The following is a 111,063-nucleotide window of genomic DNA, read 5'->3' as shown; positions in this document are numbered from 1 at the left end:
TCCTTGTGGGTCACCGCGATCGCATACGCGCCGTGCAGCTGCTGCACGGCTTCGCGCACGGCCTCGAACAGGTCGCCGCGATACAGGCTGTGCACGAGGTGCGCGATCACTTCGGTGTCGGTCTGCGACACGAATTCGTAGCCCTTCGCGCGCAGCGCGTCGCGCAGCGTCTCGAAGTTCTCGATGATGCCGTTGTGCACCAGCGCGAGCGCGTTCGACGAGAAGATCGGGTGTGCGTTGTGCGTGACGGGCGCACCGTGCGTCGCCCAGCGCGTGTGCGCGACGCCGGTCGTGCCTGCGAGGTGCGATTCCTGCACCTGCGCGTCGAGATCGGCGACGCGCGCGACGCTGCGCGCGCGCTTCGGTGCGTCCGGCTCGAGCACGGCGACGCCGCACGAGTCGTAGCCACGGTATTCGAGGCGCCGCAATCCTTCGATCAGCACCGGAACGATATTACGCTGCGCAACTGCGCCGACAATGCCGCACATGAATGGTCAATCCTGTAAGTCGACGCGGGCGCCGTTCGGGCGCCCGCAAAAGGTTCAGCTCTTCTTCTTGACCGGTCGGACGTAGCCGCTTTTCGCGGTCTGCGTCTTCTCGTTCAATGCGAGGACGCCCTCGGCGACGTCCTTCCAGATCGTCGTGCCGGCCGCGATCGTCACGCCGCGGCCGACGCGCACCGGCGCGACGAGCTGCGTGTCCGAGCCGACGAATACGTCGTCCTCGATCACGGTGCGGAACTTGTTCGCGCCGTCGTAGTTGCAGGTGATCGTGCCGGCGCCGATGTTCACGCGCGCGCCGATGTCGGCGTCGCCGATGTAGGTCAGGTGGTTCGCCTTCGAACCGTGGCCGATCACCGCGTTCTTCACCTCGACGAAGTTGCCGACGTGCGCTTCGTCCGCGAGCTGCGCGCCCGGGCGCAGCCGCGCGTACGGGCCGATCACGGTGTGCGCGCCGAGTTCGGCGCCGTCGATGTGCGTGAACGCGTCGATGCGCGTGCCCGCGCCGATCGACGCGTTGCGGATCACGCAGTTCGCGCCGATCGTCACGTTGTCGGCGAGCGTCACGTTGCCTTCGAACACGCAGTTCACGTCGATCGACACGTCGCGGCCGCACCGGAGCGTGCCGCGCACGTCGAGGCGCGCCGGATCGGCGAGCGTGACGCCGTCGGCGAGCAGCGCATCGGCGACGTTGCGCTGATGGATGCGCTCGAGTTCCGCGAGCTGCGCCTTGCTGTTCACGCCGAGCGTTTCCCAGTCCTCGTCGGGCTGCGCCGTGACGATCTCGAAGCCGGCCTCGATCGCGAGTTCGACGACGTCGGTCAGGTAGTACTCGCCCTGCGCGTTCTCGTTCTTCAGCGCGCCGAGCCACATCGACAGCTGGGCCGTCGGCGTGACGATGATGCCGGTGTTGATCTCGGCGATCTTCAGTTGCTCGGGCGACGCATCCTTCTGCTCGACGATGCGCGTGACGAAGCCGGACGCGTCGCGCACGATGCGGCCGTAGCCGGTCGGATCGTCGAGCGTGACCGTCAGAATCCCGTAGCGGCCCTCGCGCGCGGCGTCGACCAGACGCCGCAGCGTCGACGCGTGGGTGAGCGGCACGTCGCCGTACAGCACCAGCGTCGGTTGCGCGGGATCGAGCAGCGGCAGCGCCTGGCGCACCGCGTGGCCGGTGCCGAGCTGCTCGGCCTGTACCGCGAACTGCACGTCGGGCGCGGCGACGGCGGCCTGGACCTGCTCGGCGCCATGACCGACGACGACGACGAGCCGCGACGGCTGCAGCGTGCGCGCGGTGGCGATGACGTGGGAGAGGAGCGGCCTGCCGGCCAGGGGATGGAGCACTTTCGGCAGCGCGGAACGCATGCGCTTGCCGGTGCCTGCCGCCAAAATCACGATATTCATGGCGCCAGCTTGTCAGAGGAGTTCGTAGCCGTCCATTTTAGCATGCGGCCCCTGGCATTCCGGGCCTGTCGCGACCGGGCGACAGTGCCGGAACAGGGCACGCTGCGCCCCGTTCCGGCGATGTTCGGACCCTGCTTACAGGTCGTCGAACTGGACAATCGAGATCGGTTTCGCGGCACCCGGCACGGCGGTGTCTTCGCCGGACGCGCACGGCTCCTCGTCGAACGCAATGTCGCCCTGCGGATCGGCTTCTCCGGTCGCGCGCAGCGACGCGAACGGGAACTGGGTCGTATCCATCAGGTGCGACGGCACGACGTTCGCGAGCGCGCTGAACATGTTGTCGACGCGGCCCGGAAAGCGCTTGTCCCATTCGCGGATCAGCGCCTTCATTTCCGCGCGCTTCAGGTTCGGCTGGCTGCCGCACAGGTTGCACGGGATGATCGGGAATTCGCGCAGCTCCGCGTATTTCTCGAGATCGGTTTCCTTCACGTACGCGAGCGGGCGGATCACGACGTTCCGGCCGTCGTCCGACTGCAGCTTCGGCGGCATCCCCTTCAGCTTGCCGCCGTAGAACATGTTGAGCAGCAAGGTTTGCAGGATGTCGTCGCGGTGGTGGCCGAGCGCGATCTTGGTCGCGCCGAGCTCGCCCGCCACGCGGTACAGGATCCCGCGGCGCAGCCGCGAGCACAGCGAGCAGGTCGTCTTGCCTTCGGGGACGAGCCGCTTGACGATGCTGTAGGTGTCCTGGTTCTCGATGTGGAACGGCACACCGACCTGCGTCAGGTACTCGGGCAGCACGTGCTCGGGGAAGCCCGGCTGCTTCTGGTCGAGGTTGACCGCGACGATGTCGAAGTCGATCGGCGCGCGTTCGCGCAGGCGCAGCAGCACGTCGAGCATCGCGTAGCTGTCCTTGCCGCCCGACAGGCACACCATCACCTTGTCGCCCTGCTCGATCATGTTGTAGTCGCCGATCGCCTGGCCGACCTGGCGCACGATCCGCTTGAACAGCTTGTTGTTCTCGTACGCTTCCTTCTGCTCGCGGCGCGTCAGCGCGCGGCGACCGGTGTCGGCGACGGTGGCTTCGATGGCGGCGCCATCGGCCGCCGTGTCATTCATGTGGGGGGCGTTCATGCGCGCTCCTCGTCCTTGATGCGAAAGACTTCGACGCCGACGGCGTCGCAGTCCGGATAGGCGTCCGGTTTCTCGGTACAGACGCGTACCGCGCGCACGCTGTCGTGCGCCAGCAGGTTCGCGGCGATCGCGTCGCACAGCGTTTCCTGCAGGTGGATGTGGCCGCGCGCCAGGCACTGCGCGACGCTCTGCTTCATCAGGTCGTAGTCGACGACTTCATGCAGCCGGTCGTCGACGGGGGTGGACAGCGCGAGCGGCACGAACAGGTCGATGTTGATGACGACGCGCTGCTCGCCGCGCTTCTCGTGTTCGAAGGCCCCGATGTTGATGTGCACCTCGTAGTCGCGCAGGTAGAGCCTGCGGCAGTCCGCGAGGCGGGGGTGCAGGAGAGCGGAAAACATGGTCGTCCCAGTCAAATTGGCGTGCGTGCACGCAAAGCGGCGCGGGCGGCGGCGGTCGGGCCGCGCGCTCCGCGCAGTTCAGTCATTCGGGCCGGCGGCGGGCGGCACCAGGTGCTCGCCGCCGTCGACGGTCAGCGTCGCGCCCGTGACGCCGGGCGCGCTCGCGAGATAGCAGGCCGCCGCCGCGATGTCGTTCGCGTGCGGCGCGTGGCCGCGCACGAGCGCCGCGACGCGCACCTTCGGCGCCAGCGCCAGCGCGAGCGCCGAGGTCGCGCGGTTCAGCGCGGCCTGCATCAGCGCGTGCGACAGCTGCGCCGGCGCCGGGTGAAACAGGGCCTGGTCCAGCACGTGGATCGCGCAGGCGCGCAGCGATTCGTCGTCGCGCGCGGCATCGGGCGTCGCGTCGGCGAGCGCGCGGGCCAGCGCGAGCGGCGCCGTCACGTTGCGCGCGAGCGCGCCGGCGAGCGACGCGCCATCCACGGTATGCGCGTCGTCGGTGCCGGCGCAAGCGCTCACGAACACCGCACAGGCGGGCCGGCCGAGTGCCGCGCCGCACGCGGCAACGAGCGCGGCCGCATCGGCTTCCAGGGCCAGATCGGCGTCGAGCACGGCCGCGCGGCGGCCCAGTGCGGCGACTTCGGCGACCAGCGCGTCGCCAGCCGCGCGCGGCGCGCCGGGGCTGCGCTGCAGCGCGACGTCCCAGCCGCGCTGCGCGAATCCGGTCGCGAGCGCACGGCCGAGCGACGCGGCGTCGGCCGCGCTGCCCAGCGCGCCCGCGACGAGCGCGATGCGCGGGGGCGACGTATCGGCTGAAACGGTCATTTACAATGCCGGGATGAACCCGAAAGCTCACGAACCCGCTAGTTTACCTGCTCCCGGCCCTGACGCGCTCGCGCAGTCCGAAACCCTCGCCGCGCAACTGCGCGACGAGATCGCGGCGGCCGGCGGCTGGCTGCCGTTCGACCGCTTCATGGAACGCGCGCTGTACGCGCCCGGCCTCGGCTATTACAGCGGCGGCGCGCGCAAGTTCGGGCGCCGCGCCGACGACGGCAGCGACTTCGTGACGGCCCCCGAGCTGTCGCCGCTGTTCGCGCAGACGCTCGCGAATCCCGTCGCCGACGCGCTCGCGGCGAGCGGCACGCGCCGCGTGATGGAATTCGGCGCGGGCACCGGCAAGCTCGCGGCCGGGCTGCTCGCGGCGCTCGATGCGCTCGGCGTCGAGCTCGACGAATACCTGATCGTCGACCTGTCCGGCGAACTGCGCGAACGGCAGCGCGACACGATCGCGGCGGCTGCGCCGGCGCTTGCGGGAAAAGTACGCTGGCTCGACGCGCTGCCCGAGCGCTTCGACGGCGTCGTGGTCGGCAACGAGGTGCTCGACGCGATGCCGGTGCGCCTCTTTGCGAAGGCGGGCGGCGCGTGGCGCGAGCGCGGCGTCGCGCTCGACGCGCGGCACGCGTTCGTGTTCGACGACCGGCCCGTGGGCGCGGCCGGCCTGCCGCCGGTGCTCGCGACGCTCGACGTCGACGACGGCTACGTGACCGAAACACATGAAGCCGCGCTGGCGTTCACGCGCACCGTGTGCACGATGCTCGGGCGCGGCGCGGTGCTGCTGGTCGACTACGGCTTCCCCGCGCACGAGTACTACCACCCGCAGCGCGACCGCGGCACGCTGATGTGCCACTACCGCCACCACGCGCACGACGACGCATTCCTTTACCCGGGCCTGCAGGACATCACCGCGCACGTCGAATTCACCGGCATCTACGACGCGGGCGTCGCGACCGGCGCGGACCTGCTCGGCTACACGTCGCAGGCGCGTTTCCTGTTGAACGCGGGCATCACCGACGCGCTCGCCGCGATCGATCCGTCCGACATCCACCAGTTCCTGCCGGCCGCGAACGCGGTGCAGAAGCTGATCTCGGAAGCCGAGATGGGCGAGCTGTTCAAGGTGATCGCGTTCTCGCGCGGCATCGACGGCACGCTCGACGCGTTCGCGCGCGGCGACCGCTCGCACGCGCTCTGACGGCGGAGACCGGGATGCTGCGCTGGTTCATGGCGTCGTTCGTTGCGGTGATGATCCTGACGCGCTGCTGGCCGTGGCTCGGCAAGTTCGGCATCGGGCGGATGCCGGGCGACGTCACGCTGACGCTCGGCGGGCGGCGTTATCCGTTCCCGTTCATGTCGACGCTGGTGCTGACGATGCTGGTGTCGCTGGTGGCGCGGCTGCTCTGAGCCGTGCCGAAGACGGCGCGTCGCGGTCCGGCCGCGGCGCGCACGTGACGGGTTCGGCGCGGGGTAGTTCGTGCATGACGGCTCGTGCATTGAAGCTCGCGCATCACAGCTCGATTTCGCCGAGGATCCGGTGCGCGAGCGCCTTCGCCTCGTCGAACGCCTCTTCCTCGCTCGGACTCGTCGTGTGGACGTCGTAGCGCACGTTCTCCGTCTCGTCGCCGTCGTCCCGGGCGAGGATCACGTAGCCCTGGAACTGTCCGTTGGCGGCGTGCTGCGTATGCGCCTTGGCCGTGTAGATGCCCTTCGTGAACGTGTTCGTGTCCATCGTGCCTCTCCCGCAATAGGACACTTCATCGTAGCACTGCGGCGCAGCATGTACAGCGCCGCATATCGGCGACCGATCAGCGCGCCGTCATCATCCCGTCACCCTTCGAGCAGCGCGACGACCTCGTCGAGCGTCGGCGCGTGCGCGCCCGTGTGCCGGCATGCGGCGGCGCCCGCCGCGAGCGCGAACGCGAGATGCTCGCGCCACGACCGCTGCGGCGCGGCCATCAGGCTGAACAGCATGCCGCCGATCGACGCGTCGCCGGCGCCGACGGTGTCGACCACCTCGACGCGCGGCGGGCTGGCCTCGAGCACGTCGCCGTCCGCGTACAGCGTCGCCGCCTGCGCGCCGCGTGTGACGAGCACGGCCGCGCGCGGATTCAGCGCGCGCACCGCCGCGACCGCGTCGGGGCCGTCGCCGCCGAACAGGTGGCGCAGGTCCTCGTCGGAGACCTTGATCAGGTCGGCGAGCGCGGCCATCGTCTCCAGCGTCGGCCGGTACGCGGCCGTCATCAGGTTCCGGTAGTTCGGATCGAAGCTGATCTTCACGCCGCGCGCGTGCAGGTCGGCCGCGAGCGCGACGAGCGTGCCCGCGAGCGGCTCGCGCACCAGGCTGATGCAGCCGAAGTGCGCCCATTTCACGTGAGCGGCCCAGCCGGCCGGCAGCCGCGCCGGGTCGAACGCGAGGTCCGCGCTCGCTTCGCCGATGAAGAAGTACGCGGGCGGCCGCGTCTCGTGGACGATCGCGAGCAGCGGCGCACGCGGGACCCGCTGCAGGAAGCGCAGGTCGAGCCCGGCGGCCTCGCTGGTGCGCCACAGCACGTCGGAGAAGCAGTCCTCGCCGATCGCGCCCGCGAGCGCGCTCGACAGGCCGAGCCGCGCGACCGCGCGCGCGACGTTCCAGCCGGCGCCGCCCGGCACCGAGGTCCACTGCGCGTCGCCTGCGCGCACCATGTCGGTCAGGATGTCGCCCGCCGACACGAAGGCCGGAAAGGTGCCGCCGCTCATTGCGTCGGCTCGCTGCGCGCCGCCCGCGCGAGGGTCGCGAGCACGTCGTAGCACGCGCCCATCGTGTGATAGTCGGTCTTGCCGGCCGGGCTTTTCTCGTCGCTGTACTTGCGGTTGTCGCAGGTGAGGATCCGATACCACGCGCCGTAGCGGTGATCGACGAAATGCGCCCAGCTGTAGCGCCAGATCTCGTCGTACCAATCCCAGAAACGCTCGCTGCCGGTGCGCGCGCCGAGCATCGCGGCCGCTGCGAAGGTCTCCGCCTGCACCCAGAAATACTTGTTGTGGTCGCAGATCGTGAAGTCGGGGCCGAAGCCGTAGCAGAGGCCGCCGTGATCGGCGTCCCATGCGTGCGTGAGCGCCGCGTCGAACAGCTCGGCCGCGCGCGGCACGAGCCAGTCGAGCGGGCGGTGCCGCTCCAGGATCAGGAGCAGCTTCGCCCATTCGGTCTGGTGCCCGGGCTGGAAGCCCCACGGACGGAAGATGTTCGAGCTGTCTTCCTTGTTGTAGTCCCAGTCGACCGACCAGTCCGCGTGGTAGTGCTCCCACACGAGGCCGCCCGACAGCGCGGCCTGGCGCTGCGTGATGTGGGTCGCGAGCTTTTCCGCGCGATCGAGGTAGGTGAGGTGGCCGGTCGCCTCGTATGCCGCGAGCAGCGCTTCCGTCATGTGCATGTTCGCGTTCTGGCCGCGGTACGACGACACGATCCAGTTCGGCGTCGCGTCGTCCGCGTAGAGGCCGGCGGCCGCATCCCAGAAGCGGTGTTCGGCGAGCTCGTAGGTCGACGCGATCAGCGCGCGCGCTTCGTCGATGCCGGCCATCGTCGCGTGCGCGGCGGCCAGCAGCACGAACGCGAGCCCGTAGCAATGGCGCGTGCCGTCGAGCGTCGCGTGCTTCGTGCCGTCGCGCCAGTCGAGCTCCCAGTCGTAGCCTTGCAGCGCCTCGTCCCAGTGCGCGTCGCGCAGGAAGCGCAGCCCGTGGCGCGCGTAGTCGAGATGGCGCGGATCGCCGAAATGCCGGTACGCCATCGCGTAGTTGAAGACGAACCGGCAACTGCTGACCAGATGCCGCGACGTGCGGTTGTAGACGCTGCCGTCGTCGCGGAAATAGTGGCGGAAGCCGCCCGTCGGGTCGAACGCGTTCGTCGCGTAGAACCGCAGCGTGTCCTCGACGTGCGACAGCAGGAACGACGGATCGCGGAAGCTCGCGACGAACGGTGCCGCTTGCGCGTGGTTGGCCGGCGTGGCCGTGCGGGATTGGGCCGGGGGCATGTTCATGATTCGGTGACCGTGGCGGTATCGAGCGCCGGTGAGCCGGCGGGCTGGCTGCTGGCCCGTACGATCAGCTCGACGGGCAGGGAGATCTCGGTGCGCTCGGGGGCTTCGGCGAGCAGCAGTTCGACGCCGCGGCGGCCGAGCGCTTCCTTGTCGACGGCGAGCGTCGTGAGCGGCGGGTTCGCGTGCGCGGCGGCCGGGATGTCGTCGAAGCCGACGATCGCGATGTCTTCCGGAATCCGCACGCCGCGCGCGAGGCACACGCGCTGCGCGGCCAGCGCGGCGGCGTCGTTGTACGCGAACACGGCGTCCGGGCGCGGGCCCGGCGCGTCGAGCAGCTGCTGCATCGCCCGCGCGGCGCCGGTGTCGGGGTCGAGCCCGGCGTCGATCGTCACTTCGTACGCGGGATCGAACAGCCGCCCGGCCTCGAAGAACGCGCGCCGGTAGCCGATCGCGCGCTGCGCGATGCTGTAGTGCGCGGCCGAGCCGCCGATGAACGCGATCCGCGAGCGGCCCATCGCGAGCAGGTGACGCATCGCGAGCGCCGCGCCCGTCGCGTTGTCGATGTTCACCGAGCGCAGGCCGGGCGCCCACAGGTCGATCAGCACGAGCGGCCGGCCGGTCGCGGCGAGCGCCTCGATCGTCTCGGGCTCGATGAAGCCGGCCACCGCGATCGCGTCGGGCGCGTGCGGGCGCATCTGGCGCAGCACGTCGTCGTTCGGGCCGACCGTGAGCAGCGTCGGCACGATGCCGCGCTCGCGGCACGCGTCCTCGACGCCGTGCAGCACGTGCGAGAAGAACGGGCTGGCGGGAAAGCGGTTGTGCTGGCGGTGCAGCAGGAAGGTGAGCCGGCGGATGCGCGGCCGCAACTGGGCCGGGTCGTAGCCGAGCCGCTGCGCGATCTCGACGATGCGCGCTCGCGTGGCTTCGGACAGGCCCGGCTGGTTTTTCAGCGCGCGGGAGACGGTGCCGATCGAGACCTCTGCCGCCCGCGCTACGTCGCGAATGGTGGTGCCCATCGTTCGGGATCCGGTTTGTTTAGGGTGACGGCGATTGTATAGTAAACGCGGCGCCTAATTCGGGCCGGATAACCGGGGAATACCCGGAAATAGCGGGTTTTTGCGAGCTAATCTGCGAAAACGCCGTTACTAAAAATACTAAACAAAACGCGGAAAAGGCAAGGTGATCACGCGGAATGTGGCGGTGCCGGCAGGTGGAGCGTCCGGCACGTTCCGCTGCCCGGCGTGAACGGAGCCGGCGGGGCGATCGGCCGGCGGTTGCCGGGGCGCGGCCCGGCCGGGTCGGCGCGGCACCGGCAACGTCGCTCGGGCGGGTTGGCGACCTGCCTGCGACCGGCAACCGCCCGTCACTCAGCCTGCCGCCGCGAGTGGCGGCTCGCCGCGATCGCGCAGCGCCGCGCGGCCCGCGTCCAGATCGACGACCGCGAGCCCGCCCGGCTGCTGTTTCGCGCGTCGCTTCGCGAGCGCCGCGACCGATGCGATCTCGTCGCTGCCGTAGCGTATCGCGCCGTTCGCGCCGGCCGGCACGCCGACCACACCGATCGCCATCGTCACGAAGCCGAAGAACGCGGGGTTGCCGTAGCGGTCCTCGCCGCGCAGCCCGCCCGCCAGCCGGTCGGCCTGCGTGTAGAAGCGCTGCGCGCCGTCGTTGAAGCGCGCGATCGCGTCGGCCGCGCGCGCGTGCCAGTCGTCGCGCTGGAACAGCACGAGGAAATCGTCGCCGCCGACGTGTCCGAGAAAGTCGCGTTGCGGATCGCACACGCCGGCCAGCACCGTCGCCGCGAACTTCAGCACTTCGTCGCCTTGCCAGTAGCCGTACTGGTCGTTGAACGGCTTGAACTGGTTCAGGTCGACGTAGCACGCGTGGAAGCCGGCGTCGCGCGCCAGCAGGCGCTCGATATGCGCGCTGATCGGGATGTTGCCGGGCAGGAACGTCAGCGGATTCGCGTAGCGCGCGGCCTCGATGCGCATTTCGGTCACCGCGCGCACGAGGCTTTCGCCGGTGCCGAGCCCGACGTAGCGGCCGTGTTCGGTGATCACGAAGCCGTCCGCGAGGTAGCGCTGGTCGTGGCTCGCGAGCAGCATCGCGAGCTGCTCGACCGTCGTCGCGTTGTCGATCATCAGCGGCGCGTCGTTCGCGAACTGCAGGCACGGCTTCTTCCCGAACACCTCGCGGTGGTACGGCAGCGCGAAGCGGTCGATGAAGCCGCGCCGGTTCACGAGCGCGACCGGCTGGTCGCGTTCGACGAGCGCGACCGCGTGCAGCGCGGGCATCCGGTTGAACAGGTCGAGCACGTCGTTGTTGGTCGCGTCGCGCGGCAGCGCCGGCGCGGCGACGAGCATCTTCGCCGCGATCGTGCCGGCCGGCCGCACGGCGCGGGTCGCACCGGGAAACACCGCGATGTGCGGGGCGCGGATCGCGTCGCGCGCGGCCGGCGCGACGACCGGCGAGGGTTGCGCGTCCGGCCGCCCGAGCAGGAAGCCCTGCACGCAGCCGATGCCCATGTCGCGCACGACGAGCAGGTCGCACTCGTTCTCGATCCCTTCCGCGATCAGTTGCGCGCCGCTTGCCTGCGCGAAGTGCTGCATCGCCCTGACCGCCTCGAACTTGAGCGGATCGCGCGCGATGTCGTGGATGAAGAAGCGGTCGATCTTCACGACATCCGGGTGCAGGCGCAGCCACAGGTTCATGCTCGCGTTCGCGGTGCCGTAGTCGTCGAGCGCGAACTGGATGCCGGCGTCGCGCAGCGAGGCGACCGCCGGCCCGATGCGTGCGACGTCCGGCAGCGCGGTCTGCTCGGTCAGCTCGATCACGATGCGCTCGGCGCCGATCCGCGCGCGCACGAGCAGTTGCCGCGCGCGCTCGCGTTCGCGCGCGAGTTGCAGGATCGTGCCCGCGCTGAAGTTGAGGAACAGCTTGCCGTCGCAGCCGAGCGCCGCGAATGCGTCGAGGCAGGTGCGCGCGGCCGCCTGTTCGAGCGCGACGGTCGTGCCGTCGCGGGCGGCCTGCGCGAACAGTGCGGCCGGCGGCTCGAGGTCGGTGCCGCGCGGGCCGCGGATCAGGCCTTCGTAACCGACGACCGTGCCCGATCCGAGATCGACGATCGGCTGGAACACGGCCGCGAGCGCGCGTTCCGCGATCAGGTGGGTGGTGGGGGCAGCGGGCGAGTCGGGATGGGGCGCGGGCATGGAGGGGGGCGGCCGAGACGACGGGACGCCCGACTTTAACGGCAGTGCGTGCGGAGAATTGAATGAAGATTTCGTGACGCGATGCGCGTCGATGGTGCATGCGTCGCGGCGGGCTGCGCGGCGGGGAGGCGGGAGGCGGGAGGCGGGAGGCGGAAAGCGCGAAGCGAGAAGCGAGAAGCGAGAAGCGAGAAGCGAGAAGCGAGAGGCGAGAGGCGAGAGGCGAACACCCCAGCGCGGCCAGTCATGCCGGCCGCGCAGCCTCCCGCGTCAGCGCTTGCCCGCGCTCAGCGCACCGCGCCCGCGTGCGGCACCGGCCGCACCCGCGTCGCCGTCGCGCTCGCCGCTCGTGTCGCGCGCGCCCCAGCGTTGCGCGAGCGCCGCGCAGGCCATCAGCTGGATCTGGTGGAACAGCATCAGCGGCAGCACGATCGCGCCGACCGCCTGCGCGGAGAAGATCACCTTCGCCATCGGCACGCCGGCCGCGAGGCTCTTCTTCGACCCGCAGAAAATGATCGTGATCTGGTCGGCGCGGTTGAAGCCGAGCCGCTTGCTGACGAACGCGGTCAGCCCCAGCGCGATCACGAGCAGCACGACGTTGACGATCAGCAGGCCGCCGAGCGCGCGCGCCGGAATCTGGTGCCACAGCCCCTGGTTCACGGCCTCGCTGAACGCGACGTAGACGACGAGCAGGATCGAGCCCTGGTCGACGAAGCGCAGCACGCCGCGGTTGCGTTCGATCCAGCCGCCGATCACGGGCCGCAGCAGCTGGCCGGCGATGAACGGCACGAGCAGCTGCATCACGATGCTGCCGATGGTGCTCCACGGCGACGCGGCCGCGGCCGACTGCGACGTGATCATCAGCCCGACGAGCGCCGGCGTCACGAAGATCCCGAGCAGGCTCGACGCCGATGCCGCGCACACGGCGGCCGGCACGTTGCCCTTCGCGATCGACGTGAACGCGATCGACGACTGGACGGTCGACGGCAGCGTGCACAGGAACAGCACGCCGGCATACAGCGTCGGCGTGACGAGCGGCTGCAGCACGGGCTTCAGCGCGAGGCCGAGCAGCGGGAACAGCGCGAACGTGCTGAGCAGCACGACCGCATGCAGCCGCCAGTGGGTCGCGCCCGCGACGACGGCTTCTCGCGACAGCTTCGCGCCGTGCAGGAAGAACAGCAGGCCGACCGCGATGTTGGTCGCCCAATTGAACGCATGGGCGGCCGGGCCGCGGCACGGCAGCAGGCTCGCGAGCACGACGGTGCCGACGAGCGCGAGCGTGAAGTTGTCGGGAAGAAAACGGGGACGGGCCATCGGGGAACTCGATTCGGAAACGGCGGGCGCACATGTCGCGCGCGCGAAGCCGGTATTGTCCCGGTTGGTCATTCAATAAACAAATTCATTGTACGAATCCATTGATGAATCGATTGCATGATGCGGCTGCGCAACACGGCACGCCCGCGGCGGCCCGGCGACGTGCGAAGCGGCAGAAGAATGTTCTGTCGCGATCCCACCCTGAAGTGAAAAAACCTAGCAGTAACATGGTGTTACACCGATGCCCGCGACATAACACTTTTTGGCTCGACACCGTTTGGGACCGCTCATAAATTACTGCTGAAAGGCTTGCGTCGGCCGGAAACAGCCGGCGGCGAGCGGCAACAGGCACTGAATGATGACGGAACGGGTGAAACTGAAGGTCGGACGATGGGTGGCAGGCGTGCTCGGCGCGCTGCTGATGCCGCTCGCGCTCGCGCAACCGCCGCATGGTGGTCAGGCGTTCGGCGGCGGTCATGGCTTCGGTCACGGTTTCGGTGGCGGCGACATGCGCATGTACGGCCAGCCGGCCGGCAACGCGCAGGTATGGCGCCGGGCGCTGCCGCCGGGCGGCGCGCGTGCCGGCGGCGTGAACGGCTATGGTTCCCGCTGGGGCCTGCGTCCGACGCCGTCTTACGGGCATTACGCCGCGCAGAGCCCGTATCGTCCGATCAGCGCCGAGTCCCGCCAGATGCCGCGTCCGCCGGGCGGCGGCAACGTTCCGTTGCGGGCCGGCTCGATCCGCGCCGACGTCGCGCGCTACAACGAAGAGCGTGGCGGCCGTCCGATGCCGCCGCCCCGCGCGCAGGAAGAGCCTTCCCACTCGCCGTTTTTCTCCCCGTTCTACCGAAACTGAGCGCCCCGCGCGTTCGTTCCCCCGCCGGCTGTGATGCGAATTCGCCACAGTCGCGCATAGATTTCCGCTGATTTTCCCGTCGCATTGCGCTATCTTTCGCGCCCGGCACGCGCGCCCCTCGCGGCCGTCCCGTCGCGTGCCCGCACCGCGCGGGGCCGCTGCGGCGCGCCTGGCCATGTGCCGATTCCGCGAAGTTAATGCTGCCGCTATACCCGCAATAAGTGTGCGCAATTTTGACGGGACGCAGGTTCCGTAAAGATGGCTGCGCCCCATACGACGCAAGCAATCGGCTCCAAACAACAACGCTCGCGCCACTTATCGACATTCGACAAAACCCTGGAGATCCCATGAAAGCATTCGCTCGCCGTGCGTCGCGCACGTCCGTCAAGCTGATCGCCGCGGCCGCCTGCGTGGCCGCAACCGCACCCGTTCACGCGCAGTCGAGCGTCTCGCTCTACGGTCAGGTCGACGAATGGGTCGGCGCCACCAAGTTCCCGGGCGGCGATCGCGCATGGAACGTGTCGGGCGGCGGGATGTCGACGTCCTACTGGGGCCTGCACGGCGCCGAGGATCTCGGTGACGGCTACAAGGCGATCTTCACGCTGGAGAGCTTCTTCCGTGCGCAGAACGGCCAGTTCGGCCGCTTCCAGGGCGACACGTTCTTCGCGCGCAACGCATATGTCGGCGTCAGCTCGCCGTACGGCACGGTGACGGCGGGCCGCCTGACCACGCACCTGTTCCTGTCGACGATCCTGTTCAACCCGTTCTACGATTCGTACACCTTCTCGCCGATGGTGTACCACGTGTTCCTCGGCCTCGGCACGTTCCCGACCTATCCGAGCGACCAGGGCGCGGTCGGCGATTCGGGCTGGAACAACGCACTGTCCTACACGTCACCTTCGTTCGGGGGCCTGAATTTCGCGGCGATGTACGCGCTCGGCAACACGGCCGGCGACAACCGCTCGAAGAAGTGGAGCGCGCAGTTCAACTACGCGAACGGCCCGTTCGCGGCGACCGCTGTCTACCAGTACGTGAACTTCAACAACGGCCCGCAGGACCTGAGCTCGCTCGTGACCGGCATGAAGAGCCAGGGCATCGGGCTGGTCGGCGCGACCTACGACCTGAAATACGTGAAGCTGTTCGGCCAGTACATGTATACGAAGAACGACCAGGTCGCCGGCAGCTGGCACGTGAACACCGCGCAGGGCGGCGTGTCGGTGCCGCTCGGCGTCGGCAACGCAATGGCGTCGTACGCGTACTCGCGCGACGGCGGCGGCCTCGACCAGACGCGCCAGACCTGGGCCGTCGGCTACGACTATCCGTTGTCCAAGCGCACCGACGTCTACGCTGCGTACATGAACGACCACATCAGCGGCCTGTCGAGCGGCAATACGTTCGGCGCAGGCATCCGCGCGAAGTTCTGACGATTCGTCGGTTCGGACGCGCACACAACGCGCGTCGCATGTGCCGGCATTGCGCCCCGAAAAAACGGCGCCGCTATTCGCGGCGCCGTTTTGCCTTTGTTGACCTTTTTGTTTCCTCGCCTTTGTTACCCTATCTCGTAATTGCATAATTCCCAGGAATTGCGAGCTAGTTCGATGGATACCCTCGTCAGCATGAATGTGTTTCGCTACGTCGTCGAAGTGGGCAGCTTCGTCGGCGCGGCCGAGCGCATGCAGATGTCGGCCGCGATGGCGAGCAAGCACGTGATGCATCTCGAGCAGCAGCTCGGCGCGCGGCTGCTGCATCGCACGACACGACGTGTCGCGCCGACCGAGGCGGGACGCGAATACTATGAGCGCCTCGTGCAGGCGCTGTCGGAACTCGACGAAGCCGGACAGGCGGTCGGCGCCGCGAGCGTGGTGCCGCAGGGCCGCCTGCGCGTGACGTCGCTGTCCGCGTTCGGATTGCGGCACGTGATGCAGGCCGTCACCGATTATGCGGGTCGGTTCCCGGACGTGACCGTCGACGTGACGCTGTCCGATCGCGTGGTCGACCTGATCGAGGAAGGCTACGACGTCGCGGTGCGCGCGGCGCCGAACGGGCTGAAATCGTCGTCGCTGGTCGCGCGGCAGATCGCGACCGCGCACATCCTGCTGGTCGCGTCGCCCGAGTATCTCGACAAGCACGGCACGCCACAGACGATCGCCGATCTCGCGCATCACAACTACCTGCGTCGCGATTCGAATTCGACGATGCTCGATTCGCTGGTGATCGACGCGGCCGCCGCGTCGCGCGTGAACCTGAACGGCAACCTGATCGTGAACCATCTCGAGGGGCTGCGCGCAGCCGTGCTCGCGGGCGCGGGCATCGCGCTGCTCGGCACCGAGGTGGTCGGCGACGACATCGAATCCGGCCGGCTCGTGCCGGTGCTGCTCGACGCCGTGCCGCCGCACGAGGCGCCGATCTATGCGGTGTACGCGAGCCGTCGCCACGTGTCCGCGAAGGTGCGCTCGTTCGTCGACTTCCTCGCGGCACGGTTCGAAGGGCAGTCGCTGTGCCCGTCGATCGAGTCGCGCCTGCGCGTGCTGCCGATCACGCGGATCAAGCGCGCGGGCTGACCGGCGCCGGCCGCCCGCGTGGCGGACATGAAAAAAGCGCGAGCCGTTGCGGTTCGCGCTTTTTTGTTTGGTCCGACGTCGTGCGCGCCGGTGGCGCAACCCGCCGCCCGCGTCAGCGCGCGATGCCGAGTCGTGCCTTCGCGTCGTCGTACTCGCGCTTCAGGCGCTCGACGAGTGCGCCGACGCTCGGCAGGTCGTCCATCAGGCCGACGCCCTGGCCGGCACCCCAGATGTCCTTCCACGCCTTCGCCTTGTCGCCGCCGAAATTCATCTTCGACTTGTCCGATTCCGGCAGTGCGTCCGGATCGAGGCCGGCCTTCTCGATGCTCTCGCGGATGTAGTTGCCGTGCACGCCGGTGAAGAGGTTCGTGTAGACGATGTCGGACGATTTCGCGTTGAGGATCGCGTGCTTGTAGTCCTCGACCGCGTGCGCTTCCTGCGTCGCGATGAAGCGCGTGCCCATGTACGCGAAGTCGGCGCCCATCGCCTGCGCGGCGAGGATCGAGCCGCCGTTGGCGATCGCGCCGGACAGCACGATCGGGCCGTCGAACATCTTGCGCACTTCGCCCACGAGCGCAAACGGCGACGTCGTGCCCGCATGGCCGCCGGCGCCGGCCGCGACGAGGATCAGTCCGTCGACTCCCGCTTCGAGCGCCTTCTGCGCGTGGCGCAGGTTGATCACGTCGTGCAGCACGATGCCGCCGTAGCTGTGCACCGCGTCGACGATCTCGCGCGCCGGCGCGCGCAGGCTCGTGATGAAGATCGGCACCTTGTGCTCGACGCACACGCGCACGTCGTGCTCGAGCCGGACGTTCGACTGATGGACGATCTGGTTGACCGCGATCGGGCCGATCACCGCGTCCGGGTGCTTCGCCTTGTGGTCGGCTAGTTCGGACTGGATCTGCGTGAGCCATTCGTCGAGCAGTTCGGCCGGACGGGCGTTGAGCGCGGGGAAGGATCCGACGATACCCGCCTTGCATTGCGCGAGCACGAGTTCGGGGTAGCTGACGATGAACATGGGCGACGCGATGACGGGCAGCGTCAGGTTCTGCAGGACGGCGGGCAATGCCATGTGATGTCTCCAGTCTCGAGGGGCGGCCGGGCCCGGCGCGGGTCGCGCCGACGCCGGCATGCATGCTTGGCGGTCGAACGGTGCTTCGAGTGTAGCGGTACAGCCGCGCGTTCATATTAATACGAACGGTCGTGCGATTCTACGCGAGCTTAACAAACCGCGCGGCGTGGCGACAATCGAGTGAGTGTTCTCTTTCTACGCGTTCGGGCATCTGGCGCGCGCAGCAGCCGGCCGGGCGCTCCTACAATATCCGCCATAACAAACCAACGAGAAACAAACCATGTCGTTTGAGGCGTTTGCTCCGTTTCGCGTGACGGTGCAGGACACCGACATCTTCGGTGTCAAAGGAGGCGCGGGGCCGCCGCTTCTGCTGCTGCACGGCCACCCGCAGACCCACATGATCTGGCATCGCGTCGCCGCGACGCTGGCGAATCACTTCACGGTGATCGCGACCGACCTGCGCGGCTATGGCGCGTCGGGCAAGCCGCCGAGCGACGCGCGGCACGCGCCGTATTCGAAACGCGCGATGGCGGCCGACCAGGTCGCCGTGATGCGCCATTTCGGTTTCGAGCAATTCCATGTGTGCGCGCACGATCGCGGCGCGCGCGTCGCGCACCGCCTCGCGCTCGATCATCCGGCGGCCGTCGAGCGGATGATGCTGCTCGACATCGCGCCGACGCTCGCGATGTACGAGCAGACCGACCGTGCGTTCGCGACCGCGTATTTCCACTGGTTCTTCCTGATCCAGCCGGCTCCGCTGCCCGAAACGCTGATCGAAGGGCGCACCGATGCGTACATCGAGCGCGTGATGGGCAACCGCTCGGCCGGGCTCGCGCCGTTCGCGCCGGAGGCGCTCGCCGCGTATCGCGCCGCGCTCGCGCAGCCGGGCGCCGTACACGCGATGTGCGAGGACTACCGCGCGTCGGCGACGATCGATCTCGAACACGACCGCGCGGATCTCGAGCGCGGCAACAAGGTCGCGTGCCCGCTGCGCGTGCTGTGGGGCGAGCACGGGATCGTCGGCCGCTGCTTCGATCCGCTCGACGAATGGCGGCGCGTCGCGCGCGACGTCAGCGGCCGCTCGCTCGATTGCGGGCACTACATTCCGGAAGAGGCGCCCGTCGCGCTGATCGACGAGCTGCTCGCGTTCTTCGAAGCGCGCGACGCGGCCGCGTGAGCGGGGCCGGCCGCGGCCGGTCGCGCGGCGCTTGCTGCGCGTCGACGGTCAGCGTTCGAGGATCAGCGGCGCGCGACGTCGTCTTCGACCAGCGGCGGCAGGCGGCGCGGCACGGGCGTCGATTTCACGATCGCCGTGCTCGTTTCCGCGCGCTCCGTCACCTTCGACAGGATGTCGTCGAGGTGCTCGATCGTGCGCAGGTAGAGCCGGCAGATGAAGCAGTCCTCGCCGGTCACCTTGTCGCATTCGACGAATTCCGGAATCCGCCGCAACACCTCCTCGACCAGATGCAGCTGTCCCGGCAGCGGCTTCACGCGGACGATCGCCTGCAGCGTGTAGCCGAGCGCGCGCGGATCGAGCTCGACGGTGAAGCCCGCGATCACGCCCTGCGCCTCGAGCCGCCGCACGCGATCGGCGGTCGCGGGCGCCGACAGCCCGATCTGTCGCGCCAGCTCGCTGGTGGCGATGCGCGCATCCTCGGCGAGCGCCGCGAGGATCGCGCGGTCGGTCGCGTCCAGCGACGCGACGGCGGGCGGGGAAAGGCGTTTCGACATGATCGCTTTGCTTTCGAAGGTGAATCGGTCGTTTCGCTTCAGTTTAGCCGTGGATGCACGGAAAGCAAGTTTCTAGAATCGAAGTCATCTTCTCTCGCCAAACGGAGTCCATGATGGCCTCGAACGAAATCCGCCGCGGTGCCGCCGAGATGATCGTCGCGATGCTGATGTCCGGCACGATCGGCTGGCTCGTGATGTCGTCGCAGCAACCGCTCACCAACGTCGTGTTCTTCCGCTGCCTGTTCGGCGCCGCGACGCTCGCGATCGTCTGCGCGGCGCTCGGCTTGCTGCGCCGCGCGCTGTTCTCGCCGCGCATGCTCGCGCTCGCGACGCTCGGCAGCGTCGCGATCGTCGCGAACTGGCTGCTGCTGTTCGCCGCGTATTCGCGTGCGTCGATCTCGATGGCGACCGCCGTCTACAACACGCAGCCGTTCATGCTCGTCGCACTCGGCGCGCTCGTGTTCCGCGAACGGATCAGCGCGTCGACGATCGCGTGGCTCGCGCTCGCGTTCATCGGGCTCGTCTGCGTGGTGCGGGTCGAGCCGGCCGTGCTCGCGGTGCCCGGCGAATATCTCGAAGGCGTCGCGCTGTCGCTCGGCGCGGCGTTCCTGTACGCGGTGTCGTCGATCGTCACGAAGCACCTGAAGGGCACGCCGCCGCACCTGCTGGCACTGCTGCAGGCCGGCCTCGGCATCGTGCTGCTCGCGCCGTTCGCGCACTTCGACACGCTGCCGGCGACGGCCGCGCAGTGGCTCGATCTCGTCGTGCTCGGCGTCGTCAACACCGGCCTGATGTACGTGCTGCTGTACGGCGCGATCCAGAAGCTGCCGGTCGCGATGACGGGCGCGCTGTCGTTCGTCTATCCGGTCGTCGCGATCATCGTCGATCGCATCGCGTTCGGGCAGACGCTCGCGTGGACGCAGGTGCTCGGCGCGCTGCTGATCCTGCTCGCGGCGGCCGGCGTGAACCTCGGCTGGCGCATCGTGCCCGCGCGTCGCGCGGCGGTCGGCAACTGAAACGGTCGTGCGATTCGACTTGCCGCTACGGCCTGCCGCCAGGCCCGTCGGCGTCGCCTCCGGGCACGCGGATTGCGCGCCAGACAGGCCGTAAGGAGTTGTAGGGAAACACCCGATGCGACGCTGCAGCGTCGCTCGTATGATGCGGCTGTGACGTTGATCACGTTCACAGGATTCCGATCTCATGCCGTTCGCCAAGCAGGCCGAACGGCATTTTTTTATGCGCCGCTCCGTGCGAGCAGGCGCCGCCGCGCGTCGAGCCGCGCGAGCAACTCGCGTCTCGCGTCGTCGTCCGACGCGCGCCATCCCTTGATCTCGTCACGCGTGCGCAGGCAGCCCGCGCACCAGTCGGTGCGCGGATCGATCCTGCAGACGTCGGTGCACGGCGAGGCGACCGTGCCGACCGGTACCGGCGCGTCGCTCATGCGTCGTTACGCAATGCGACGTCGGCGACCGGCGCACCCGTCAGCGCGACGAGTTCCTGCGGCGACAGGTTGAACACCGCGTGCGGATGGCCGGCGGCGGCCCACAGGCTGTCGAGCTCGAGCAGGTCGGCGTCGATCAGCGTGACCGGTTCGACGAGATGGCCGATCGGGCACACGCCGCCGATCGCGTAGCCGGTATGGTCGCGCACGAACTTCGCATCGGCGCGGCCGACCGCGCCGACCTGGGCGGCGACCTTCTTCTCGTCGACGCGATTCACGCCGCTCGCGACGACGAGCACCGGCAGGCCGTCGGATTCGCGGCGAAACAGGATCGACTTCGCGATCTGCGCGACCGAGCAGCCGAGCCCGGCCGCGGCTTCGGCGGAGGTCTTGCCGGTTTCGGCGAGCATCACGATCCCTTTCGCATGCCCGCGTTCGCGCAGCAGCAGCGCGACGCGTCGCGCGGAATCGGGGAGAGAGTCGAATGAAGCGGGTGTCGTCATGGGGAGTCCGGTGAGTGTCGGGGTCACGCGCAGCTCGGCGCGTCGGCCGCGCTCTGCGCCTTGGCGAGCAGCGCGCGACCGGCGCGCGACACGTTCGCGCGGCCGATCGCGTTCGAGATGAAGTCGCCGGCGGCGACCACCTGCGCGAGATCGATGCCGGTGTCGATGCCGAGGCCCTGCATCAGGTACAGCACGTCCTCGGTCGCGACGTTGCCGGTCGCGCCCTTCGCGTACGGGCAGCCGCCGAGGCCGGCGACCGACGCGTGGAAGATCTCGATCCCCTCGAGCAGCGCCGCGTAGATGTTCGCGAGCGCCTGGCCGTAGGTGTCGTGGAAGTGGCCCGACAGCCGTTCGCGCGGGAACACGCGCGTGACGGCCGACAGCACTTCGCGCGTGCGCTTCGGCGTGCCGACGCCGATGGTGTCGGCGATGTCGATCTCGTCGCAGCCGAGCGCGGCGAAGCGTTCGACGACGTCGACGACCGACGCGACCGGCACCTCGCCCTGGTACGGGCAGCCGAGCGTGCACGACACGCTGCCGCGCAGCCGCAGGCCGGCATCCTTCGCGGCCTTCGCGACCGGCTCGAAGCGCGCGATGCTCTCCGCGATGCTGCAGTTGATGTTGCGCTGCGAGAATGCCTCGCTCGCCGCGCCGAAGATCACCACTTCGTCGGCGCGTGCGGCGAGCGCGTTCTCGAAGCCTTTCAGGTTCGGCGTGAGCACCGAATACACGGTGCCCGGGCGGCGCTCGATGCCGGCCATCACGTCGGCGCCGTCGGCCATCTGCGGCACCCATTTCGGCGACACGAACGATGCGGCCTCGATATTGCGGAAGCCGGCGCGCGACAGCCGGTCGACGAGCGCGATCTTCACGTCGGTCGGTACGAAGGTCTTTTCGTTCTGCAGCCCGTCGCGCGGGCCGACTTCGACGATCTTGACGGCGGTGGGGAACGTCATGGTTGTCTCCGGTCTCGTATAGGTGGAATTCAGTAGCCGCGCGCGTAGTCGACGATGCCGCCGACGCGCTCGCCGCGCTCGAGCGCGCGGATCTTGCCGGCGATCTGCTCGACGGCTTCGTCGCGCAGCGTCTCGGCCGAGCTGTGCGGCGTGATCGTGATGCGCGGCGCGTGCCAGAACGGGTGGTCGACCGGCAGCGGCTCGTGCTGGAACACGTCGAGCGTCGCGGCGGCGACCTGGCCGCTCGCGAGCGCGTCGAGCAGGTCGGCTTCGACGAGATGCGCGCCGCGTGCGACGTTCACCAGGTATGCGCCCGGCGCCAGCTTCGCGAAGGTCCGCGCCGACAGGATCCCGTCGGTATCGTGCGTGCTCGGCAGCAGGTTGACGAGCACCTTCGCGCCGTCGACGCACGCGTCGAACGCGTCGTCGCCCGCGAAGGTCGCGACGCCGTCGAGCCGTTTCGGGCTACGGCTGTAGCCGCGCACCGGCAGGCCGAGCGCGGCGAGCGCCTGCGCGACCTGCGCGCCGAGCACGCCGAGGCCGAGCACCGCGACGGTGAAGCTCGCGCGCGGATGCGGCTCCAGCACCTGCCAGCGGCGCTCGCGCTGCAACGCGTCGTATTCGTCGAAGCGGCGCAGGTAGCGCAGCACCGCGTGCGTCACGTATTCGATCATCTGCCGCGCCATGCCCGAATCCTCGAGGCGCACCAGCGGCACGTCGCGCGGCAGCGTGCCGGGATGCGCGCGATCGAGCGCGAGCAGCGCATCGACGCCCGCGCCGAGGTTGAAGATCGCGCGCAGGCCGTCGCGCGGCGCGAACAGCTCGCGCGGCGCGCGCCACACGAGCGCGTAGTCGGCGGCAGCCGTGTCGCCCGGCTGCCACGCGCGCAGCTCGGCCTCGGGCAGCGCCTGCGCGATCGCGTCGTGCCAGGCGCCGGCTTCCTGGTGCGGCGAGTAGAACAGGATCTTCATGCGCTTACTTCGCGAACAGCTGGCCGATGTCGGCGAACGCCTTGAACTCGAGCGCGTTGCCGCACGGATCGAGGAAGAACATCGTCGCCTGCTCGCCGACCTCGCCCTTGAAGCGGATATGCGGCTCGATCACGAAGCGCGTATGCGCGGCCTTCAGTTTGTCGGCGAGCGCATGCCATTCGTCCATCGACAGCACGACGCCGAAATGGCGCACGGGCACGTCGTCGCCGTCGACCGGGTTCACCGCGCTTTTGCCGGTTTCGTCCGGCGCGAGGTGCGCGACGAGCTGATGGCCGAAGAAGTCGAAGTCGACCCAGTGTTCCGAGCTGCGGCCCTCGGGGCAGCCGAGCAGGCCGCCGTAGAACGCGCGCGCGCCGGCGAGGCTCGACACGGGGAAGGCGAGATGGAACGGGCGCAGCGCGCCGGCGGGCGTAGCGGACATCGGGCGTCTCCTGTCGATCGGAACCGGCGCGGGGAGCCCGGTTCGATCCGATGCAAGGCAAGCGGGAAGCCCACATTCTACGGTTTCGCGGCGCATTGCGCCGCCGCGAGGCCGCCGGCCCGCACCGCGAGGCCCGCGCCGGCGGTCGCCCGGCTACCGTCCCGCGCAAAAGCAAAGCACAAAATATTGGTTCGGCCGCCGCGCACGCCACGCCACAATCGAACCTCGTCTCCAAGCAAAGCAAGCGAGGGCAATCATGCGCGCATGCAGCAAATCGGCGTGGCCGCCGCGGCTCGTGACCGTTCCGGGCCTGCACGGCAGCGAAGGCGCCCACTGGCAGACCTGGCTGGAGCGGCAGTTCCCGCGTGCGCTGCGGGTCGAGCAGGCCGACTGGGACGCCCCCGATCTCGCGCGCTGGGCGCAGTCCGTGCGCGTGCTGCTCGAACGCGAGCGCGGCCCGTTCGTGCTGGCCGCGCACAGCTTCGGCTGCCTCGCGGCCGCGCATGCGCTCGCGCAATGGCCGCAGGAGGCCGACGTCGCGGGCGTGCTGCTCGTCGCGCCCGCCAGTCCGAAGAAATTCACGTTCGCGGGGCCGTTCGACGCGCGCCGGCTCGCGGTGCCGTCGATCGTGATCGGCAGCGAAACCGACCCGTGGATGCCGCTCGCCGATGCGCGCACGCTCGCGCAGCGGCTCGGCAGCGCATTCGTGAACCTCGGCGACGCGGGGCACATCAACACCGCGGCCGGCTTCGGGCCGTGGCCGCGCGCGAAGTACTTCATCGACACGCTGGTGCACTGCGCGGCGCCGCTGCGCTTTCGCGACGCGGACGACGGCTTCGACGTCGCGCCCGTCGAGCGCGCGCTCGCGCACGCGATCTGAGATTCGACGGCACGCGCCGCGCGGCCGACGCCGCGCGCCGTCGTGCCGCCGCGCTTACGGCGCGGAGACCGGGCGCACCGCGGCCGGATCCGAGTAGCTCGACCGGCCGTTCTCGACGTGGCCCGCGAAGCGGCGCGAGAACGTGCCGTTCACGCCGTCGCTCACCGTCACGTCATACCAGTGGTGGCTCGACGCGAGCGCCCATTGCTCGACGCGTTCGTCGCCGCCGTGCAGGGTCACCTGGCGCGCGGGCGTGCCGTACGCGTTGTCGGTCAGCGTCAGCGTCACGTGACCGCTGCCGTGGTTGCGCAGCTTCAGGTACAGGTTGCCGTTCGCGATGTCGTAGCCGGCTTTCACCTCCGGCTGCGCCTGGTTGCGCCGGCGCGCCGTCGCGGCCGACACGTTGCCCGCGAACATCCGCACGAAGCCGTTCGGCCCGTACACCGAGAACGCATACGCGCCGTTCGTCTCCGTCACGTCGAAGTCCGCGTGCAGCACGCGGCGCGCGCCGACCGTGTAGCGCCACGGGCCGTCGGTGCGGTTGGTCGCGTACACCTGGAAGTGCGCGCCCTGGTTGCCGCGGTTCGCGAACTCGATGCGCAGCGTGTTGCCGCCGTAGAGGCTCGCGTTCACGTGCAGTTCGTACGGCAGCGCGCGCGCCGGGCGCACGCCGGGTTCCTGCGGGTCGATCGGCGACGGCGTCGCGGGCACGCTCGGCGCGGGTTGCGACGTGCATTGCTGGTCGGCGATCGAGCGGTACTGGCTCGTATCGGGCAGCGTCGGGAACGTCGCGTCGGACGAGCGGAAGTCGAACGCGGCGGTCAGATCGCCGCAGACGGTCCGGCGCCACGGCGTGATGTTCGGCTCGTCGACGCCGAAGCGCTCGCCGATGAAGCGGATCACCGACGTGTGGTCGAATACCTGTGAGCACACGAAGCCGCCCTTCGACCACGGCGACACGACCGTCATCGGCACGCGCGGCCCGAGGCCGTACGGCAGCCCGTCGGCCGTGTAGCTGCCGCCGCGGCCGGGATTCACGACCGTATGCAGCTCGCCGTCGGTGGTCACGGTCGATGCGCCCTGCGCGGCCGAGGTCGGCGGCTGCGGCGGCACGACGTGATCGAAGAAGCCGTCGTTTTCGTCGTACATGATGAACAGCACCGTCTTCGCCCACACGTCCGGGTTCGACGTCAGCGCGTCGAGGATCTGCGACGTGTAGTTCGCGCCGTACGCCGGCGTGTATTTCGGATGCTCGGAGAACACGGCGGGCGGCAGCAGCCACGACACCTGCGGCAGCCGGTCGTTGATCACGTCGTCCTTCAGGTTGTCGAGCGTGCGCACCGTCTGCGCGCGCTGGTACAGCGACGAGCCCGGCTTCGCGTTGATGAAGTTCGTGAAGTTCTGCAGGATGTTCGTGCCGTAGTTGCCGTTGTACGGATCGGCCCACGTGAGCCCCTGCTGGTAGATCTGCCACGACACGCCGCGCGCCTCGAGCCGTTCGGGGAAGGTCGTCCACGACAGCAGCTGGTACGCGGGCGGCAGGTCGCCGTCGACGTAGTCGGCGTTGTCGAGCAACGGGCCGCCGAACTTGCCGGTCGGGTCGACCGTGCCCGTCATCAGGTACGAACGGTTCGGATGCGTCGGCCCCGGCAGCGAGCAGAAGTAGTTGTCGCACACGGTGAACGCATCGGCGAGCGCGTAATGGAACGGGATGTCCTCGCGCACGTGATAGCCCATCGTCATGTCGGTCTTGTTCGCGGGCCACTGGTCGTAGCGGCCGCCGTCGATCGCCGCGTGGGTCTTCGCCCACGAGTGGTCGAGCGCGCCCAGGCACTGCGCGCTGGTCGTCTTCGTGTCGAGCCGGAACGGCAGCACGGGCTTCGCCGGGTCTTCCTTCGACGGCTGGTACCACACCGGCTTGCCGTTCGGCAGCGGAATCGGGAAGCGGTCGTTGTAGCCGCGCACGCCGCGCAGGTGTCCGAAGTAATGGTCGAACGAGCGGTTCTCCTGCATGAACACGACGATGTGCTGGACATCGCGGATCGTGCCGGTGCCGCGCGCGGCCGGAATCGCGAGCGCGCGGCGGATCGATTCGGGGAACGCGTTGAGCGCGACGGCCGCGCCCGCCGACTGTGCGACGGTATGCAGGAAACGGCGGCGGCTGGATGACGTCATGTTATTTCACCTCGGTTCTGCGATCGGGGACTGGGGACACCAACAGGAACGGCGGGATCAGTGCGGCGACGACGCGGCGATGGCGGACGCGCCCGCGTTCGTCGCGGGCTTCGCGTCGTCGTCATCGTCGGGCGGGTAGTGGACGACGGGCGGCGCGAGCGGCGCGGCATCGGACGCGGCGGCTTTCGCGCCCGAGCCGCTGTTGAACGCGCTCGCGGCGCCGGACGATGCGCCGGCCTGTTGCGAGGCGTCGGTCGCGTGCGCGTCGTGCGGCGCGTCGTCGCTGCAGGCGGCGGCGAATGCGGCGGCACATAGAACGACGACGAGGGCAACACGACGCATCACTTCTCTCCTGGCAGGCGGATCGGGAAACGTTTTCGAGTATGCCCGTGCGATGCGACGATTCGGTGAATCGTTTGCGACCGGCGCGTGATCGCGAACGGCTTTCGTGATGCTGACCGTATGCTTTCACGGCGGCGGAGCCGGGTCGACCCGCCGAATTTTCATGGCGGATGTAGTGGCCGCGCGCATTTACACGCGCGTGCAACGCGACGAACCATGCACGCGATGCGACGTGTCGTGCACGGCGTTGCGGACGCCTTTGGCCAGCGTCGGTCGATGTGTCGCCCGCGCCACTGCCGAATGCGTGTTTTTTACCGCATCGACAGCCGACGGTCAGCCACGCGCCAGCGTAGCGGCACGCACGTGACAGGAGCGGTAACCGATACCTGCGTGCGGTCCGTTCGCAACGCATGAACGCAATCTGCCCGGCGCAGGCGAAGACCCGTGTCGGCTTGCGGCACCGGAATTGCTCGCAGCGCCGATGCACGCGCTGTCCCGCGCGGCCAACCGGGCACGGGCGGCGTATCCGCATCCATCAACCAGGGAGCGAGCAGAAGCCATGTCAAGCGATCGACCCATCCCCCCGTCCACCGAGCCCGCGAGCGATGCTGCCCCGTCGCCGCTCGCGGCCGGCCATGCGGCGTCGCCGCCGTTACCGCACGATACGCCCTCCAGCGCCGCACGGCGCCGCTTTCTGCAATCGGCGGCGGCCGCGACCGTCGGCGCCGCATCGCACGTTCATCCGCAGCAGCCGCACACGACATTCACGCCTGCGGCGACACATCGCGATATGGTCCCGGCGCAGCCCGTGCGGCTCGACATCAACGGGCGCGAATACACGCTGCAGCTCGAACCGCGCGTCACGCTGCTCGACGCGCTGCGCGAATACGCGGGCCTCACCGGCACGAAGAAGGGCTGCGACCGCGGGCAATGCGGCGCGTGCACGGTGCTCGTCGACGGGCGGCGCATCAACGCGTGCCTGACGCTCGCGGTGATGCACGAAGGCGAGCGGATCACGACCGTCGAGGGGCTCGCGCGCGGCGGCGTGCTGAGCCCGATGCAGCGTGCGTTCGTCGATCACGATGCATTCCAGTGCGGCTACTGCACGCCCGGCCAGCTGTGTTCTGCGACCGCGCTGCTCGACGAGTTTTCGGCGGGCGCGGCGAGCGCCGTCACCGACGACGTGCGACGCCGGCCCGCACAACTGTCGGACGACGAGATCCGCGAGCGCATGAGCGGCAATCTGTGCCGCTGCGGTGCGTACCCGAACATCGTCGCCGCCGTGCGCGCCGCGCACGCGGCGAACGGCTAGCGCGGGAGGACCCGGCCATGGAAGCGATCTCCTACGAACGGGCAACCGACGTCGCGGGCGCCGTGCGGGCGGCGCAGCGGCCGGGCGCGGCCTTCATCGGCGGCGGCACGAACCTGCTGGACCTGATGAAGGGCGGCGTCGCGCGGCCCGTCACGCTCATCGACATCACGCGTATCGCGGGCCTCGATACGGTCGACGCGTTGCCGGATGGCGGACTGCGAATCGGTGCGCTCATGCGCAACAGCGATGCGGCCGCTCATCCGCGTATCCGCGCGGACTATCCGCTGCTGTCGCAGGCGCTGCTCGCCGGCGCGTCCGCGCAATTGCGCAACATGGCGACCGTCGGCGGCAACCTGATGCAGCGCACGCGCTGCCCGTATTTCTACGATCCCGCGTTCGCGCAATGCAACAAGCGCGAGCCGGGCAGCGGCTGCGCGGCGATCGGCGGGCACAACCGGATGCACGCGATTCTCGGCGCCAGCCAGCAGTGCGTCGCGGTGAACCCGTCGGACATGAGCGTCGCGCTCGCGGCGCTCGACGCGGTCGTACAGGTGAGCGGCCCACGCGGCGCGCGGCAGATTCCGTTCGCGTCGTTTCACCGGTTGCCCGGCGATCGGCCCGACCTCGACACGACGCTCGAACCGGGCGAACTGATTACGTCGGTGGATCTGCCGCCGCCGCGCTTTGCGGACCATGCGCACTACCTGAAGGTGCGCGACCGCGCGAGTTACGCGTTCGCGCTGGTCGCGGTGGCCGCCGCGTTGCGGCTGGACGGTGCGCAGGTGACGGAGGCGCGCATCGCGCTCGGCGGCGTGGCGCACAAGCCGCTGCGTGCGACGGCCGCGGAACGGCATCTCGTCGGCCGCGCGCCAACCGATGCGGCGCTGCGCGAGGCGGCTGCGCTCGCGTTGCGCGACGCGCGGCCGCTCGACGGCAATCGATTCAAGGTCGCGCTCGCGCAGCGCGCGATCGTCCGTGCGGTGCATGCGGCCGCTGGCACGACGGGAGATGCGGCATGAACACGGTGACCGGACAGCCGCTCGACCGTGTCGACGGCGTACTCAAAGTGACGGGCGGCGCGCGCTATGCGGCCGAATTCGCCGATACGTGCCTCGCGCACGCGGTGCTCGTGACGAGCACGATCGCATCGGGGCGCATCGAATCGATTGACGCGGCACGCGCACGCGCGATGCCCGGCGTGCTGTTCGTGATGACGCACGAGAACGCGATGCGGTTGCCCAACGGCGGCCGCACGCCGCTGTCGCCGCCGGCCGGGCGCCGGCTCACGCTGTTGCAGGACGACACGGTGCGCTACAGCAACGAACCTGTCGCGGTCGTCGTCGCCGAAACGCTCGAGCAGGCGACCGACGCCGCGAATGCGGTGCAGGTGCGCTATCGCGCGAGCGATGCCACGCTCGATTTCGCGCGCGCGAAGCGCGGCGCGCGCGTGCCGCCGAAGCAGCAGGGGCGCGCGATGGACACGCAGCGCGGCGACGTCGATGCAGGCCTGCGCGAGGGCGCGGTGCGCATCGACGCCACCTACACGACGCCGATGCAGCATCACAACCCGCTCGAGCCGCACGCGACGATGGCGCACTGGGACGGCCCGACGCTTACGCTGCACGACGCGACGCAGGGCGTGTCGGGCGCCAGCACGGCGGTGGCCGCGGTGTTCGGCATCGCGCCGGAGCAGGTGCGCGTGATCTCGCCGTTCCTCGGCGGCGGCTTCGGCTGCAAGGGATCGTCGTGGTCGCACGTGTCGTTGTGCGCGATGGCCGCGCGACAGGTGGGCCGCCCGGTGCGCCTTGCGCTGACGCGGCCGCAGATGTTCGGCCCGGTCGGCGGCCGCCCGTTCACCGAGCAGCGCGTCGTGCTGGCCGCGCGCGCCGACGGCACGCTGACCGCGCTGCGCCACGACTCGATCGTCACCACGTCGACGTTCGAGGACTGGACGGAGATGTGCGGGATGCCGTCGCGGATCATGTATGCGGTGCCGAACCAGGCGACCACGCACCGGATCGTGTCGCTGAACGTCGGCACGCCGACGTTCATGCGCGCGCCCGGCGAGGCGTCCGGTTCGTTCGCGCTGGAATCGGCGATGGACGAGCTCGCGTGGCGGCTCGGCATGGATCCGGTCGCGCTGCGGCTCGCGAATTACGCGGAAGTCGATCCGGAGGACGGGAAGCCGTGGTCGAGCAACAAGCTGCGCGAGTGCTACCAGGCCGGCGCGCAACGCTTCGGCTGGTCGCGGCGCACCGGCGGGCCGCGCACGATGCGCGACGGCGACACGCTGGTCGGTCTCGGGATGGCCGCCGCGACGTACCCGGCGAATCGCAGCGAGGCGTCTGCGCGTGCGCGCATCCTGCCGGACGGCACGGCCGAAGTCGCGTCGGGCACGCAGGACATCGGCACCGGCACCTACACGGTCATGACGCAGGTCGCCGCCGATGCGCTCGGCTTCGCGCTGCAGAACGTGCGCTTCGTGCTCGGCGATTCGAGCCTGCCGCGCGCGCCGGTGTCGGGCGGCTCGCAATCGGCGGCGAGCGTCGCGCCGGCCGTGCGCGACGCCGCGCTGCGGGCGCGCGCGATGCTGATCGCGCTGGCGGTCGCCGATCGGGGCTCGCCGCTGCACGGCGTCGCGGCGGACGACGTGACGGTCGACGACGGCTGGCTCGTGCATCGCGGCGAAACGTCGCGGCGCGATCCGGCCGCCGCGGTGATCGCGCGGGCGGGCGGACGGCCGCTCGAAGCGCAGGCGACCGCGAAGCCGGGTGACGAGAAGTCGCGCTATGCATCTCATTCGTTCGGCGCGGTGTTCGCCGAAGTACACGTCGATGCCGAACTCGGCACGATCCGGGTGCCGCGCATCGTCGGCGTGTACAGCGTCGGCAGCCTGCTGAATGCGAAGACCGCACGCAGCCAGCTGATCGGCGGGATGGTGTGGGGGCTCGGCACCGCGCTCGAGGAAGGCTCGTTCCTCGACGTGCGGCATGGCCGCTTCACGAATGCGAACCTCGCCGAATATCACGTACCCGTGAATGCGGATATCGGCGATCTCGACGTGAGCTTCGTCGACGAGCACGACACGCATTTCAACCCGCTCGGCATCCGCGGCATCGGCGAAATAGGGATCACGGGCGTGCCGGCGGCGATCGCGAATGCGATCTATCACGCAACGGGCGTGCGCGTGCGCGATCTGCCGATCACGCTCGACAAGGTGGCGATGCCGACGCGCGCGTGAGCGTCAGCCGCAGCGTCAGCGGCGCGGCGTTCTGCGCCGCGCTTCGCTGCGCAGCCAGTCGAGCCACGTGCGGATCGCCGCTTCCTGCGGATGGCCGGGGCGCCATACGACGTAGTGCGCATACACGTCGGTCACGCGCACCGTCGATACGCGCACGAGCGTGCCGTCCGCGAGCTCGGGCTCGATCAGCGAGCGGCGCGCGAGTGCGACGCCGCGCCCTTTCAGCGTCGCGTCGATCAGCGCATTCGCATCGGTGAAACGCGGCGCGCGAGCGGATTCGGTGAGGTCGAGCCGCGCAGCCTGGAGCCACGGTTCCCATGGCTGCGCGGGATGGCGCAGCAACGTCGCGCGCACGAGATCGGCCGGCACGCGCGGCGCGATGCCGTCGCGATTGCGGTACGCGGGGCTCGCGACCGGGAAGATCGTCTCGTTCATCAGCTTTTCGGCGACGACGCCCGGCCAGCTGCCGGGCCCGTAGCGCAGCGCGACGTCGATGCGGTCGCGCTTGCGCAGCGGCGCGAGCGCCACGTCCGGGTGCAGCGCGATCGCGATGTGCGGATGCGCGGCCGTGAAGCGCGGCAGGCGTGGTGCGAGCCAGCGCTCGGCGACACTTGGCAGCACGCTGACGTTCAGCGTCACGTCGCAGGTACGCGGGCGGCTGCGTACGGCGAGCGCCGGCTCGAACGCGCGTTCGAGCACGCTCAGGCCCTGGCGCACCTGTAGCGCGAGCGCATGCGCGGCATGCGTTGGCGTTGCGCCGTTGCGTTCGCGCGTGAAGAGCGGGTAGCCGAGCTGCGCCTCGAGCGCGCGGATGTGCTGGCTGACGGCGCCTTGCGTGAGCGCAAGCGCATCGGCCGCGCGCGTGAAGCTCTGCAGCCGCACGGCGGCTTCGAACGCACGCAGCGTCTGGAGCGGGGGGAGGTGGATGCGTCGCATGCGGGTATTAGTAACACTAATGCTCAAGCACGACAATTCTTCGTTTGCCGAGCATCGGGATGCGTTCCTACACTCGGTTCCGTCTTCCACAGCGCCGTCGGGCCACACACCATGAACGCATATCGTCTCTATCTTTCGCCGGGCGCCTGCTCGCTCGCCGCTCATATCGCGCTGGAGGAAACCGGCGCGCCGTTCGACGTCGAGATCGTCTCGGTGCAGAAGCAGCAGAACCTCGAGGCGCCCTATCTGGCGATCAACGCGAAGGCGCGCGTGCCCGTGCTCGCGATTCCGGGCGAGCCGAGCGTGCTGACCGAAACGCCTGCGATCCTCACGTATCTCGCGCACCGCTATCCGGACGCGCAATTGCTGCCGCTCGGCGAACCGCTGCGCGAGGCGCGGTGTCATGAATGGCTCGCCTGGCTGGTCGGCTGGGTGCACGGCGTCGGCTACGGCGCGTTGTGGCGGCCGGGCCGCTTCATCGGCGATCCGGCGCTGCACGGCGCGGTCAGCGCACACGGGCGCGGCACGATCGAAGCCGCGAACGCTTCGATCGAGGCCACGCTCGCCGATGGCCGAACGTGGGCTGAACCGGGTGCGCATTCGATCGTCGATCCGTTCCTGTTGGTGCTGTATCGCTGGGGTGTCGCGATCGGACTCGACATGACGCAGCATGCGGCGTGGACAGCCCACGCGCAGCGCGAGGCCGAGCGGCCGGCCGCGCGGCGCGCGCTGGCGCGCGAGGCGGCCTGACGAATGCGCGGGCGCCGTGGGGCGTGCTGCGCCGCCCGCGTGTGACGAACGGCTGCCATTTCATGGTGCCGCGCATCGGTGGCGTGTACAGCGTCGGCGGCCTCCTGAACGCGAAGACCGCACGCAGCCAGCTGTCGCACGCTTCGTGCGAATGATCGAGACGCCACACTGTGTCATGCTGGCCTGCGCCATGCCCGCGTCGTTCGACGATTAATTCGGATCCCGAAGTTCGTACGTGTCCAATTGCCACGTCGACTCCATTCCTATTGAATGAGAACCATTCTCGTTAATGGGGTGGAGTGAACATGAGTCGTTGCATTCTGTCGAGCGCGACGCCGCCGCGTCGCGCGACCGCGTCCGTTGCGTTCGCGATGGTGACCTGTGCCGCCGCGCCTGCGTGCGCGGAAGAGGACGAGCCGCGCCACGCGCCGCACCTGAGCCCGATCTTCGTCCACGGCAATCGCGACGCCGGTACGCGCGTCGACCGGTCGGGTTCCGCCAAATACGCGACGCCGCTGCTCGACGTGCCGCAGACGATCACCGTCGTGCCACGCGCGGTGCTCGACGAACAGCAGGCGCTGAGCCTGCGCGACGCGCTGTCGAACGTCGCGGGCATCACGTTCAACGCGGGAGAAGGCGGCGGCGGGTCGGGCGACATGTTCAATATCCGCGGCTTCGGCGCGAACGCGAACCTGCAGCTCGACGGGTTGCGCGACAGTGCGCAGAACAATCGCAGCGACCTGTTCAACATCGAGGCGGTCGAGGTGATCAAGGGGCCGAACTCGGTATTCGGCGGCGCGGGCACGACGGGCGGCTCGGTGAACCTGATCAGCAAGACGCCGAAAGCCGGCGCGCTCACGGAGGCCGGCACGATGCTCGGTACGTCCGGCTACCGCCGCGTGACGCTCGATGCGAACCGGCCGGTGCCCGGCACCGAAGGCCGGGCCGCGTTCCGCCTGAACGCGATGGCGCATGTGAACGACGTGCCGGGCCGCAACGACATCCGCAAGCGCCGCTGGGGCGTCGCGCCGTCGCTCGCGTTTGGCCTCGGCACGCCGACGCGCGTCACGCTCGGCTATTTTCACCAGTACGACAACAACCTGCCCGACTACGGGCTGCCTGCGCACAACGGCCAGGTGCTGGCGGGCATGTCGCGCGACCGCTATTTCGGCTGGCGCAATCTGGATCGCGAACGGATCGCTGCGGATGCCGTCACCGTGAAGGCCGAGCACGACGTGTCGTCCGGCCTGAAGGTGCAGAACCTGAGCCGCTACGCGCACCTGAATCGCGATACGGTGATTTCGGGAGCGCGCGTGAGCCTGGAAGGGCTGCCGCCCGGGCGTTACAAGCCGGCCGGGCCGCAAGGCTACGGCCGCGACGCGTCGACCGCGATGTGGGCGAACCAGACGAACGTGACGAGCACGTTCACGACGTTCGGCGTCGGGCATACGCTCGTCACGGGCTTCGAGATCTCGCGCGAAACGTACGGCCGCACGACCTATTCGTACGGGCTCAACCGGTTCTACCCGGCCGACGGCTTTGCGCTCGCGGCGCCGCCCGGCGTGTGGCGCGGCCCGGCGCAGCGCGAGGACAGTGCCCGCCAGGACACCGCGCTGGTCGTGAAGGCGCTGTACGCGTTCGACACGATCTCGGTCGGCCGCTACTGGGACATCGACGTCGGGCTGCGGCACGACTGGATCGACGACTGGGCGGAAGGGGCCGCGGCCGGCAAGCCCGCCGAGCGCGCGGACAGTTCCGACCGTCACCTGAGCACGCGCGCGGGGCTCGTGTTCAAGCCGACCGACAACGGTCGCGCGTATTTCGCGTACGGCACGTCGTTCAACCCGTCCGCCGAATTTCTCGCGACCTCCGGCTCCGGCGTGAGCGCGGCGACCGCAGCGCTCGCGCCCGAGACGAACGAGAGTTTGGAGCTCGGCGCGAAATGGGAGGGGCTCGCGGGCGTCGCGCTGAACGGCGCGCTGTTCCAGACCGAAAAGAACAACGCACGCGAACGCATGGCCGACGGCAGCTACGCGCTCGTGGGCCGGCAGCGCGTTCGCGGCATCGAGCTCGGGGCCGCCGGCAAGGTGACGCCGCAGTGGGACGTGTTCGCCAACTACACGTATCTCGCGAGCGTCACGCTCAGTTCACCGGCCACGCCGCGCCGCGACGGACAGGCGCTCGGCAACACGCCGCGGCACGCGTTCAACCTGTGGACGACCTATCGGTTGCCGGCCGGCTGGACGGTCGGCTACGGTTCGCACTTCGTCGGCCGGCGCAACGTGACGTCGCAAGGCGACGGCAAGCTCGGCGCGTACTGGGTGCACAACCTGATGGCGTCGTACGACGTGAGCCGCAGGCTGCGCTTCCAGCTGAACGTCGACAACCTGTTCGATCGCGCCTATGTCGAACGTGTGCGGCAGGTGGCGGGAAACGCATCGCAATCGTCGGCCGTCGAGTTCGGCGACGGCCGCTCGGCGATGCTGTCGGCCGTGTACAAGTTCTGAATGCCGCGCCATGCGGTCGGCAGGACGGGCGTCGCCGCTGGCGCCCGCTTGCTGGCTAGCGGGCAAACAACGGGTACGTTGCCGCCGCGATCAGCGCGGTCGCGAGCCACACCACGCTCCACGAGCTGACGGCGAGCAGCGGCGGAATCGCGAGCGGCGTCGCGAACAGCCCGAGATAGACGACCGTGTTCGCCATCCCGAGGGCGGTGCCTGCGTGGTTCGCGCCCGCGAGCGTCGCGAGTTCGGTGTACGCGACACCGTGCCAGGCCGACACGCAGATGCCGGCGAACACGAGGATCGCGACGATCGCGGCGAGCGGCACGTGCGGGCTGCCGGCGGTCGCGGCCGCGAGCAGCGCGAACGATCCGGACGCGACGCAGACCGACCCGCGCAGGTACGCACGCCGGTTGCCGTGCCGGTCGGTATGGCGGCCGCTCCACACGCGCATCACCATCGCGCCCAACTGCAGCGCGACCATCGCCGCGCTGATGCCGGCGAGGCCGAGCCGGCCGAAATCGTGCAGGAACACGGTCGCGAACGTGAGTACCGCGAACTGCGGTGCACACAGCGCGCCGATGCCGAGCACGATGCGCCAGACGCGGCCGCTCGCGAGCGGACTGCGCGCGGGCGCGGCCGGCGATTGGTGCCCGACGGCGCGGTTCGCGTCGGCGGGCGCGGTGGCCGCCGCGTCGGGCGGTTCGTGCAGCCAGCGCCACGTGAGCGCGGCCGATCCGGCACACAGCAGCATCAGCGCGCCGTACACCGCGGCGAAGCCCGCACGCGACGCGAGCGACGGCAGCAGCGCCGCGCCGACGCCGCCGCCGAGCGGCACGGCCGTCTGGCGGATGCTCATCGCGAGCCCGCGTTCGCGCTCGCCGAACCAGCGCATCACCGCGCGTCCGCTCGAGCCGTTCACGCTGCCGCCGAGCAGGCCGACGCAGCACATCGCAGCGACGACGCGCATGAGCGGCGGCACCGCGTGCGTGGCCGGGACGATCGTGGCCACCATCAGCGCCAGCATCGCGGCGGTCGCGACGAGGCCGGTGAGCAGTACGCGACGATCGCCGAAGCGGTCGGCGGCGATCCCCCACGGCAGTTCGGACAGTGCGACGCCGAAGCCGAGCGCGCCGAGCACGAGGCCCAGCGCGCCGTTGTCGAGGTGATAGGCCGAGCGCATCCACACGGCGGTGGTCGGAATGCCCGCCGCGGCGGCGGAAAAGCTCATGTTCGCGGCGACGCCGGCCGCGAGCACGCGCCAGCGATGGGCCGGGCCGCGCGCGTCGCGCGCTGGCAAGGACGAGGACGGGGATGCTAGGCAGGAGGTATCCATGGCGACAGGGCCCGTGTGGAAATTGACATCGCCAGTGTGGCGGCCTACATTCATCCTGAAAATCGGAAAGTTTTTGATGAATCGTTCGATAAAACGGGATGATTGAGATGTCCGGACAAGACCCTGCCCACGGCGAGGTGTCGCTCGTGGCACCCGACGCCACGCTGGCCCGGCCGAACTTCGACGTCGCGGCGCTGCGCAGCCTGGTCGCGGGTGTGGATCTCGGCAGCTTCGCGAAGGCCGCCGATCGCGTCGCGCGTTCGTCGTCGGCGGTGAGCGCGCAGATCCGCAAGCTCGAGGAACAGGCCGGCACGCCGCTGTTCGTGAAGGCCGGCCGCGGGCTCGCGCTGACCGACGCCGGCGACGCGATGCTGCGCTATGCGCGGCGGATGATCGAACTGAACGACGAAGCGGCCGCGGCCGTGCGCGGCGTGAATCTCGACGGCTGGGTGCGGGTCGGCCTTCAGGAGGACTTCGGCGAAGCGATCCTGCCCGACGTGCTCGGGCGTTTCGCGCGTGCGCACCCGAAGGTGAGGATCGAGGCGCGCGTCGCACGCAATGCCGAGTTGCTCGAGCGGCTCGACGCGAACCAGCTCGATCTCGCGCTCGTGTGGGGCGACCCGGCGTCGGCGGCGCTGGTGTCGCGCGCGGGCATCGACAGCGACGCGATCGCGCAGGTGCCGATGCAGTGGATCGCGGGTGGCGCGAGCGGTTTCGGCGTGCCGGACGCCGACGGACCGGCGGATGCGGTCGACGACGGCGCCGCGCGTCTGCGTGCGATGCACGCATCGGGCGAGCCGTTGCCGCTCGTCGTGTTCGACCGGCCGTGCCGCTTCTTCGGCGCGGCGACCGATGCGCTCGACCGTGCGGGCGTGCCGTGGCGCGTCGCGTTCACGACGCCGAGCCTGGCCGGGCTGTGGGCGGCGGCGGCGGCCGGCCTCGGGCTGACCGTGCGCTCGCACTACGGGCTGCCCGCGTCGGTGCGTGTGCTCGACGCGGCGTCGTCCGGGCTGCCGGCACTGCCGGGCCTGCCGCTGATGCTGCTGCGGCGGACGTCGTCGGCGACGCCGACCGTCGAGCGGCTCGCGCGGATCGTCACGCAGGCGGTGCGGGACGCGACGCGAGGGGACGCGGGGGCGCTGGCGGCGTGATGGCGATCGACGCGCCTGCGCCCGGCTGGGCGTTCGGCCTATTGGAGGGACGGGGCGAATGTCGTGACAATGGTGGATCACTCAACGGAGGCCATCATGCAAGTTGCCACTGTCCCGGAAGCCGCGCTCGATCTTCAGCGGCTTCTCGATGCCGCGATCGCCGGCGAACGCGTCGTGATCATGCAGGACGGCAAGCAGTCGGTCCGGCTCGTGCCGCTCAAGCCGATTCATCATTACGGGCTCCTCGAGGGGCAGATATGGATCGCGGACGACTTCGACGCACCGCTTCCCGATGATTTGCTGGATGCGTTCGAAGGAAAGTGATGCGGCTGCTATTCGATACGCACATCTTTCTCTGGATGTGGGCCAATGATCCGAAATTGAGCGCTCGCGCGCGCAATCTGATTGCCGAAGCCGACGAGGTGTTCATCAGCAGCGCGAGCATCTGGGAAGTCGCGATCAAGGCCGGGACGGGAAAGCTGGACGTGGATGTGGACCGGATGGTCGAAGCGATTGCGATGAGCCGATATCGGGAGCTGCCGGTTCGGGCCGCGCACGGCGCGGCCGTGCGCTATCTGCCCCACTACCATCGCGATCCGTTCGACCGCTTGCTGGTCGCGCAGGCCTGGTCCGAACCGATGCTGCTCATCACCGCCGACGGCCATCTTGCGCAGTATGGCGCGTCGCGGATTCTGACGGTCTGAAACAGTTTTCGAAGCGAAATCCTACGCTGCCGCGACCGTCTGCGCCGACGCCTCCAGCGCCGCGCACAGCTTGCCGAGCCTCTCCCGCAACCCCGCGCTCGCCGGCACGAACGGCAACCGCAGCCCGTCCTCGCACCACCCCTGCGCAGCCAGCACCGCCTTCACCGGCGCCGGATTCGGCTCGGCGAACAGCGCCGCGACGAGCGGCTGCAGCGCGACCGACAGCCGTCGCGCGTCGGCGAGCCGGCCGTCGCGCAGGAGCGCGTGGATGCGCACGTGCCATTCGGGCAGCACGTGCGCGCTGCTGGCGATCGCGCCATGCGCGCCGGCACACAGCGCGGCGAAGTTCTGGTTGTCGTCGCCGGAGAGAATTGCGAGCGGCGTCTCGTGCACGAGACGGCTCATCCGTTCGAGCGTCCCGCCGCATTCCTTGATGCCCGCGACGCGCGGATCGCGCGCGAGCGCCTGCAGCGTCTCCAGTTCGACGTTCACGCCGGTGCGATACGGGATGTTGTAGACGAGGACCGGCAGGTCGGCCGCCTCGACGATCGCCTCAATGTGGCGGCGGATCCCGTCTTGCGTCGGCCGAACGTAGACGGGCGGCGTGACGAGCAGCCCGTCGGGCCGCAGCGCGGCGAGTTCGCGTGCGCGGGCGGCTGCGAAGTGCGTCGCGCTCGCGGTGAGGCCGACGACGATCGGCAGGTCGGGCACCGCATCGCGCAGCGTCGCGAACACGGCGTCCTGTTCGCGCGCGTCGAGCAGCACGCCTTCACCGGTCGTCGCGCCCGCGACGAACCCGGCGACGCCCACCGCCGCATAGTGACGCGCGAGCCGCGCGAGCGCGCCGTGGTCGACCTCGCCGTCGTGGAACGGCGTGACGAGCGGCAGCCAGATACCTTCGAAACGTGTGTACATGCAAAGCCTCATGGTGGAAACGGAGTGGGAAGGAACCGTTCCGCCGGCGGGGTGCCGGAGCGAGGCGTGCGAGCAAGGAGAAAGAAACGACCTGCGGGCATCCCGTCCGGCATTCGCCTGACGGGACGCGACGCCCCCGTCAGTCGAGGTGTCGTTTTTTCAGTTTCAGCCCGGCCGCGCGCGCGCCTGCCGCGATGGCGGCAAGGATCGACGGCGAACGCGGGGCAACGGACATGGATGAACCGTGAAAGGGGCTGAACGGCGATCTTAACACCGGATCCGGCGCGTACGCGAGCGACGCGCCCCTACTTAGCAGAATTCGAGATTTGCTTTCCACGACAGATTGGAAAGTGCGTCGCGCCCGGCCGTTAAAATGCCCGCTTACGTTTCGATGACAGCGCGTACGCGTGCCGTCACGCATATCCACCACCACTGGAAACGGGGCATATCACGATGGCAAGCATCAAGGGGATCGGCCGCTGGCTGCACACGGGCGCCGCGGCGGCGCTGGTCGTGGCGGCCACGGCCGCGCATGCGGACACGTCGATCCTGAACGTGTCGTACGACGTGACGCGCGAGCTGTACAAGGACATCAACACGAGCTTCGCCGCCGCCTACAAGCAGCAGACGGGTGAAACGGTGACGATCAAGCAGTCGCACGGCGCGTCGAGCGCGCAGGCGCTGTCGGTGTTGCAGGGGCTGCAGGCCGACGTCGTGACGATGAACCAGCCGAACGACATCGACCTGCTCGCCGAGCGCGGCCAGCTGCTGCCGAAGGATTGGCGCGCGCGCTTCCCCGACGGCAGCTCGCCGTACTCGACGACGATGGTGTTCCTCGTGCGCAAGGGCAATCCGAAGGCGATCAAGGACTGGAGCGATCTCGCGAAGCCGGGCGTGCAGGTGATCATCGCGAACCCGAAGACGTCGGGCAACGGCCGCTACGCGTACCTCGCCGCGTGGGGCTACCAGAAGCAGAAAGGCGCGACCGACCAGCAGGCGCTCGACTTCGAGAAGGCGATCTTCCGCAACGTGCCGGTGCTGGACTCGGGCGGCCGCGGCGCGACGACGACCTTCACGCAGCGCGGCATCGGCGACGTGCTCGTCACGTTCGAGAACGAAGTCGCGCTGATGGACACCGGCGCGTCGGGAGCGGAATTCGACGCCGTGTATCCGTCGGCGAGCATCCTCGCGGAGCCGCCCGTCGCCGTCGTCGACAAGGTCGTCGACAAGAAGGGCACGCGCAAGGTCGCGCAGGCGTATCTCGACTACCTGTACACGCCGCAGGCGCAGGAGATCATCGCGCAGCACCATCTGCGCCCGCGCGACGCGACCGTGCTGAAGAAGCATGCGGCCGAGTTCAAGCCGCTGAAGACGTTCAGCGTCGAGCAGGTTTTCGGCAGCTGGGCGAATGCGCAGAAGACCCACTTCGCCGACGGCGGCACGTTCGACCGCGTGATCGTCGACCGCAAGTAAGTTCGGCGGCAGGCGGCAGGCCGCAAGCCCCAGGCCGCGCCGCGAGCACGCCGAACGACCGCGAAGCCGGCCGCCCATGCGGCCGGCTTTTTTTCGCGCCGCACGCGCAAGGCCCGCTCCGCATCGCTGCGCATTCCCGGCCGCCGCCCGCGCGTGCTACGCTCATCGCCTCCTTGCTCCAGGCCCTCGCGAGATGAACGTCGATTCGTCCTCCCCAGCCTCCCGCGGCCGCGGCCGCAAGATCTGGTCGGGCACCCGCCCCGTGATCGCGTACGGGATGCCGCCGCTCGGCTGGCGCGACCTCTATCACCGCGCGCTGACGGTGAGCTGGCCCGTATTCTTCCTGTCGCTCGCGGTGCTGTTTCTGCTGCTCAACGGCGGCTTCGCGACGCTCTACCTGCTCGGCCACGCGCCGATCGCGAACCAGTCGCCGGCCGGGTTCGCCGGCGCGTTCTTCTTCAGCGTCGAGACACTCGCGACGGTCGGTTATGGCGACATGCATCCGCAGACCGTCTACGCGCACGTCGTCTCGACCTTCGAGATCTTCATCGGGATGTCGGGCATCGCGCTCGCGACCGGCCTCGTGTTCGCGCGCTTCTCGCGGCCGCAGGCGAAGATCCTGTTCGCACGTTACGCGATCGTGCGGCCGCTGAACGGGCGGATGACGCTGATGGTGCGCGCCGCGAATGCGCGCCAGAACGTGATCGCCGAAGCGCAGGCGAAACTGCGGCTGATGCGCGTCGAAGGCACGCACGAGGGTTATATGCTGCGCAAGATCCACGACTTGCCGCTCGTGCGCAACGAGCATCCGATCTTCCTGCTCGGCTGGAACCTGATGCACGTGATCGACGAAACGAGCCCGCTGTTCGGCGAGACGGCCGAGTCGCTCGCCGCGCGCGACGCGTCGCTGCTGATCACGATCGAGGGCTCCGACGAGACGACCGCGCAAGTCATGCAGGCGCGCTACTCATGGACGCATGCGGAGATCCGCTGGCGTCATCGCTATGTCGACCTGATGCACGACGAAGGCGGCATCACGCACATCGACTACACGCATTTTCACGAAGTCGTGCCGGTCGACACCGATACGGACGAGCGCGGCTCGCCGGGCGTGGTGGTCGAGGCCGGCACGGCCGCGCAGACGCCCGGGCCGGCTGCATGACGGCCGTGAACGGTGCGAACGGGCGCCGGCCTTCGGGCGCGGTCGCCGCGACGGAAGGCCGTGCCGTTCACGCGTCACGCATGCAGCAGGCGCGCCGCTTCGCGCTGTTCGACCGCGACCGCGCGGCGATGGCCGTCGCGATCCTCGGCGCGCGCGACGTAGTCGCCGAGCACGCCTTCGTGCGGCAGCAGGTGCGCGTCGAACGCGATCTTCAGCGTGCTGGCGAGCAGCAGGTCGGCCGCGGTGAAATGATCGCCGACGAGCCAGCGGCTGTGGGCGAGCGTTTGCGCGAGCGCACGCTGCACGCGCGTGATGTTGCCCCAGCCGAAGGCGACCGGATTGCCCGACGCGCCGGTGAATTTCTCGGCCATCGCCGGCTCGAGGCAGGTGGGCGTGAAGAACATCCACTGCAGGAAGCGGCCGCGCAGCGGATCGTCCGGTGCAATGCCGAGCCCGGCGCCCGGGCAGCGATCGGCGAGATAGAGCAGCACGGCGCCGGATTCGGCGAACGGTTCGCTGCCGTCGTCGAGCGCGGGTAGCTTGGCCATCGGATTGACCTGGACGAACGCGTCGCTGCCCTGTTCGTGCGATCGCAAGTCGATCGGCACGAGCTCGTAGACGGCGCCGATTTCCTCCAGCATCCACAGTGCCCGGAATGCCCGGGTCTTCGGCCAGTAGTAGAGCTTCATCGCGCCTCCGCGTATGGGTGTGCGTGTCGGGTCGGTGGATGCTCAAGCGTACCCGAGCGGGAGAGGTTCGGACAGGGGCGGACGGCGAGAATGGCGGAGCCTGGCGTGGGCGCGTGTCGTGCGTGTCCGGGCGGATGCGGGCGGGTAGGGAATTTCCCGCAAAGCCTGGTATGGCGGAAGTTCATGAATTAACTAGTCATGAAACAACTAGTTTGAGATTGACGTATGCGTGCTCGGCTGCAGCGGTCACGACCCTGCTGTTCCGCTGGCTTTGCAGCAGCGTCGGCGGCTGCCCGCACGAGTCCGGTCGATGGCCGTCGGCGGGGCGCGAAACGAGGAAACCGGGTGACCCTGCGCGGGTCGACCGACTGACTGAATTCAAGGCGATGCGATCGTATTCGACGAGCCAGGCGCTGCGTGATGCGCGGCGTTGCCGGTTCGATCGCGCACGGAGAACGGCAACGAATGGCGAACGACGATCGCACCACGATCATTCCCCGGCGCACGCCGGAATCGGCCGCGATGCGCGCCGAGCTCGGGCGGACGATGGCGATCACCGCGCGGCTCAACCGTCTGACGTTCGACGATGCGCACGACGTCCGGACATTGTTCGGAGAACTGATCGGAAGGGCGGTGGACGACGGTTTTCTGCTGATCCCGCCGTTTTATGCGACGGGCGGCGCCGATACGCGGATCGGCCGCAACGTGTTCATCAACCAGAACTGCACGTTCTATGACCTCGGCGGCCTCGACATCGGCGACGACGTGATGATCGGGCCGAACGTCAGTCTCATCACGTCGGGCCATCCGGTCGAGCCGTCCCGCCGGCGCGACGCCGTCGTCGCCCGGCCGATCGTGATCGGGAGCAACGTGTGGATCGGCGCGGGTGCGACGATCATCGGCGGCGTGACGGTCGGCGAGAACTCGGTTGTCGGCGCGGGTGCCGTCGTGACGCGCGACGTTCCGCCGAATACGCTGGTTGGCGGAAACCCGGCGCGGATCATCCGTTCGATTGCCGAATGACCGCGCTTGCGGGCGCCGTCCGCTTCGGCGCGGATGTGGACAACCGGGTTTCCGCCCACTCGAAATGCTGTGGATTCGAACGGTGAGCGTGCGTCCGGAGGCCGAATTTGCGGGGCTTTCCGGCATCCGGCGCCGATCGCGGGCAGGTGCGTGAACCGACGTTGCCGCAGCGCCCGCGATGAATTTTTTCGCCGCGTCGGTTGTGGATATCCCGGCCTCGAAACCACTCGGCAGACTGTGCATTTCACCGGTGAGTGCGACCGGATGCGGCCGGATGCGCGATGCAGGGTGTGGACAACCGGGAATCGCGACGAAGAAAAATGCTGTGCCTTTGACCGGTGAGCGCCGCCGACCGATCGCGCGTGAGACTTGCCTGGTGCGGACTTCCGGGCGTCGCGCGAAATCCGGAGCGCCGCGCATTCTAACGGCGAGTGCGGAGCGGCGATAGAGCCGCGCGCTCATCGCGGTGTGGATATCCTGCCGTGGAATTCACTCGAAGCGCTGTGTATTTCAATGGTGAGCGTCGGTACCCGGACAGGCCAGGTGTCGCCTTGCGTGCCCGTTCCCGATCTTCGACGCGACTTCGGGGTCGCGCATTCTAACCGCACACGCGATCGCGCGTGCCATTCGCGTGCTTGCCGCGATGTGGATATCCGATCGCCGAAAGCAGTCGACGTGCTGTGTCTTTCGGTGGAGAGGGCGCGCGCGTGCTGCTCTGCCGCGTCGGTGCGACTGCGGATGCGTGGGCCTCGGCGTGGTTGCAGGTGCTGCCGGTCACGCCTGAATCGGCGCTTTCGTGCGATACCGTGCCTTCGTTCACCGTAGAATTTCACAGCGTTCCGAGTGGTCGCGGATCGAGCTATCCACACCCGAATCGGCACCCGCGTTCGACTGCAATTCCGTCGCTCACCGTCGAATTTCACAGTGTTCAGAGTGGTCGTGGATCGAGCTATCCGAACCGAATCGGTGTCCTAGTTCGACTGCCATGCCTTCGCTCACCATCGAATTTCACAGTGTTCCGAGTGGTTGCGGATCGAGCTGTCCACACCCGAATCGGCACCCTCGTTCGACCGCCGTGCCGTCGCTCACCGTTGCAAGTCACAGCGTCTCGAGTGGTCGCGGATCGAACTATCCACACCTGAATCGGCACCCTCGTTCAATCGCCGTGCAGTCACTCACCGTTGCAAATCACGGCGTTTGGCGTTGTCGTGTGGCGGGCTGTTCGCATCCGGATCGGCGCTCTCGTTTGATCGGGTGCCGGCGCTCACCGTCGAGATGCACAGCGTTTCGAGTCGTCGCGGGTTGGGCTGTCCACACCCGGATCGGCATCCTTGTGCGATTGCGTGCCGATGCTCATCATCGAAATTCACTGGATTTTCAGCGCCTGGTGTGGGCGATATCCAAACCCGTGCCGGCACCTCGTCCGGCGACGCGACTGCATGCGCCGACGAACGCCAAGGCCGTGCGGGCGCTTGCGGAGGCGGGCCCATCCACACTGAAGCGCGCTGTCCCGCGTCGCCCGGACGCTCCGAAACGTCGCGAGGGCGGACGGCGGTGTGGATATCGCGCTGCCGAATCGACTCGCAAACCTGTGCATCCCACAGGTGAGGACGAACGCCGCGTCGTCGGGGCAGGAATCCGACGGTGTGGATATCTCCCGCCAACATCGACTCGCCGCGCTGTGAATTTCGACGGTGAGCGTCGGCATCCGCTCGAACCGCGGACCGATCGAGGTGTGGACATCCGGCCTCCGGCGCGACTCGAAACCCTGTGCAACCGAATGGTGAGCGCGCGGGCCAGCCCGAAACGCAGCCCCGGCATTGTGGACATCCCGCACCCGCGATCAATCCGAACGCTGTGCATTCGATGGGTGAGGGCTCGCCCGTTCCGCCCCCCGAGCCCTTGCCGCACGGTCTGCGAGCGCCCGCCGCCGCGCCCGCGGCCCGCCTCCCGCGCATTCCGGCCTTTTCGAGGCAACCCGCCTGCCCACCCCGACACGCCCCGAACAGCCGCCCGCCACCCCGCGCGAAAAATCTCTCGATTTCCGACCGAAACCTGCGCAGTTTTTCTCGCTCCGGCGTCATCCGAGCAAGATGAGAAAAAACTTTCTCGTCTCCCCGCGAAAAAATAGAGCCATCCAGCCGCAGCCCCGGCCGGCGTCGCCCGACGCCCCGTGCGCGGCCCAGAACACACAATCAGGAGACATCCCCATGACCGCCCGCCTGCCCGTCGACGGCACGCCCGCTCTATCCGACTACCGCCTGACCGACAACCTGACCGCCACGCGCGGCCGGATCTTCCTGACCGGCACGCAGGCGCTGGTCCGCCTGCTGCTGATGCAGCGCGCAGCCGATACCGCGCAGGGCCTGAACACGGCCGGCTTCGTCAGCGGCTACCGCGGCTCGCCGCTCGGGATGGTCGACCAGCAGCTGTGGAAGGCGAAGAAACTGCTCGACGGCAGCGGCGTGCGCTTCCTGCCCGCGATCAACGAGGAACTCGGCGGCACCGCCGTGCTCGGCACGCAGCGCGTCGAGGCGGACCCGGAGCGCACCGTCGATGGCGTGTACGCGATGTGGTACGGCAAGGGCCCCGGCGTCGACCGCGCCGGCGACGCGCTGAAGCACGGCAACGCATACGGTTCGTCGCCGCACGGCGGCGTGCTGGTGGTGGCCGGCGACGACCATGGCTGCGTGTCGTCGTCGATGCCGCACCAGAGCGACTTCGCGATGATCGCGTGGCACATGCCGGTCGTGAACCCGTCGAACATCGCCGACATGCTGGAGTTCGGCCTGTACGGCTGGGCGCTGTCGCGCTACTCGGGCGCATGGGTCGGCTTCAAGGCGATCTCGGAAACCGTCGAGTCGGGCTCGACCGTCGATCTCGACGCGCTGCAGACGCAATGGCCGGCGCCGGCGGGCTTCACACCGCCGGCGGGCGGCCTGCACAACCGCTGGCCCGACCTGCCGAGCCTCACGATCGAAGCGCGCCTCGCCGCGAAGCTCGACGCGGTGCGCCACTTCGCGCGCACCAACAGCATCGACAAATGGATCGCGCCGAGCGCGCACGCGAACGTCGGCATCGTCACGTGCGGCAAGGCGCACCTCGACCTGATGGAGGCGCTGCGCCGGCTCGACCTCACCGTCGCCGACCTGGAAGCGGCCGGCGTGCGGATCTACAAGGTCGGCCTGTCGTATCCGCTCGAAATGACACGGATCGAAACCTTCGTCGACGGCCTGTCGGAAGTGCTCGTCATCGAAGAGAAGGGCCCGGTGATCGAGCAGCAGATCAAGGACTACCTGTACAACCGCGCGGACGGTGCGCGCCCGCGCGTGCTCGGCAAGCACGACGCCGAAGGCGCGTGCCTGCTGTCCGAGCTCGGCGAGCTGCGCCCGTCGCGGATCCTGCCGGTGTTCGCCACCTGGCTCGCGCGGCACAAGCCGGCGCTCGACCGGCGCGAGCGCGTCGTCGATCTCGTCGCGCCGCAGATCCTGTCGAACGAGGCGGACGCGGTGAAGCGCACGCCGTACTTCTGCTCGGGCTGCCCGCACAACACGTCGACGAAGGTGCCGGAAGGCTCGATCGCGCAGGCCGGCATCGGCTGCCACTTCATGGCGTCGTGGATGGAGCGCGACACGACGGGCCTGATCCAGATGGGCGGCGAGGGCGTCGACTGGGCCGCGCACGCGATGTTCACCAACACGAAGCACGTGTTCCAGAACCTCGGCGACGGCACCTACTTCCATTCGGGCATTCTCGCGATCCGCCAGGCGGTCGCCGCGAAAGCGAACATCACGTACAAGATCCTCTACAACGACGCGGTCGCGATGACGGGCGGCCAGCCGGTCGACGGCAGCATCTCGGTGCCGCAGATCGCGCGGCAGGTCGAGGCGGAAGGCGTGTCGCGCTTCGTCGTGGTGTCCGACGAACCGGAGAAGTACGACGGTCATCACGGGCTGTTCCCGAAGGGCACGACGTTCCATCACCGCAGCGAACTCGACGCGGTGCAGCGCGAGCTGCGCGAGACGCCGGGCGTCACCGTGCTGATCTACGACCAGACCTGCGCGGCCGAGAAGCGCCGCCGCCGCAAGAAGGGCGAATTCCCCGACCCGGACAAGCGGCTGTTCATCAACGACGCGGTATGCGAAGGCTGCGGCGACTGCGGCGTGCAGTCGAACTGCCTGTCGGTCGAACCGCTCGAGACGCCGCTCGGCCGCAAGCGCCGCATCGACCAGTCGTCGTGCAACAAGGACTACTCGTGCGTGAACGGCTTCTGCCCGAGCTTCGTGACGGTCGAAGGCGCGGCGCTGAAGAAGGCCGCGGGCGCGGCGTTCGACGAAGCCGCGCTCGCCGTGCGCGTCGACGCGCTGCCGGTGCCCGCGACCCATCTCGACGCGGCGCCGTACGACATGCTGGTCACGGGCGTGGGCGGCACGGGCGTCGTGACGGTCGGCGCGCTGATCAGCATGGCCGCGCACCTCGAAGGCAAGAGCGCGTCGGTGCTCGACTTCATGGGCTTCGCGCAGAAGGGCGGCTCGGTGCTGTCGTTCGTGCGGATCGCGTCGAGCGACCGGTGGCTGAACCAGGTGCGCATCGACACGCAGCAGGCCGACGTGCTGCTCGCGTGCGACATGGTCGTCGGCGCGAGCGCCGAGGCGCTGCAGACGGTGCGCCACGAGCGCACGCGGATCGTGGTCAACACGCACCGGATTCCGAACGCGTCGTTCGTGCAGAACCCCGACGCGAACCTGCACGCGGATGCGCTGCTCGAAAAAATGCATCACGCGGCCGGCGACGGCTACCTGTCGAGCTGCGACGCGCAGGCGCTCGCCGCGAAATTCCTCGGCGACTCGATCGGCGCGAACATCCTGATGCTCGGCTACGCGTGGCAGCTTGGCCTCGTGCCGGTGTCGCTCGCCGCGATGATGCGCGCGATCGAGCTGAACAACGTCGCGGTGCCGATGAACAAGCTCGCGTTCGCGATCGGCCGGATGGCGGCCGGCGACGCGGCGGGCCTCGACGCATTGTGGAACGCGCGTCACGCGGTGGCCGTGCACGCCGCGCCGGAGACGCTCGCCGAGCTGATCGCCGATCGCGAGGCGCGCCTCGACGCCTACGGCGGCGTGCGTTACGTCGAGCGCTACCGCGCACTGGTGAACGCGGCGCGCGCGAAGGGCGACGATGCGCTGACGCGTGCGGTCGCGACGACGTTCTACCGGCTGCTCGCGGTGAAGGACGAATACGAGGTTGCCCGGCTGTATGCGGACGGCGCGTTCCGCACGGCGCTCGAAGCGCAGTTCGAAGGCGTGCCGGGGCAGGACTATCGCGTGAAGTTCAATCTGGCGCCGCCGACGGTCGCGAAGGCCGGCCGCGACGGCAGCGTGCCGAAGAAGCGCGTGTTCGGCCAGTGGATGTGGCCGGTGCTCGGCACGCTCGCGCGCGTGCGCAGTCTGCGCGGCACGTGGCTCGATCCGTTCGGCCGCACGGCCGAGCGCAGGATGGAGCGCGCGCTCGCGGACGACTACGAAACCACGCTCACGCGCGCGCTCGCCGCGGTGACCGCCGGCAATGCGGCGCAGGTCGCGCAACTGGCCGATCTGCATGCCCGCGTGCGCGGCTTCGGTCACGTGAAGGTGCGCAACCTCGCGGGCGTGAAGCGTGCGGAGCGCGAGCTCGCGCTGCAGGTCGGCATCGACGCGGCGACGAGTGCGGCAGTGCAGCACGCGCTCGACGAGATGAAGGGCGCGGGAATGCTGAAGGGGATTCCGGTCGTCGTCGCGAAGTAACGCCGCGGCGGGCGGATGTGAAAACGGCGACGCTCGTGCGTCGCCGTTTTTTTTGAGCGGCCGTGCAATCGCACCGCGGCGCAGCCGCTCAGACGAGTCCTTTCTTGCGCGTCGACAGTGCCGTTTCCGACAGGTCGATCTCGCGGATCAGCTTCGTCAGCGTCTCGTCGGAAATCCTGCTTTCGCTGCGCATCCGGTACAGCACCGAACGTTCCGCGCGCACCGCCGCGATCCGCATCTGCAGTTCCATCGTCTCCGCCTGCTTGGCTTGCGCGCGCGGGGTCGGGCCGTCGTCGGCGAGCGCGGCGAGGCGGCGGCGGTACTGGTCCATCACGCGCGCCGAGATGTCCGCGCAGCGCGCGGCGCCCGATTCGTCGAGATCGGCCGAGATCGCGTCGTGCGACGAGTCGATCGCGCGGATCGCGGCCTGCGCGGCGGCCGCGCGCGCGGTGCGCTCCTCGTCGGCGAGCGGGTTGCGCGTCGAGCGCACGCCGCGCAGCAGCAGCGGCAGGCCGATCACCGCGACGATCAGCGAACCGAGAATCACCGCCGATGCGACGAAGATCGCGGTGTCGCGCCCGGGCAGCGGCGCGCCGTCAGACAGCGCGACGGGGATCGACAGCACGCCCGCGAGCGTGACCGCGCCGCGCACGCCGCCGACCGTCATCACCGCGATCGTGCGCACGCCGGCCATCGTGCCCGCGAGGCCGTGGCGCGCGGCGCGGCGGCTCGCGATCCAGCGCAGCAGCCAGACCCACAGGAAGCGGATCGCATACAGCGCGATCATCATCGCGCACACGTTGAAGATCATCCGGCCGACGAGCGCGTCGCTCGTGTGGTGCGCGTCGACGAGCGCGCGGCCGATGATGTGCGGCAACTGCAGCCCGAGCATGATGAACACCATGCCGTTGAACACGAACTCGATCATCGCCCACGTGCTTTCGGCCCGCACGCGAGACGCGACGGTGCTTTTGCGGGAGAAGCTCGTGTAGTTCATCATCATCCCCGCCGACACGGCCGCGAGCACGCCCGACAGGTCGAGATGCTCGGCGAACAGATAGGCGGCGAACGGCACGAGCAGCGTCATCACGATGCCGGGGGCCGGATCGCCTTCCTGCTCGGCATTCAGGAAGCGCGTCGACAGCGCGCTGAACCCCCACGACACGAGCGCGCCCGTCGCGAGCCCGCCGGCGGCGACGATCACGAACGTGATCGACGCATCGCGCAGCGAGAACATGCCGGTGAGCGCGGCCGCGACCGCGAACTTCAGCGCGACCAAGCCCGACGCGTCGTTCATCAGCGCCTCGCCTTCCAGGATGTGCATCAGTTGCGGCGGGATCCGTCCCTTGCCGGCGATGCCCGACAGCGCGACCGCGTCGGTGGGCGACAGCACGGCCGCGAGCGCGAACGCGATCGGCAGCGGCAACTCGGGTATCAGCCAGTGCGCGAAGTAGCCGACTGCGAGTACCGTCATGAACACGAGCCCGAACGCGAGCATCAGGATAGCGCGGCGCTGCAGGTACAGCTCGCGTTTCGGAATCCGCCAGCCGTCCGCGAACAGCAGCGGCGGAATGAACAGCAGCATGAAGATTTCGGGATCGAACGTGACGTGCAGGTTCAGCTTCGGCCACGCGAGCATCGCGCCGAACGCGATCTGCATCAGCGGCAGCGGAAGCTGCAACGGCAGGATGCGTGTGACCGCGCCGGACAGCGCGACGGTCAGCAGCAGGATCAGGACTGTGAAGACGATTTCCATCGAGACGGCGATTGCGGAGAATGAAACGACCGTACGGAGTTTAGCGTGACGACGCGGCGGGTGCGTTCGAGTGCGCCGGTGCGCATGCACGTGAACGGTGCATCCGGCCTGCGCCATGCTGGTGCGGCGGCGCCGCACGCAGGCGCGGCGCGCGTATTCGGCCCTTGCACGGACCTTGCTTGATGCTTGCCTACCGTCCGGCACCGGCCGGACAACCGAGGATTCCACCATGACATTGCGCGCGCCGTCTCAACCAACCGCCGCGTTCGGCTGCATCACCAGGAGGGCGCCATGACGATCGCGCAACAGGAGCGTCCGGCCACCGCATCGCCGTATCGTTTCGAGCGGGAGATGAGCTCCGGCCTCGAGCGCCTGGCGACGCAGCATCACGACCTGTCGCTCACGACCGTGTTCCAGCCGATCTTCAGCCTGTCGCACCAGCGCGCGGTGGGCTACGAGGCGCTGCTGCGCGCGCATGATGCGCTCGACCGCGCGGTGTCGCCGCTCGACGTGTTCGGCGAGGCCGCGCGCCAGGGCGAGTTGCTGCAGCTCGACCGGCTCGCGCAGGCGCTGCATCTCGAGAACTTCGCGCTGCTCGGCGCCGAGCGCGAGTGGCTGTTCCTCAACGTGCATCCGGGCGTGCTGACCGACCCGTTCCAGGCCGCCGCGCTGTTCGCGAACCTGAAGCGGATCGGCATGCCGCCGCGCCGCGTCGTGCTCGAAGTGCTCGAACAGCGCGCGGAAGACGTCGAGCGGCTCGCCGAGGCCGTGCGCGAATTCCGCGCGCAGGGTTTCCTGATCGCGCTCGATGATTTCGGCGCCGGTCACTCGAACCTCGAGCGGATCTGGCAGCTGAACCCGGACATCGTGAAGCTCGACCGGATCATGCTGTCCCACGCGGCGCACCGCACGGGGCTCACCGCGATCCTGCACGGGCTCGTCACGCTGCTGCACGAGGCCGGCAAGCTGGTGCTCGTCGAGGGGATCGAGACCGAGCACGACGCGCAGATCGCGCTGTCGTGCGAGGCCGATTTCGTGCAGGGCTATTTCTTCGGCCGCCCGGCCCCCGGGCTGCCCGACAGCGCGGCCGCGACCGGTTGCATCGGCGAGCTGACCGAGCGCTTTCGCCAGCAGACCGAAGCGCGCGAGCGGCGCGACGCGCAGCGGCTCGCGCCATACCTGCGCGCGTTCGAGCGCGCGGCCGAGCGGGTGGCGGCCGGCGAGCCGCTCGACGAGGTGTGCTGGAACTTCCTCGCGCTCGACGATGCCGCGCGCTGCTTCCTGCTCGACGCGCGCGGCCGGCAGGCCGGCCGCAACGTCGTGCTGCGCGCGGACCGCGCGCTCGCCGAGGCGCGCTTCTCGCCGCTGTCGGATGCGCAGGGTGCGAACTGGCTGCGCCGGCCGTATTTCCGCACGGCGATCGCCGAGCCCGGACGCGTGCAGGTGACGCGCCCGTACCTGTCGATCAACGAGGCGCAGCCGTGCGTGACGCTGTCGGTGGCGGTGCGCATCGGCGATGCGCAGCACGTGCTGTGCGGCGATATCGACTGGATCGACGAGGAAGCGGGCGGCGCATAGCGACGGCGTCGCGCTGGCGCGGTTCATGCCGCTCGGCTAGGATGCGCGAATTGTCCTGACGATTCGCGAGCCGCCGATGAACCGCACCGCCGCTTCCTCCGTTCTCCTCGAAGTGATCGCCACCACCGTCGGCGACGCGAAGGCCGCTGCCCGCGCGGGCGCCGACCGGCTCGAACTCGTGACCGCGATCAGTGAAGGCGGGCTCACGCCGAGCGTCGGCCTGATCGAGGCCGTCGTGGCCGCCGTGGCGATCCCGGTGAACGTGATCGTGCGCCCGCACAGCCGCGCGTTCATCTACGAAGCCGACGACCTGCGCGTGATCGAGCGCGACGTGCGCGCGGCCGTCGCGGCTGGTGCGAACGGCGTCGTGTTCGGCGCGCTCGATGCGCGCGGCGACGTCGATCTCGATGCGCTCCAGCGCATCGCGGCGGCCGCGGACGGGCGCGACCTGACGTTCCATCGCGCGTTCGACGTGTCGCGCGACCTCAATGCCGCGTTCGACGCGCTGCTGCGCGTGCCGGCGGTCACGTCGGTGCTGACCTCGGGCGGCCATCCGTCGGTGCTCGACGCGGTCGCGACGATCACGCGGCTGGTGCGCCAGGCGGCAGGCTCGACCTGCACGGTGCTGGCCGGCTCGGGCCTCACGATCGACGCGGTCGGCGATTTCGTTCGCGCGACCGGCGTGCGCGCGGTGCACTTCGGCTCGGGCGTGCGGCCGCGCGGCGAGGTGCTGGCGCCGGTCGACGAACAGCGCGTCGCGCGCGTGCGCGCGGCGCTCGACGGCGCGGCCGCACACGTGTGACGCGCAGGCGGAAGTCGCGCCGACGCGCACGCTGACGATCGGGCTCGACGCTTCGATCCGGCGCGCGGGCAAGACCGCGATGCGCGACGCGCAGGCCGGCCCGGCGCAGAATCGGACAAAAAAAACCGGGGCATGCCCCGGTCTTCTCGTCTGCAACCTTCGCAGAACGACGCGAGGCCGGCGCTTACGCGTTCTCCGCCAGCGCGTCGGCCTGGCTCGCGCGGATGCCGAGGCGCTCGAACAGCGCGCGGTCGCGCTGCGTCTGCGGGTTGCTCGTGGTCAGCAGCTGGTCGCCGTAGAACATCGAGTTCGCGCCCGCGAGGAAGCACATCGCCTGCATCGCGTCGTCGAGCTGCTCGCGGCCGGCCGACAGCCGCACGACGGCCTTCGGCATCGTGATGCGCGCGACCGCGATCGTGCGCACGAACTCGAACGGGTCGAGCGGTGCGGTGCCTTCGAGCGGCGTGCCCTCGATCGCGACGAGGTTGTTGATCGGCACCGACTCCGGATACGGGTTCAGGTTCGCGAGCTGCGAGATCAGGCCCGCGCGTTCGCGGCGCGATTCGCCCATCCCGATGATGCCGCCGCAGCACACGTTGATGCCCGCGTCGCGCACGCGGTCGAGCGTGTCGAGACGATCCTGGTAGGTGCGCGTCGAGATCACCTGGCCGTAGAACTCCGGCGACGTGTCGAGATTGTGGTTGTAGTAATCGAGGCCCGCGTCGGCGAGTTCCTTGGCTTGCTCGTCCTCCAGCATGCCGAGCGTCATGCAGGTCTCGAGGCCCAGTTCCTTCACGCCGCGCACCATCTCGGTCAGCGCAGGCATGTGGCGCTCCTTCGGGTTGCGCCATGCGGCGCCCATGCAGAAGCGGCTCGCGCCGTTCGCCTTGGCCGCGCGTGCGGCGTCGAGCACCGCGTCGACGTCCATCAGCTTCTCGGCCTTCAGGCCCGTCTCGTGGTGCGACGACTGCGAGCAGTAGCCGCAATCCTCCTCGCAACCGCCCGTCTTGATCGACAGCAGCGTCGACAGCTGCACCGCGTTCGCGTCGAAGTGCTCGCGATGCACCTGCTGCGCGCGGAACATCAGGTCGTTGAACGGCAGCTCGAACAGCGCGACGACGTCGGCGACGCGCCAGCGCTGCGACGTCGGGGCGGCCACGGGGATCGCGTCGGGTTGCACGGCGGCGGTCTGGGCTTGGGTCATGGTGGTTTTCCTGTCGTGAATGCGGGGATCGGGGCGTCAATGCTGCGCGCGGCGCAGCGTGTCGACGAGCGCGGCGATGTCGAGCATCGCCGCGGCGGATTCGGGGGCGGCCGGCGCCAAGTGCGCGATGCGGCCAAGCAGCGGCGCGCGATGTTCGCGCGCGAGCCAGTCGCGGATCGCAGCGACGTTCTCGTCGGCGTACGGCATGGCCGGGTCGACGTGGTTCGCGACCCAGCCGGCGAGCGTGAGGCCGCGCTGGCGAATCGCGTCGGCCGTCAGCAGCGCGTGGCTGATGCAGCCGAGCCGCATGCCGACCACGAGCACGACCGGCAGGCCGAGCGCGACCGCGAGATCGGCCGTGTCCTGCGTGTCGTTCAGCGGCACGCGGAAGCCGCCGACGCCTTCGACGACGACGACGTCCGCGCGCGTCAGCGCCTCGCGGTGGCTCGCGACGATCGTGTCGAGGTCGATCGTCACGCCTTCCTGCGCGGCGACGATGTGCGGGGCGGCCGGCGCCTTCAGCAGGAACGGCGTGCGCAGCTCGGGCGGCAGCACGACGTTCGCGGCCGCGTCGAGCTGGTCGGCGTCCTCGTTGCGCCAGACGCCGTCGCGTTCAACCGCACCGGCGGCCACGGGCTTCAGCGCGGCCGCGCGCAGGCCGTGACGTGCGAAGCCGTGCAGCATCGCGGCCGACACGAAGGTCTTGCCGATCTCGGTGTCGGTGCCGGTGACGAAAACGGAAAGCGGTGCGTTCATGCGGTTTGCTCGCTGGCTTCGATGAGTGCGGTTTCCAGCCGCGCGAGATCGTCGAACGAATGCGCGGCCGACAGCGAGATGCGCAGGCGCGACGTGCCGGCGGGCACCGTCGGCGGCCGGATCGCGGGCACCCACAGGCCGTGCGCGTCGAGCGAGCGCATCGCCGCGAGCGTCGCGTCGTTGCTGCCGATCACGAGCGGCTGCACGGCCGTGTGCGAGTCGACCGGCTGCCAGCGTGTCATGCGCAGCAGCGCGCGCGTGCGCTCGATCAGCGCGGCGAGGTGCGCGCGTCGCGCATCGCCTTCGTCGCCGGCGATCACCTTCAGGCTTGCCGATACCGCATGCGCGACCGCGGGCGGCGCCGCCGTCGTGAAGATGTAGCTGCGCGCGCGCTGGATCATCCATTCGATCACGGTCTCGTGCGCGATGACGAACGCGCCCGCGACGCCGGCGGCCTTGCCGAGCGTGCCGACGTACACGAGGTTCGGCGAGCGCAGCGCGGCGGCCGCGAGCGCGCCGCGGCCCTGCGGGCCCAGCACGCCGAAGCCGTGCGCGTCGTCGACGACGAGCCACGCGCCGTGGCGTTCGGCCAGCGCGACGAGTTCGGCGAGCGGCGCGAGGTCACCGTCCATGCTGAACACCGTATCGCTGACGATCAGCTTCGTTTCGGCCTCCGACGCATCGAGCAGCGCGGGGAGCGCCGCCATGTCCGCATGCGGATAGACCTGCACGTTCGCGCGCGACAGCCGGATCCCGTCGATCAGCGACGCGTGGTTCAGCGCGTCGGAGAAGATCGTCGCGTGTTTGCCGGTGAGGGCCGTCATCGCGGCGAGGTTCGCCATGTAGCCGGTGCTGAAGTACAGCGCGCGCGGCGCATCGGAGAAGCCGCCCGCGAAGCCGGCGAGTTCGTCCTCGAGCGTCGCGTGCGCGCGCGAATGGCCGCCGAGCAGATGCGAGCCGCCGCTCCCGGAGCCATAGCGCCGCGCGCCTTCCGCGAACGCGGCGACGAGCGCCGGATGCGCGGCGAGGCCGAGATAGTCGTTGCTCGCGAAGCCGACGATGTCGCGGCCGTCGACGCGCATGTGTGCGTCGCACGCGGTGTCGGCGGTGCGGCGCACGCGGCGCAGGCCCTGCGCATCGAGTTCGGCGAGGCCGCGCTGCAGCGTGTCGAGCAGCGGCGCGGTCGTTTTCTGCGACGGCTGTTTCATCGCGCCGCCTCCGCGAGTGTCGCGTCGAGCGTGTCGCGCGTGCGTTGCGCGAGCCACGCGATGTCGTCGTCGCTCATCACGTACGGCGGCATCAGGTACACGGTCGTGCCGATCGGGCGCAGCAGCAGTTCGCGTTCGAGCGCGCGCTCGAAGAAGCGTCGCGAGAAGCCGCGTGCCGCGTCGCCGTCGAGCGCGACGTCGAACGCGAACAATGTGCCGCGCTCGCGCAGGTGACGCACCTGCGGGTGCGCGCCGAGCGGCGCGAGCGCGGCGCGCATCGCGGCCGACTTGCGCGCGTTGGCGGCGAGCACGTCGTCGCGCGCGAACAGGTCGAGCGTCGCGACGGCCGCGCGGCACGCGAGCGGGTTGCCGGTGTACGAATGCGAATGCAGGAAGCCGCGCGTGGTGTCGTCGTCGTAGAACGCCGCGAACACGTCGTCGCGCGTGAGCACGAGCGACAGCGGCAGGTAGCCGCCGCTGATGCCTTTCGACAGGCACAGGAAATCGGGCCACACGCCGGCCTGCTCGCACGCGAAGAAGGTGCCGGTGCGGCCGCAGCCGACCGCGATCTCGTCGGCGATCAGGTGCACGCCGAATTCGTCGCACAGCGCGCGCAGCCCGCGCACGTACGACGGATCGTGCATCGCCATGCCGGCCGCGCATTGCACGAGCGGCTCGACGATCAGCGCGGCGATCCGGTCGGCGCGTTCGGCGAACAGGCGCCGCACGTCGTCGAGCGCGCGGCCCGCGACGTCGGCGGCCGTCTCGCCCGGCAGCGCGCCGCGCGCGTCGGGCGACGCGACCACGTGCGCGTTGCGGATCAGCGGGTCGTACGCGTCCTTGAACAGCGCGACGTCGGTCACGCCGAGCGCGCCGATGGTCTCGCCGTGATAGCTGTTCGCGACGCACACGAACTCGCGCTTGTCCGCGCGGCCGCGGTTGCGCCACGCGTGGAAGCTCATCTTCAGCGCGATCTCGACCGCCGACGCGCCGTCCGACGCGAAGAACGCATGGCCGAGCGTGCGCGCGGTGAGCGCGTGCAGCCGCTCGGCGAGCTCGATCGCCGGCTCGTGCGTGCAGCCGGCGAGCATCGCGTGCTCGAGCGTGTCGAGCTGGTCCTTCAGCGCCGCGTTGATGTCCGGGTTCGCGTGGCCGAACAGGTTCACCCACCACGAGCTGATCGCGTCGAAGTAACGGCGGCCGTCGCGGTCGTACAGCCACAGGCCCGCGCCGCGCGCGACGGGAATGAGCGGCAGGCGCTCGTGGTGCTTCATCTGGGTGCAGGGATGCCAGACCGCGCGCAGGCTGCGCGCGACCCAGTCATCGGTGGCTGGCGTACTCAAGGCGACTCCGGGGAGTAAAACGGCGGCGGGTATCGAACGGGACACCGCGCGGCGACAGACGGAAAACGCGCTGAGATTAGCGTGTTCCGCCGCGCGTTGCACTACCGGTTACAAACACCGCAAAGCCTTGCCGGGCGGGAGTTCGGCGCAGATCCGGGGTGCTCGGGACGGTACGCGCCAGATGCCCCGAAATGACCGCAGATGACGACGTTCGAGTGACACCCCCCGACAGAAAAAAATCGTCGGGCGGGCGGGCGCGGGAGGGGTGAAAAATCGGGGCGGGAAGGGAAAAGGGGCGCGAAGTGTGGCGCAATGCGACCGGCGACTAGCAACCTGCGACCTGCGACCTGCGAATGGCGAATGGCGAATGGCGAATGGCGAATGGCGAATGGCGACCTGCGAATGGCGACTAGCGACTAGCGACTAGCGACTAGCGACTAGCGACCGGCGACTAGCGACCGGCGACCGGCGACCGGCGACCGGCAAATGGCGCGTTGAATCAGGCGCCGCTGGCGTTCGGAACAGGCGGGAAAAGTCCCGCAAAGGCTCTCAGCGGATGTTACGAGCGGGGTGCTCAGCCCGCGGACTCACAAGAGCGCGAGAACGGGCATGCGAACGCCGCTGCGGACCGCACGCTCACGAAACGGAAGAGGGGAAAGAGACGTGGGTAGAACGCGATCCTGACGCGCGTCGCGACACGCGCGCGTCAGCGCGAAGCCAAGGCGCGCGCGTCGGCGTCGCCGTTGTCGGCCGTCTGCGTCGCATTCGCGTTCCACACGACGCGGTCGTTGACCGCATACAGCTTGCATGCGCCCGCGCCCTGCTTCGAGCAGTTGTCGAGCGCGAGCGCCATCGGATCGTCGCCGCCTTCGGCCCACGACCACGCGCCTTCAGCCGACACCGCGAACGCACGGCTCGGATGCTGGCTCAGGAAGCGGCGATAGCCTTCGCGGCCGGCTGCGTCGAGGAACGGCACCGCCTCGACCGCGTCGATCGACGCATAGCCGGTCGCATTCGGCTCGTGCGGGTTCGCGACCGCATAGCGCACCGAGGTCGGCAGGTTCAGTTCCGCGAGGAACGCATGCACGGCCGGCCACCACACGGGCACGCCGTCGCGATCGACGATCAGCCGGTGCGCGTCGTCCTTGTAGCGGCCGAAATCGATGAACTGCGCCTGCGTGCCGTGCGACACGTAGGCGTCGTGCATCTGCGCGACGAGCGCGGGCGTCCACACCGAATCGTTGTCGCCGTACAGCCACAGCGACCGCACGGCCGTATGCGCGCCGTACTGGTCGAACGCGTCGACGAGATTGCGCTGCCAGCCGTCGCAGAGGTCCTGGCGCAGCCCGCCGGAGAAGTTGATGATGCCGCGCACGCCGGGCGCCGCCTCGGTACCGTATGCGACCGACACGAGGCCGCCGTGCGACGTGCCCGCGACGACGATGCGCGACGCATCGATGTACGACTGACGCGACATGTAGCGGACCGTCGCGTCGACGTCGGCGGCCTGCACGAGGCCGTTCTTGCCGACGTTGCAGCCTTCCTGCTGGTACGCGCCGCCCGAACCGGCGAAGCCCTGGCGGTTCGGCGCGATCACCGCATAGCCGCGGCGCACGAATTCACGCGCGAACGCGAGCGGCCGGCTGCGCGGCTGCTGGTGAAGATCGCCGGTGTTCTTGCCGTGGTTGAAGACGACGAGCGGGAACGGGCCGGGGCCGTTCGGCTTGAACAGCGTGGCCTCGAGCATCACGGCGCCCGAAGCATCGGCCGGAATGCTGACGATTTGTTCGTTGAGGTTCGCGGCGACCTGCGGGAGGCCCGAATCGCCGTAATCGAAGCGCTCGGCGTGGGCGAGCGAGCCGCTGGCCGTGGCCGCGCCAGATTGCGCGTTCGGCGCCGTACCGGCCTGAGCGGCCGACAGCGCGCAGGCCGCCATCCATCCCACCAATACCTTGCTGAACGCCATTCGTAAGCCCTGCCATGCAACATGACCAATCTGACGGCCATCCTAGCCCGACAAATTCAGGTTGTGCAATGCGGGAATTACCCGGCGTCTGACATGGCAACTATTTGTCAGCGTTCACTTACTTCGCCGTCGACATAGCGCCAGAAACCGTGCTCGTCGCGTGTGAAACGACTTGTCTCGTGGAGCCTGTACGCACGCCCGCCGACCTTGTAGCGGGCCACGAATTCGACCTCCGCGTGCTGTTCGTCGAGCCGGGCATGGCGTTTGACGGCGAGGCCGAGCCAGCGAGGCGCGTCGGGCGCATTCGGGTCCGCATCGAGATCGGCCGGGCAGGTGCGCGCGTCCCAGGTCGCGCGCAGATAGTCGGTCGCGCCGAGCACGTACGCGCTGTACCGCGAGCGCATCAATTCGAGGGCGGTCGGCGCGGCTTCGCCGCCGTCGATGAAGCGGCCGCAACAGGCCGCATAGCGCGGCGCCGGGGCTTTGCCGGCAGGGACGGGGGACGCGCCGCCGCACGGGCACGCGTCAGGTCGGTTCAAAATCATGCGATTCGGGAATTAACGACGCCGGGTTGTCATGCCGGCTCACCAGCTGAGCTCGACGCCGTCGTACTGGAAGAAACGGCCGTTGGCCTGCGACACGTCCGCGCCGGCTTCCGCGATCACGCGGCGCATGCCGGTCACGCTGGTCTCCGGATCGATCGCGGCCTGCGCGCCGCCCATGTCGGTGCGCACCCAGCCGGGATGGAGCGAGATGCAGGCGGCGTGGCGCGTCTGCAGCGATGCGATGCGCAGCACGTCGTTCAGCGCGGCCTTGCTCGCGCGGTACAGCCAGCCGGTCGTGCCGGTCGCCTCGGCGATGCTGCCCATCCGGCTCGAGACCACCGCCAGCACGCCGCGCGCGTCCTCGACGAGCGGCAGCAGGATCGGCAGCAGTTGCATCGGCCCGCGCACGTTCGTATGCATCACCGTGTCGAAATCCTCGGCGCCGATCGTTTCGACCCCTTCGGTGCGCGGCCCGTACACGCCCGACACGAGCACCGCCGCGTCGAGCCGTTCGCCGTCGAGCTTCCAGCCGAGCGCCGCGATCTGTTCGGGCTGCGCGATGTCGAGCGCATGCGCGTGCGCGCCGCGTTCGCGCAGTGCGGCAAGCGATGCGTCGTCGCGCGCGGTCGCGATCACGTTCCAGCCGTCGCGCCGGTATTGCCGGACGAATTCGCGTCCGAGGCCGCGCGATGCGCCGACGATCAGTACGGTTTTCATGTTCGCCGCTCCTTTGCATTGCACCGCCGTCGCGGCAGTGCCGGTGTCAGATCAGTTCGACGGCCGTCGCGGCCGCATGACCGCCGTTGCGCCGGCTGGCGTGTGCGCACGGCGCACCCGTCGCGCGACGGGATGCAGGGGGCGCGGCCCCGCCATCATGATGCACCTTCAGCCGGATGGCGCGCGGCGGGGCGCTGGCGTGCCGCGCCCGCGTGGCCGCGCACGTCGGCTACTTCGAGTCGGTTACTTCGCGTCGTCGCACGGCTTCAGCGTGGCGGCGACCGCCTGCGCGACGTCGTCGAGCCGCGCGGCGTCCGCCGCGACCATGTCGTTGTCGGGCGCGTGCTGGCCGCGCGCGGTCAGCGCCGCGACGCAGCGCTTGTAGGTTGCATCCAGCGCGTCGAAGCTCGACACGGCCATCCCGAGGTTGCGCATCCGCCCGTCGTGCACGCCGTACACGAGCCCGTGCACGGTGAGCGACTGGCCGCGCGCCCATGCGTCGTTGACGATCGTCGTGCGGCATACGTTGACGACCTGCTCGATCGAGTTCAGCTCGATCAGGCGGCGATAGCGCGCTTCGCCGACCGGCCATTCGTCGAGCAGTGCGGCGTGGCGTTCGCGCACGTCCTGCACGTGATGCAGCCAGTTGTCCGCGAGGCCGACGCGGCGGTTGTGCAGCGCCGCGTTCACGCCCGAGCAGCCGTAGTGGCCGACGACCATGATGTGCTTCACGCGCAGGATGTCGACCGCGAACTGGATCACCGACAGGCAGTTCAGGTCGCTGTGCACGACGACGTTCGCGATGTTACGGTGCACGAACACTTCGCCCGGCGGCAGGCCGATGATCTGGTTCGCGGGCACGCGCGAATCCGAGCAGCCGATCCACAGATATTCCGGCGCCTGCTGGTCGGCGAGACGCGCGAAGAAATCGGGATCGTCGGCGAGCTGGCGCTTGACCCAGGCGTCGTTGTTGTCGAACAGGTGTGAAAGCGGATTGTCTTGGGTATTCATCGGTGTGGATTCCGTTGGCGGAAGTCAGGTCGATAACGGGTTTGGTTCGATCGGACGGTGCGTCAGGCGGCGCGCTGCGCGTCGCTTGCGTCGTCGCCGGCGTCACCGGCGTCCGGCGTCGCGTCGAAGCGCTCGGGGTAGCGCACGCTGAAGCGCAGCGACACGTCGTACGGGTAAAAATCGGGCAACTCGCCCTGCAGCAGCTTGTCCTTGCTGGCCTGCCACAGCGCGGGTTCGAAAAAGTCCGCGTGATGCTTCATGAAGACCGTCCGCACGCGCGGGTCGCCGAGCAGGAACGGTCCGTAGGTTTCCGGAAAGATGTCGTGCGGGCCGACGGTATACCACGGTTCGCCGGACAGCTCGTCTTCCTCGTTGCGCGGCGGCGGCACGCGCCGCACGTTGCAGTCGGTCAGGTACTCGATCTCGTCGTAGTCGTAGAACACGACGCGGCCGTGGCGCGTGACGCCGAAGTTCTTGTAAAGCATGTCGCCGGGGAAGATGTTGGCCTTCATCAACTCCTTCACCGCGTTGCCGTACTCCTTCACGCCGTGCTCGACGTCCGCGTCGGTGCCGTTCTGCAGGTACAGGTTGAGCGGCGTCATGCGGCGCTCGATGTACAGGTGCTTGATCACGAGGTTGTCGTCCTCGTATTCGAGCAGCGACGGCACTTCCTTTTCCAGCTCGCGCACGAGCGCATGGTCGAGCCGCGACAGCGGCAGCGCGACGCTCGAATACTCGAGCGTATCGGCCATCCGCCCGAGACGGTCGTGGCGCTTCACGAGCTGGTACTTCTCCATGATCTGCGCGCGCGTCGTTTCCTTCGGCGGCGGGAACTGATCCTTGATGATCTTGAACACGTACGGGAACGACGGCAGCGTGAACACGAGCATCACGAGGCCCTTGATCCCGGGCGCGATGATGAAGCGGTCGCTCGAATGCGACAGGTGGTGCAGCAGGTCGCGGTAGAACAGGTTCTTGCCCTGCTTCTGCAGGCCGACCGACGTGTAGATCTCGGCCTTCGGCTTGCCCGGCATGATCGTGCAGAGAAAATCCACGTACGCGGACGGCACGCCCATGTCGACGAGGAAATACGAGTGCGAGAAGCTGAAGATGATCTGCAGCAGGTCGCGGCGCAGCAGCACGGTGTCGAGCGCGAGCAGGCCCGGGCGCACGTGGCGGATCGGCACCGCGAACGGCAGCACGCGATCGGCGTTGATGATGCGGCCGACGATGTACGCGCTCTTGTTGCGGAAGAACAGCGACGACAGCACGTGGATCTGGAAATTCGGCGCGGCGTCGAACTGGCCGAATTCGTCGCTGATCGCCTGCATCACGCAGCCGATGTCGCGCGTGAGATCCTCGAACGGCGGCTCGAGCTGGAAGTTCGTGACGATGCGCTCGAGCGTGGCCGCGAGCCCGTCGGTGCCCGGGTAGTACGCGCGATAGGTCGGCTTTGCGGCCGGCTCGTCGTTCTCGAGGTATTCGGTCGAGATCGCGGGCCGCACGAAGATGAAATCGTTGCTGAAATACGAGCGGTGCAGGATCTTGCAGCACACCGAATTGAAGAACGTTTCCGCGCACTCGGGCTGGCGGTGCGACGTGAGCAGGCCGATGTAGTGCAGCTTGATCTGCTGCCACACCTCGTCGTCGATGTTCTCCGCGTCGTATTCGTCCTCCAGCAGCTCGACGCACTCCTGCACGCGATCGTCGTACGACGTGATCCGCTCGCGCGCGAGCCGCTGCAGGCCGTGCCAGTCGGCGCGCTCGAATAGCGTCTTCGCCTCGACGGCGGCTTCCCGGAAGATCCGGTAGTGGCGGTCGAAGTATTCGAGCATCGTCTGCGCGACGTCGAAGCCGATTTGCGACGACAGCAGTTTGGGGAAGTGATTCATCGCGTGCAGGCTCGTTGAAGAGGGGCTGTAAGCACTCGCCATTTTAGCGCCCAAGTCGGCGTTTCAATGACTTTCGGGGTCCCGCGCCCAAGCGCCGTCAATGGGCGGGTTGCTCGCCGTTGCATGCCGTTCGATGCATCTTCGCGTAAAGATACGGGTACGGAACCGATTCTGACACGAACTTTTTTTGACCGTCCGGCGCGCGCCGGCACGCGTTTCGCGCGACGGCGATAGAATCGACGCGATGCCCGCCGCGGCATGCCGCGCGCTCCTGCACTTGCATTCGCACCCGCGCCCGCATTCGCATTCGCACCGATAACGACGAGACACCCCACCGATGAACGCACTGGAACACCAACTCGACTATCCCTTCGCCGACACGCTGCCCGTCGCGGGCGACACGTTCGAGGTCGCGCCCGGCGTGCGCTGGCTGCGCATGCCGCTGCCGTTTTCGCTCGATCACATCAATCTCTGGCTGCTGCGCGACGAGATCGACGGACAGGCCGGCTGGACGATCGTCGACTGCGGTATCTCGTCGGATGCGATCCGTACGCACTGGGAACAGATCTTCGACACGCATCTCGACGGGCTGCCGGTGCTGCGCGTGCTCGTCACGCATTGCCATCCCGATCACTTCGGCCTGGCGAACTGGATCTGCGAAGGCGGCGACCGGCGCCGCTGGAACGTGCGGCTGTGGATGACGCTCGGCGAATACATGTTCGGCTGCCTGATGGCGGCCGGCAACGGCTCGAACGCCGGCGGCGCGGCCGCCGCCGATCACTTCGCGCGTCACGGGCTGACCGATCCGGCCGCGCTCGACAAGCTGCGCAACCGTCGCAGCTATTACTCGGACCTCGTGCCGGCCGTGCCGCCGCGCTACCGGCGCCTGCGCGAAGGCGACCCGGTGACGATCGGCGCGCGCACGTGGCGCGTCGTCACCGGCTACGGCCATTCGCCTGAACATTGCGCGCTCTACAGCGAAGCGGACGGCGTGCTGATCTCCGGCGACATGGTGCTGCCGCGCATCTCGACCAACGTGTCCGTGTTCGATCTCGAACCGGAAGCGAACCCGCTCGCGCTGTACCTCGAATCGCTCGGCCGCTACGAGACGATGGCGCCCGACACGCTCGTGCTGCCGTCGCACGGCAAGCCGTTCCGCGGCGTGCGCACCCGCATCGCGCAACTGCGCGCGCACCACGACGCGCGGCTCGACGAAGTGCGCGTCGCCTGCGCGGAGAAGCCGGCGAGCGCCGCCGACATCGTGCCGATCATGTTCCGCCGCCGCGAGCTCGACATCCATCAGATGACGTTCGCGCTCGGCGAGGCGCTCGCGCACCTGAACCTGCTGTGGCTTGCGGGCGAACTCGTGCGCGAGCAGGGCGACGACGGCGTGATTCGCTTCGCGCGGGCCTGAGCGCTGCCGGCCCGACGTTCCCTCGTTTTCAGCGTTCAACCCGGTCCGTGCCGTTCCAACAACGCGAAATCCGTCGTCCCTATCGGCAAAGGCCTGCTCGAATCGGAGCGGCTCGTCAGGCAGCGGTTCGTCGAATCGGACATCACGCGAAACGACGAACGACCGTGAGCGTCAATCACGCGACGGGTTCGTAACGCCACCCGTCGCGCTGCCATTGCATCGTGTGCGTCGGCGCGAGCGCCGCGAGAAACGCGGCGTCGTGCGACGCGACCACCAGCGCACCGGGGAAGCCGGCCAGCGCGGCTTCGATCGCGCGCACCGATTCGAGATCGAGGTGATTGGTCGGCTCGTCGAGCAGCAGCAGCTGCGCGGGCGTGCCGCGCCACAACGCGCACGCGAGCGCGGCTTTCAACCGCTCGCCGCCGCTCAGGCGCTGCACCGGCTGCGTCGCGCGCGCGGCATCGAGCTGCAGCAGCGCGAGCCGGCTGCGCAGCTCGCCTTCGGCGAGCGGCGTAGCGAGGCTGCCCAACTGGTCGACGATCGAGCGCTCGGGATCGAGCAGCGCGAGCCGCTGGTCGAGATACGCGGCGCTCACGTGCGTCGCGCAGGTGCCCGCGCGCGGCGCGAGTTCGCCGGAGAGCATGCGCAGCAACGTCGATTTTCCGCAGCCGTTCGGGCCCGTCAGCGCGATGCGCACCGGGCCGCTGGCCGACCACGTGATCGCGTCCGCGCGCCCGGCGGTGCGCCACGGCAGTCGGGCGCGCTCGAGCGTGAACAGCTGGCGGCGCGCGCTGACCTCGGTGCCCGGCAGCGACACGAGCACCGGCGCGTCGGCTTCGACGCGCGCGGCTGCGTCCTGCACGCGTTCGTCGAGCGTCGCCTTGAACGCGCTCTGGTCGCGGCGCACCTGCCCCATGATGTTGCGCGCGGCGCCCTTGCGCCGCTGCTTCGCGCCCGACGACAGGTTGGCCGTCTTCGCATCGCGCAGCGAGCCGGCCGCGTGGCGCTGGATCGTGTCGTGTTCCTGTTCGAGCCGGCGCCTGGCGCGCCCGCGCTCGGTGCGCGCATGCTCGAGCGCGGCCTGCGCGGCATCCTGTTCCGCGTCGCGTTGCGCGCGATACAGCGCGTAGTTGCCGCCGTAAGTACGCACGCCGTGCGGCGTCAGCTCGACGATGCGCTGCACGTGCGCGAGCAGCGCGCGGTCATGGCTGACGATCACGATGCCGCCGCGCCAGCCGTCGAGTGCCGTGCGCAGCCACGCGCGGCCCGGCGCGTCGAGGTGGTTGGTCGGTTCGTCGAGCACCAGCAGCCCGGCCTCCGAGAGCAACGCGCCGATCAGCGCGACGCGCGCCATCTGGCCGCCGCTCAACGCATGTGCCGGTGTATCGGCGCGCACGTCGTGCAGGCCGGCTGCGTCGAGCGCCGCGCGCAGCCGCTCGGCGAGGTCCCAGCGATCGCCGATCAGGTCGAAGTCGTGTGCGCTCGCGCGGCCGTCCGCGAGGCGCGCGAGGGCCGCGAGCGGCGCATCGAGCGTGGCGAATTCCGCGACGGTCCGCGTGGTGTCCGGTGCGTCGTCGTGCTGCTGCGCGACGTAGGCGACGGGCGTGTGCCGGTCGATCGCGCCCGCGCTCGGCGTGCGCCGGCCGGCGATCAGTTGCGCGAGCAGGCTCTTGCCGGCGCCGTTGCGGCCGACGATGCCCGTCGGCGTGCGGTCGATGGAAAGGTCGAGCGAATCGAACAGCGTGACGCCGTCGTCGAAGCGGAAGGAAACGTGATGAAGCGCGACGAGCGCGCCGGTCGGCGTGGCAGCAGCCATAAGCACCTCCGAAAATGCGTGAAACCCTTCGCGCGCGGCGTGCGAGGCACGGCGGCGAAAACATTTTTGGGAAGGCTTAGTTGTTCACTTCGGCTGGCGTCCGGTATGAGGAATGAGCGCGCAGTGTAGCAAGCGCGGCGCGCGGGCCGCAAGCGACGGGCCGGGGCGCCGTCGCTTGCGCGCCACGCGCGGTTACTGCACGGCGACTGCCGCGAAGTTCTGCCGGCCGAACGGGCTGACGTGATAGCCGCTCACGTTCGCACGCGTGAGCGCGGCCGCGGTCGGGTAGCCGAGCGGAATCCACAGCGCCTCGTCATGGATGATCTTCTGCGCCGATTCGTACAGCTTCGCGCGCTTGCTCTGGTCGGCGGTCGACTTGCCGTCGGCGATCAGCTTGTCGAGCTGCGCGTCGCAGAAGCGCGCGAAGTTGATGCCCGACTTCACCGCGTTGCAGCTGAACAGCGGCGACAGGTAGTTGTCCGGATCGCCGTTGTCGCCGGCCCAGCCCATGAACAGCATGTCATGCTGGCCGAGCTTCGCCTGCTTGATCAGCTCGCCCCACTCGATCACCTTCACCTCGGCCTTCACACCGATCTTCGCGAGGTCGGCCTGCAGCAGTTCCGCGCCGGCCTTCGGGTTCGGGTTCAGCACGCTGCCGGTCGGGCGCGTCCAGATCGTCGTCGAGAAGCCGTTCGGGAAACCGGCCGACGCGAGCAGCTGCTTCGCCTTCGCGGGATCGTACGTATACGGCGCGACGTCCTTCGCGTAGCTCCACGTGTTCGGCGGATACGGGTTGTTCGCGGCCGTCGCCGTGTTGTCGAACACCACCTTCAGGTAGGTCGCGCGATCGAACGCGAGGTTCAGCGCCTCGCGCACCTTGTCGTTGTCGAGCGGCTTCTTCTGCGTGTTCAGCGCGACGAACGCGGTCATGAACGCGGGCGTCTGCACGACCTTCAGCGCGCCTTCGCCCTTCGCGGCGAGCACGTCCTGCGGTTTCGGCGACAGCGCGATCTGGCATTCGCCGGCCTTCACCTTTTGCATGCGCACCGACGGGTCGGGCGTGATCGCGTAGATCAGCCGGTCGACCTTCGGCTTCGCGCCCCAGTAGGCCGGGTTCACGTCGTAGCGGATCAGCGCGTCCTTCGTGTAGCTCTTCAGCACGAACGGGCCGGTGCCGATCGGCTTCGCGTTCAGGTCGGCCTGCTTGCCGGCCTTCAGCAGCTGGTCCGCGTATTCGGCCGAGTAGATCGACGCGAAGCCCATCGTCAGGATCGGCACGAACGTCGCGTTCGGCTCGTTCAGCACGAACTTCACCGTGTTGTCGTCGACCTTCGTGACCGACTTCACGAGTTTCACGAGGCCCATCGACTGCGCGTGCGGGAAGCCGCTCGCGCCGGCCACCTTGTGCCACGGGTTCGCATCGTCGAGCATCCGCGAGAACGTGAACACGACGTCGTCCGCGTTCAGCGGGCGGCCCGGCTTGAAGTAGTCGGTGGTCTGGAACGCGACGTTCGGGCGCAGATGGAACGTGTACGTGAGGCCGTCGGCGCTCGCTTCCCATTTGTCGGCGAGCGCGGGCACGACCTTCTTCGCCGCTTCGTCGTACGACACGAGCGTGTTGAAGATCACGTCGGCCGATGCGTTGGTCGTGACGAGCGAGTTGTACTGCACGACGTCGAAGCCGTCCGGGCTCGATTCCGTGCAGACGGTGAGCGGCTTGGCGGCGGCGAGGCCGGGGGCGGCGAGGGCGGCGGCGACGGCGGCCGCGGCGAACAGCTTGACGTGCATAGGTTCTCCCACGTTGCTTGTGATTTTTGCTGGGTGTCGGAATGCGGGCGTGGCCCGGTAACAGGCGGGGCCGGCGCGGCTGGCGGATAGCATACCGTCAAAGCGCGCGGTGCGTGAAAAAAGGCGCCGGAACGCAGCGAATTGAGCGAGAAACGGCTGCGTTCGCGACGGAATGCGTGCTGGGGCGGCGCAGCGGCGGGGAGATGAGACAGGCGCGACGGCGAACGACCGGCGGCCGAGATGGGGGGCGGGGAAAGCGCAGGCCAAAGCGGATCGGCGAGGATCGGTGCTGATCGACGCGAATCGGCTGGATCACCGAATCACCGAATCACCGAATCACCAGAATCGGCAGAATCGCCGCGCCGGCTGCGGCGAGTCGTGTGGAAGGAGGAGCGGTGCGTGCGACGTTGGCGCCGCACTCAATGCGCGCCGGCCTTCGGCTTGCGCGGTGCCTTCTCGAACAGGCGGTCGTAGAGCCAGCGCGGCAGCACGTGCAGCACCTTCGCGACGACGCCCATCTGCCACGGAATCACGCGGAACGCGTGCTGCCGCGCGATCGCGCGCGCGGCGCGGGCCGCGAAGCGGTCGGCGTCCATCAGGAACGGCATCCGGTACGGGTTGTGCGCGGTCATCGGCGTGCGGATGTAGCCGGGCGCGATCGTCACGACGCCGACACCGGCCGGGCGCAGTTCGACGCGCAGCGCCTCGAGATACTTGATCGCGGCCGATTTGGACGCGCTGTACGCACCTGACCCGGGCAGGCCGCGCACGCCGGCGACGCTCGCGACGCCGACCAGCGTTCCGTGGCGCGCGGCCGTCATCGGGCCGACGAACGGCTCGAACGTCGCGACCATCCCGTAGTAGTTGATGTCCATCACGTTGCGGAACGTGGCGAGATCGCCCTGGCCCGTGACGGCGCCCTGGCTGATGCCAGCGTTCGCGATCACGACGTCGGGGCAGCCGTGCGCGGCGATGAACGACGCGGCGGCCGTCGCGAGCGCGTCGGCGTCGCGCACGTCGGCGGAATAGACGGAGACGGACAGCTTGGGAAAGCGTCGCGCGAACGTATCGAGGGCATCAGTGCGGCGCGCGACGAGGGCGAGCGTGGCGCCCTGGCGGGCGTATTCCTCGGCCATCGCGAGGCCGAGCCCGCTCGACGCGCCGGTGATGAAGACCTTCAGCGGAGTAGTCATGCCGGCGCGCGGGCGGGGATCAGAGCTTCTTGTCCTGAACCTGCTTCACGAGGTAGTCGAGCACCTGCGCGGTACCCGGGATGCTGTTCGTGTAAGCCGGGCCCGTCTTGTACTTGCCCTGGACCACGATCGTCGGCACGCCGTCGATCGCGTAGTTCTTCAGCAGCTCGGCCGACTGCTTCACCTGGCCCTGCACGCTGAACGAGTTGTACGCGTCCATGAACTGCTTCTTGTCGACGCCCTGCGTCGCCAGGAAGTCGGCCTGCGCCTGCGGCGTCAGCAGGTAGTTCTTCTGCTTGTGGATCGCGTTGAAGATCGCCGGCGTGACCTTCTCCGAAATGCCGAGCGCCGACACCGCGTAGAACAGCTTCGAGTGCGGGAGGAAATCGTCGCGGAAGGCGACCGGCACGCGCTTGAAGTCGATGTTGTTGCCCTGCTTCTTCACCCAGGCCTCGACCGTCGGCTCGAATTCGTAGCAGTGCGGGCAGCCGTACCAGAAGAACTCGATGACTTCGACCTTGCCGGCCGGCGCGGACACCGGCTGCGGCGACTTCATCACCTCGAAGTCCTTGCCGGACACCGGCGCCGTGGGCGAAGCCTGGGCGAAGCCGGCTGCGGCCAGGCCGAGGGACAGAAGGAGCGTGCTAAGCAGTTTTTTCATGTTGTGGACGTCGAATCAGTTGCTCGGGTTACGAAACGTAACGGGTTCTGCGTGGGCGCGGCCGGTTGCTTACTGCTTCGTGAAACGGATCACCGCCGTGTCGACACCTGCATCGGACAGGCGCTGGCGGGCCGAGTTCATATCCTCGAATTTCGAGAACGGGCCGACGCGCACGCGGAAATAGGTCACGCCGCTGACATCGCGCTTCGACACCTTCGACTCGAAGCCCTGGAAGCCCAGCCGCGCGCGCTGCTGCTCGGCGTCGCCTTCCGTCTTGTACGCACCGACCTGCAGGAAGTAGCCGGTGTTCGCGTCGCTTGCGGTCGGCGGCTTCGCTGCCGCGGCGGACGTCGCGGACGGCGCCGGCTTCGGCGTGTTCGCGGCCAGTTGCTGTTGCTGCTGTTTCTGCGCGGCAGCCTGCTGCGCCTGCTTCTGCGCGGCGAAGCGCGCGAGGTCGTCCTCGCCGCCTTGCTGCTGCTGTTGCTGCTGTTGCTGCGCCTGTTGCGTCTTCTTCGGCGGCGGCGGGTTGTCGGCCGGCTTCGGCGCGACGGCGACGCCATTGCCCGACGACGCGTTGTTCGATGCGGTGGTGTTGCTCGAGCCGCTGGTGTTGCCGGAGCCGTTCGTGTTGCCCGACGGCGGCACTTCGACGATCTGCGGTTCGGGCAGCAGGCCGCCCTGGGTCTGGTTCGCGGCCTGGCCCGGCGCGGTGTTGGGCGGCGCGGATTGCGCGGCCTGCGGCACCGGCTGGCCGGGCGTCTTGCCTTGCAGCGCGCGGTTCGGGTCGAACTGCTGCGGCTGGCTCGCGGCGTTGTCGGCCGGCGGCGGCGCGACCTTCGACACGAACGGCGACGGCGACCGCGTGATGTAGAGCGCCACCACCACCGCGATCGCGAGGCCGACGATCAGGCCCAGCACGATTCCAAGAAATGTCCCTCCGGCTTGTTTCGATTGCTTCGAAGTTCGGCGTGGTTGTGCCATTGCTTGAGTCACCTGCAAAAAGAATCGTGAAAAGGCTGCGACGGGCATCCGGCGGCGGGTGCTCCCGTCGCAGGCGCGCCTGCCGCAGCCATTCGCTGCCCGGTCCGGGCCGCTTACATCTTGGCGGGCGCGGACACGCCGAGCACCGCCAGGCCGTTCTCGAGCACTTGCCGGGTCGCGGCGAGGAGCGCGGCGCGCGCGTTGCGCGGCGCTTCGTCGTCGACCAGCACGCGCTCCGCATTGTAGAACGAGTGGAATTCACCAGCGAGATCGCGCAGGTAGAACGCGACCGCGTGCGGCGCCAGTTCGTTCGCCGCGTGCGTGAGCATGTCCGGATACTCGGCGAGCTTCTGCATCAGCGACACGGCCTGCGGGCTCGTGAGCTGCGACAGGTCGGCACCCGGCAGCTGCGCCGCTTCGACGTTGTAGCGGGACTTCAGTTCGTTGAGCACCGAGCAGATCCGCGCATGCGCGTACTGGACGTAATAGACCGGGTTCTCGTCGTTCTGTTTCAGCGCGAGGTCGATGTCGAACACGAATTCGGTGTCGGCCTTGCGGGAGATCAGGAAGAAACGGACCGCGTCGCGGCCGCGCGTGATGGTCGCCTCGTCGATCAGGTCGGGGGCTGCTTCCTGGCCCGGCGTCGCGCCGCCCGACCATTCGATCAGGTCGCGCACCGTCACGTAGCTGCCCGCGCGCTTCGACAGCTTCACTTCCTGGCCGTCGCGCATCACGGTGACCATCTTGTGCAGCACGTAGTCGGGATAGCCCTTCGGGATGCCGATGTGCAGGCCCTGCAGGCCCGCGCGCACGCGCGCGATCGTGCCATGGTGGTCCGAACCCTGGATGTTGATCACCTTCGAGAAGCCGCGCTCCCACTTCGTCACGTGGTACGCGACGTCCGGCACGAAGTACGTGTACGTGCCGTCCGTCTTGCGCATCACGCGATCCTTGTCGTCGCCCTCGTCGGTCGTGCGCAGCCACAGCGCGCCGTCCTGCTCGTAGGTCATGCCGGCCTTGATCAGCGCGTCGACCGTCTTCTCGACCCGGCCTTCGCTGTACAGCGACGACTCGAGGTAGTACTGGTCGAATTTCACGCCGAACGCCTGGAGGTCCATGTCCTGCTCGTGACGCAGGTACGCGACCGCGAACTTGCGGATCGCGTCGAGATCGTCGATGTCGCCCGCGCCGGTGACCGGCTCGCCGTCCTTCGCGGCAACCGTCTCGCGGTTCAGGTAGTCGCGTGCGATGTCGGCGATGTATTCGCCGTTGTACGCGGCTTCCGGCCAGCCCGCGTCGCCCGGCTTCAGGCCGCGCGCGCGCGCCTGCGTCGAGATCGCGAGGTTGCCGATCTGCACGCCGGCGTCGTTGTAGTAGAACTCGCGGTGCACCGCGTAGCCCTGGCTCGCGATCACGTTCGCGAGCACGTCGCCGAGCGCCGCCTGGCGGCCGTGGCCGACGTGCAGCGGGCCGGTCGGGTTGGCCGACACGAATTCGAGCAGCACCTGCTTGCCCTTTTCGCGATCCGACGTGCCGAACGCGCGGCCCTGGTCGAACACGGCGGCGATCACCGCCTGCTTCGCGGCGGCCGTCAGGCGCAGGTTGATGAAGCCGGGGCCGGCGATTTCGGCCGCGTCGACGAGCCCTTGCGCGGCCGGCTGGGCCGTCAGCGCGGCGACGATCTGCTCGGCGAGCTGGCGCGGGTTCGTGCCGAGCGGCTTGGCGAGCTGCATCGCGACGTTGCACGCGACGTCGCCGTGCGCGGCGACCTTCGGGCGCTCGAGCGTGATGGCCGGGGCGACGAACGCTGCGTCGGCGCCTTTCAGCGCGTGTGCGACCTGCGTGACGCTATCCGCGAGCAGGGCTTCGAGGGTCTGTTTGTGAGCTGGCAGCATGCTGGTAGAAGGCTTCGTTGGTGGCGGCCGGAAACGCCGGCCGGCCGGCGCGCTTTTTAAGCGCGCGTTTCAGGGATCGCAGAATTTTAACAGGTGCTAATATGCCGCTCAGGCGCCCCGCGTCCGCGAGGCCGGACGCCGGCCTGCCGGCGTCCCCCAACCGCGCCGCGCAGGCACAACAAGATGAAAAGGGAATAGTCATGATTACGTTCAAGAGCAAGGCGGCACAGGATCTCGACGTGCTGAAGGATTTCGCCGTATACGTGCTGGGCCTCGTCGGCAAGCAATTGGGCGAACGCGGTGTCATTACGCACGACGAACTGGACCACGCGATCGCGAAGCTGGAAGGCGCGGTCGCGCAGGCGAAGCAGGAGCGTGCCGAGCACGCCGGCCATTTCCACGAGGACGAAGACGACCACGCGCACCACGAAGTGCCGCCGAGCTTGGCGCAGCGCGTCGCACCGTTCCTGACGATGCTGCGCGAAGCGAAGGCCGGTCAGGCCGACGTGCACTGGGGCTTCTGAGCCGCGTTGCCCGCCTGACCCGATCGCGAGATCGCAAAGGCGCATGAAAAAGCCCGCTCGATGCGGGCTTTTTGATTTCGTCTGATCAAAAGGGCGGCGAACCGCCCCGGTCGTGCCCGGATCAGAGTTGCGGCGCGAGCGCGCGGCGCGCGTCGTCGAGCGACAGCTGCATTCGTTGCGCGTAGTCGTCGAGCTGATCCTGCCCGATTTTGCCGACCGAGAAGTAGCGGCTGTCCGGATGCGCGAGGTAGAAGCCCGACACGCTCGCCGCCGGCAGCATCGCCAGCGAATCGGTCACGCTCATCCCGATTTCGTCCGCGTGCAGCGCGGCGAACATGTCGCGTTTCACGAGATGGTCGGGGCAGGCCGGGTAGCCGGGCGCCGGGCGGATGCCCGCGTACTTTTCGGCGATCAGCGCGTCGTTGTCGAGCGTCTCGCCGCTCGCGTAGCCCCACAGCTCGCGGCGCACGCGCGCGTGCATCGCTTCGGCGAACGCTTCCGCGAAGCGGTCGGCGAGCGCCTTCAGCATGATCGCGCTGTAGTCGTCGTGGTCGGCTTCGAACTGCCTTTCCTTCACGTCGACGCCGAGGCCGGCCGTCACCGCGAACATGCCGATGTAGTCGGCGACGCCCGATTCCTTCGGCGCGATGAAGTCGGCAAGCGAGCGGTTCGGGCGCATCACGCCGTCGACCACCGGACGCACGCTCTGCTGGCGCAGGTTGCGCCACGTCATCAGCACTTCGGAGCGCGACTCGTCGGTGTAGATCTCGATGTCGTCGTCGTTGACCGTGTTCGCCGGCAGCAGCGAGATCACGCCGTTCGCGGTCAGCCAGCGGCCCTGGATCAGGCGCGCGAGCATCGACTTCGCGTCGGAGAACACGCGCCGCGCCGATTCGCCGACGATCTCGTCGTTCAGGATCGCCGGGTACGGGCCCGCGAGATCCCAGGTCTGGAAGAACGGGCCCCAGTCGATGTAGTTCGCGAGTTCGTTCAGGTCGTAATTCTTGAACACGCGGCGGCCGATGAACTTCGGCTTCACGGGCTGGTAGCCCGCCCAGTCGATCTTCGTCTTGTTCGCGCGCGCCTGCTCGAGCGTGACCATCGGCTGCGCCTTGCGGTTCGCGTGCTGGTCGCGGATCCGGTCGTAATCGGACTTCAGCTCGTCGAGGTACTTCGCCGCGCCTTCGTCCGACAGCAGGTTCGACGCGACCGACACGGAGCGCGACGCGTCCGGCACGTAGACGACCGGGCCTTCGTAGTGCGGCGCGATCTTCACGGCCGTGTGCACGCGCGAGGTCGTCGCGCCGCCGATCAGCAGCGGGATCTTCTTCACGCGGAAGTAGTCGTCGCGCTGCATTTCGGACGCGACGTACGCCATTTCCTCGAGACTCGGCGTGATGAGGCCCGACAGCCCGATGATGTCCGCGCCCTCGACCTTCGCCTTCGCGAGGATCTCGTTGCACGGGACCATCACGCCCATGTTGACCACTTCGAAGTTGTTGCACTGGAGCACGACCGACACGATGTTCTTGCCGATGTCGTGCACGTCGCCCTTCACGGTCGCGATGACGATCTTGCCCTTCGCGCGCACGTCGCCGCCCGCTTCCGCGAGCAGGCGCTTTTCTTCCTCGATGAACGGGATCAGGTGCGCGACGGCCTGCTTCATCACACGCGCCGACTTCACGACCTGCGGCAGGAACATCTTGCCCTGGCCGAACAGGTCGCCGACGATGTTCATCCCGTCCATCAGCGGGCCTTCGATCACGTTGATCGGACGGCCGCCGGCCGCGGCGATCTTCGCGCGGACTTCCTCGGTATCCTCGACGATGAAGTTCGTGATGCCGTGCACGAGCGCATGCGAAAGCCGCTTCTCGACCGGCTGGTTGCGCCACTCGAGGTTCTCTTCCTTCTTCGCGCCGCCCGCCTTGAACTTGTCGGCGATCTCGAGCAGTCGGTCGGTCGAATCGTCGCGGCGGTTCAGGATCACGTCCTCGACGCGCTCGCGCAGCTCCGGGTCGAGATCGGCGTACACGCCGAGCTGGCCCGCGTTCACGATACCCATGTCCATGCCCGCCTGGATCGCGTGATACAGGAACACGGTGTGGATCGCCTCGCGCACCGGGTCGTTGCCGCGGAACGAGAACGACACGTTCGACACGCCGCCGCTCACCTTCGCGTACGGCAGGTTCTGCTTGATCCAGCGGGTCGCCTCGATGAAGTCGACCGCGTAGTTGTTGTGCTCCTCGATGCCGGTCGCGACCGCGAAGATGTTCGGGTCGAAGATGATGTCTTCCGGCGGGAAGCCGACTTCGTTCACGAGGAAGTCGTACGAGCGCTTGCAGATCTCGGTCTTGCGTGCGTAGGTATCGGCCTGGCCCGTCTCGTCGAATGCCATCACGACCGCGGCCGCGCCGTAGCGGCGGATCAGGTTCGCGTGGCGGCGGAACGCGTCCTCGCCTTCCTTCAGCGAGATCGAGTTCACGATCGCCTTGCCCTGCACGCACTTGAGGCCGGCTTCGATGACTTCCCACTTCGACGAGTCGATCATGATCGGCACGCGCGCGATGTCCGGCTCGGACGCGATCAGGTTCAGGAAGCGCACCATCGCCGCCTTCGAATCGAGCATCGCCTCGTCCATGTTGATGTCGATCACCTGCGCGCCGTTCTCGACCTGCTGGCGCGCCACCGCGAGCGCCTCGTCGAACTGGCCGTTGAGGATCATCCGCGCGAATGCCTTCGAGCCGGTGACGTTGGTGCGTTCACCGACGTTGATGAAGAGCGTTCCGGACGTGACGTTGAACGGCTCGAGGCCGGCAAGGCGCATCATGTGATCGGTCATGGCGGTGCGAATTCGTATGAGGTAGGGCGGGCGTTGATGCGGTCGGTCAGGCGGCGTCGCTGTACTGGCTCGGCCAGCGGCGCGGTTTCACGTCGGCGAGCGCCTTCGCGATCTCGGCGATGTGCTCGGGCGTCGTGCCGCAGCAGCCGCCGGCGAGGTTCACGAGCCCGGCCTGCGCGAATTCCTTCAGGAGGCCCGACGTGACGTCCGGCGTCTCGTCGAAGCCGGTGTCGCTCATCGGGTTCGGCAGGCCCGCGTTCGGGTAGCACGACACGTAGGTGTCGCACAGCTTCGCGAGCTCGGCGATGTACGGACGCATCAGCGCCGCGCCGAGCGCGCAGTTCAGGCCGAACGTGAGCGGCTTCGCGTGGCGCAGCGAATTCCAGAACGCCTCGACCGTCTGGCCCGACAGGATGCGGCCAGATGCGTCGGTCACGGTGCCCGAGATCATGATCGGCAGGCGCTCGCCGGTGTCCTCGAACAGTTCGTCGAGCGCGAAGAGGGCGGCCTTCGCGTTCAGCGTGTCGAAGATCGTCTCGACGAGGAACAGGTCGACGCCGCCGTCGAGCAGCGCCTTCGCCTGCTGGTAATACGCGTCGCGCAGCTCGTCGAACGTGACGTTGCGCGCGCCCGGGTCGTTGACGTCCGGCGAGATGCTCGCCGTCTTCGGCGTCGGCCCGATCGCGCCCGCGACGAAGCGCGGTTTGTCGGGCGTCGCGTAGCGGGCCGCCGATTCGCGCGCGAGCCGCGCCGATTCGACGTTCATCTCGACGACGAGGTCTTCCATCCCGTAGTCGGCCTGAGCGACCGTCGTCGCGCCGAAGGTGTTGGTTTCGACGATGTCCGCGCCGGCCGCGAAGTACTGGTCGTGGATCTCGCTGATGATCTGCGGCTGCGTGAGCGACAGCAGTTCGTTGTTGCCCTTGATGTCGCGCGGGAAATCCTTGAAGCGCTCGCCGCGATACGCGGCCTCGTCGAGCTTGTAGCGCTGGATCATCGTGCCCATCGCGCCGTCGAGGATCAGGATGCGCGATTTCAGCAGCGCGGGCAGTGCGGCGCCACGCGTGTAGGGCGCGTCGAGCGGGGTGGAAGCGGCGAGAGGAGTCGCAGACATGGGCGAGAGACCGGCGAAGACGGGAAAACCGTCATTGTAGCCGGTGCGCCGGGGCGCCGCCCGGCCTCGCGCGGCGCGCAGCCGGCCGGCGCGGCATGCGGGTGGCGCGCACGGTCGTGGTGCAGGCAACGGTGCGGGCCCGATGCCTGCGTGCGTGCGGTCTGCGCGCAATGAACGTGCGTACCCGTATGCGGGTCGCGCACCGGCCGCATCAAACGAAAACCCCCGCCCGGCGAACCGGACGGGGGCTTGGATCGGAGTGCTCGCGGCGCCGCTTCAGTGCGGCGAATGGCCCGGCGATGCGCCGGGCCGCGGGTCGTCAGTGCAGGACGACGGGCATCATCATCAGGCTGTCGAACTGTCCGAGGAATTCGTCCACTTCGTCGAGCGACGGTTCATCCTCGATCAGCTGCTTCACGTGTGCGCGGAATCGTTCGGCGAGCTCGCCGTCGATGAAGATCTCGCGCTGGGCGTTCTTGTCGACGATTTCGTATCCGCCGGCATTCATCAGATGGTGGCCGGCCTGCGGCGCAAATTCGACGACGCAGTAGTTGGGGCTGTTGTAGATCATTTGCATGGCGGCACTCCTCTTCGCAGTGGCATCTGGCCTTGTTGTCCCGTAGGTGGGGCGGGCTGTGCCGGTTTCAAGGGGCTTGCGCTGCACACCCCGTTCTCCCGTTTGCGTGGGGTGTATCGGTTAGAAACCAATGTCTATCAAACGTTTCTTATTGTGATCCGGTGGACTGAAATAGTTGTTAAAGAGTGTCATCGGCCATTTCGGCGAGTCCTTTAATCGGTCGAAATTGCCGATTGGTCGACCGTCACGGCGCGGACGGCGCCGAGGCCGGCAGTGCAGACGCTGGCGCTGGCGGTTGCACGGCGGGCGGCGGCGCGGGTTGTGCCGGCTCCGCGGCCGGTGTGCTGGCAGGCGCGTTGGTTGCGCCTTCCTTCGTTGCGCCTTGCGTCGCGCCGGCGGTCGGTGCATCCGGCGGGGCGAGCCGGCCGTGCCACAGCAGCTCGATCTGCGAACCATTCGGTTCCGATTGTACGAGCCTCGCGGGCAGCCAGTCGAGCGACGGCGCGAGCCACATGTCGATGCGGCGCGTGTCGCCGTCGCGGCGTGGCAGCCGCATGAAATGGCGTGCCCGGATGATGCCGGCCTGCGTCTGCACGTCCTCGTCGCCGATCACCGTGATCGGCCAGGTCTCGCCGCTGTTGTTGTCGATCACGAAGAACTGTTGCGTGACGCCCGGCTTGTACATGGCCGGATTGCCGCGCACGAGCCCCGACAGCTGCATCAGCATGCTGAAGCGATCCTGCACGCCGTCGGGCAGCGGCGCGTTGTTCGGCGTGCGCGTGAAGACCACCTGGCGGATCTCGCGGTTGAAGATCGCGATGTCCTCGGGCCGCTTGCCGCGCTTCTCGATATAGCGGTCGGGCGCGACGCCGAATGCGTCGATGCGGCCTTCGCTGCGGTAGGAGAACGGGCCGACGAACGGCACCGGCATCGACACCGACAGATCGTAGGTGCGCCCGTCGGTGCGCCAGTGGATCGTGCCGATCATGTTCTGCATCCCGTTGTAGAACGTGTCGTACTGCAGGTCGCCGGGCGGCGGCGCCGCGAACTTCACGCCGCTCGTCGCGGGGCCCGGCGTCGCGGCACTGGCGCCACCGGCGGCATCGCCGGACGATGCCGCGTGCGCGCCCGATGCGCCTGTCGTGCCGCTCGCGGCGGAGGCGGCGGCCGGCGGCGGCTCGCCGTGCTCGGCCGTCTGCGTCGACGTGAGGACCGGCTCGGGCGACGGCGCGGGCTTCGGTGCAGGCTTCGGCGTGGCGGGAGCCGGTTTCGCCGGCGCCTGCTCGGCCGGATGTTCTATCGGATGTTCGGCCGGCTTGGGCGCAGGCTGGCGCTCGATCGGTTGCGGCTTCAGCAATTCGATCTGCACCGGTATCGCGGCGGGCGCGGGCGGCGTGAACGCGTCGCGGCTGCGCGTCAGCCACAAGGCCGCAAGCGCGTGCAGCACCAGCACGACCACGAGCGCGATGCCCACGCGCAGCCAGCGGCGGGGCGGGGCGTGACGAGGACGGGTGTCGGCAGGCGGCATCGGCGAAACGGTACAGGGTTGGGGCGGTCGCGGCGCGCAGCGCGCGTCACAGCCGTCGGACCGCCGGATGCGCCGCGCGTTCGCGGTACATCGCGCGGGTGTCGCACGTGTGTTGCGCGCCCGGCGTGTCCGGCGTGTCAGGCGTCGCGCGCGTCCGGACTATAGCCGAGTTCGTAGGACAGTTTCTGCGCGCAGGCACGCAGCGCGGTGTCGATTTCGCCGCCCCACGCGATGTCGAACATGCCTTCCTGGCCGAGCGCGACGATCGCGAGCGCGAGTTCGCCGACCGCGTCGAACACCGGCATGCAGAACGCATGGATCGTCGGCAGCAGCATCCCTTCGACGCGCGCGGCCTGATGCGCACGCACGTCGGCGAGCACCGCCTCGACCTCGTCGAGCGTGCGCGGGCCGCCGTGATGCGGCGAGCGGCGCGTGTCGGCGAGCTCGCGTTCGAGCATCGCCGCGGTCTTGCTGCGCGGCAGGTACGCGGCGAACAGCAGGCCCGTCGCGGAGCCGAGCAGCGGCATCACGTCGCCGAGCTTCAGCGACGCCTTCGCGGGATGGCTCGATTCCATCCAGTGCACGATCGTCGGCCCCTGGTTGCCCCACACCGCGATGCCGACCGTCTGGTCGACGCGGTCGCGCAGCTCCGTCAGCGCGATCCGCGCGAGCTTCACGCCGTCGACGCGCGCGAGCCGCGCGAGCCCCATTTGCAGCGCGAAGCCGCCGAGCTCGTAGCGGCCCGACACGGGATCCTGCGACACGACGCCGAGCCGCGAGAAGCTGACCAGGTAGCGGTGCGCCTTCGCCGGGCTCATGCCCGCGCGCTGCGCGAGGTCGCGCAGCATCATCGCGCGCGGCTCGCTCGTGAGCACATCGAGCAGGCGGAAGCCGACCTCGATCGACTGGATGCCGGAACGGAGCTTCTCGCCGCCTTCACCGTGTTCGCCGGCGCCGGTGTCGTCGGTGTCGGAATCGGCGGGATCGTCGTCGGGAAGCGGGCTGGCAGGCATGGGCAACGGGGGCGCGACAAGGCGGCAAGGGTCGGGACGAAAACGGCGCGCACGATCGTGGCGCGCCGCACGGATTCACCATCGTAAAATAGATTCCCTCCATCGTCACTAAAACGGCAGATACCCCATGAAACTTGCATCGCTGAAGGACGGCACGCGCGACGGCCAGCTGATCGTCGTGTCGCGCGACCTGCACACCGCGGCGATCGCCGATGCGATCGCGCCGACGCTGCAGCGCGTCCTCGACGACTGGGCGTTCTACGCGCCGCAACTGCGCGACCTTTACGACGCGCTGAACCACGGCCGCGCACGCAACGCGTTCGCGTTCGATGCGGCGAACTGCATGGCGCCGCTGCCGCGCGCGTTCCAGTGGGCCGACGGCTCCGCGTACGTGAACCACGTCGAGCTCGTGCGTCGCGCGCGCGGCGCCGAGATGCCGCCGGAGTTCTGGACCGATCCGCTGATGTACCAGGGCGGCAGCGACGATTTCCTCGGCGCGCGCGACGACATCGTGTGTCCGTCCGAGGAATGGGGCATCGACTTCGAGGCCGAAGTCGCGGTGATCACCGGCGACGTGCCGATGAGCGCGTCGCCGGACGACGCGCTGAAGGCCGTGCGGCTCGTCACGCTCGTGAACGACGTGTCGCTGCGCAACCTGATTCCGGCCGAACTCGCGAAGGGCTTCGGCTTCTTCCAGAGCAAGCCGGCCACCGCGTTCGCACCGGTCGCGGTGACGCTCGACGAGCTCGGCGACGAATGGCGCGAAGGCCGCGTGCACCGGCCGATGATCGTCCACTGGAACGGCAGGAAGGTCGGCCAGCCCGACGCGGGCACCGACATGGTGTTCCACTTCGGCCAGTTGATCGCGCACGCGGCGAAGACGCGTAACCTGCGTGCCGGCTCGATCGTCGGCTCGGGCACGGTGTCGAACAAGGACGCGAAGCGCGGCTACTGCTGCATCGCCGAGAAGCGCTGCCTCGAGACGATCGAGCACGGCGCGCCGCAGACCGAATTCATGCGCTACGGCGACACCGTGCGCATCGAGATGTTCGACGCGGCCGGCAAGTCGATCTTCGGCGCGATCGAGCAGGCGGTCGCGCCGCCCGACGGCGCGGCCTGACGCAAACGCGCCAGTCGACGCGAAACCCGGCCCCGGCCCGCGCGCCGGGTTTCGCCTGATGTTTGCCCGCGCGGGCTTGGCTACACTCGATTCAGGCGCTTCAGGCGTCTCGAGAACCCGGGAGCTGCGCATGGCCGATCTCGCCGCATACGGCGGTTACGAAGCACTGAAGGTGACACGCCGCGATCACGGCGTGCTCGACATCGTGATGAGCGGCGAGGGCGCGAACCGCAGCGGTCTCGCGACTGCGAACGAGCACATGCATCGCGAGCTCGCCGACATCTGGCGCGACGTCGACCGCGATCCCGACACGCGCGTCGCGGTGATCCGCGGCGAGGGCAAGGGCTTTTCGGCGGGCGGCGATCTCGCGCTCGTCGAGGCGATGGCGAACGACTTCGACGTGCGCGCGCGCGTGTGGCGCGAGGCGCGCGACCTCGTCTACAACGTGATCAACTGCAGCAAGCCGATCGTGTCCGCGATGCACGGCCCGGCCGTCGGCGCGGGGCTTGTCGCCGGACTGCTCGCCGACATCTCGATCGCCGCGAAGGACGCGCGCATCATCGACGGCCATACGCGGCTCGGCGTCGCGGCCGGCGATCACGCGGCGATCGTGTGGCCGCTGTTGTGCGGGATGGCGAAGGCGAAGTACTACCTGCTGCTGTGCGAACCGGTGAGCGGCGAGGAGGCCGAGCGGATCGGCCTCGTGTCGCTCGCGGTCGAGCCGGCCGACCTGCTGCCGAAGGCGTACGACGTTGCCGAGCGGCTCGCGCACGGATCGCAGTCGGCGATCCGCTGGACCAAGTACGCGCTGAACAACTGGCTGCGCAGCGCCGGGCCGACGTTCGATACGTCGCTCGCACTCGAATTCATGGGCTTCTCCGGGCCCGACGTGCAGGAAGGCATCCGCTCGCTGCGCGAGCGGCGCCCGCCCGACTTCCCCGGCGACGCACCGTTCTGACGCGCGTTATGATCGAACCAAAGGCGGCCGCTCGATCCGTGCCGGCCGCTTCGCTCCCCCAGTCAACCAGGACGCCCGTATGACGACCGATGCCCCCGGCTCCAATCCTTTCGCCGGCTTTGCCGGTTTCAAGCCTGCCGACATGCTCGACCGGATGTGGGACATGATGCGGATGACGCCGTTCGGCGGGATGGCGTCGTTTCCCGGCACCGCGTCGGGGCTGCCGCCTTCGCTGTCGAGCATGTCCGACATGATGGCGCCGCTCACGAGCGTCGAGGAACTCGACAAGCGGATCACCGATCTGCGTGCGGTCGAGCAATGGCTCAAGCTCAATCTCGGGATGCTGCAGTCCGCGATCCAGGCACTCGAGGTGCAGCGCGCGACGCTCGCGACGCTGCGCGCGTTCGGCGCGTTCGCGCAAAGCTCGATGTCGGCGGCCGAGGAGGCCGCGGTTGCGGCCGCGCAAGCGGCGTCCGCGCCGCGCGCCGACGCGCAGCAAGCGCCGGACGCCGCCGCCGCGGACGCGCCGCCGGCTGGCGACACCGCGCAACAGGCGTTCGATCCGGCCGGCTGGTGGAATCTGCTGCAGGCGCAGTTCAACCAGCTCGCGAGCCTCGCGATGACGCAGCCGGGGGCGCAGCCCGCGGCACCGGACGACGCCGCACCGCCCGAGCAGGCCGCACCGGCCGCGCGGACGGCACAGCCCGCGCCGGCCGCGGCCGCCGCGCCGCGCAAGCCGGCCGCGAAGCGCGCGAAGCCGGCCGATTCGGCCGCGGCGCGCGCGGCAGCCGCTTCGTCGCCCGAAACGCGTCCGCCGAAGCGCTCGACGTGACGCGAACCGGATAGCAGGTCGATCATGCGGCTCGCGCTCGTGCTGATGGGAGGCGGCGCACGCGCCGCCTATCAGGTCGGCGTGCTGAAGGCGCTGGCCGAAATCGCGCGCGAGGCCGATCCGAACCGGCAGACGGTGCCGTTCACGGTGGTCTGCGGGTCATCGGCCGGCGCGATCAATGCGACGTCGATCGCAAGCCACGCGGACGACTTTTCGCACGGCGTGCGGCGCCTGCTCGAATTCTGGGAGCCGCTGCGCGCCGACTACGTGTATCGCACCGACTGGCTCGGCATCGCGGCGGCGGGCGCACGCTGGCTCGCGACGATGACCTTCGGCTGGGCGGCGCGCCGCTCGCCGCGCGGGCTGCTCGACAACGCGCCGCTCGCGCACCTGCTGCAGCGCGAGCTGAGCTTCCACCGGATCGAGCAGATGCTCGAGGCCCGCCTGCTGCATGCGCTGTCGGTGACGGCGCTCAGCTATTCGAGCGGCCGGCACCTGACCTTCTACCAGGCCGCCGAGCCGATCCAGGCATGGCGGCGCGCGCAGCGCACCGCACGGCTCGTCGATCTGTCGGCGTCGCACCTGCTCGCGTCGTCGGCCATTCCGTTCGTGTTCCCGGCCGTGCCGCTCGTGCTCGACGGCCAGATCGAATACTTCGGCGACGGGTCGATCCGCCAGGTCGCGCCGCTGTCGCCGGCGATCCACTTCGGCGCGGACCGGATCGTCGTCGTCGGCGCGGCCGATCCGCGGCCCGAAATTCCCGCCGCGAACGGCTCGGGGCTGGTGCGCGGTTACCCGACGCCCGCGCAGATCGGCCAGCAGGTGCTCGCGAGCGTGTTTCTCGACTCGATCGGCTCGGACATCGAGCGGATCGAGCACATCAACCGGATGATCGAGCATTTGCCGCACCAGGTCGAAGTCGACAGCGGCTGGCGGCACGTCGACGTGCTCGCGATCGCGCCGTCCGAGCGCATCGAGCTGATCGCCGCGAAACACCTGAAGCAGATGCCGGCGACGATGCGCGGGCTGCTCGGCGCAATCGGCGGCAGCCAGCCGGCCGGCGCGTCGTTCGCGAGCTACCTGTTGTTCGAGGAGGCGTTCACGCGCGAGCTGATCGAACTCGGCTACCGCGACGGACGCGCGCAGCGCGACACGCTGGCGGACTGGATCGCCCGGGCCGACGGCGGCAGCGCGCCGGCGGCCGGCACGCCGCCCGAAGGCGGTCTCGCGACAGGCGAAATACGGGTCTGACCGACAGGCCCGGGCAGGCCCGAAAGCGACTCAGCTTACATTTCGGTTGCGTTTTCGCGACGGGGCATGCGACCGATCGCCGCACCGCCGTTGGCGGCCCGCGACCGGTTCCGCGTCTCGGAACCGTCATGTGTGCGTGCTATCATGGCCGCCGCCGTATACACCATATCGAGCAGCCCGCCGGTCCGGCGGTCGCACGGGAACCCGTCCGGGGACCGCGTGGCGCCGGGCGGGCTCGCCACCGAGCCGGCCTGCGCCGGCCCCCACATCAGGCACGCGCGGTCGGTTCCGTTCGAGTGGAGCGGGGTCGCGGCGTGCTTCAAGGCGGCTACGCGGCCGCCCGGCTGCCGAACGCGGAATCTGCGTCCGGGGGCTGGATTCACGCGTAAAATTAGAGTCTTGGCTGCAAAAAGCGCGTTCGCGCGCCCGCGCGGCAACAGTCACGTTTAGAGAAGTCGCATTGCGCAGAACAGGGGTGGGACCATCATGAACACCATGCTTTATCCGGAACTTTACAGGTCGCTCGAAGCTGTCCGCTGGGACATGGAGAAGGACATTCCGTGGGACAAGTTCGACGCTTCGCTGCTCACCGACGAGCAGGCGAAGACGATCAAGATGAACGCGATCACCGAATGGTCGGCGCTGCCCGCGACGGAAATGTTCCTGCGCGACAACCAGCACGACAGCGATTTTTCCGCGTTCATGAGCGTGTGGTTCTTCGAGGAGCAGAAGCACTCGCTCGTGCTGATGGAATACCTGCGCCGCTTCCGGCCGGAAATGGTGCCGACCGAAGAGGAACTGCACGCGGTGCGCTTCGAGTTCGACCCGGCGCCGCCGCTCGAGACGCTGATGCTGCACTTCTGCGGCGAGATCCGCCTGAACCACTGGTATCGCTGCGCGGCCGACTGGCACACCGAGCCGGTCATCAAGCACATCTACGAAACGATCTCGCGCGATGAAGCGCGCCACGGCGGCGCTTACCTGCGCTACATGAAGAAGGCGCTGAACAACTGCGGCGACGTCGCGCGCGCGGCGTTCGCGAAGATCGGCGTGCTGATGGCGTCGGCGCGCCGCACCGAGAAGCCGCTGCACCCGACCAACCTGCACGTGAACCAGGCGCTGTTCCCGCGCGACACCGTGCAGTCGCGCCTGCCCGATCCGGAATGGCTCGAGCGCTGGCTCGACGAGCAGATCCGTTTCGACGGCGAGTGGGAAAAGAAGGTCGTCGAGCGGATCCTGCACAACCTGTCGATCCTGTTCGAGCGCACCTTCGCGACCGCGCAGGAACTGAACCGCTATCGCAAGGAAGTCACCGGCCGCCTGCAGTCCGAAAGCGGCCCGTCGTCGGCCGCGCAACCGGCCTGAGGCCGCGCGGCGTCGCAGCCGGCGTGAAGCGCCGCCGGCCGCGCTCGCCGCCCCGTATTCCCGCATGAAGCCCGCCCGGCGATCCGGCGGGCTTTTTATCTGGCGCCGCCGTGTTCCGTCGCGACGTGCACCGCGCGCCGCTCACGCCATCCGAAATCCATCATGTCCGCTACCTTCGAACGCAAGCTGATCACCCGTGACGCCCTGGTTGCGCTGCGCGCTTCGCTGCCTTCGCCCGTCGTGTTCACGAACGGCGTGTTCGACATCCTGCACCGTGGCCACGTCACCTATCTCGCCGATGCGAAGGCGCTCGGCGCATGCCTGATCGTCGGCGTGAACAGCGATGCGTCGGTGCGCATGCTCGGCAAGGGCGACGACCGGCCGATCAACCGCGAGGACGACCGCATGGCGCTGCTCGCGGCGCTGGAAAGCGTCGACTGGGTCGTGAAGTTCGAGGAGAAGACGCCGGTGTCGCTGATCGAGGCCGTCCGTCCGGACATTCTCGTGAAGGGCGGCGACTACGACATGGACGCGCTGCCGGAATCGGCGATCGTGCGCGGCTGGGGCGGGCGGGCGCTCGCGATTCCGTTCGAGCACGACCGCTCGACCACCGCGCTGCTGAAGAAGGTGCGCGCGCAGCAGTCCTGATGCGGGTGCCGCGCCGTCAGGGCGCGGATGCCGCGAACGGCTCGGCCGGGACGGCCGGCGCGCCGATCGGGCCGCCGATCACCGGCTGATCGGCCGCCTGCGCGAGCGGCATCGCATGCAGCGCCTCGGGCCGCACCTGCCGGGACAGCACGCCCGGTTCGCGCGGACCGGCCGCCGGCAGCGGCCCGAACACGCCGCGCACGGCGACGAACGCGAGCAGGTTCGCGAGAAAGAGAACAGCGATCAGCCAGCGCAGCATCGTCGACACTCCTCGTCGTTGTTCAGTCGTTCAGTCGGGACGGTCGCACGGCGGGCGTCGTCGTCGTCGCCGGCGATCGTTCGCGTCGACCGGGGCCGCATGCGGCCGGGCTCTCCGCAGGGGCGCCAGGCACCGGCGCCCGTTTTTCCATCGTCACCGCGACGAAGCCCGCAGCCGGGCATCCGTCGATGCGGCCGGCGCGATGCCGGCCGGTTTTACGTCAATCCTGCGCCGCCGCTTCCACGGCGATCAGCGCAAGCCCGGACAGGATCAGCGCATCGTGCCGCGTATGCGGCAGCGTCAGCGCACGCGCGACGTCGTCGGCCGCACCGCCTGCCAGCACGAGCCGCACGGGGGCCTGCCACGCATCGGCGAGATCGCGCCACGCGCGTTCGATCAGCCCCGCCTGCGCGTACAGGCAGCCGGCCGACAGCGAGCGCGGCGTATCGACCTGGAACGGCTCGGCCTGCGCGCCCGCGAGCAGCCCGCTCGCGATGTCGGTGGTCAGCGTCGGCAATTGCGCGGTGTGCGTGCCGAGCGCGCGCATCATCAGCGCCCAGCCCGGCGCGATCAGCCCGCCGGTGAAACGACCGTCCGCCCGCAGCGCTTCGAGCGTCGTCGCCGTGCCGAACGTCGCGATCAGCAGATGCTCGCCCGGAAACGCCGCATGCGCGCCGATCAAACCGGCCCAGCGATCGCTGCCGAGCTGTTCGGGCGTCGTATAGCCGTTCGTCACGCCGCATTGCGCGGGCCGCGAGCGGATCGTCGTGCGCGGCAGGCCGGGCCAACGGGCGTCGAGCAGCGCGTCGAGCCGGGCGGCCACGTCGGCACCCGCGACGTTCGAGATCCATGCGCCGCGCGGACGCGGCACGGCCGACCAGTCGGGGTCGGCGCCGCCGTCGCGCGTATGGCCGAACGCGCCGGTGTCGACGAGCGTGCGCTGCGCGTCGGCGAGCGCCCACTTGATCCGGCTGTTGCCGGCGTCGATCAGCAGATGCGGTTCGTTCATTGCGCTTCGCGCAGCGATACGTCGCCGGCCGCGATCGCCCGCACGCCATCGGGCGTGTCGAGCAGCAACTGGCCGGTCGCGTCGATGCCGGTCGCGATGCCGCGCGCGCGTTCGACACCCTGTTCGAGCAGCACGACTTCGCGCCCCGCGTACGCGTGCAGCGCGTGCCAGCGCGGCAGGAACGGCGCGAGCCCGTCGGTGCCGAACTGCGCGAGGGCGGGGGTGAGCGCGTTCAGCGCCGCGGCGAGCGTATCGGTGAGGTTGGCCGATGCGCACGCGGCCGACAGCGCGGCCGGCGGCAGCCCGCTCGCGAGCGTCGCTTCGCGCGCGCGCAGCGCGTCGACCTGCGCGGCGACGGCTTCCGCGCCGCGCACGTTGATGCCGAAGCCGATCACGACGGCGGTCGCGTCGGCGGTGGTCCAGACGGTTTCGATCAGGATCCCGGCGAGCTTGCCGACGATGCGCGGCGTGCCGTCGTCGGTGACCGTCAGCAGCAGGTCGTTCGGCCATTTCAGCGCGACGCGCGTGCGGGCGTCGAGCGGCAGCGCGGCGAGCCCTTCCGCGAGCGCGACGCCGATCGCGATGCTGAGGCCGCCGAGCGCGTCCACGGGGCGCGGCACGATGCAGCCGACCGAGCACAGCAGCGCGTTGCCGGGCTGCGCGAACCACGGGCGGCCTTGCCGGCCGCGGCCGGCCGTCTGCTCGAACGCGACGCGCACGAGCGGCGCGGGCAGCGCGTTCGCGGCGCGCGGCAGCGCCTTGAGGCGCGTCGCGACGTCGGCGTTGGTCGAGCCGGTGGCGGCAACGATGTCGAGCGGCCACGCGCGCGGCGCGGCATCCAGGTGCGCCTCGAGCCGGTTGCGCGCGATGTGCGCGTCGCCGGAATCGGGCGTGTCGGAGGAGGTGGGGGCGTTCATGGTGGCTATTGTAGCGACAGGGGCGGAAGCGGCGCTTGGATGCACCGGCAGCGAGATCGACGGTGACGGCCGCGCATCCGGCTCGGCTATCTGTTTTTCAGGCTCGGCTTGCACGGGCGCGCGCGAATGCTCGCAGTCTGTGTCCTGCTTGACCGCGGGCCTGTTGCCGCTTGCGCCTGCCGAACCCGGCACAGTCGCGTACCGCCGCCGGCCGGCATCTTGAATTTGGCGACCGGCACGACTACGTTCGAAGTATCCGCTCTGGCGGCGCGTTCGACGGTGTTGCCGGCAGTAACGCAGACGAATCGGCGCGCGCCGGCGCGTCCTCGTCGTTGCCGCATCGACGGAAATGGCGATGAACCCGCTTCATTCGGGTTCGAGCCCGTCCAGCCTGTTCGCGCGCCTTCACCGCAAGACGCGCCGGATCGCCGATGCCGCCGGGCTCCCGACGACGTGTGCCTGTCGCCGGCTGATGAACTCGCTCGAGTCGGCATGGTCGGCGGTGCGAGCGGGTACGTAGCATAGGCACCGGCGCTGATGCGGCGGCCGACCGTTTTCAAGGAGGTGGCCATGCAACTCCACATGCATTCGCACCATTACGTGCGCCGCATTCCGGTGTGGCGAGCCGCCGTGATCGGCGGGTTCGTGGCCGGTGCGGTTTTCCTCGTCGTCCAGGTCGTCGCGGCGGCAATCATCGGACACGACGCGTGGGCGCCGCTGCGCATGATCGCGGCCATCTACTTCGGCGATGACGCGCTCGCGCCGTCGGCCACGGTCGAAGTGGGGACGCTGCTGGCCGCGCTGGGCGTGCACTTCGCGTTGTCGATCGTATTTGCGCTGGTCCTGGCCGTGATCATTGCGTGTTTCAGCCTGGATTCGAGCATCGGGATGGCCAGCGTGGCGGGGGCCGTGTTCGGCGTGCTGCTGTACGTCGTCAACTACTACGGGATGACGCAGTTGTTTCCGTGGTTCGCCGACGCGCGAGGCTGGGTGAGCGCGCTCGATCACATCGTCTTCGGACTGATCGTGTCCGACTCGTACATGCGCCTGGAACGACCCGCGCGGAGCGGCGCCGCCTGACGCCGGATGCCGCGACGGCACCCGGCCAGGCGGCTCGCGCGCATCACGGCGCGATGACCGGGTGCTTCAGCGCATGCGCGGTTTCGATCCACTGCGCGTGGAATTCGTCCGCGTCGGGCTTGAGCCCCAGCTCGCCGTTGCGATACGCCATCGCGAGCGTCTGCACGGCTTCCGGCAGCTCGTGTTCCGCCGCCCGGCGATACAGCGCGAGCGCGCGCGCTTCGTCGCGCGGCACGCCGCTGCCTTCGCGGTACGCGTTCGCGAGCATGAAGTCCGCGGCCGGGAGGTCCGCGCGCGACGCGAGCTCGAACCAGTGCGCGGCCTGCACGGCGTCCGCGGCGGTGCCGTAGCCGCTGCGATAGATCAGCCCGAGGTAATACGCGGCGGCCGGATCGCCCTGTCCGGCCGCTTCGCCGAGCAGCGCGCGGGCGCGTGCGTAATCCTTCGGGATGTCGCCGCTGCCGAGCAGCAGAGCCTTGCCGAGTGCCAGCTGCGCACGCCGCGCGGCCGGCGTGTCGGCACGGCCGTCCGCCTGCGCGGCGGTTTCCAGCCAGCCGCGTCCCTCGTCGCGCAGCCCCGGCTCGCGCGCATCGACGAGCGCGATGCCGAGCGCCGCCTGCGCGTCGCCCGAACCGCGGCGCGCGAGGGCGCGCAACTGCGCGAGCGCATGCGGCTCGACGGCCTGCGCGACCATCGCCTGCCATTCGTCGAGCTGCGCGGCGCTCGGCGAGGGGCCGGCGGCGCGCCAGCCGGTCGCGGCGACCACGGCCGCGACGGTCACGGCCGCCGCCGCGAGCAACGCGGCCGGCGGGAGTTTCGCGCGCAGCACGCGCCGCGCGGCGGCGGCGAAGCCGGCCTCGGCCGGCCGCATCGTCCGGATCGGTTGCATCGCGGGTCTCATGGTCATTGCGTGATGTCGATCTCGTAGACGGCGAGGTTCTTGCCCGAGCCGTCGTCGGCCGCAACCTGCGTGAGGCCGCTCAGGCCGGCAGCCGCCGCGTCGCCGAGCCGGTTCGGCGCGGACGTGAACCGCACGTGCGCGACCGAGCTCGCGAGCTTCGTGAAGCGCCAGCTGCGCTGCGCGCCGTCGGCCGCGCGCGTGATCGCGCCGCGTTTCTTGATGAATGCGATCAGCACGTCGCGGTTCGCGTCGGGCGACGCGAAGATCGTCTTGCTGCCGTCGAGGCCCGGGAAGTTGCCGCCGCCGCTCGCGCGGTAGTTGTTGGTCGCGACGATGAACTGCGCGTTCGGGTCGATCGGCGCGCCCTTGTACGTCAGGTTCCTGATGCGGCTGCCGACCGGCTGCGTGACGTCGATCTCGTACGCGAGATCGGCGGACGTGAACATGTCGAAGTTGTAGCCGGGGAAGCTGCTGACGAGCGGCTGCACGGTCGCCTGGGTCGGGTCGATCGTGTTGAAGCGTTTCGCGGCCGTCTCGAGCCAGTTCTTCACGTCGCTGCCGCTCACCTTCACCGCGTACACGGTGTTCGGATACAGGTACAGGTCGGCCGCGTTGTTGATCGCGAGCGCGCCGGGCGCGACGTCGGTGTAGTCGCTGCCGCCGCCGAAGCCGCTCTTGAACGGCGCGCTGACCGACAGCACCGGCAGCGACGCGTATTGCGGCAGGTTCGCCTGCACGTAGGTCTTCACGTAGTCGGCCTGCGCCTCGTTGACGATCTGGATCGCGCCCGGATCGCCGACGTCGGCGAAGTACGAGTTCATCCGGTAGTCGGTCGAGCCGATCGGCGTCTTCACGTAGTCGATCGTCGCCTGGTGCTCGGCGGCGATCGCGGCGGACACCGACGGATCGGCGGCGACGTAGCTCTTGTCCGCGTTCTGGATCGGCCGCGCCTCGACGGTCGTCTGCGACTTGTCGACGCTCCAAGTCTTGCCGTCGAACTCAAGACCGAGCTTGATCACGCCGAGATGCTTGCCCCAGTAGTTGGCCATCACGGTCGGCACGCCGTTGACGGTGCCCTTCGCCTTGTCGACGCCCGGCAGGTTGAACTGCGCCACGGTGCTGTTCGCGTCCGGGAACACCTGGTGCGAGTGGCCGATCAGCATCGCGTCGATGCCGGGCACCTTCGACAGCCACCAGCTGCCGTTCTCCATCGTCGGCGAGTACGCGGTGTTGTCGAGGCCGCCGTGCGAGATCGCGACGACGAGGTCGGCGCCCTTCGCGCGCATCTCCGGAACGTACTTCTCGGCCGCTTCCTTCAGGCCGGTCGTGTAGACCTTGCCGTCGAGCCAGCGCTTGTCCCAGCTCATGATCGCGGGCGGCGTGAAGCCGATGATGCCGATCTTCACCGGCGCGCTGACGGTCTTGCCGTCGGGCGTGACGGCCGTCACCGTGCGGGTGAGGATCGTGTACGGCGTGAACAGCGGCGCGTTGGTCCTCGCGCTGATCACGTTCGCGAGCACCTGCGGGAAGTTCGGGCCCGCGCACTTCTTCTGCTGAGCGGGGGCCGGCAGCCCGTCGACGTCGAACGTGTTGCCGGTCACCTGCGACAGGTACGGCAGCCCGTAGTTGAACTCATGGTTGCCGATCCCGCCGCCGTCGAACTTCGCGGCGTTCATCACCTTGTAGATCGCGAGCGTCTGGTCGCAGCCGATCGGGTTCACGAGCGCCTGGTAGTCCGACAGCGCGGTGCCCTGGATCGTGTCGCCGTTGTCGAGCAGCAGCGTGTTCGGGTACTGCGCGCGCGCCTGCGCGATCAGCGTCGACACGCGCTCGAAACCGAGCGACTTGTCGGCGGCGAGCTTGAAATAGTCGTACGACAGCACGTTGGTGTGCAGGTCGGTCGTTTCGAGCAGCGCGAGCGTGGCGGTCGTGCCGGCGGGCGCCTGGGCCTGCGTCTGCGATGACGGCGGAGCGGTGACGTCATCGCCGCCGCAACCGGCGAGGGCGAAGGCGAGGCTGGCGAGTGCGGCGGCGGCGGTCGCGCGGCGGCGGGAAAGCGGGGGGAGACGCATCGATTGTCCTGTTCGGTGTTCTGTTCTATGAATCGCGAGGCGCGCCGCGAGATGGCGGCGCGGGCGCCGACGGCCTGATGTGCGGCGCGTGAGAGTATCGAAAGGAAACGTGACGGAAGAATGAAAGGTCGCGCCCGGCCGCGCGCCCCGGCGGCAATCCTCACGTCGCGGCGCCGGGCGGTTCGCTACAATGGCCGCTGTCATCCTTTTGCAAACAATCCGCCCTTGGACTTCGAGACTCCTCCCGGCCTGTCGGTCGACGCCGGCGGCCAGGGTCAGACGGTGCGCCTGTACGGCCAATGGACCGCACTCGCGCTTGCGCGCAACCGCGGCGCGGTCGCGCGCCGCATCGCGGGCATCGCGTCCGGGCGCGTGAACGAATGGGATCTGTCCGGCATCGAGCGACTCGACCACGTCGGCGGCCAGGCGCTGTGGCGCGTGTGGGGCCGCAAGCTGCCGGCCGGCGTCGAGCTGTCCGCCACGCAGCGCACGATCTTCGAGCGGATCGAACGCCTCGACAGCCAGCGCGAGGCGCCCGAGCGCGTCGTGCGGTTCGATCCCGTCACGCGCCTCGGCCAGGCGATCTTCGCGTTCGCCGAACACCTGCAGGGCGGCATCGCGATGTTCGGCCTCGTGATCCTCGATGCGCTGTCGGTGCTGCGCCGCCCACAGACGATGCCGTGGAAGGAAACCTCGGCAAACATCTACAGCGCCGGCGCGCAGGCGCTGCCGATCACCGCGCTGGTCGCGTTCCTGATCGGCATCGTGCTGAGCTACCTGTCCGCGCAGCAGCTGCAGATGTTCGGCGCGAACCGCTACATCGTGAACATCCTCGGGCTGTCGGTGATCCGCGAGCTGGGGCCCGTGCTGTCGGCGATCCTCGTCGCGGGCCGCTCGGGCTCGGCGATCACCGCGCAGATCGGCGTGATGCGCGTGACCGAGGAGCTCGACGCGATGCGCGTGATGGGCATCCCGCACGGGTTGCGGCTGATCCTGCCGCGCGTGCTCGCGCTCGGCGTCGCGATGCCGCTGCTCGTGATGTGGACCAACATCATCGCGCTCACCGGCGGCGCGCTCGCCGCGAAGCTGGTGCTCGGCATCGACGTCAACTATTTCGTGCGCTCGCTGCCGGGCGTCGTGCCGATCGCGAACCTGTACATCGGCATCGGCAAGGGTGTCGTGTTCGGCATGCTGATCGCGCTGGTCGCCTGTCATTTCGGTTTCCGGATCAAGGCGAACTCGCAGAGCCTCGGCGAAGGGACGACGACCTCGGTCGTCTCGTCGATCACGGTCGTGATCCTGGCCGACGCGGTGTTCGCGATCCTGTTCCAGAACGTGGGGCTCGGATGAATGCGTCGAACGAACCGGCGGCCGGTGCCGCCAGCGCACATGCCGCGGCAATCGGCGCAGGCTCGGTCGGCACGCCGCCGGGCGCCGCCGTGCCCGGCGACGACCTCGTGATCGAGGTGCGCAACCTGACGAAGCGCTACGGGCGCAACATCATTCACCAGAAGCTCGATTTCGACGTGCGGCGCGGCGAGATCGTGGCGATCGTCGGCGGCTCGGGCTCGGGCAAGACGACGCTGGTGCGGCAGATCCTCGGCCTCGAGCGGCCGACGTCGGGCACGATCAAGGTGTTCGGCGAGGACACGTCGAAGATCGACGACGCGACCGCGCGGATGATGCGCACGCGCTCGGGGATGCTGTTCCAGCAGGGCGCGCTGTTTTCGTCGATGACGGTGTTCGACAACGTCGCGCAGCCGTTGCGCGAGCTCGGCCGCGTGCCGCCCGACCTGCTGCACGACATCGTGATGCTGAAGCTCGAGATGGTCGGGCTGCCGTGCAAGCACGCGTCGAAGATGCCGGCCGCGCTGTCGGGCGGGATGGTGAAGCGGGTCGGCATCGCGCGCGCGATCGCGCTCGAGCCGGAGCTGCTGTTCCTCGACGAGCCGACCGCCGGCCTCGACCCGCAGGCGTCCGACGAATTCGTCGAGCTGATCGCGACGCTGCACCGCACGCTCGGGCTGACGGTCGTGATGGTGACGCACGATCTCGACACGATGGTCGCGCTGTCGACGCGCGTCGCGGTGCTGGCCGACCGCAAGGTGCTGGTCGCGGCCCCCGTCGAGGAGGCCGCGAACGTCGACCATCCGTTCATCCACGAATATTTCCTGGGGCTGCGCGGGCGCCGCGCACTGCAGGCGCTGCCGCCCGAGCGGCGCGCGAAGCTGCCGAAGGCGGCCCTCGAACCGGCGCCGTCGAGCGTCGATCTGTAAGCAAGGCAAGAAGCAAGGAACCCGCGAATGGAAAACAAATCACATGCGTTCTGGGCCGGCCTGTTCACGATCGCGCTGACGCTCGCGATCGCGGGCACCGTGTTCTGGTTCAACGTCGACCGTACCGTGCGCGTGCCGTACGACCTGCTCGCGCGCACCAACGTGACGGGCCTGTTCCCCGATGCGGCCGTGCGTTTTCGCGGCCTCGACGTCGGCAAGGTGCAGTCGATCGGCTTCGATCGCGCGCATCCGGGCCAGATCCGGATCCGGATCCTCGTCGATCGCGACGCGCCGATCACGCAGTCGACCTACGGCAGCCTCGGCTTCCAGGGCGTGACGGGCATCGCGTTCGTGCAGCTCGAGGATACGGGGCGCGACCTGGCGCCGCTGCCGTCGTCGCCGAAGGCGATCGCGCAGATCCCGATGCGGCCGAGCCTGTTCGACCAGATCCAGGAGCGCGGCGACGTGCTGCTGCGGCAGCTCGAGCTGGCGGCGAAAAGCGCGAACGCGCTGATGTCGCCGGAGATGCGCGAGCAGCTGCGCGCGACGGCCGAAAGCCTGCAGCACGCGGCGGACGGCGCGGCGACGCTGTCGAAGCAGCTCGCGCCGGCGGTGGCCGCGCTGCCGGAGACGATGCACCAGGTCGATCGCGCGATGGCATCGGCGAACACGCTGCTGCAGCCGAACGGGCCGCTCGTGTCGAACCTGAACAAGGCCGGCTCGGCTGCCGAGCAGGTCGGCGTCGCGCTGAACGACCTGAACGCGCGGGTCCAGTACGACACGCTGCCGCGTTTCAACGCGCTGGCCGGCAGCGTCGGCGATGCGTCGCGGCAATTGAAGGACGTCGCCGGTGAACTCGGCCGCAACCCGCGCAGTCTGTTGTTCGGCTCGCCCGGCTCCGCGCCCGGGCCCGGCGAGGCGGGCTTCGTCTGGCCGGGGGCCGGGGCCGGGGCCGCGGCCGGGAAATGAAGCGCATCGCCAGCCCGCCGCTCGACCGGCCCGGCGCGAGACCGGGCCATCACGCCATCGAAACCGGAAACATCATGCAGGAACATGCCATGCCACGAATCCTTGACCGCGCGCTGCGTCCGGCAGCGACCGCGCTCGCGGTGCTGACGCTCGCGTTCGCTGCCGGCTGCGCCGGCAACGCCGCGGCGCTGTCGAACGTCCGCTACGACCTCGGGCCGGCCGCATCGGTCGTCACGGCCGGCACCGGGCCCGCGCTGAAGGTGCTCGACGTCGCCGCGCCCGACGCGCTCGACACGGACAAGTTCGTCTACCGCCTCGCGTATGCGGATGCGCAGCGCATGGCCGTCTATCGCGACAGCCGCTGGACCGCGCCACCCGCGCAACTGCTCACGCAGCGGCTGCGCGGCGCGCTGTCGTCGCGCGGCGCGGTGCTCGAAGGTACCGACGGCGTGCGCGCGCCGACGCTGAAGGTCGACCTGAACGAATTCGAGCAGGTGTTCGACGGGCAGTCGCAGAGCCACGGCGCGGTCACCGCGCGCGCGACGCTGATGCAGGACGGCAAGGTGCTCGGCCAGCGCACCTTCGTCGCGCGCGCGCCGTCGAGCACGCCCGATGCGGAAGGCGGCGCGCGTGCGCTCGCGGCCGCGAGCGACGAGCTCGTGTCGCAGATCGCCGCGTGGGTCGGCGTGCAGGCGTACGCGGGCAACCCGTGACGCACCACGCGCAGCCGCGATGAGCGCGCCGGGCACGTCGCGCGCGTCGTCGCTGGCGCGGCAGGCGTTCGCCGCGTATGCGGCGCTCGTCGTCTATGCATCGCTGTATCCGTTCGACGGCTGGGTGTCGCTCGGCATCGGGCCGTTCGACTACCTGTTCGCGCCGATGCAGCGCTATGTGACCGCGTTCGACGTGGTCACCAACGTGCTCGGCTACCTGCCGTTCGGCGCGCTCGGCGTGCTCGCGCTGCATCCGCGCTGGCGCGGCGTGGCCGCGACGCTGATCATCGGCGGCCTCGGCGTGCTGCTGTCGGGGTCGATGGAGGCGCTGCAGACCTACCTGCCGACGCGTGTCGCGTCGAATCTCGACCTCGCGGCCAACGCGCTCGGCGCGCTGCTCGGCGCGGCGCTCGCGGCACCGGCCACCGGCGCGCTGCTCGAGCGCGGCGCGCTGCGCCGGCTGCGCTTCGCGTGGTTCGAGCCCGACGGCGCGACGCCGCTGCTGCTCGCCGGACTGTGGCCGTTCGCGATCCTGTTTCCGTCGCCGTTCCTGTTCGGCATCGGCGACTGGCCGGCCGCGCTGTGGGAACGCGCCGAGGGCTCGATGCAGGACGCGCTGCTCGCGTGGCTGCCGGCCGCGTGGCGCGTGAGCGAATGGCCCGAGCGTGTCGACGGCTGGCTGTCCGACTCCGCGTGGGAAGCCGCGCTCGGTGGCCTGATGCTGTTCGCCGCGCTGGCGATCGCGTCGCTCGCGATGCGCGAGCGCGCGCCGCGCGTGCGGCTCCTGATCGGGTTCGTCGTCGCGACGCTCGCGCTGAAGGCGGCCGCGACCTTCATGCAGTCGAGCACCGGCCTCGTCGTCGTGTGGGCGACGCCCGGTGCGCGGCTCGGCATCGAGCTCGGCTTCGCGGCGGCCCTGCTCGCATTGCGCGTGCCGGCCGCGTGGCGCGCGCTGCTCGCGGCGCTCGCGCTGCTGGCCGGCGTGGCGCTCGTCAACCTGCTGCCCGTCAACCCGTTCTTCGACTTCACGCTGTCGGGCTGGCGGCAGGGCCGCTACGTGCACTTCAACAGCATCGCGCGCTGGCTCGCGTGGATCTGGCCCTACGCGGCGCTGATCTGGCTCGGCCAGCGCGTCGAGCACGCGTGGCTGCCGGCCGCGCCGCGGCGCTGACGCGGCACGCCGGGCAGGGCGGCCACGGTTCGGTCGCGGGCAGCGGCGCGCGCCGCTCGTTATAATCGTCCGCACATCCGTTGCCGCGCGCAACGGCGATCGCCCCTCTTTCCGCCCGGCACCGCGCCGGGCCGCTCGTCACCATCATGGATTCCTACTACCAGCACCACGTCTTCTTCTGCCTGAACCAGCGCGACCCGGGCGCCGAGCGTCCGAGCTGCGCGCAATGCGATGCGCAGACCATGCAGGAATACGCGAAAAAGCGCGTGAAGGAACTCGGCCTCGCGGGGCCCGGCAAGGTCCGCATCAACAAGGCCGGCTGCCTCGACCGCTGCGAGGAAGGGCCCGTGATGGTCGTGTATCCGGAAGGCACGTGGTACACGTACGTCGACCAGGCCGACATCGACGAGATCGTCGAATCGCACCTGCGCGACGGCAAGGTCGTCGAGCGCCTGAAGATCTGAGCGGGCCGGCAGAATGAACGTTCATACGCAGAAGTCGCTGATCGCCGGCCCGGTCGGGCAGATCGAAATCGCGGTCGACCTGCCGGACGCCATGCGCGACGGCAGCGCCGCGCCGCGCGGCATCGCGCTCGTCGCGCACCCGCATCCGCTGTTCGGCGGCACGATGGACAACAAGGTCGCGCAAACCCTTGCGCGCACGCTGGTCCAGCTCGGCTACGTGGTGTACCGGTCCAACTTCCGCGGCGTCGGCGCGACCGAGGGCGTGCACGACAACGGCATCGGTGAGGCCGACGACCTGCTTGCCGTGCTCGCGCACATGCGCGCGCAGCCCGCGTGTGCGGACCTGCCGCTCGTGCTCGCGGGCTTCTCGTTCGGCACCTTCGTGCTGTCGCATGTCGCGAAGCGGCTGCGCGACGCGGGCGAGACGATCGAGCGGATGGTGTTCGTCGGCACGGCCGCGAGCCGCTGGCAGGTCGCCGAGGTGCCGGAGAACACGCTGGTGATCCACGGCGAAACCGACGACACGGTGCCGATCGCGTCGGTGTACGACTGGGCGCGGCCGCAGGAACTGCCGGTCGTCGTGATCCCCGGCGCCGAGCATTTCTTCCATCGCAAGCTGCACGTGCTGAAGCGCATCATCGTCGACGCGTGGCGTTGATGCGCTGAACCCGGCGTGCGGCGCCGCTGCCGCACGCGTGCGATGTCGCCGCTCGCGCGACATCGCGCCGCATCGTGTCACGGCACGGTCGCACATGCCCGCTGCGGCGCGGCGCAATCCGACTTGCACGGCGCCTGCGCACGCCTTTCGCGCGGCTTCGATCACCCTCTCTCGCAGCGAAGCCTCGCCATCCTCTCGAAGTCGGCGTGCGGCCGCCCGGGCCACGGTTCCCGAAAACGCCGTTCGCAGCCACGTATAATGGCCGCAATTCGCGTCGCCCGCGGCCCGGCTGGGCCCATGCGGCGCTCGTTTCGCCGCCTGTCCGCCCGCTCGCGACGGCCGCGAACCGAACGCGTCCGCACGAGTCCAACCGGCGCGTTTCGCGCCGTCCGACGCAGTCGGACGAACGCCGGAACGCCCGCCGCCTTGCCGTTCAACCCTTGCGCGTTTCGCGCCGCACTTTCTGCCATCAGCCTGAATCGATCATGCGTCTGTCTCCCCAAGGCCTCAAGTCCCTCGCTTCTTCCATCGCCTTCGGCACCGCCGCGCGCAACGTCGCGCTCGGCGTGATGCTGCCCGTCGCGCTCGCGTCGACGATCGTCGTCGCCGAGGCGAAGCCGGCCGCCAAGGCCAAGGCCGCGCATGCCGCGCCGGCCGCCGCCGCCGAGCAGTTCACCGGCGCGCCCGCGACCTTCATGCCGGGCGCGGTGCCGCCGCCGGGCGTGAACGCGCGCTCGTGGGTGCTCGTCGATGCGACGAGCAACACGGTGCTCGCATCGGGCAACGCCGACGAACGCGTCGAGCCCGCATCGCTGACGAAGCTGATGACGGCCTACCTGGTGTTCGAGGCGCTCGACAAGAAGAAGATCTCGATGGAGCAGATCGTCACGCCGAGCGTAGCGGTACGCCGCGTCGGCACCGACGAGTCGCGCATGTTCATCGAGGCGAACAAGCCGGTGTCGGTGCACGACCTCGTGTACGGGATGATCATCCAGTCGGGCAACGACGCCGCGATCGCGCTGGCCGAACTCGTCGGCGGCAGCGAAGGGCAGTTCGTCACGCTGATGAACGACGAGGCGGCGCGCCTCGGCATGAAGGGCACCCACTTCGCCGACGTGAACGGCATGCCCGACCCGAACCACTACACGACGGCCGGCGACCTCGCGAAGCTGTCCGCGCACCTGATCCGCGATTTTCCGCAGTACTACAGCATCTTCTCGGAGAAGGAATTCAAGTACAACAACATCCGCCAAGGCAACCGCAACCGCCTGCTGTGGCTGGATCCGACGGTCGACGGCCTGAAGACGGGCCATACGCAGGCGGCCGGCTACTGCCTGATCGCGTCGGCGAAGCGCGCGATCCCGGGTGTCGACAGCCAGCGGCGTCTCGTGTCGGTGATGATGGGCGAGCAGAAGGAAGGCGAGCGCACGCAGGACAGCATGAAGATGCTGAACTACGGCTATAGCGCGTTCGACGCGGTGCGCCTGTTCAAGGGCGGCCAGGCGATGTCGACGCCGCGCATCTACAAGGGCAAGGAAAACACCGTGCAGGTCGGCGTGAAGGGCGACCAGTGGGTGACCGTGCCGCGCGGCCTGGGCGACAAGGTCAAGCCGGAAGTCGAGGTCAACGCGCCGCTGATCGCGCCGCTCGCGGAAGGCCAGCAGGTCGGTACCGTGAAGATCGTCGCCGATGGCAAGACGCTGTCGGAGTTCCCGGTCGTCGCGCTGCAGGCCGTGCCGGAAGCGGGTATCTTCGGCCGTATCTGGGACTCGATCCTGCTGATGTTCAGCAAGAAGAAGTAAGCGCGACGGGCCTTTGTTTTCACGACTTCATCCCCATCTGTCATTGCCATGAGCCAAGCCGAATTCGAACCGATCGTCTACCTCAGCGTGTCGTCGCACGAGGAACTGGTGCCGCTGTCGGAAGCCCGCGTGCCGGTGCTCGACCGCGGGTTCATCTTCGGCGATGGCGTGTATGAAGTCGTCCCCGTTTATGCGCATGACGGCGCGCACGTGCCGTTCCGGATCGAACAGCATCTGGACCGGCTCGCGCGCAGCCTGAAGAAGATCGGCATCGACAATCCGCATGACGCGGCCGGCTGGCGCGCGCTGATCGAGCGCGTGGTCGCCGCGAATGCGGAAGGCCTCGGCGACGGCCATGCGCTCGTCTACCTGCAGGTGACGCGCGGTGTCGCGAAGCGCGGCCACGCGTTCCCGGCGAATACGGTGCCGACGGTGTTCGCGATGACGAGCCCGCTGCGCCTGCCGTCGGACCAGGAGCGCGCGCAGGGCGTGCGCTGCGTGACGGCCGAGGATCGCCGCTGGCTGCATTGCGACATCAAGTCGATCTCGCTGCTCGGCAACGTGTTGATGGCGCAGCATGCGGCCGAACGCGACGCGTTCGAGACGATCCAGCTGCGCGACGACAACGTGACCGAAGGTTCGTCGTCGAACGTGTGGGTCGTGAAGAACGGCGAGCTGTACGCGCCGCCGCGCAGCAACAGGATCCTCGAAGGGATCCGCTACGCGCTGGTCGAGCAGCTGGCCGACGAATGCGGCATTCCGTTCGTCGCGCGCGAGATCAGCGAAGCCGAGCTGCGCTCGGCGGACGAGATCATGATCACGTCGGCCACGAAGGAGATTTTGCCCGTCACGTCGCTCGACGACCTGCCTGTGCAGGGCGGCAAGCCGGGCCCCGTGTTCGCGGCGTTGTACGACGCGTACCAGCGTGCGAAGGCACGCGAGTTTGAACAGTTTGACCTAACCCGGAGAAAGTGATGAGCGAACCGACCAAAACCATCGAGGTCACCGGCGCGATCGATGCCCGGAAGGAGTCGCTGCTGGAGTTTCCGTGCGACTTCCCGATCAAGATCATGGGCAAGGCGCACCCGGAGTTCAAGGATACGATCTTCAAGGTCGTGGCCGTCCACGACAACGAGATCGACGTCGAGAAGATCGAGGAGCGTGCCTCGAGCGGCGGCAACTACACCGGCCTCACGATCACCGTGCGCGCCACGAGCCAGCAACAGCTCGACGACATCTACCGCGCACTGACCGGCCATCCGATGGTCAAGGTCGTGCTCTGAGCGCCGCTTTCCATCCTCCTTCCTGCGCGCACTCGGCGGGGGTTTTCCCCGCCGCGCGCCGCGCGTCCAGCTCGTCGCACAGCTGCTGGTACTCCGCGACTTCCTGAAGCAGCCAGGTCCTGAACGCCTGCACGCGCGGCGTGTTCACGAGCGGCGGCGGACACACGAAAAAATAGTGCCACGGGCTCTGCCCGTCGATGTCGAACAGGCGCACGAGGCGCCCGTCCAGCAGGTCGTGCACCGCGAGCGAGCGGCGCACCAGCGCGATGCCCTGGCCGTCGATCGCGGCCAGCAGCAGGTTCGACGAATCCTGGTACAGAATCCCGCGTTTCGGCTCGGTGAGCGTATCGAGCCCCGCCGCGTCGAACCACGGCCGCCACAGCTCGTCGTCCGAGCGCAGCAGGTTGTAGTGCACGAGATCGGCGGGCGTCTGCGGCAGCTTGCCGCCGTTCAGCGTCGGCGAGCACGCCGGAAAGAACACTTCCTCGAACAGCGGCTCGACGTGCAGCCCCGGATAGCTGCCGGAGCCGAAGCGGATCGCGAGATCGACGTCGTCGCGCGCGAAGTCGGTGAGCGAGTTGGTGGACTGCAACTCGACGTCGATTTCCGGATGCCGCTCGATGAACGTGCCGATGCGCGGCGTGATGAAGCGCGCGGCGAACGACGACAGCATCGACACCACCAGCCGCCGTCCGCGGTCGCTCGCGCGCACCTCGCGCGTCGCATCGGCGATCTGCATCAGCGCGGTGCGGACCTGCTGCGCGTAGCGCATGCCGGCGTCGGTCAGGCACAGCCGCTTGCCGTTGCGCGTGAACAGTTGCACGCCGAGCTCCTCCTCGAGCGCGCGAACCTGGTGGCTGACCGCGCCGTGGGTGACGTACAGCTCGTCGGCGGCGCGGGAGAAATTCTCGTGACGGGCGGCGGCTTCGAACGCGCGAATCGCGTTCAGCGCAGGCAGCTGGCGGAGGTCCATTTGCTAATTTTCCTCACATCGACGTGAAAATTGGTCGTTTTGTCGGGTGCCTTGAAGTGACTACGATTGTAGCCATCGAAGCATTTATTGGCGGAGTCGATCATGCAAGAAATTTCTTCAAGCATCACGTTCGAAATCCCCGCGGGCGAGACCGTGCCGATGAAGGTGCAGCGCAGCACGCGTCTGACGGTGCAATGCGGGCCGGTGTGGGCGACGCGCAGCAACGACGTCGAAGACTACTTCCTGGTCGACGGCGAGACGCTCCGGCTGCGTCGCGGCGAGCGGCTGTGGCTCAGTGCGGAAGGCCGGCAGGGCGCGCAGGTCGCGTTCTCGGTGTCGCGGCCGGCCGGGGAAGTCGCGCGCGGCGCGCTGGCGCGGCTGCGCAACCGCGTGAACGCGCTGTTCCACGACGGCTGGCGCACCGTCTGACCGACCTTTCCTCCGACGGATGCTCGCGATCCGTCCCCTTCCCGGGCCGGCGAGACGCATGGGTTTTCGGTAAACTAGCGCCCATGTCCGTCTCGCCGGTTGCCATCGTGTCCACGCCTGTCGCTGTTTCCGAATCGCCCGCCGGGTCTCCGGTCCGGCCCGTCGTGCCGGTCACCGTGCGTTGGCGGGGCAGCGAGGCCTACGAGACGAGCTTCGACGCGATGCGCGCGTTCACCGACACGCGCACGGCCGACACCGGCGACGAAATCTGGGTCGTCGAGCATCCGCCCGTCTACACGCTCGGCCAGGCCGGCGACCCGGCCCACCTGCTGGTGGCCGACAGCGGCGTGCCGCTCGTGAAGGTCGACCGCGGCGGGCAAATCACCTACCACGGCCCCGGCCAGATCGTCGCCTACCTGCTGCTGGACCTGCGCCGGCGCAAGCTGATGGTGCGCACGCTCGTGACGAAGATCGAGGAGGCCGTGATCGAAACCCTCGCGGCGTATAATCTCGCTTCGGTCCGCAAGGCGGGCGCGCCGGGCATCTACGTGGCATCCGGCGTGCACGAAGGCGCGAAGATCGCGGCCCTCGGCCTGAAGATCCGCAACGGCTGCAGCTATCACGGTCTGAGCCTGAACGTGAAGATGGATCTGCGCCCGTTTCTCGCGATCAACCCGTGCGGCTATGCCGGACTGGAAACCGTCGACATGGCGAGCCTCGAGGTTGCCGCCGACTGGAACGACGTCGCCCACACGCTGGTGGGTCGTCTGATTGCCAACCTCGATGGCGCATCCGCGGCCGCCGACAAGCCGCAGGCACTGGAACATTCGAATGACTGACGTTACCGCTTCCCCCGCACCGGCCGACTCGGCCGCGACCGCTGCCTACGATCCCACCGCCAAGCAGAAGGCGCAGGCGAAGACGGCGCGCATCCCGATCAAGGTCGTTCCGATCGAGAAGCTGAAGAAGCCGGAGTGGATCCGCGTGAAGGCGGCCACCGGCAGCTCGCGCTTCAACGAGATCAAGACGATCCTGCGCGAGCACAACCTGCATACCGTGTGCGAGGAAGCGAGCTGCCCGAACATCGGCGAGTGCTTCGGCAAGGGCACCGCGACGTTCATGATCATGGGCGACAAGTGCACGCGCCGCTGCCCGTTCTGCGACGTCGGCCACGGCCGTCCCGATCCGCTCGACGCGGACGAACCGAAGAATCTCGCGCGCACGATCGCGGCGCTCAAGCTCAAGTACGTGGTGATCACGAGCGTCGACCGCGACGACCTGCGCGACGGTGGCGCCGCCCACTTCGTCGAGTGCATCCGTGAAGTGCGCGAGCAGTCGCCGGACACGCGCATCGAGATCCTGACGCCGGACTTCCGCGGCCGTCTCGACCGCGCGATCTCGATCCTGAACGCCGCGCCGCCCGACGTGATGAACCACAACCTCGAAACGGTGCCGCGCCTGTACAAGGAAGCGCGCCCGGGTTCGGACTACGCGCACTCGCTGAAGCTGCTGAAGGACTTCAAGGCGCTGCATCCGGACGTCGCGACGAAGTCGGGCCTGATGGTCGGCCTCGGCGAGACCGAAGAGGAAATCCTGCAGGTGATGCGCGACCTGCGCGCGCACGACGTCGACATGCTGACGATCGGCCAGTACCTGCAACCTTCCGAGCACCACCTGCCGGTGCGTGCGTACGTGCATCCGGATACGTTCAAGATGTACGAGGAAGAGGCGTACAAGATGGGCTTCACGCACGCGGCCGTCGGCGCGATGGTGCGTTCGAGCTATCACGCCGATCTGCAGGCGCATGGGGCCGGGGTGGTCTGATTGCTCCAGACGCTCGATGCATAAAAGAACCCGCTACGCGGGTTTTTTTATGCAGTTCTTCGTCTCGATATCCTGACGAAGTGAAGCAACGGCTTCTGGCGCAAGAGCGATTTCGTCAGCGCTTCCACGGGCTTTTAGTCCTCAAGCTTGCGAAACCGGACATCGCGCATTCTGATACTCTCGACCCACAGTTCCCAATCCTCGGCTGAGATATAAGCGCCGGTCTCTTTCCTGCCCTCTTCCAGAAAGCTCGTCTGTTCATCCAGGCTCAGGCTTTCCCAGAACGAGTCCCATACATGGTTCAGCCAGTAGTGAGGATCACCCTGACTGATATGCAGAATCGGTCCAAACTCATACAACGTGATCCACGGAGCGGCGGGGTGGAAGCCTTGCTCCGAGAGCTTGGCAATCAGTTCAACATCGTTGGAGAGCAAGCGCACGTCGCGCCCTGAAAACCTCCATGTGGCGGAGATGATGGTACTCAGCGACTGCCCGTCGACTTCGCGCATGAACTGAAAATACGCAACCTCTTGTCTGCCTTGCCGCACCAGATTGAGCAAAGTCGGAAACTGACTGGGCTGAACGTGATGAACCAGCCCAAAAGCATTGATACCCGCATCGCCTTGATATATCGGCTTGGGGTAGGCAGGAAGTTGCTGCTTTTTTGGGTCGAGCGAGCCGGAACCGAAAATGGCTTGCAATTCACCGAGTGGCTTTCCAAAGGCGTCTTCCAGACTCTTCAGACTTTCACGCTCTGCCCGCTTCGTTTGCAACTCTTCAACCTTGCGCCTGAAGAAAGACACATCCCCTCCTCATCATTTATCTGGAATCTGATCGGCAATCATCGAGCCGCCGAAATAGCCGACAGCACCAAAGAGGATGCCACCGATGGCACCGGTTATTACGGCGCCAGGCCCGAGTTCAACACCGACCAGCGCGCCCGCTGTAGCACCGACTCTGGCTCCAGCAACGGCGCCGGCCCAACTACCTGCCCACCCGCCAGCCTGGCGAATGACTTCCTTTTCCAGAGGACGAATGGACTTTAGACGAATCGATTCATTGGATGCAACCGAGAGGTCATAGCCTGTAAAAGCGAGCCCGACAACCCGCACAACACGAGCATATTTGACGATGCCGAGGCTGATAGCCAAGCCACGCTGCGAGAACACGCCTTCACCGGGCACCATGGGCCGTGGCTGAACCAGAACCTCCTTGTCCATGGCCAGGACTTTTTGCTTGATATGCTCCGCCCACCGCTTGTCTTTTGAGCGAGCCTCGGCCGCATACTTATCGATGGCTTGAACGATCTCATCGGTTGTCACGAGCTTCGCGCCTGCTCGCTTGGCTTTGGCGATGTCGACATACACGGTCTTGCCCGCCATTCTCCCCGTGCCTGTAGGATAGATGCTACTGGTAGATGCATAGGAAGTTAGCTTGTCGTATTCCAGCACGTGGTCAACGACACTGCCTGGAGCTTTGGGACCGCCCTTGCTCCACAGACCATATTTTTCTGGATAGACTTCGCGCATCTCGCCAAGTGGCGAGAGTTCAAGTTGCTTCAGATATGGATTGTCGATCGTGCTGTACGTGTGACGGACCAGCATGCCATCCTTGCCGACTTCTTCAACAGTAACAAAGAAGAAAATGCGAGCAGGCATGTGATGCCCGAGCACGTCATACTTGGAGTCAGCGGTAGCGTTTGTCGTTGTTCGATAGACGAAGTTGCTCATTGTTCCCACCGCTCCAGAGCTTGCAGACCTACTGCAATGTCCAGCTTTGACACATCCTTCGTGTAGACACGAGGACAGTAACCTTGGGAATCCGTCAGTCCCTTATAGACCGCCCCTGCTGACGTGCGAATGTGATATGGGGAACTGCAAACAGGTTGATTGTTACCGTCGAGCACGCGCACGCGCTCATCGCAGTTGCCTCGATACTCTTCCGTCAGAGATTGCCCGGAAGGTCCGTACCCCATCTCGGTGAGATTGTGAGACTCGAAGCTATGAAAGCTATCGGTTTGGGAGGCAATCATCACGGGAGGAGGATGGCATTTGCAAAGGCACAAGTCGCCATCAAGAGCCTGTTCTTTGCCCATCTTATGATCGGGCCAACGAGGACCTTGAGCCGCGATGACACCCGTGGACTGGCACGCATTACAAACGACTTGAGCGCCAACAAAAGTCAGGGCTGTACCGTGATGCGTGCAACTGTCTACCCCCTCGATGACGATGCCACCCGTAGTTGACTTGTCGCCTACCTTAAGCAAGTACCGTTTCATGCTCATTATCCGTTTTTCGCAACGGACAAAGAAATATCATCGTGGCATTGGGCGCAGCAATTAGACGGGTACTAAAAACCCTGTAATCCGAATTTTTTTGAAGTATCGTGGTTTTGACCGATTTTTCATCCCTGGATCCGCGGAGCGTGAGACGTCCCGCAAGTTGGCTACGATCTCGAATCGACCGACGCGCGGCAACGGCCCGTCCCCGCACCACAATCGTCACCCGACCGGACACGCAATCCGGTCGAGCATGGAAAGCAAAGCTGAAACGGCATCGATAGCTTCGCAGGATAAGTTCGCTCCCGCCGCGCGCAAAGCTCGTAAAGTCGGCTCTCCCGCAGCAATGCCCGCATTCCGAAGGAGAGTCGCATGTCCCGTTTCAGCTTCGTCCGCCGCGCCGTCGTCGCGCTGACCGCCTTTGCCGCGCTGGGCGCGGCGCACGCCGAATCGCGCGAGGTCGTGATCGCGTACCAGGACATGGTCGTGCCGTGGCGCTATGCGCAGGCGAGCGGTGAAGTCGAAAAGGCGACCGGCTACAAGGTCACGTTCCGCAAGCTCGACAGCGGCGCCGACGTGATCCGCGCGCTCGCGTCGGGCTCCGTGCAGCTCGGCGAGGCCGGTTCCAGCCCGATCGCGGCCGGCCTGTCGCAGGGGCTCGACATCTCGCTGTTCTGGGTGCTCGACAACATCAACGACGCCGAGGCGCTCGTCGCGCGCAACGGCTCGGGCGTCACGAACGTCGCCGGGCTGAAGGGCAAGAAGATCGGCGTGCCGTTCGTGTCGACGTCGCACTTCCATACGCTCGTCGCGCTGCAGGCCGCGGGCGTCAATCCGAACGACGTGAAGATCGTCAACCTGCGTCCGCCCGAAGTCGCGGCTGCGTGGGCGCGCGGCGACATCGACGCGACCTACATCTGGGATCCGGTGCTCGCGAAGGTCAAGCAGTCGGGCACCGTGCTCACGACGTCGGGCCAGGTTGCGAAGGAAAGCGGCAAGTCGACCTTCGACGGCTTCGTCGTGAGCCGCAAGTTCGCGCGCGAGAACCCCGAGTTCGTCACGCGCTTCGTGAAGGTGCTCGCGGCGGCAGACGCCGACTACCGCGCGCACGCTGCCGCGTGGAAGGTCGGTTCGCCGCAGGTCGCGGCGGTCGCGAAGGTGTCCGGCGCGAACGCGCAGGACGTGCCGGCCAGCCTCGCGCTCTACGCGTTCCCGACGGCGGCCGAGCAGGCTTCGCCGACGTGGCTCGGCGGCGGCGCGCAATCGGGCGCCGCGAAGTCGCTCGCGGCCACGGCCACGTTCCTCAAATCGCAAGGCACGATCCAGACGGTGCTGTCCGACTATTCGGCCGGCGTCGATCCGCAGTTCGTGCAGAAGGCCGCGCGCTGAGCGCGGCCGTTCAGCCCTCTCGTCGCGGAGCCCTTCGATCATGAGCACGCTGGAAGTCCGTCAGGTATCGGTCGACTATCCCGGCGAACGCGGCCGGCCGACGACGCAGGCGCTCGCGCGCGTCGACCTGCGCATCGAAGCCGGTGAATTCGTCGTCGCGCTCGGCGCGTCCGGGTGCGGAAAGACGACGCTGCTGAACTGCATGGCCGGCTTCGTCGCGCCGACGACCGGCGACGTGCGCGTCGACGGCGTGCCGGTCACGGGCCCCGGCGCCGATCGCGGCGTCGTGTTCCAGAAATACGCGTTGCTGCCGTGGCTCGACGTGCTCGAGAACGTCGCGCTCGGGCTGCGCTTCGCACGCGTGTCGAAGGCCGAACGCGAAGCGCGGGCGCGGGAGATGCTCGCGCTGGTCGGGCTCGACAAGCATGCGCACGCGCGCGTGTACGAGCTGTCGGGCGGGATGCAGCAGCGCGTCGGCATCGCGCGTGCGCTCGCGAGCGATCCGCGCGTGCTGCTGATGGACGAGCCGATGGGCGCGCTCGACGCGATGACGCGCGGCACGATGCAGGCGCTCGTGCTCGACGTGTGGGCACGCACC

At 68.7% G+C, this 111,063-nt stretch carries 101 protein-coding genes (2 of these 101 only partly in view); 47 read left to right on the top strand and 54 right to left on the bottom strand.

The window, feature by feature from the left end; genetic code table 11:
• From glmS to DIE17_RS18545, 5 genes are all read right to left on the bottom strand, one after another.
• On the bottom strand, positions 1-488 hold the start of the coding sequence (gene glmS / locus DIE17_RS18565) for a glutamine--fructose-6-phosphate transaminase (isomerizing) (protein WP_124520615.1). 1,330 nt of this gene lie to the left of the window's left edge; 488 of the gene's 1,818 nt are visible here — the first part of the coding sequence; it begins with the start codon at positions 486-488; its stop codon lies off the left edge, out of view.
• A 54-nt stretch (positions 489-542) separates the two neighbouring features.
• Complete coding sequence (gene glmU, locus DIE17_RS18560; protein WP_124520616.1) at positions 543-1,904, bottom strand: bifunctional UDP-N-acetylglucosamine diphosphorylase/glucosamine-1-phosphate N-acetyltransferase GlmU; 1,362 nt, start codon at positions 1,902-1,904, stop codon at positions 543-545.
• 135 nt (positions 1,905-2,039) lie between these two features.
• Positions 2,040-3,035 (bottom strand): tRNA 2-thiocytidine(32) synthetase TtcA, encoded by a 996-nt coding sequence (gene ttcA / locus DIE17_RS18555; RefSeq protein WP_124486623.1) that lies wholly within the window; start codon positions 3,033-3,035, stop codon positions 2,040-2,042.
• Positions 3,032-3,436, bottom strand: a complete 405-nt coding sequence (locus DIE17_RS18550; protein ID WP_124486622.1) for a dihydroneopterin aldolase — start codon at positions 3,434-3,436, stop codon at positions 3,032-3,034. The genes ttcA and DIE17_RS18550 overlap by 4 nt, the downstream gene beginning before the upstream one ends.
• Before the next feature lie 78 nt (positions 3,437-3,514).
• Complete coding sequence (locus DIE17_RS18545; RefSeq protein WP_044849085.1) at positions 3,515-4,258, bottom strand: SDR family oxidoreductase; 744 nt, start codon at positions 4,256-4,258, stop codon at positions 3,515-3,517.
• 13 nt (positions 4,259-4,271) lie between these two features.
• Between DIE17_RS18545 and DIE17_RS18540 the strand changes: the two genes are divergently transcribed.
• Both DIE17_RS18540 and DIE17_RS18535 read left to right on the top strand, forming a co-directional pair.
• Complete coding sequence (locus DIE17_RS18540) at positions 4,272-5,462, top strand: class I SAM-dependent methyltransferase (RefSeq protein WP_124520617.1); 1,191 nt, start codon at positions 4,272-4,274, stop codon at positions 5,460-5,462.
• Between the two features lie 14 nt (positions 5,463-5,476).
• Complete coding sequence (locus DIE17_RS18535; RefSeq protein WP_124486620.1) at positions 5,477-5,671, top strand: DUF2905 domain-containing protein; 195 nt, start codon at positions 5,477-5,479, stop codon at positions 5,669-5,671.
• 103 nt (positions 5,672-5,774) lie between these two features.
• Here DIE17_RS18535 and DIE17_RS18530 read toward each other — a convergent pair whose 3' ends face one another.
• The 6 genes from DIE17_RS18530 to DIE17_RS18505 all read right to left on the bottom strand — a co-directional run bounded on the left by DIE17_RS18530 (position 5,775) and on the right by DIE17_RS18505 (position 12,797).
• A complete protein-coding gene (locus tag DIE17_RS18530) occupies positions 5,775-5,996 on the bottom strand; it encodes a hypothetical protein (RefSeq protein WP_044849082.1) in 222 nt (73 codons plus the stop codon).
• A gap of 98 nt (positions 5,997-6,094) precedes the next feature.
• On the bottom strand, positions 6,095-7,003 hold the full coding sequence (locus tag DIE17_RS18525; RefSeq protein WP_124486619.1) for a carbohydrate kinase: 909 nt from the start codon (positions 7,001-7,003) through the stop codon (positions 6,095-6,097).
• Positions 7,000-8,280, bottom strand: coding sequence for an AGE family epimerase/isomerase (locus DIE17_RS18520; RefSeq protein ID WP_124520618.1), 1,281 nt, complete (start codon positions 8,278-8,280; stop codon positions 7,000-7,002). Before DIE17_RS18520 ends, DIE17_RS18525 begins: the two co-directional genes overlap by 4 nt.
• Positions 8,277-9,296, bottom strand: a complete 1,020-nt coding sequence (locus DIE17_RS18515; protein ID WP_124520619.1) for a LacI family DNA-binding transcriptional regulator — start codon at positions 9,294-9,296, stop codon at positions 8,277-8,279. Before DIE17_RS18515 ends, DIE17_RS18520 begins: the two co-directional genes overlap by 4 nt.
• Positions 9,297-9,647: 351 nt before the next feature.
• Entirely contained in the window at positions 9,648-11,486 is a 1,839-nt protein-coding gene (locus tag DIE17_RS18510) for a phosphodiesterase (RefSeq protein WP_124520620.1), read from the bottom strand.
• A gap of 267 nt (positions 11,487-11,753) precedes the next feature.
• A complete protein-coding gene (locus DIE17_RS18505; RefSeq protein WP_124520621.1) occupies positions 11,754-12,797 on the bottom strand; it encodes a bile acid:sodium symporter family protein in 1,044 nt (347 codons plus the stop codon).
• A gap of 358 nt (positions 12,798-13,155) precedes the next feature.
• Here DIE17_RS18505 and DIE17_RS18500 point away from each other — a divergent pair, with 358 nt between their 5' ends.
• The 3 genes from DIE17_RS18500 (at position 13,156) to DIE17_RS18490 (ending at position 16,214) form a co-directional block, all read left to right on the top strand.
• A complete protein-coding gene (locus DIE17_RS18500) occupies positions 13,156-13,653 on the top strand; it encodes a peptide-binding protein (protein WP_124520758.1) in 498 nt (165 codons plus the stop codon).
• A 347-nt stretch (positions 13,654-14,000) separates the two neighbouring features.
• Positions 14,001-15,077: a porin gene (locus DIE17_RS18495; protein ID WP_044846147.1), complete on the top strand. Its 1,077-nt coding sequence runs from the start codon at positions 14,001-14,003 to the stop codon at positions 15,075-15,077.
• 174 nt (positions 15,078-15,251) lie between these two features.
• Positions 15,252-16,214, top strand: a complete 963-nt coding sequence (locus tag DIE17_RS18490) for a LysR family transcriptional regulator (RefSeq protein WP_044846148.1) — start codon at positions 15,252-15,254, stop codon at positions 16,212-16,214.
• A 112-nt stretch (positions 16,215-16,326) separates the two neighbouring features.
• On the opposite strand, the gene DIE17_RS18485 is transcribed toward DIE17_RS18490, so the two are convergent.
• Positions 16,327-17,286 (bottom strand): nitronate monooxygenase family protein, encoded by a 960-nt coding sequence (locus tag DIE17_RS18485; protein ID WP_044846149.1) that lies wholly within the window; start codon positions 17,284-17,286, stop codon positions 16,327-16,329.
• 280 nt (positions 17,287-17,566) lie between these two features.
• On the opposite strand from DIE17_RS18485, the gene DIE17_RS18480 reads away from it, so the two are divergent.
• Positions 17,567-18,463: an alpha/beta fold hydrolase gene (locus DIE17_RS18480; RefSeq protein WP_124520622.1), complete on the top strand. Its 897-nt coding sequence runs from the start codon at positions 17,567-17,569 to the stop codon at positions 18,461-18,463.
• Positions 18,464-18,525: 62 nt separating this feature from the next.
• On the opposite strand, the gene DIE17_RS18475 is transcribed toward DIE17_RS18480, so the two are convergent.
• A complete protein-coding gene (locus DIE17_RS18475) occupies positions 18,526-19,017 on the bottom strand; it encodes an Lrp/AsnC family transcriptional regulator (protein WP_124520623.1) in 492 nt (163 codons plus the stop codon).
• A gap of 113 nt (positions 19,018-19,130) precedes the next feature.
• Between DIE17_RS18475 and DIE17_RS18470 the strand changes: the two genes are divergently transcribed.
• Positions 19,131-20,033, top strand: coding sequence for a DMT family transporter (locus DIE17_RS18470; RefSeq protein ID WP_124486613.1), 903 nt, complete (start codon positions 19,131-19,133; stop codon positions 20,031-20,033).
• Positions 20,034-20,251: 218 nt separating this feature from the next.
• On the opposite strand, the gene DIE17_RS18465 is transcribed toward DIE17_RS18470, so the two are convergent.
• From DIE17_RS18465 to DIE17_RS18445, 5 genes are read right to left on the bottom strand one after another with little or no spacing between them, the layout of a single operon-like run.
• Positions 20,252-20,458, bottom strand: a complete 207-nt coding sequence (locus tag DIE17_RS18465) for a DUF1289 domain-containing protein (protein WP_124520624.1) — start codon at positions 20,456-20,458, stop codon at positions 20,252-20,254.
• Entirely contained in the window at positions 20,455-20,961 is a 507-nt protein-coding gene (locus DIE17_RS18460) for a YbaK/EbsC family protein (RefSeq protein WP_044846152.1), read from the bottom strand. The genes DIE17_RS18465 and DIE17_RS18460 overlap by 4 nt, the downstream gene beginning before the upstream one ends.
• Positions 20,962-20,984: 23 nt before the next feature.
• Positions 20,985-21,917, bottom strand: a complete 933-nt coding sequence (locus DIE17_RS18455) for a hydroxymethylglutaryl-CoA lyase (protein ID WP_124486611.1) — start codon at positions 21,915-21,917, stop codon at positions 20,985-20,987.
• Between the two features lie 29 nt (positions 21,918-21,946).
• On the bottom strand, positions 21,947-22,888 hold the full coding sequence (locus DIE17_RS18450; protein WP_124520625.1) for a glyoxylate/hydroxypyruvate reductase A: 942 nt from the start codon (positions 22,886-22,888) through the stop codon (positions 21,947-21,949).
• 4 nt (positions 22,889-22,892) lie between these two features.
• The gene (locus DIE17_RS18445; RefSeq protein WP_044846155.1) at positions 22,893-23,330 is read right to left on the bottom strand and encodes a VOC family protein; all 438 of its coding nucleotides are present in this window, start codon (positions 23,328-23,330) and stop codon (positions 22,893-22,895) included.
• A gap of 256 nt (positions 23,331-23,586) precedes the next feature.
• Here DIE17_RS18445 and DIE17_RS18440 point away from each other — a divergent pair, with 256 nt between their 5' ends.
• A complete protein-coding gene (locus tag DIE17_RS18440) occupies positions 23,587-24,210 on the top strand; it encodes an alpha/beta hydrolase (protein ID WP_124486609.1) in 624 nt (207 codons plus the stop codon).
• Positions 24,211-24,264: 54 nt separating this feature from the next.
• Here DIE17_RS18440 and DIE17_RS18435 read toward each other — a convergent pair whose 3' ends face one another.
• On the bottom strand, positions 24,265-26,385 hold the full coding sequence (locus DIE17_RS18435) for a phosphocholine-specific phospholipase C (RefSeq protein WP_124520627.1): 2,121 nt from the start codon (positions 26,383-26,385) through the stop codon (positions 24,265-24,267).
• 57 nt (positions 26,386-26,442) lie between these two features.
• Positions 26,443-26,727 (bottom strand): hypothetical protein, encoded by a 285-nt coding sequence (locus DIE17_RS18430; protein WP_124520629.1) that lies wholly within the window; start codon positions 26,725-26,727, stop codon positions 26,443-26,445.
• A gap of 559 nt (positions 26,728-27,286) precedes the next feature.
• Here DIE17_RS18430 and DIE17_RS18425 point away from each other — a divergent pair.
• The 3 genes from DIE17_RS18425 to DIE17_RS18415 are packed head-to-tail and all read left to right on the top strand — an operon-like array spanning position 27,287 to position 31,280.
• A complete protein-coding gene (locus DIE17_RS18425; protein WP_124520630.1) occupies positions 27,287-28,039 on the top strand; it encodes a (2Fe-2S)-binding protein in 753 nt (250 codons plus the stop codon).
• 17 nt (positions 28,040-28,056) lie between these two features.
• Positions 28,057-29,058: a xanthine dehydrogenase family protein subunit M gene (locus tag DIE17_RS18420; protein ID WP_124520631.1), complete on the top strand. Its 1,002-nt coding sequence runs from the start codon at positions 28,057-28,059 to the stop codon at positions 29,056-29,058.
• Positions 29,055-31,280 carry a xanthine dehydrogenase family protein molybdopterin-binding subunit gene (locus tag DIE17_RS18415; RefSeq protein ID WP_124520633.1) on the top strand — a complete coding sequence of 742 codons (2,226 nt, stop codon included), beginning with the start codon at positions 29,055-29,057 and terminating at the stop codon, positions 31,278-31,280. The genes DIE17_RS18420 and DIE17_RS18415 overlap by 4 nt, the downstream gene beginning before the upstream one ends.
• Before the next feature lie 15 nt (positions 31,281-31,295).
• Here the strand turns inward: DIE17_RS18415 and DIE17_RS18410 are convergent, their stop codons facing one another.
• A complete protein-coding gene (locus DIE17_RS18410) occupies positions 31,296-32,216 on the bottom strand; it encodes a LysR substrate-binding domain-containing protein (protein ID WP_124486603.1) in 921 nt (306 codons plus the stop codon).
• 111 nt (positions 32,217-32,327) lie between these two features.
• On the opposite strand from DIE17_RS18410, the gene DIE17_RS18405 reads away from it, so the two are divergent.
• Together DIE17_RS18405 and DIE17_RS18400 are read left to right on the top strand one after the other, a co-directional pair.
• Positions 32,328-32,966 (top strand): glutathione S-transferase family protein, encoded by a 639-nt coding sequence (locus DIE17_RS18405; RefSeq protein WP_124520634.1) that lies wholly within the window; start codon positions 32,328-32,330, stop codon positions 32,964-32,966.
• Positions 32,967-33,271: 305 nt separating this feature from the next.
• On the top strand, positions 33,272-35,473 hold the full coding sequence (locus tag DIE17_RS18400) for a TonB-dependent receptor (RefSeq protein ID WP_124520635.1): 2,202 nt from the start codon (positions 33,272-33,274) through the stop codon (positions 35,471-35,473).
• 55 nt (positions 35,474-35,528) lie between these two features.
• Here the strand turns inward: DIE17_RS18400 and DIE17_RS18395 are convergent, their stop codons facing one another.
• Complete coding sequence (locus DIE17_RS18395; protein ID WP_124520637.1) at positions 35,529-36,803, bottom strand: MFS transporter; 1,275 nt, start codon at positions 36,801-36,803, stop codon at positions 35,529-35,531.
• A gap of 107 nt (positions 36,804-36,910) precedes the next feature.
• Here DIE17_RS18395 and DIE17_RS18390 point away from each other — a divergent pair, with 107 nt between their 5' ends.
• The 3 genes from DIE17_RS18390 (at position 36,911) to DIE17_RS18380 (ending at position 38,658) form a co-directional block, all read left to right on the top strand.
• On the top strand, positions 36,911-37,954 hold the full coding sequence (locus DIE17_RS18390; RefSeq protein ID WP_124520639.1) for a LysR substrate-binding domain-containing protein: 1,044 nt from the start codon (positions 36,911-36,913) through the stop codon (positions 37,952-37,954).
• Between the two features lie 96 nt (positions 37,955-38,050).
• Entirely contained in the window at positions 38,051-38,278 is a 228-nt protein-coding gene (locus DIE17_RS18385) for a type II toxin-antitoxin system Phd/YefM family antitoxin (protein WP_124486598.1), read from the top strand.
• Positions 38,278-38,658 carry a type II toxin-antitoxin system VapC family toxin gene (locus DIE17_RS18380; RefSeq protein ID WP_014895868.1) on the top strand — a complete coding sequence of 127 codons (381 nt, stop codon included), beginning with the start codon at positions 38,278-38,280 and terminating at the stop codon, positions 38,656-38,658. The genes DIE17_RS18385 and DIE17_RS18380 overlap by 1 nt, the downstream gene beginning before the upstream one ends.
• A gap of 21 nt (positions 38,659-38,679) precedes the next feature.
• On the opposite strand, the gene dapA is transcribed toward DIE17_RS18380, so the two are convergent.
• Positions 38,680-39,573, bottom strand: coding sequence for a 4-hydroxy-tetrahydrodipicolinate synthase (gene dapA / locus DIE17_RS18375; protein WP_124520640.1), 894 nt, complete (start codon positions 39,571-39,573; stop codon positions 38,680-38,682).
• 453 nt (positions 39,574-40,026) lie between these two features.
• Here dapA and DIE17_RS18365 point away from each other — a divergent pair, with 453 nt between their 5' ends.
• Both DIE17_RS18365 and DIE17_RS18360 read left to right on the top strand, forming a co-directional pair.
• Positions 40,027-41,046: a sulfate ABC transporter substrate-binding protein gene (locus tag DIE17_RS18365; protein WP_044846167.1), complete on the top strand. Its 1,020-nt coding sequence runs from the start codon at positions 40,027-40,029 to the stop codon at positions 41,044-41,046.
• 193 nt (positions 41,047-41,239) lie between these two features.
• On the top strand, positions 41,240-42,208 hold the full coding sequence (locus tag DIE17_RS18360; RefSeq protein WP_124486595.1) for an ion channel: 969 nt from the start codon (positions 41,240-41,242) through the stop codon (positions 42,206-42,208).
• A 74-nt stretch (positions 42,209-42,282) separates the two neighbouring features.
• Here DIE17_RS18360 and DIE17_RS18355 read toward each other — a convergent pair whose 3' ends face one another.
• The gene (locus tag DIE17_RS18355; protein ID WP_044846169.1) at positions 42,283-42,897 is read right to left on the bottom strand and encodes a glutathione S-transferase family protein; all 615 of its coding nucleotides are present in this window, start codon (positions 42,895-42,897) and stop codon (positions 42,283-42,285) included.
• 465 nt (positions 42,898-43,362) lie between these two features.
• Between DIE17_RS18355 and DIE17_RS18350 the strand changes: the two genes are divergently transcribed.
• Positions 43,363-43,920, top strand: coding sequence for a sugar O-acetyltransferase (locus DIE17_RS18350; protein ID WP_124520641.1), 558 nt, complete (start codon positions 43,363-43,365; stop codon positions 43,918-43,920).
• Between the two features lie 2,210 nt (positions 43,921-46,130).
• Entirely contained in the window at positions 46,131-49,703 is a 3,573-nt protein-coding gene (locus DIE17_RS18340; RefSeq protein ID WP_124520643.1) for an indolepyruvate ferredoxin oxidoreductase family protein, read from the top strand.
• A gap of 88 nt (positions 49,704-49,791) precedes the next feature.
• Here DIE17_RS18340 and DIE17_RS18335 read toward each other — a convergent pair whose 3' ends face one another.
• Positions 49,792-51,459 (bottom strand): Na+/H+ antiporter, encoded by a 1,668-nt coding sequence (locus DIE17_RS18335; protein ID WP_124486591.1) that lies wholly within the window; start codon positions 51,457-51,459, stop codon positions 49,792-49,794.
• Positions 51,460-51,750: 291 nt separating this feature from the next.
• On the opposite strand from DIE17_RS18335, the gene DIE17_RS18330 reads away from it, so the two are divergent.
• Complete coding sequence (locus DIE17_RS18330) at positions 51,751-53,037, top strand: EAL domain-containing protein (RefSeq protein WP_044846173.1); 1,287 nt, start codon at positions 51,751-51,753, stop codon at positions 53,035-53,037.
• 76 nt (positions 53,038-53,113) lie between these two features.
• Positions 53,114-53,839: a copper homeostasis protein CutC gene (locus DIE17_RS18325; protein ID WP_124520644.1), complete on the top strand. Its 726-nt coding sequence runs from the start codon at positions 53,114-53,116 to the stop codon at positions 53,837-53,839.
• Between the two features lie 184 nt (positions 53,840-54,023).
• Here DIE17_RS18325 and bioB read toward each other — a convergent pair whose 3' ends face one another.
• The 9 genes from bioB to aceK all read right to left on the bottom strand — a co-directional run bounded on the left by bioB (position 54,024) and on the right by aceK (position 64,481).
• A complete protein-coding gene (bioB, locus tag DIE17_RS18320; protein ID WP_124520646.1) occupies positions 54,024-55,043 on the bottom strand; it encodes a biotin synthase BioB in 1,020 nt (339 codons plus the stop codon).
• Between the two features lie 36 nt (positions 55,044-55,079).
• Complete coding sequence (gene bioD / locus DIE17_RS18315; protein ID WP_124520647.1) at positions 55,080-55,799, bottom strand: dethiobiotin synthase; 720 nt, start codon at positions 55,797-55,799, stop codon at positions 55,080-55,082.
• Entirely contained in the window at positions 55,796-57,007 is a 1,212-nt protein-coding gene (gene bioF / locus DIE17_RS18310; protein WP_124520649.1) for an 8-amino-7-oxononanoate synthase, read from the bottom strand. The genes bioD and bioF overlap by 4 nt, the downstream gene beginning before the upstream one ends.
• Positions 57,004-58,350 (bottom strand): adenosylmethionine--8-amino-7-oxononanoate transaminase, encoded by a 1,347-nt coding sequence (bioA, locus tag DIE17_RS18305; protein WP_124520650.1) that lies wholly within the window; start codon positions 58,348-58,350, stop codon positions 57,004-57,006. The genes bioF and bioA overlap by 4 nt, the downstream gene beginning before the upstream one ends.
• Positions 58,351-59,056: 706 nt before the next feature.
• Positions 59,057-60,316, bottom strand: coding sequence for a dienelactone hydrolase family protein (locus tag DIE17_RS18295; protein ID WP_124520652.1), 1,260 nt, complete (start codon positions 60,314-60,316; stop codon positions 59,057-59,059).
• Positions 60,317-60,423: 107 nt separating this feature from the next.
• Positions 60,424-60,861, bottom strand: a complete 438-nt coding sequence (locus DIE17_RS18290; protein ID WP_044846180.1) for a YchJ family protein — start codon at positions 60,859-60,861, stop codon at positions 60,424-60,426.
• A gap of 39 nt (positions 60,862-60,900) precedes the next feature.
• Entirely contained in the window at positions 60,901-61,578 is a 678-nt protein-coding gene (locus DIE17_RS18285) for an SDR family oxidoreductase (protein ID WP_044846181.1), read from the bottom strand.
• Positions 61,579-61,821: 243 nt separating this feature from the next.
• Positions 61,822-62,589, bottom strand: a complete 768-nt coding sequence (can, locus tag DIE17_RS18280) for a carbonate dehydratase (RefSeq protein WP_124486578.1) — start codon at positions 62,587-62,589, stop codon at positions 61,822-61,824.
• Positions 62,590-62,651: 62 nt separating this feature from the next.
• On the bottom strand, positions 62,652-64,481 hold the full coding sequence (gene aceK / locus DIE17_RS18275) for a bifunctional isocitrate dehydrogenase kinase/phosphatase (protein ID WP_124520653.1): 1,830 nt from the start codon (positions 64,479-64,481) through the stop codon (positions 62,652-62,654).
• Positions 64,482-64,818: 337 nt separating this feature from the next.
• Between aceK and DIE17_RS18265 the strand changes: the two genes are divergently transcribed.
• A complete protein-coding gene (locus tag DIE17_RS18265) occupies positions 64,819-65,895 on the top strand; it encodes an MBL fold metallo-hydrolase (protein ID WP_124520654.1) in 1,077 nt (358 codons plus the stop codon).
• A 175-nt stretch (positions 65,896-66,070) separates the two neighbouring features.
• Here DIE17_RS18265 and DIE17_RS18260 read toward each other — a convergent pair whose 3' ends face one another.
• The 6 genes from DIE17_RS18260 to argS all read right to left on the bottom strand — a co-directional run bounded on the left by DIE17_RS18260 (position 66,071) and on the right by argS (position 74,229).
• The gene (locus DIE17_RS18260) at positions 66,071-67,711 is read right to left on the bottom strand and encodes an ABC-F family ATP-binding cassette domain-containing protein (RefSeq protein ID WP_124520655.1); all 1,641 of its coding nucleotides are present in this window, start codon (positions 67,709-67,711) and stop codon (positions 66,071-66,073) included.
• Between the two features lie 192 nt (positions 67,712-67,903).
• A complete protein-coding gene (locus DIE17_RS18255; protein WP_124520657.1) occupies positions 67,904-69,499 on the bottom strand; it encodes an ABC transporter substrate-binding protein in 1,596 nt (531 codons plus the stop codon).
• Positions 69,500-69,918: 419 nt separating this feature from the next.
• Positions 69,919-70,692, bottom strand: a complete 774-nt coding sequence (locus DIE17_RS18250) for an SDR family oxidoreductase (RefSeq protein WP_124520659.1) — start codon at positions 70,690-70,692, stop codon at positions 69,919-69,921.
• A 19-nt stretch (positions 70,693-70,711) separates the two neighbouring features.
• Entirely contained in the window at positions 70,712-71,353 is a 642-nt protein-coding gene (locus tag DIE17_RS18245; RefSeq protein WP_124520660.1) for a thiol:disulfide interchange protein DsbA/DsbL, read from the bottom strand.
• 69 nt (positions 71,354-71,422) lie between these two features.
• On the bottom strand, positions 71,423-72,334 hold the full coding sequence (locus DIE17_RS18240) for an SPOR domain-containing protein (protein WP_044846189.1): 912 nt from the start codon (positions 72,332-72,334) through the stop codon (positions 71,423-71,425).
• A gap of 113 nt (positions 72,335-72,447) precedes the next feature.
• A complete protein-coding gene (gene argS, locus DIE17_RS18235; protein ID WP_124520661.1) occupies positions 72,448-74,229 on the bottom strand; it encodes an arginine--tRNA ligase in 1,782 nt (593 codons plus the stop codon).
• 200 nt (positions 74,230-74,429) lie between these two features.
• Here argS and DIE17_RS18230 point away from each other — a divergent pair, with 200 nt between their 5' ends.
• Positions 74,430-74,753 (top strand): DUF1840 domain-containing protein, encoded by a 324-nt coding sequence (locus DIE17_RS18230; protein WP_044846191.1) that lies wholly within the window; start codon positions 74,430-74,432, stop codon positions 74,751-74,753.
• Between the two features lie 121 nt (positions 74,754-74,874).
• Here DIE17_RS18230 and metH read toward each other — a convergent pair whose 3' ends face one another.
• From metH to DIE17_RS18200, 5 genes are all read right to left on the bottom strand, one after another.
• Positions 74,875-77,592, bottom strand: a complete 2,718-nt coding sequence (gene metH, locus DIE17_RS18225) for a methionine synthase (RefSeq protein ID WP_185500391.1) — start codon at positions 77,590-77,592, stop codon at positions 74,875-74,877.
• Positions 77,593-77,638: 46 nt separating this feature from the next.
• Complete coding sequence (locus tag DIE17_RS18220; RefSeq protein WP_124486572.1) at positions 77,639-78,706, bottom strand: homocysteine S-methyltransferase family protein; 1,068 nt, start codon at positions 78,704-78,706, stop codon at positions 77,639-77,641.
• 319 nt (positions 78,707-79,025) lie between these two features.
• Entirely contained in the window at positions 79,026-79,283 is a 258-nt protein-coding gene (locus DIE17_RS18215) for a DUF3567 domain-containing protein (protein ID WP_006477667.1), read from the bottom strand.
• 244 nt (positions 79,284-79,527) lie between these two features.
• Positions 79,528-80,811 (bottom strand): DUF3108 domain-containing protein, encoded by a 1,284-nt coding sequence (locus DIE17_RS18205; protein WP_124520663.1) that lies wholly within the window; start codon positions 80,809-80,811, stop codon positions 79,528-79,530.
• 137 nt (positions 80,812-80,948) lie between these two features.
• Positions 80,949-81,824: an IclR family transcriptional regulator gene (locus tag DIE17_RS18200; RefSeq protein ID WP_044846196.1), complete on the bottom strand. Its 876-nt coding sequence runs from the start codon at positions 81,822-81,824 to the stop codon at positions 80,949-80,951.
• Between the two features lie 127 nt (positions 81,825-81,951).
• Between DIE17_RS18200 and DIE17_RS18195 the strand changes: the two genes are divergently transcribed.
• From DIE17_RS18195 to rfaE2, 6 genes are all read left to right on the top strand, one after another.
• Positions 81,952-82,944, top strand: a complete 993-nt coding sequence (locus DIE17_RS18195; protein WP_124520665.1) for a fumarylacetoacetate hydrolase family protein — start codon at positions 81,952-81,954, stop codon at positions 82,942-82,944.
• A gap of 130 nt (positions 82,945-83,074) precedes the next feature.
• Positions 83,075-83,902: an enoyl-CoA hydratase/isomerase family protein gene (locus DIE17_RS18190; protein WP_124520667.1), complete on the top strand. Its 828-nt coding sequence runs from the start codon at positions 83,075-83,077 to the stop codon at positions 83,900-83,902.
• A 79-nt stretch (positions 83,903-83,981) separates the two neighbouring features.
• Positions 83,982-84,734, top strand: coding sequence for a PhaM family polyhydroxyalkanoate granule multifunctional regulatory protein (locus DIE17_RS18185; protein WP_124520669.1), 753 nt, complete (start codon positions 83,982-83,984; stop codon positions 84,732-84,734).
• A gap of 24 nt (positions 84,735-84,758) precedes the next feature.
• Positions 84,759-85,985 carry a patatin-like phospholipase family protein gene (locus DIE17_RS18180; protein WP_044846772.1) on the top strand — a complete coding sequence of 409 codons (1,227 nt, stop codon included), beginning with the start codon at positions 84,759-84,761 and terminating at the stop codon, positions 85,983-85,985.
• Between the two features lie 486 nt (positions 85,986-86,471).
• Positions 86,472-87,350, top strand: a complete 879-nt coding sequence (locus DIE17_RS18170; protein ID WP_059451551.1) for a ferritin — start codon at positions 86,472-86,474, stop codon at positions 87,348-87,350.
• Positions 87,351-87,512: 162 nt separating this feature from the next.
• Entirely contained in the window at positions 87,513-87,998 is a 486-nt protein-coding gene (gene rfaE2 / locus DIE17_RS18165; RefSeq protein ID WP_060110665.1) for a D-glycero-beta-D-manno-heptose 1-phosphate adenylyltransferase, read from the top strand.
• Between the two features lie 16 nt (positions 87,999-88,014).
• On the opposite strand, the gene DIE17_RS18160 is transcribed toward rfaE2, so the two are convergent.
• From DIE17_RS18160 to DIE17_RS18150, 3 genes are all read right to left on the bottom strand, one after another.
• Positions 88,015-88,257, bottom strand: a complete 243-nt coding sequence (locus tag DIE17_RS18160) for a hypothetical protein (RefSeq protein ID WP_044846779.1) — start codon at positions 88,255-88,257, stop codon at positions 88,015-88,017.
• 220 nt (positions 88,258-88,477) lie between these two features.
• Positions 88,478-89,266, bottom strand: a complete 789-nt coding sequence (locus tag DIE17_RS18155; protein WP_124486564.1) for a type III pantothenate kinase — start codon at positions 89,264-89,266, stop codon at positions 88,478-88,480.
• Complete coding sequence (locus DIE17_RS18150) at positions 89,263-90,183, bottom strand: biotin--[acetyl-CoA-carboxylase] ligase (RefSeq protein ID WP_124520671.1); 921 nt, start codon at positions 90,181-90,183, stop codon at positions 89,263-89,265. The genes DIE17_RS18155 and DIE17_RS18150 overlap by 4 nt, the downstream gene beginning before the upstream one ends.
• Positions 90,184-90,538: 355 nt before the next feature.
• Between DIE17_RS18150 and DIE17_RS37475 the strand changes: the two genes are divergently transcribed.
• Together DIE17_RS37475 and DIE17_RS18145 are read left to right on the top strand one after the other, a co-directional pair.
• Complete coding sequence (locus DIE17_RS37475) at positions 90,539-90,703, top strand: hypothetical protein (RefSeq protein WP_185641309.1); 165 nt, start codon at positions 90,539-90,541, stop codon at positions 90,701-90,703.
• 50 nt (positions 90,704-90,753) lie between these two features.
• A complete protein-coding gene (locus tag DIE17_RS18145; RefSeq protein WP_124520673.1) occupies positions 90,754-91,263 on the top strand; it encodes a hypothetical protein in 510 nt (169 codons plus the stop codon).
• Between the two features lie 43 nt (positions 91,264-91,306).
• Here DIE17_RS18145 and DIE17_RS18140 read toward each other — a convergent pair whose 3' ends face one another.
• Both DIE17_RS18140 and DIE17_RS18135 read right to left on the bottom strand, forming a co-directional pair.
• Positions 91,307-92,152, bottom strand: coding sequence for a tetratricopeptide repeat protein (locus DIE17_RS18140; RefSeq protein ID WP_124520675.1), 846 nt, complete (start codon positions 92,150-92,152; stop codon positions 91,307-91,309).
• A gap of 14 nt (positions 92,153-92,166) precedes the next feature.
• Complete coding sequence (locus DIE17_RS18135; RefSeq protein WP_124520677.1) at positions 92,167-94,236, bottom strand: bifunctional 2',3'-cyclic-nucleotide 2'-phosphodiesterase/3'-nucleotidase; 2,070 nt, start codon at positions 94,234-94,236, stop codon at positions 92,167-92,169.
• Positions 94,237-94,461: 225 nt separating this feature from the next.
• Here DIE17_RS18135 and DIE17_RS18130 point away from each other — a divergent pair, with 225 nt between their 5' ends.
• The 10 genes from DIE17_RS18130 (at position 94,462) to DIE17_RS18085 (ending at position 103,572) form a co-directional block, all read left to right on the top strand.
• A complete protein-coding gene (locus DIE17_RS18130) occupies positions 94,462-95,586 on the top strand; it encodes an ABC transporter permease (RefSeq protein WP_044846763.1) in 1,125 nt (374 codons plus the stop codon).
• A complete protein-coding gene (locus tag DIE17_RS18125) occupies positions 95,583-96,512 on the top strand; it encodes an ABC transporter ATP-binding protein (protein ID WP_124486560.1) in 930 nt (309 codons plus the stop codon). Before DIE17_RS18130 ends, DIE17_RS18125 begins: the two co-directional genes overlap by 4 nt.
• Positions 96,513-96,539: 27 nt before the next feature.
• On the top strand, positions 96,540-97,481 hold the full coding sequence (locus DIE17_RS18120) for an MlaD family protein (protein ID WP_124520679.1): 942 nt from the start codon (positions 96,540-96,542) through the stop codon (positions 97,479-97,481).
• 89 nt (positions 97,482-97,570) lie between these two features.
• Positions 97,571-98,194 carry an ABC-type transport auxiliary lipoprotein family protein gene (locus DIE17_RS18115; RefSeq protein ID WP_044846778.1) on the top strand — a complete coding sequence of 208 codons (624 nt, stop codon included), beginning with the start codon at positions 97,571-97,573 and terminating at the stop codon, positions 98,192-98,194.
• Positions 98,195-98,213: 19 nt separating this feature from the next.
• Positions 98,214-99,365, top strand: coding sequence for a VanZ family protein (locus tag DIE17_RS18110; RefSeq protein ID WP_124520681.1), 1,152 nt, complete (start codon positions 98,214-98,216; stop codon positions 99,363-99,365).
• 146 nt (positions 99,366-99,511) lie between these two features.
• On the top strand, positions 99,512-99,829 hold the full coding sequence (locus DIE17_RS18105) for a (2Fe-2S) ferredoxin domain-containing protein (protein WP_044846759.1): 318 nt from the start codon (positions 99,512-99,514) through the stop codon (positions 99,827-99,829).
• Between the two features lie 13 nt (positions 99,830-99,842).
• Positions 99,843-100,487: an alpha/beta hydrolase gene (locus DIE17_RS18100; RefSeq protein ID WP_124486557.1), complete on the top strand. Its 645-nt coding sequence runs from the start codon at positions 99,843-99,845 to the stop codon at positions 100,485-100,487.
• Between the two features lie 485 nt (positions 100,488-100,972).
• Positions 100,973-102,289, top strand: coding sequence for a D-alanyl-D-alanine carboxypeptidase family protein (locus DIE17_RS18095; RefSeq protein ID WP_044846757.1), 1,317 nt, complete (start codon positions 100,973-100,975; stop codon positions 102,287-102,289).
• A 48-nt stretch (positions 102,290-102,337) separates the two neighbouring features.
• On the top strand, positions 102,338-103,264 hold the full coding sequence (locus DIE17_RS18090) for a D-amino acid aminotransferase (RefSeq protein ID WP_124520683.1): 927 nt from the start codon (positions 102,338-102,340) through the stop codon (positions 103,262-103,264).
• Positions 103,264-103,572 carry a YbeD family protein gene (locus tag DIE17_RS18085; protein ID WP_044846755.1) on the top strand — a complete coding sequence of 103 codons (309 nt, stop codon included), beginning with the start codon at positions 103,264-103,266 and terminating at the stop codon, positions 103,570-103,572. The genes DIE17_RS18090 and DIE17_RS18085 overlap by 1 nt, the downstream gene beginning before the upstream one ends.
• Here DIE17_RS18085 and DIE17_RS18080 read toward each other — a convergent pair.
• A complete protein-coding gene (locus DIE17_RS18080) occupies positions 103,556-104,545 on the bottom strand; it encodes a transcriptional regulator GcvA (RefSeq protein WP_044846754.1) in 990 nt (329 codons plus the stop codon). The genes DIE17_RS18085 and DIE17_RS18080 overlap by 17 nt on opposite strands.
• Before the next feature lie 102 nt (positions 104,546-104,647).
• Here DIE17_RS18080 and DIE17_RS18075 point away from each other — a divergent pair, with 102 nt between their 5' ends.
• From DIE17_RS18075 to lipA, 3 genes are all read left to right on the top strand, one after another.
• Entirely contained in the window at positions 104,648-104,974 is a 327-nt protein-coding gene (locus DIE17_RS18075) for a DUF2917 domain-containing protein (RefSeq protein ID WP_044846777.1), read from the top strand.
• 83 nt (positions 104,975-105,057) lie between these two features.
• On the top strand, positions 105,058-105,813 hold the full coding sequence (gene lipB / locus DIE17_RS18070) for a lipoyl(octanoyl) transferase LipB (RefSeq protein ID WP_044846753.1): 756 nt from the start codon (positions 105,058-105,060) through the stop codon (positions 105,811-105,813).
• Positions 105,806-106,798 (top strand): lipoyl synthase, encoded by a 993-nt coding sequence (gene lipA, locus DIE17_RS18065; RefSeq protein ID WP_124486554.1) that lies wholly within the window; start codon positions 105,806-105,808, stop codon positions 106,796-106,798. The genes lipB and lipA overlap by 8 nt, the downstream gene beginning before the upstream one ends.
• 134 nt (positions 106,799-106,932) lie before the next feature.
• On the opposite strand, the gene DIE17_RS18060 is transcribed toward lipA, so the two are convergent.
• From DIE17_RS18060 to DIE17_RS18050, 3 genes are read right to left on the bottom strand one after another with little or no spacing between them, the layout of a single operon-like run.
• Positions 106,933-107,601 (bottom strand): hypothetical protein, encoded by a 669-nt coding sequence (locus DIE17_RS18060; protein WP_124486553.1) that lies wholly within the window; start codon positions 107,599-107,601, stop codon positions 106,933-106,935.
• 12 nt (positions 107,602-107,613) lie between these two features.
• Positions 107,614-108,528 carry a glycine zipper family protein gene (locus DIE17_RS18055; protein ID WP_124486552.1) on the bottom strand — a complete coding sequence of 305 codons (915 nt, stop codon included), beginning with the start codon at positions 108,526-108,528 and terminating at the stop codon, positions 107,614-107,616.
• A complete protein-coding gene (locus tag DIE17_RS18050) occupies positions 108,525-109,076 on the bottom strand; it encodes a PAAR domain-containing protein (RefSeq protein ID WP_124486551.1) in 552 nt (183 codons plus the stop codon). Before DIE17_RS18050 ends, DIE17_RS18055 begins: the two co-directional genes overlap by 4 nt.
• 372 nt (positions 109,077-109,448) lie before the next feature.
• Here DIE17_RS18050 and tauA point away from each other — a divergent pair, with 372 nt between their 5' ends.
• Together tauA and DIE17_RS18040 are read left to right on the top strand one after the other, a co-directional pair.
• The gene (gene tauA / locus DIE17_RS18045; protein WP_124486550.1) at positions 109,449-110,465 is read left to right on the top strand and encodes a taurine ABC transporter substrate-binding protein; all 1,017 of its coding nucleotides are present in this window, start codon (positions 109,449-109,451) and stop codon (positions 110,463-110,465) included.
• Between the two features lie 40 nt (positions 110,466-110,505).
• Positions 110,506-111,063: the 5' portion of a taurine ABC transporter ATP-binding protein gene (locus DIE17_RS18040; RefSeq protein WP_044846750.1), read on the top strand. 240 nt of this gene lie beyond the right edge of the window; 558 of the gene's 798 nt are visible here — the first part of the coding sequence; it begins with the start codon at positions 110,506-110,508; the stop codon falls past the right edge of the window.

Origin of the sequence: Burkholderia sp. Bp9099 (genome assembly GCF_003857805.1) — a bacterium.
In the GTDB taxonomy this organism is placed as follows: domain Bacteria; phylum Pseudomonadota; class Gammaproteobacteria; order Burkholderiales; family Burkholderiaceae; genus Burkholderia.
This window is presented reverse-complemented; position numbering and strand designations above follow the sequence as displayed.

What these genes read in the sequence shown, in the direction of transcription:
- glmU (WP_124520616.1), bottom strand. Translation starts at nt 1,904, where the DNA reads ATGAATATCGTGATTTTGGCGGCAGGCACCGGCAAGCGCATGCGTTCC.
- ttcA (WP_124486623.1), bottom strand. Translation starts at nt 3,035, where the DNA reads ATGAACGCCCCCCACATGAATGACACGGCGGCCGATGGCGCCGCCATC.
- DIE17_RS18550 (WP_124486622.1), bottom strand. Translation starts at nt 3,436, where the DNA reads ATGTTTTCCGCTCTCCTGCACCCCCGCCTCGCGGACTGCCGCAGGCTC.
- DIE17_RS18545 (WP_044849085.1), bottom strand. Translation starts at nt 4,258, where the DNA reads ATGACCGTTTCAGCCGATACGTCGCCCCCGCGCATCGCGCTCGTCGCG.
- DIE17_RS18540 (WP_124520617.1), top strand. Translation starts at nt 4,272, where the DNA reads ATGAACCCGAAAGCTCACGAACCCGCTAGTTTACCTGCTCCCGGCCCT.
- DIE17_RS18535 (WP_124486620.1), top strand. Translation starts at nt 5,477, where the DNA reads ATGCTGCGCTGGTTCATGGCGTCGTTCGTTGCGGTGATGATCCTGACG.
- DIE17_RS18530 (WP_044849082.1), bottom strand. Translation starts at nt 5,996, where the DNA reads ATGGACACGAACACGTTCACGAAGGGCATCTACACGGCCAAGGCGCAT.
- DIE17_RS18525 (WP_124486619.1), bottom strand. Translation starts at nt 7,003, where the DNA reads ATGAGCGGCGGCACCTTTCCGGCCTTCGTGTCGGCGGGCGACATCCTG.
- DIE17_RS18520 (WP_124520618.1), bottom strand. Translation starts at nt 8,280, where the DNA reads ATGAACATGCCCCCGGCCCAATCCCGCACGGCCACGCCGGCCAACCAC.
- DIE17_RS18515 (WP_124520619.1), bottom strand. Translation starts at nt 9,296, where the DNA reads ATGGGCACCACCATTCGCGACGTAGCGCGGGCGGCAGAGGTCTCGATC.
- DIE17_RS18510 (WP_124520620.1), bottom strand. Translation starts at nt 11,486, where the DNA reads ATGCCCGCGCCCCATCCCGACTCGCCCGCTGCCCCCACCACCCACCTG.
- DIE17_RS18505 (WP_124520621.1), bottom strand. Translation starts at nt 12,797, where the DNA reads ATGGCCCGTCCCCGTTTTCTTCCCGACAACTTCACGCTCGCGCTCGTC.
- DIE17_RS18500 (WP_124520758.1), top strand. Translation starts at nt 13,156, where the DNA reads ATGACGGAACGGGTGAAACTGAAGGTCGGACGATGGGTGGCAGGCGTG.
- DIE17_RS18495 (WP_044846147.1), top strand. Translation starts at nt 14,001, where the DNA reads ATGAAAGCATTCGCTCGCCGTGCGTCGCGCACGTCCGTCAAGCTGATC.
- DIE17_RS18490 (WP_044846148.1), top strand. Translation starts at nt 15,252, where the DNA reads ATGGATACCCTCGTCAGCATGAATGTGTTTCGCTACGTCGTCGAAGTG.
- DIE17_RS18485 (WP_044846149.1), bottom strand. Translation starts at nt 17,286, where the DNA reads ATGGCATTGCCCGCCGTCCTGCAGAACCTGACGCTGCCCGTCATCGCG.
- DIE17_RS18480 (WP_124520622.1), top strand. Translation starts at nt 17,567, where the DNA reads ATGTCGTTTGAGGCGTTTGCTCCGTTTCGCGTGACGGTGCAGGACACC.
- DIE17_RS18475 (WP_124520623.1), bottom strand. Translation starts at nt 19,017, where the DNA reads ATGTCGAAACGCCTTTCCCCGCCCGCCGTCGCGTCGCTGGACGCGACC.
- DIE17_RS18470 (WP_124486613.1), top strand. Translation starts at nt 19,131, where the DNA reads ATGGCCTCGAACGAAATCCGCCGCGGTGCCGCCGAGATGATCGTCGCG.
- DIE17_RS18465 (WP_124520624.1), bottom strand. Translation starts at nt 20,458, where the DNA reads ATGAGCGACGCGCCGGTACCGGTCGGCACGGTCGCCTCGCCGTGCACC.
- DIE17_RS18460 (WP_044846152.1), bottom strand. Translation starts at nt 20,961, where the DNA reads ATGACGACACCCGCTTCATTCGACTCTCTCCCCGATTCCGCGCGACGC.
- DIE17_RS18455 (WP_124486611.1), bottom strand. Translation starts at nt 21,917, where the DNA reads ATGACGTTCCCCACCGCCGTCAAGATCGTCGAAGTCGGCCCGCGCGAC.
- DIE17_RS18450 (WP_124520625.1), bottom strand. Translation starts at nt 22,888, where the DNA reads ATGAAGATCCTGTTCTACTCGCCGCACCAGGAAGCCGGCGCCTGGCAC.
- DIE17_RS18445 (WP_044846155.1), bottom strand. Translation starts at nt 23,330, where the DNA reads ATGTCCGCTACGCCCGCCGGCGCGCTGCGCCCGTTCCATCTCGCCTTC.
- DIE17_RS18440 (WP_124486609.1), top strand. Translation starts at nt 23,587, where the DNA reads ATGCGCGCATGCAGCAAATCGGCGTGGCCGCCGCGGCTCGTGACCGTT.
- DIE17_RS18435 (WP_124520627.1), bottom strand. Translation starts at nt 26,385, where the DNA reads ATGACGTCATCCAGCCGCCGCCGTTTCCTGCATACCGTCGCACAGTCG.
- DIE17_RS18430 (WP_124520629.1), bottom strand. Translation starts at nt 26,727, where the DNA reads ATGCGTCGTGTTGCCCTCGTCGTCGTTCTATGTGCCGCCGCATTCGCC.
- DIE17_RS18425 (WP_124520630.1), top strand. Translation starts at nt 27,287, where the DNA reads ATGTCAAGCGATCGACCCATCCCCCCGTCCACCGAGCCCGCGAGCGAT.
- DIE17_RS18420 (WP_124520631.1), top strand. Translation starts at nt 28,057, where the DNA reads ATGGAAGCGATCTCCTACGAACGGGCAACCGACGTCGCGGGCGCCGTG.
- DIE17_RS18415 (WP_124520633.1), top strand. Translation starts at nt 29,055, where the DNA reads ATGAACACGGTGACCGGACAGCCGCTCGACCGTGTCGACGGCGTACTC.
- DIE17_RS18410 (WP_124486603.1), bottom strand. Translation starts at nt 32,216, where the DNA reads ATGCGACGCATCCACCTCCCCCCGCTCCAGACGCTGCGTGCGTTCGAA.
- DIE17_RS18405 (WP_124520634.1), top strand. Translation starts at nt 32,328, where the DNA reads ATGAACGCATATCGTCTCTATCTTTCGCCGGGCGCCTGCTCGCTCGCC.
- DIE17_RS18400 (WP_124520635.1), top strand. Translation starts at nt 33,272, where the DNA reads ATGAGTCGTTGCATTCTGTCGAGCGCGACGCCGCCGCGTCGCGCGACC.
- DIE17_RS18395 (WP_124520637.1), bottom strand. Translation starts at nt 36,803, where the DNA reads ATGGATACCTCCTGCCTAGCATCCCCGTCCTCGTCCTTGCCAGCGCGC.
- DIE17_RS18390 (WP_124520639.1), top strand. Translation starts at nt 36,911, where the DNA reads ATGTCCGGACAAGACCCTGCCCACGGCGAGGTGTCGCTCGTGGCACCC.
- DIE17_RS18385 (WP_124486598.1), top strand. Translation starts at nt 38,051, where the DNA reads ATGCAAGTTGCCACTGTCCCGGAAGCCGCGCTCGATCTTCAGCGGCTT.
- DIE17_RS18380 (WP_014895868.1), top strand. Translation starts at nt 38,278, where the DNA reads ATGCGGCTGCTATTCGATACGCACATCTTTCTCTGGATGTGGGCCAAT.
- dapA (WP_124520640.1), bottom strand. Translation starts at nt 39,573, where the DNA reads ATGTACACACGTTTCGAAGGTATCTGGCTGCCGCTCGTCACGCCGTTC.
- DIE17_RS18365 (WP_044846167.1), top strand. Translation starts at nt 40,027, where the DNA reads ATGGCAAGCATCAAGGGGATCGGCCGCTGGCTGCACACGGGCGCCGCG.
- DIE17_RS18360 (WP_124486595.1), top strand. Translation starts at nt 41,240, where the DNA reads ATGAACGTCGATTCGTCCTCCCCAGCCTCCCGCGGCCGCGGCCGCAAG.
- DIE17_RS18355 (WP_044846169.1), bottom strand. Translation starts at nt 42,897, where the DNA reads ATGAAGCTCTACTACTGGCCGAAGACCCGGGCATTCCGGGCACTGTGG.
- DIE17_RS18350 (WP_124520641.1), top strand. Translation starts at nt 43,363, where the DNA reads ATGGCGAACGACGATCGCACCACGATCATTCCCCGGCGCACGCCGGAA.
- DIE17_RS18340 (WP_124520643.1), top strand. Translation starts at nt 46,131, where the DNA reads ATGACCGCCCGCCTGCCCGTCGACGGCACGCCCGCTCTATCCGACTAC.
- DIE17_RS18335 (WP_124486591.1), bottom strand. Translation starts at nt 51,459, where the DNA reads ATGGAAATCGTCTTCACAGTCCTGATCCTGCTGCTGACCGTCGCGCTG.
- DIE17_RS18330 (WP_044846173.1), top strand. Translation starts at nt 51,751, where the DNA reads ATGACGATCGCGCAACAGGAGCGTCCGGCCACCGCATCGCCGTATCGT.
- DIE17_RS18325 (WP_124520644.1), top strand. Translation starts at nt 53,114, where the DNA reads ATGAACCGCACCGCCGCTTCCTCCGTTCTCCTCGAAGTGATCGCCACC.
- bioB (WP_124520646.1), bottom strand. Translation starts at nt 55,043, where the DNA reads ATGACCCAAGCCCAGACCGCCGCCGTGCAACCCGACGCGATCCCCGTG.
- bioD (WP_124520647.1), bottom strand. Translation starts at nt 55,799, where the DNA reads ATGAACGCACCGCTTTCCGTTTTCGTCACCGGCACCGACACCGAGATC.
- bioF (WP_124520649.1), bottom strand. Translation starts at nt 57,007, where the DNA reads ATGAAACAGCCGTCGCAGAAAACGACCGCGCCGCTGCTCGACACGCTG.
- DIE17_RS18295 (WP_124520652.1), bottom strand. Translation starts at nt 60,316, where the DNA reads ATGGCGTTCAGCAAGGTATTGGTGGGATGGATGGCGGCCTGCGCGCTG.
- DIE17_RS18290 (WP_044846180.1), bottom strand. Translation starts at nt 60,861, where the DNA reads ATGATTTTGAACCGACCTGACGCGTGCCCGTGCGGCGGCGCGTCCCCC.
- DIE17_RS18285 (WP_044846181.1), bottom strand. Translation starts at nt 61,578, where the DNA reads ATGAAAACCGTACTGATCGTCGGCGCATCGCGCGGCCTCGGACGCGAA.
- can (WP_124486578.1), bottom strand. Translation starts at nt 62,589, where the DNA reads ATGAATACCCAAGACAATCCGCTTTCACACCTGTTCGACAACAACGAC.
- aceK (WP_124520653.1), bottom strand. Translation starts at nt 64,481, where the DNA reads ATGAATCACTTCCCCAAACTGCTGTCGTCGCAAATCGGCTTCGACGTC.
- DIE17_RS18265 (WP_124520654.1), top strand. Translation starts at nt 64,819, where the DNA reads ATGAACGCACTGGAACACCAACTCGACTATCCCTTCGCCGACACGCTG.
- DIE17_RS18260 (WP_124520655.1), bottom strand. Translation starts at nt 67,711, where the DNA reads ATGGCTGCTGCCACGCCGACCGGCGCGCTCGTCGCGCTTCATCACGTT.
- DIE17_RS18255 (WP_124520657.1), bottom strand. Translation starts at nt 69,499, where the DNA reads ATGCACGTCAAGCTGTTCGCCGCGGCCGCCGTCGCCGCCGCCCTCGCC.
- DIE17_RS18250 (WP_124520659.1), bottom strand. Translation starts at nt 70,692, where the DNA reads ATGACTACTCCGCTGAAGGTCTTCATCACCGGCGCGTCGAGCGGGCTC.
- DIE17_RS18245 (WP_124520660.1), bottom strand. Translation starts at nt 71,353, where the DNA reads ATGAAAAAACTGCTTAGCACGCTCCTTCTGTCCCTCGGCCTGGCCGCA.
- DIE17_RS18240 (WP_044846189.1), bottom strand. Translation starts at nt 72,334, where the DNA reads ATGGCACAACCACGCCGAACTTCGAAGCAATCGAAACAAGCCGGAGGG.
- argS (WP_124520661.1), bottom strand. Translation starts at nt 74,229, where the DNA reads ATGCTGCCAGCTCACAAACAGACCCTCGAAGCCCTGCTCGCGGATAGC.
- DIE17_RS18230 (WP_044846191.1), top strand. Translation starts at nt 74,430, where the DNA reads ATGATTACGTTCAAGAGCAAGGCGGCACAGGATCTCGACGTGCTGAAG.
- metH (WP_185500391.1), bottom strand. Translation starts at nt 77,592, where the DNA reads ATGACCGATCACATGATGCGCCTTGCCGGCCTCGAGCCGTTCAACGTC.
- DIE17_RS18220 (WP_124486572.1), bottom strand. Translation starts at nt 78,706, where the DNA reads ATGTCTGCGACTCCTCTCGCCGCTTCCACCCCGCTCGACGCGCCCTAC.
- DIE17_RS18215 (WP_006477667.1), bottom strand. Translation starts at nt 79,283, where the DNA reads ATGCAAATGATCTACAACAGCCCCAACTACTGCGTCGTCGAATTTGCG.
- DIE17_RS18205 (WP_124520663.1), bottom strand. Translation starts at nt 80,811, where the DNA reads ATGCCGCCTGCCGACACCCGTCCTCGTCACGCCCCGCCCCGCCGCTGG.
- DIE17_RS18200 (WP_044846196.1), bottom strand. Translation starts at nt 81,824, where the DNA reads ATGCCTGCCAGCCCGCTTCCCGACGACGATCCCGCCGATTCCGACACC.
- DIE17_RS18195 (WP_124520665.1), top strand. Translation starts at nt 81,952, where the DNA reads ATGAAACTTGCATCGCTGAAGGACGGCACGCGCGACGGCCAGCTGATC.
- DIE17_RS18190 (WP_124520667.1), top strand. Translation starts at nt 83,075, where the DNA reads ATGGCCGATCTCGCCGCATACGGCGGTTACGAAGCACTGAAGGTGACA.
- DIE17_RS18185 (WP_124520669.1), top strand. Translation starts at nt 83,982, where the DNA reads ATGACGACCGATGCCCCCGGCTCCAATCCTTTCGCCGGCTTTGCCGGT.
- DIE17_RS18180 (WP_044846772.1), top strand. Translation starts at nt 84,759, where the DNA reads ATGCGGCTCGCGCTCGTGCTGATGGGAGGCGGCGCACGCGCCGCCTAT.
- DIE17_RS18170 (WP_059451551.1), top strand. Translation starts at nt 86,472, where the DNA reads ATGAACACCATGCTTTATCCGGAACTTTACAGGTCGCTCGAAGCTGTC.
- rfaE2 (WP_060110665.1), top strand. Translation starts at nt 87,513, where the DNA reads ATGTCCGCTACCTTCGAACGCAAGCTGATCACCCGTGACGCCCTGGTT.
- DIE17_RS18160 (WP_044846779.1), bottom strand. Translation starts at nt 88,257, where the DNA reads ATGCTGCGCTGGCTGATCGCTGTTCTCTTTCTCGCGAACCTGCTCGCG.
- DIE17_RS18155 (WP_124486564.1), bottom strand. Translation starts at nt 89,266, where the DNA reads ATGAACGAACCGCATCTGCTGATCGACGCCGGCAACAGCCGGATCAAG.
- DIE17_RS18150 (WP_124520671.1), bottom strand. Translation starts at nt 90,183, where the DNA reads ATGAACGCCCCCACCTCCTCCGACACGCCCGATTCCGGCGACGCGCAC.
- DIE17_RS37475 (WP_185641309.1), top strand. Translation starts at nt 90,539, where the DNA reads ATGAACCCGCTTCATTCGGGTTCGAGCCCGTCCAGCCTGTTCGCGCGC.
- DIE17_RS18145 (WP_124520673.1), top strand. Translation starts at nt 90,754, where the DNA reads ATGCAACTCCACATGCATTCGCACCATTACGTGCGCCGCATTCCGGTG.
- DIE17_RS18140 (WP_124520675.1), bottom strand. Translation starts at nt 92,152, where the DNA reads ATGCAACCGATCCGGACGATGCGGCCGGCCGAGGCCGGCTTCGCCGCC.
- DIE17_RS18135 (WP_124520677.1), bottom strand. Translation starts at nt 94,236, where the DNA reads ATGCGTCTCCCCCCGCTTTCCCGCCGCCGCGCGACCGCCGCCGCCGCA.
- DIE17_RS18125 (WP_124486560.1), top strand. Translation starts at nt 95,583, where the DNA reads ATGAATGCGTCGAACGAACCGGCGGCCGGTGCCGCCAGCGCACATGCC.
- DIE17_RS18120 (WP_124520679.1), top strand. Translation starts at nt 96,540, where the DNA reads ATGGAAAACAAATCACATGCGTTCTGGGCCGGCCTGTTCACGATCGCG.
- DIE17_RS18115 (WP_044846778.1), top strand. Translation starts at nt 97,571, where the DNA reads ATGCCACGAATCCTTGACCGCGCGCTGCGTCCGGCAGCGACCGCGCTC.
- DIE17_RS18110 (WP_124520681.1), top strand. Translation starts at nt 98,214, where the DNA reads ATGAGCGCGCCGGGCACGTCGCGCGCGTCGTCGCTGGCGCGGCAGGCG.
- DIE17_RS18105 (WP_044846759.1), top strand. Translation starts at nt 99,512, where the DNA reads ATGGATTCCTACTACCAGCACCACGTCTTCTTCTGCCTGAACCAGCGC.
- DIE17_RS18100 (WP_124486557.1), top strand. Translation starts at nt 99,843, where the DNA reads ATGAACGTTCATACGCAGAAGTCGCTGATCGCCGGCCCGGTCGGGCAG.
- DIE17_RS18095 (WP_044846757.1), top strand. Translation starts at nt 100,973, where the DNA reads ATGCGTCTGTCTCCCCAAGGCCTCAAGTCCCTCGCTTCTTCCATCGCC.
- DIE17_RS18090 (WP_124520683.1), top strand. Translation starts at nt 102,338, where the DNA reads ATGAGCCAAGCCGAATTCGAACCGATCGTCTACCTCAGCGTGTCGTCG.
- DIE17_RS18085 (WP_044846755.1), top strand. Translation starts at nt 103,264, where the DNA reads ATGAGCGAACCGACCAAAACCATCGAGGTCACCGGCGCGATCGATGCC.
- DIE17_RS18080 (WP_044846754.1), bottom strand. Translation starts at nt 104,545, where the DNA reads ATGGACCTCCGCCAGCTGCCTGCGCTGAACGCGATTCGCGCGTTCGAA.
- DIE17_RS18075 (WP_044846777.1), top strand. Translation starts at nt 104,648, where the DNA reads ATGCAAGAAATTTCTTCAAGCATCACGTTCGAAATCCCCGCGGGCGAG.
- lipB (WP_044846753.1), top strand. Translation starts at nt 105,058, where the DNA reads ATGTCCGTCTCGCCGGTTGCCATCGTGTCCACGCCTGTCGCTGTTTCC.
- lipA (WP_124486554.1), top strand. Translation starts at nt 105,806, where the DNA reads ATGACTGACGTTACCGCTTCCCCCGCACCGGCCGACTCGGCCGCGACC.
- DIE17_RS18055 (WP_124486552.1), bottom strand. Translation starts at nt 108,528, where the DNA reads ATGAGCAACTTCGTCTATCGAACAACGACAAACGCTACCGCTGACTCC.
- DIE17_RS18050 (WP_124486551.1), bottom strand. Translation starts at nt 109,076, where the DNA reads ATGAAACGGTACTTGCTTAAGGTAGGCGACAAGTCAACTACGGGTGGC.
- tauA (WP_124486550.1), top strand. Translation starts at nt 109,449, where the DNA reads ATGTCCCGTTTCAGCTTCGTCCGCCGCGCCGTCGTCGCGCTGACCGCC.